This is a genomic window from Pseudoalteromonas sp. 2CM32C, from assembly GCF_023161925.1.
In the GTDB taxonomy this organism is placed as follows: Bacteria; Pseudomonadota; Gammaproteobacteria; order Enterobacterales; family Alteromonadaceae; genus Pseudoalteromonas; species Pseudoalteromonas marina.
Map to the genome: position 1 here is coordinate 1 of NZ_JALNTI010000007.1, position 115,343 is coordinate 115,343.

A 115,343-nucleotide genomic window follows, 5' to 3' on the forward strand; every position below is an offset into this window, starting at 1 on the left:
TTTAAAAAACCGCCTTATGGCGGTTTTTTGCTATCTGGGGTTTGATAAATGACAGACAAAGCAACTATTCCTATGAGTGCACAGCTTTTAAAACACATTCTTTTATGGACCGTTTTTGGTTACTGCTACCAAAGCGGCATGAGCGTACTAATTAAAATGGCAGCCGATGCACAACCAGAACACCCATTAATTACAGCGTTTGCATATGGTGTAGGTTTTAATATTTTAGTGGCACACTTAATTACTAAGTACGATACAAAATGGCCCCTAGTTGCCTCAGTTTTTATTGGTGTAGTTGGATTAGTCGCTGTACCAATTATTATTGGCGGCACCGCTAGTTTATTAACTTTTTCATTGCTTGTTGGATTTTTATTCAGTTTGATACTTAGTTGCTTTATTGTTGGTCTGTTAAAGGTAAAACTCAATAAAAACTAGCACCAAACGTGCGTTATTTTGTGATAGCATACTCATGTCTTTTAACTAACAAAACGTGAAAAACACATTATGTCAGATAATTTTACTACAGATGCTGAAAAAGCAAGTTACGGTATTGGCTTACAAATGGGTGAGCAACTTAAGTCTAATCCTTTTGAAGGCTTAAACCTAAATTCAGTGTTTGAAGGCATGAAAGATGCGTACGCAGGTAGCGCTTTTCAAGTTGAGATCCCAGAGATCCAAGCTGCATTTGAAAAAGTTAACGAAGAGATTCAAGCTCGTCGCGAAGAAGAGTCAAAAGTACTTTCTGCTGAAGGTATTGCATTCTTAGAAGAAAACGCAAAACGTCCTGAAATCACTGTTACTGAGTCTGGTCTTCAATATGAAGTATTAGCAACAGGTGAAGGCGAAAAGCCAACTGCTGAGTCTACAGTACGTGTTGATTACCACGGTACATTAATTAACGGTACAGTATTTGATAGCTCTTACGAGCGCGGTCAACCAGCTGAATTCCCAGTAGGTGGCGTGATCAAAGGTTGGACTGAAGCGTTACAAATGATGCCAGTAGGCACTAAATGGCGTATTTACGTTCCTCATGAGCTAGCTTATGGTGAACGTGGTGCAGGTGCTGCAATTGCACCTTTCTCAACGCTTGTATTTGATGTTGAGCTACACGAAATCCTTTCTTAATAGTCGTTATTAAGTTAGTTAAAAAACCGCGCTTATTATTAGCGCGGTTTTTTTGTGCCTATAAAAATTACCTTTAATTATTGTCAGGCAATACGCATAGTCACTTTTAAAATGATTAACGCCAAACGCCAAACGCCAAACGCCAAACGCCAAACGCCAAACGCCAATTACAAAGCAAGTCATTAAAAAAAACCGCATTTAAAAATGCGGTTTCAAAAGGGAGTTATTAATTAAACACTTTAATGTCAAAGCATAGCTTTTAATGATTAAAAGTAGCCGCGAACACCCAAGCGAATATTTCTACCTGGAAGAGGGGCTTTATCTTTTATAAATGAGGTATGAACAAACCCTAGCTCATCAGTCAGGTTATCAACATTTATATAAAATTGAGCATCAACAGCACCTAACCCTAATTGGTAGTTAGCTTGAGCATCAAATAAAGTATAACCATCTGTTTGGCTTTCAAACGCAGTGATATCATTTTGATCGAAGTAATGTGTACCAGTTAGGGTTAGTTGCAAGCTACCTAAATCAAACTGTAATTCAGAGCCTAACTTATTTGCTGGTATACGAGGCAAGTTGCCTTCGTCATTTTTAAGTTTAGCGCGGGTAGAGTCACCAAATACTTTAAGCATTGTGTTTGGTGTAATTTGGTAGTGTGCATCGAACTCAAATCCATAGAGCTCTGCATCTTTGCTTCTAAATTGGTAAACAGCGACTGCATCGTCGTGTGCACCAACAGCTGATTCTAAACCCTCTTCTTCATCGTAAACTAAGCCCGTATTTTCTTGGAAATAGAAATTTTTAATATCATTATAGAAAAAGTTTATAGTGTAACCAAAATCTCCGCTAAAGCGTCTAAAGCTTAAATCAAGGTTAGTTGATTTTTCTTGTTTGATGTCCTCAGGTTCAAAATGCGCTTCGTTATCTTCGATGTGGTAACCTAAGCCAAGTTCGTAAGTACCTGTTGCAATGTGTAGGCCATTTGATAACAGCTCAGCAGAAAGCGGCGCACGCTCAGAGTGAGATAGGCTCAGTGCTAAACTTTGTCCTGGTGTATATTGCCAAATAGCCCCTGCAGATGCACTTACGTTAGTAAAACTTTCACTGTAGGCAATTATCTCTTCTTCATGTTCTTCTTCAACTTCTTCATCATGGTCATGATGATGCTCAGCAGAAGATATTTTACTTTCAATTTTGTAATCTTCAATACGAGCACCAAGCTCTAAAGTTACATCACCAAACACGCGTTCTTCTAACACATAAAGTGCATTTGAGGTTGTTATACTGGCTGGAGTAAATGCTTCATCACCAATTGCATCGTAGTCAGAATCGCTGTAATGATAGCCCAGCATACCATGCCAATCCGCGAACTTATGTTCTACGTTTAAACGCGCTTCGGTAGTTTTATTAGTGAACGTGGTGCCAATTTCACCATCTTCAATTTCACTGTGTGAATAGTCTGTATAACCTATACGTAGGTTGATTGTCTCTATCCAGTTATTGTGAAGCGCATAGCTGACTAAGCCTTGCCAACGGTCTTGCTCTAGCTGTGCAAAAACAGCTTCTTCGCCTTCTTCTTCATCCTCATGTTCTGCATGTTCTTCTTCAGTTTCACCTTCGTGATCATGCTCATGATGATGTTCATGTCCAGGTATTCCATAGTCAGTTTCTATACTACCGTAAGAAAATCCAACAGTAAGGTGCTCGCCAACGTAGCTAGTACCAAAATTTAGTGTTTCGCTATCAATAAACGTGTTTTCTACTGAGTTTTCAGTTTCAACGTCGCCATCTTCGTCAGTTACTGTAAATGTAGGCGTTTCATAGTCATCGCCACTGCGTTTAGTCCCATCAAAATGAAAGTTAAATCCGTCATTTCCTGTTTCTAGTTTTGCGGCCAGGGTATTTGAGTTAGAAACAGTGTCATGGCTGTATTCAGCGGCGCCAGTTAAATCATCTAAATTACTCGTTGGAATACGGTTATCAACCACATTTACCACCCCACCAATTGCACCTGAGCCATACAAAAGTGTACTTGGTCCACGAAGTACTTCAATTTGTTCAGCTGCTAAGCTGTCGCTTGAGGTTGCATGGTCTGGTCCAATGCGCGACGCATCACTAGCATCTAATCCGTTTTGGGTGATTTTAACGCGAGGACCATCTAAACCTCGAATAATAGGGCTTGAGGATACAGGGCCAAAGTAGCTTGCATTAACACCAGGTAAACCTTTTAGTGTTTCGCCAAGTGTTGGTTTAGATTTATTTCTTAACTCATCACCCGACAGAACGCTTACCGGTGAAATCATTTCTAAGCTGCTTTTGTGTAGCGCAGATGCATAAACCACAACGGTTTCAACCGAGGTTGGTAAAAGTGAAACCGTGACATTATTTGACGATTCAGTCACCGTTATTCTTGAATCTACGTAGTTGTCTTTACTGATATGAAGTTGGCTGTTAGCGTCAATTTCAATTGAGAATTCGCCAAGCTCATTACTTTTTATAGTTTGATTTTTTCCATGAACATGAATGGAAGCGTTTTCAATAGGTTGATTTTTATCGTTTATTACCTTACCTGTTATTGTTGCAGCTAGGGCGGATTGGGTGCATAAAACCGATAAAATGGCAGAAGAAATTAATGTTAACTTAGTCATTGGTAAATTATTTGGTGATTACATGTTGTGATATAATATAACAGTTCATAATTTTTGAATCAACAATGTTATACTATAACCTTTGCTTTTGCGTTTAATCAACTAAAAATGATGATAAATCACTCAGGTTGGTATTTTATCTGCTATCAATCATTAGTACATCAAGCTTGTATTGTGCACGTTTTTGGTTTTTTAAGTCAGTAGGCTCTAGCATTTCACATTCGTCACGTAGCATTTCGGCTATTAGGCTAGGGTATTGGCGGCAATCTTCAGGTCGGTCTAGGTAAATATTACATATGAATTTATCGCGATCACCTTCATCTTTTTTAGGTTCAATTGCTAAAAATGGGCAGTTATTTAATTTATCACCTGTGTTCGGCTCAAACCAAATTTTATTGTTTTGTACATATTGATAAATCTCGGGATTAAAGAGCGCCCACATTTCAATTTCTTCTGATGATACGTCGAGGTCACCACCACCATATTTGGTACAGCATTTACCACACTGGTTACACTCTTTCATGATTTATTCATCTTTATATAATTTTTACAATTATTAGTTTAACAGCTCATGTTAAATTGTTTGAAATTATTATTTTATTTACGCTAAGCATTTTAATTTATAGCCTGAAAAAGCTTACCAAATATTCTTTTTCGTTCTGATATTTACAAATCAACTATAGTTAAGCCTTATAGAGGGTTTTACTACCTATAAAATAGATAAACCTCATCAAAAATACATTTTTAACTACTGCCCCTGGAGTTAAATCGTTTGCTATATACTTTAATGTTGTATGATCGGCCTAAAGGCATATTTAATGAGCCATTTAAATTTATATTTTGCTATTTTAAGCATAAATACATTAAGGGTGATACGTAATGATGAATACAAAAGTATACAAAGCGGTACATGATTTGGCTGAAGAATTAATGAGTGCGGCGAATAAAAATGATCGCAAACGCTTTGAGTTACTTTTTTCTAAACTAAAAGCAATTTGTGAAGAAAACGAAAATACCTCTAAAGATCATCCTGTTCAGTGGGAAACACTGGCTGATTTTACAGAAGAGTTAGAAGATGCTATTACTACCTACGAGAAGGCACTAGCAAAATCTATTGCTATTAATAATAAAGACCATATGTCGTCGGTTGCTTTTTCTATGGCGACACTGCAACTTGAGATGGGCCAAAAAGAAGAGGCTATAAAAAATCTTCAAAGTGCCAAAGTCAGTGCAAATAAAATAGAAGACAAAGAACTTAAAGCAGAGATTCATGACTTGTTAGAGTCACTTGTTGAAGAAGAAGGCTAATTAAAGTTTTGGCGTATAGCGTTTTTAAAAGGGTGATTATGTTTAAATACGGTTTATATTTATTTACGTTTTTACCTTTTTGTTCGTTTGCTAACTCTTTCAATCAGCAAATATCCGCAGCTCTGATTGAAAGAACAACACACGATATTACTTATGACGGCAGTTATTATTCAATGACCTATCCCGGTGGTGATGTACCAAGTAATATTGGTGTGTGTACCGATGTTATTATTCGCGCTTACCGCCAATTGGGTGTGGATTTACAACAAAGAGTACATGAAGATATTCGAGCAAATTTTGCTATGTATCCGTCTGAGCGAATTTGGGATTTAAAAAAACCAGATAAAAATATCGACCACAGGCGTGTACCTAACCTTCAAGTATTTTTTAAGCGTCAAGGCACAGAGTTAACTATTTCAAGTAACTCACGTGATTATAAAGTTGGTGATATAGTTACTTGGATGTTACCCGGTATCTTACCCCATATAGGCATGGTTGTTACTGAAGCTTTAAACAGCGCCGAGAATGTTCAAATTGTACATAATATAGGGCGAGGGCCAGAAATAAGCGAAATGCTATTTGATTATAAGATTACTGGTCATTATCGTTTTACTAATAAACATTATAATGCCCAGTAAAGATGGGTGCTGCTATAAAGCTATTAATTATTTTAGATTAATACTTATATTGCCGTTTGGCTTGCTACAGCATAAAAGTATTTCACCATCACGAACAAACGCGAGTGGCTCTTCATTATATTTAACATTGCCAGATACTAAAGTTGCTCTGCAAGCACCGCAGTAGCCTTCACGACATTGATAAGCAACGTCTATTTTTTGAGATTCTAAGCAGTGTAAAAGAGAAGGGCAGCCAGGGCTATATTCAATGCGCTGGCTGTTTTCTGCAAGTGTAACACTTGCAGTCGTTTCGTTATTCATTATAAGTCAAAGTCACCAAATTCAGCAGCATCAACTTGTGAATCTATTTGACCTACAAGGTATGAACTAATTTCTGCCTCTTGTGGTGCAACCTGAACATTATCAGACACTAACCATGAGTTGATCCATGGGATAGGGTTACTGTTGTTTTCAAATTGGGCTGGCAAACCAATAGCAGTCATACGTGCGTTAGTAATATATTCAACATACTGACATAAAATATGCTTGTTTAAGCCAATCATAGAGCCATCTTTGAATAGGTACTCTGCCCATTCTTTCTCTTGCTCGGCAGCTTGTACAAACATTTTAATTGCTTCATCGCGACATTGAGCTGCAACGATTGCCATTTCTGGATCGTCTTTGCCGTCTTGCATGATATTTAAAATATGCTGTGTACCCGAAAGATGAAGTGCTTCGTCACGTGCAATTAGTTTAATTATCTTAGCGTTACCTTCCATAAGTTCACGCTCAGCAAATGCAAATGAACAAGCAAAGCTGACATAAAAACGAATTGCTTCAAGAATGTTTACCGACATCATAGCGAGGTAAAGTTTCTTTTTCAGCTCGAATAAGTTTACAACCACTGTTTTACCGTTGATTTCATGCTTGCCTTCACCGTAAAGGTTGTAAAGTGAAACAGAGTTAATTAAATCATCGTAATAAGTCGTTACTGCATCAGCGCGCTCGCTAATTTTATCGTTGCTAACGATGTCATCAAAAATAAGCTCTGGTGATTGTGTTACGTTACGAATAATGTGCGTGTATGAACGGCTGTGAATTGTTTCACTAAATGCCCAAGTTTCTATCCAGGTTTCAAGTTCTGGGATAGACACGATAGGTAGTAGCGCAACGTTAGGAGAGCGGCCTTGTACACTATCAAGCAGTGTTTGATATTTTAAGTTACTTAAAAATATGTGCTTTTCATGCTCTGGTAGCGCCTGAAAATCTAAACGGTCTTTACTCACATCTACTTCTTCTGGTCGCCAAAAGAAAGACAGTTGCTTTTCAATTAACTTTTCAAAAATAGGATATTTTTGTTGATCGTAACGCGATACGTTAACGGTCTGGCCAAAAAACATTGGCTCTTGCATTTGGTTATTATGATTACGACTAAAAGTAGTATAAGACATGTTTATCACTCAAAAAACTATCAGAACAAAGCGGGCTGTATGCCCGCTTAAGATAAAATTAACGACTATATTTTACACGCGCCGCCTGCACAATCGTCATCTTCCACTTCTGGAGTGTCGTCTTGTGCATCAGATGCGCCATCACGGGTATTATGGTAATACAACGTTTTGACCCCCAATTTGTAGGCGCTAAGTAAGTCTTTTAATAAGACTTTCATAGGTACTTTACCGCCTTCAAATTTATTTGGATCATAATTTGTGTTTGCAGAAATAGTTTGGTCAACAAATTTTTGCATGATACCGACAAGCTGTAAGTAACCATCATTAGAAGGAATGTCCCAAAGTAACTCATAGTTGTCTTTCAAACGTTCGTACTCAGGTACAACTTGTTTTAAAATACCATCTTTACTTGCTTTAACACTAATGTGACCGCGTGGCGGCTCGATACCATTTGTTGCGTTCGAGATTTGCGATGACGTTTCTGATGGCATTAATGCGCTTAGTGTTGAGTTACGCATACCGTGTTCTTGTATGCTCTTACGCAGTGTATCCCAATCAAGGTGCAGTGGCTCATCACAAATTTTATCTAAGTCTGTTTTATACGTATCTGTTGGCATAATGCCTTGAGAATACGTTGTTTCGTTAAACTTAGGACATGCACCACGTTCTTTTGCAAGTTCGTTTGACGCTTTCATCAAGTAGTATTGAATAGCTTCGAATGTTTTATGTGTTAGTGCATTTGCACTGCCGTCTGAATAACGCTTACCATTTTTAGCTAAGTAGTAGGCATAGTTGATTACACCTATTCCTAACGTACGACGTCCCATTGTTGCGTTTTTGGCAGCTGGTACTGGGTAGTCTTGGAAGTCGAGTAAGTTATCGAGTGCACGTACTGCTAGCTCCGCAAGCTCTTCTAGTTCATCTAGAGACTCAAGCGCACCTAGGTTGAAAGCAGACAATGTACATAATGCAATTTCGCCTTCTTCGTCGTTAACGTTGTTAAGTGGTTTAGTCGGTAATGCAATTTCTAAACACAAGTTAGACTGACGTATTGGCGCAACTTTCGCTATAAACGGGCTATGTGTATTACAGTGATCTACATTCTGTAAGTATATGCGGCCAGTACTTGCACGCTCTTGAGCAAACACAGAGAACAATTCAATGGCTTTAATACGCTTTTTACGAATTGACTCGTCTTGTTCGTATTTAACATATAACGCATCAAATTCGTCTTGATCTTCAAAAAACGCATCGTAAAGACCTGGCACGTCTGATGGGCTAAATAACGTGATGTAATCGTCTTTAATCAAACGAGAATACATTAACTTATTAAACTGTACGCCGTAATCTAAATGACGAACACGGTTGTCATCAACACCACGGTTATTTTTAAGAACTAAAAGGTTCTCTACTTCTAAATGCCATAGCGGGTAGAATAGGGTTGCTGCGCCGCCGCGAACACCACCTTGCGAACAACTCTTAACAGCTGTTTGAAAGTGCTTGTAAAAAGGGATACAACCAGTGTGGTATGCTTCGCCATTACGAATATGGCTTCCTAATGCACGGATACGACCAGCATTAATACCGATACCAGCACGCTGAGAAACGTATTTTACAATAGCTGACGATGTTGCATTGATTGAATCAAGGCTGTCGCCACATTCAATAAGTACGCAAGAGCTAAATTGACGAGTAGGCGTACGTACACCAGCCATGATCGGCGTAGGCAATGAAATTTTAAATAACGATACCGCGTCGTAAAAACGTTTTATATATGAAACTCGTGTTTCTCGTGGGTAATCTGCAAATAAGCTTGCAGCCACTAAAATATATAAAAACTGTGCGCTTTCATAAATCTCACCCGTTACACGGTTTTGAACTAGGTATTTACCTTCTAATTGCTTAACTGCAGCGTAACTAAAATTAAGATCGCGTGAGTGGTCAAGGTATTCGTCTAATTCGTCAAATTCTTGCTCTGTATAATCAGCAAGTAAGTGAGCATCGTAACGTTTATCACTCACCATTTTTGTTACGTGATCAAATAAACGTGGAGGCTCGAATTGACCGTATGCTTTTTTACGTAAGTGGAATACAGCTAAACGCGCAGCAAGATACTGGTAATCAGGTGATTCTTTAGAAATCTGATCGGCAGCCGCTTTGATAATCGTTTCGTGAATATCTTTTGTACGAATACCATCATAAAATTGAATATGTGACTTTAATTCAACCTGTGAAACCGAAACGTTATTTAAACCTTCGGCGGCCCATTCTATAACGCGATGGATCTTATCAAGATCAAGAGGCTCTTTGCGCCCGTCACGTTTGCTTACAGATAACTGTTGGTTCATAGCTTTGCCTGTATTCCTTGGGGATAATGTATTTTTGACCAATGTTGTACGTCTCAAAAAGAGAAGTAGTGCTCATTTTTTATAAGTTTTACCCAATGAGGTAAATTTAATTGAATAACATTTGGCCACAATATCTGGTGTTGTTCAATTTAGAGATCACAAGATAGTGTGGTCTGAGTTGATTTGCAAGGGGCATAATTGCCCCTATTTGTGGATAACGTTGGGATAACGTATTTGTGTTAGTAGGCATTAACCTTTGATCATTCATTGAAGTTGAAATTTTTAAAAATCAACTCAGGATCGACTAAATTTACACATTTTGAAAATAAATTTCGGCTGCTTTTTTTATCATCAAGCTTTGCGTAAAAACTAACACAATCACAATATATAGTGTTTATATCTAAAATGGGCACTATATATGGTTAAATGCGTCAATAGGGCTACGCCAGTTAAAATCAGCTTTCCAAGTAAGTGCTTCTGCATCGCTTGGAATGTACCCCCACAGAGCAGTAGCTGTAGGCATACCTGCTGCTTTACCCGCTTGAATGTCTCGCTCGGCATCACCTATGTATAAACAGCGAGCTGGTATTACGTCCATTAGTTTTGCGCAATGAAGTAAAGGTAGAGGAGAGGGTTTGGCTTCTTCAAGCGTATCACCGCTAATAACAACTGCCGCATTTTTTAAAGCGGGGATCGCAGCGACAAGCGGCTCAGTTAAAAAGCCAGGCTTGTTTGTCATGATCCCCCATTTGATCTTTTTGTGATCAAGTGAGATCAGTAGTGGTTCAATACCGGCAAAGCATTGGGTGTATTTCGCAATGTTTTGGGCATAGCTATCGACCAATTGCTTTATCAACTGTGCTTGTGCAAGAGAGGGCCACAACTCTTTAAAACCCGCTTCCAATAAAGCTGCCGCTCCATTAGAAGCCGCTGGGCGATATATGTCGCTCGTTACTTCGGCAATTTGATTTGCTCGTAATACACTATTAAGTGCAGCGCCTAAATCGTCAGCTGTGTCGAGTAAGGTGCCGTCTAAATCAAACAAAAACGCATCATATTGATAAAGTTCTAATGATGAACCTGCGCTCTTCATTACACCAACTTCTCAAAATGAAGGATATAATTAACACTAACATCATTATTAAGTGTGTATTGTTTAGAGAAGGGGTTATACGAAAGTCCTGAGCTTGCACGTACTTTTAAGCCCGCTTGCTCGGCCCACGCAATTAGCTGCGCCGGTTTAATAAACTTTTTGTGATCGTGAGTTCCCTCTGGAACCATTTTTAATAGTTTTTCAGCACCTACAATTGCGTACAAGTAGGCTTTCGGTGTTTTATTGAGGGTAGAGAAAAAAACATCAGCGCCAGGTTTTGCAAGTTTGGCAACGGCGTGAATAATTGAAGCGGGGTCTGGAACGTGTTCGAGCATTTCCATACAGGTAACAACGTCAAATCGTTCAGGGTGTTCTTCAGCAAACTGTTCTGCGGGTATTTTTATGTAATCTACATTAACACCCGTTTCTAGGCTGTGTAATTTAGCGACAGTCAAAGGCTCTTGTCCCATATCAATACCTGTTACCTTTGCCCCCATACGTGCCATACTTTGGCTTAAAATACCCCCACCACAGCCAACATCGAGTGTTTCTTTATCAAATAAACCTTGCGTTTTATTTGCAATAAAATCTAGGCGTAACGGATTAATTTCGTGAAGAGGTTTAAACTCACCCTCTAAATCCCACCAACGCTCTGCGATGGCTTCAAACTTAGCTATTTCTGCGTGATCTACATTTTGATGTTCGGTCATAAAATACTTCCTCGTCAATCTGAGGCCATTATATAGGCCTAAATTGATAAATCGCAAAGTTTTGCGCCTGTAAATTAAAATTAATTGTGATAGCATGTCTGTTAGTAATAATAACAATACTCTTTAAAACCTAATACTGGGTTATTAAGAGCTGCTACTGAAGGAATGTGATATCAAATGACTGATCTCGCCAATGAAATTCTGCCAGTCAATATTGAAGACGAGTTAAAAAACTCCTACTTAGATTACGCAATGAGTGTAATTGTAGGACGTGCATTACCAGACGTACGTGATGGCTTAAAGCCAGTTCACCGCCGCGTTTTGTTTGCAATGAACGAGCTTAGTAATGATTGGAACAAGCCTTACAAAAAGTCGGCACGTGTTGTCGGTGATGTAATCGGTAAATACCACCCACACGGCGATAGCGCAGTTTATGACACGATAGTTCGTATGGCACAGCCATTCTCACTTCGTTATATGCTTGTAGACGGCCAGGGTAACTTTGGTTCTGTTGATGGTGATTCAGCTGCTGCTATGCGTTACACCGAAGTACGTATGGCTAAAATGTCTCATGAGTTATTAGCGGATCTTGAGAAAGAAACGGTTGATTTCGTTCCTAACTACGATGGCACAGAGCAAATTCCTGACGTTTTACCAACCAAGGTACCTAACTTACTTGTAAATGGTTCTTCTGGTATTGCCGTAGGTATGGCAACAAACATCCCACCACATAACTTAACTGAAGTTATCAATGGTTGTTTAGCATTAATTGTTAATCCAGATTTAACCATAACTGAGTTAATGGATTACATTCCTGGTCCAGATTTCCCTACAGCCGCAATCATTAACGGTAAAAAAGGGATTGAACAAGCGTATCAAACTGGTCGTGGCAAAGTGTACATGCGTGCACGTGCTGACATCGAAACAGACGAAAAAACGGGTCGTGAAACAATTATTGTTCATGAAATCCCTTATCAAGTTAACAAAGCACGCTTAATTGAAAAAATAGCGGAGCTTGTTAAAGATAAAAAGATTGAAGGCATTAGTGCACTACGTGATGAATCAGATAAAGACGGTATGCGTATCGTTATTGAGATAAAGCGTGGTGACGTAGGTGAAGTGATTCTAAACAACCTATATGCACAAACACAGTTACAAACAGTGTTTGGTATGAACATGGTTGCACTCATCAATAACCAGCCTAAGTGTTTTAATTTAAAAGAAATGCTTGAAGAGTTTATTATTCACCGTCGTGAAGTAGTAACTCGTCGTACAGTATTTGATTTACGTAAAGCGCGCGACCGTGCACACATGCTAGAAGGTCTAGCAATTGCACTTGCCAACATTGACCCAATTATTGAACTTATTCGTAAATCTCCAACACCTGCAGAAGCAAAAATAGCGTTAACTGCACGTTCGTGGGAATTAGGTAATGTTAAAGCAATGCTTGAAAAAGCAGGTGAGGCTAACGTTGCTCGCCCAGATTGGTTAGCTGATGATTTAGGTATACGCGACGGCCAGTACTTCATTTCTGAGCAACAAGCTCAAGCGATTCTTGATTTACGCCTTCACAAGCTAACAGGCCTTGAGCACGAAAAAATCTTAAGTGAATACCAAACACTGCTTGATTTGATTGCTGAGCTGTTACACATATTGGCAAGTCCAGAGCGCTTAATGGAAGTAATTCGTGATGAATTAGTTGAAATTAAGGCGCAATATGGTGATGAACGCCGTACTGAAATCAACGCAGCCGCGCATGATATCAGCCTTGAAGACCTCATTACTGAGGAAAATGTTGTAGTGACACTTTCTCACGAGGGGTATGTTAAGTATCAGGCATTGTCTGATTACGAAGCGCAACGTCGTGGCGGAAAGGGTAAGTCTGCAACGAAGATGAAAGACGAAGATTTCATCGAGCGTTTATTAGTTGCAAATACGCACGATACTATTTTATGTTTCTCTACAGCTGGTCGCTTATATTGGTTAAAAGTGTATCAATTACCACTTGCAAGCCGTGCAGCACGCGGTAAGCCAATTGTAAACTTATTACCTTTAGAAGCTGACGAACGTATTACCGCTATACTGCCAGTACGTGAGTACGAAGAAGATAAATACATCTTTATGGCAACTGCTTTTGGTACTGTTAAGAAAACACCATTAACAGCCTACAGCCGTCAACGTGCTAGCGGTATTATTGCTGTTAACCTTAATGATGGCGACAGCTTAATTGGTGTTGATATTACTGACGGTACGAACGAAATAATGTTGTTTACTGATGCGGGTAAGGTTGTTCGCTTTAAAGAAGCTGAAGAATCTGCTGTTGTAGATGAAAACGGTAACCCAGTATTAGACGAAGAAGGTAACCCAGAAATTCGTTTCAAGGGTGTTCGTCCAATGGGCAGAACGGCAACGGGTGTACGCGGTATTAAAATGACCGACGAGCAACGTGTTGTATCGCTCATCGTGCCAAAAACTGATGGCGCAATATTGACTGTAACTGAAAATGGTTATGGTAAACGAACTCAACTTGAAGATTACCCATCTAAGAGTCGTGCAACACAAGGTGTTGTATCAATTAAGGTGAGTGAGCGTAATGGTGCTGTAGTAGGTGCTGTTCAAGTTGATGACAACGACGAAATAATGCTTATTTCAAATCGCGGAACGTTAGTGCGTACTCGTGTGAACGAAGTTTCAACAGTTGGTCGTAACACACAAGGTGTTATTTTGATCAGAACTATTGACGAAGAGCAAGTAGTTGGTTTACAACGTATAGAAGAAATTGAAGTTACAGAAAGTGACTTAATCAATACTGAAGACGTTGAAACAGTTGATACAGTTATAGATGAAGTCGTGGATGATAATCCTCCTTCAGAATAATTGAGATTGAAAAAGCGGCCTTGGCCGCTTTTTTTAATGTTGTTGAAAAAAATTAATACAGCGTGGATTTAATATTTTCATGTTGCGTGTATAAATTACTGGAATGAGGCAAAGGTAATGAGTAAATATAATTTTTGTGCAGGGCCGGCTATGCTTCCGCAAGCGGTAATGCAAAAAGCACAAAAAGAATTCTTAGATTGGCAAGACATGGGCGTTTCTGTAATGGAAATTAGCCACCGTAGTAAAGAATTTTTGGCATTAACTGCAAAATGTGAAGCAAGCTTAAGACGCTTAATGAATATTAGCGATGAATTTGAAGTTTTATTTATGCATGGTGGTGGTCGCGGTCAGTTTAGTGCAGTGCCCCTCAATCTTCATCAAGCAGATAAAAAAGCTATCTACTGCGAAAATGGTGTGTGGTCTAAAAGCGCGACAGACGAAGCTAACAAGTTTACGTCAACAACCAGTGTTGATGTACGTAACGATGCAGATGGAAAATTCTCAATTAAAAATGTAGCTGATTGGGTTTTACCTGCAGATGCCTCATATATTCATTATTGTCCGAACGAAACCGTAGATGGCTTAGAAATTTTTGAGGTGCCAAGTCATCCAACGGCACCAATTGTTGCCGATATGTCGTCAACGATTTTATCGCGCGAAATTGATGTAGATAAATTTGATTTAATTTACGCTGGTGCGCAAAAAAATATTGGTCCATCAGGTATCGCTATCGTTATTGTGCGCAAAACATTACTTGATCGTGAAGGTTTAGCTAAGCCTGGTATTTTAGATTATGCACTCGAAGCGAAGCAGGGCAGTATGTTTAATACACCACCCACATTTGCATGGTACTTAGCTGCAGAAGTGTTTGAATGGTTAGAAGCACAAGGTGGTGTAAAAGCAATGGAAGCTCATAATATCGCTAAGGCTGAACTTCTTTATAATTTTATTGATGAGTCTCCTTTTTATTCAAATAAAGTAGCCAAGCATTGCCGCTCACGTATGAACGTCCCATTTTGGCTTAATGACGAAAGCTTAAATGAAAAGTTTGTATCACAATCTAAAGAAGCTGGTTTATTAGCGCTTGAAGGGCACAGAATAGTAGGCGGTATGCGCGCAAGTATTTATAACGCAATGCCACTTGAAGGCGTGCAAGCGCTTGTTGATTTCATGGCAGCTTTTGCGAAGGAGAATAGCTAATGGAGCAACTTCGTTTAGAACCGATATCGCGTGTTAACGGCTCTGTGACATTGCCTGGATCAAAAAGTTTATCTAATCGTATTTTACTGCTGGCTGCTCTGGCTAGCGGAACAACCGTTGTAGAGAACTTACTCGATAGTGATGATATTCGTCACATGTTGGGAGCACTAGAGCTTTTAGGTGTAACAGTAACACTTAATGAAGACCGAACAGTTGCAACTGTTCATGGTGTTGGTGGTGAGTTCAAAAAACCTAATGAACCTTTATTTTTAGGTAATGCGGGTACAGCATATCGTCCGTTAACAGCTGTTTTAGCTGCTGTTAAAGGTGAATATGAGTTAGTCGGTGAGCCACGTATGGAAGAGCGCCCAATAGGGCACTTAGTTGATGCGCTTCAAGCCCTTGGTGGTGATATTACCTATACAAACCACAAAGAGTACCCACCGCTTAAAATTGTTGGTGGGCAAATTAATGGTGGCGAAGTTGAAATTGATGGCAGTATTTCAAGTCAATTTTTAACCGCTTTATTAATGGCAGCTCCATTATTCAGTGGTGATACGCAAATTACAATTAAAGGCACATTGGTGTCTAAGCCTTATATTGATATTACTTTAGGGGTTATGGCGCGTTTTGGTATTACCGTTGAACATTCAGACTATTCACTATTTAAAGTAAAAGGTGGCCAACAGTATCAATCACCTGAACGCATAATGGTTGAAGGTGACGCATCATCGGCTTCTTATTTTGTTGCAGCCGCAGCCATTGCTGGTGGCGAGATTGAAATTAAAGGTGTGGGTGCTAAATCGGTTCAGGGTGATATTGGCTTTGCGAAGGTGATGGAACAAGTCGGTGCTCAAATTGATTGGTACGATGAACGTTTAGTTGTGAGGAAAGGCGAGTTAAAAGGGGTCGACATAGACGCCAATGCCATTCCAGATGCTGCAATGACGTTAGCTACCGTTGCTTTATTTGCTAAAGGTCCCACAGCTATTCGTAATATTTATAATTGGCGTGTAAAAGAAACAGACCGCCTTTACGCTATGAGTACAGAACTTCGTAAAGTAGGTGCAAAAGTGGTTGAGGGGGAGGATTTTATTGAAATAACTCCGCCATTAACATTTAACGATGTCGCTATTGACACTTACGATGATCACCGGATTGCTATGTGTTTTGCCATGGTTGCAGTGGGCGGAAAGCCTATAACAATCAATGACCCTAAGTGTACCTATAAAACATTTCCTACGTTTTTCAATGTATTAGCATCAGTGAGTGAATAGGCTTTTTATAACTATTTATAAAAAGTTACACACTAATAGCAGATATATTTTAATAACTGACGTATAATGTCGCGGTTTATTTAGGTGTGCATTGCAGGAGGTTTAAATGCAGGCGTTATTAATGCCCGTGATCACCGTTGATGGCCCAAGTGGTTCTGGTAAGGGAACTGTTTGTCGTTTGTTAGCCGATAAGTTGGGTTGGGATGTATTGGATAGTGGTGCAATTTACCGCGTTTTATCCCTTGCAGCACTTCATCACCAAATCGCATTAGATAACGAAGAGGCACTTGTACCACTGGCTGCAAATTTAGACGTGCAGTTTTTGGTAGATAGCCAAACTAATGCTGGAAAAGTTATTCTAGAGGGAGAGGATGTAACCACGACTATTCGTAATGAAGAAGTGGGCGCAGCTGCATCAAAAGTAGCAGCTCTTCCTCGTGTTCGTGAAGCGCTATTAAGGCGTCAACGCGCTTTTAGAACCGAAAATGGTTTGATAGCAGACGGCCGTGATATGGGTACTGTTGTATTCCCAGATGCGCCATTAAAAATCTATTTGACAGCGAGCGCACAAGAGCGTGCTCGTAGACGCTTTGTTGAGTTGAATGAGCGTGGGCTTGATGTTACACTAAGTGGTCTATTAGAGGACATTCAAGCTCGTGATGACCGTGATATGAATCGCGCCGTCGCACCGCTTGTGCCTGCAGAAGATGCAATTGAACTCGATACTAGCGAGCTAAATGCACAGCAAGTGTTTGATAAAGTTATTACTTTATTAGATGCAGCTATCTCTGAAGGTAAACTTCCTAAACGAAGTTAAACACATTTTATGCACCAGCAGGATGCCAGTGCTATTTTAACAACCCCATGCAGCATGGTTGCTTATTGGTATTAATATATGAGACGTATATTCGTATGTCAGAAAATTTTGCGCAGTTATTTGAAGAAAGCTTAAAGGGTTTTGAAGCAGAGCAAGGCTCTATTGTTAAAGGTACAGTAATCTCAATCGAGAACAACATTGTACTTGTAGATGCTGGTCTTAAATCAGAAAGTGCTATCCCTGCAGAGCAGTTCAAAAATGCTGCTGGTGAACTAGAAGTTGCTGTTGGCGACGAAGTAGATGTTGCACTAGATGCAATCGAAGACGGTTTCGGTGAAACTATCCTTTCTCGTGAGAAAGCGAAGCGTCACGAAGCGTGGATCCGTCTTGAGAAAGCTTGTGAAGAGCAAGAGACTGTTACTGGTGTTATCAACGGTAAAGTTAAAGGCGGTTTCACTGTTGAAGTTGATTCAATCCGTGCTTTCCTACCTGGTTCACTTGTTGATGTTCGTCCAGTACGTGACACAACTCACCTTGAAGGCAAAGAGCTTGAATTTAAAGTAATCAAGCTTGATCAAAAACGTAACAACGTTGTTGTTTCACGTCGTGCAGTTATCGAATCAGAAAACTCACAAGAACGTGAAGAGCTTCTTGCTAACCTTGTTGAAGGTCAAGAAGTTAAAGGTATCGTTAAGAACCTTACTGACTACGGTGCGTTCGTTGACCTTGGTGGTGTTGATGGTCTACTACACATTACTGATATGGCGTGGAAGCGTGTTAAGCACCCTTCAGAAATCGTTAATGTTGGTGACGAAATCGCAGTTAAAGTTCTTAAATTCGACAAAGATAAAACTCGTGTATCTCTAGGCCTTAAACAGCTTGGTGAAGATCCATGGGCAGCTATCGCTGGTCGTTACCCAGAAGGTTCTAAACTTTCTGGTCGTGTAACTAACCTTACTGATTACGGTTGCTTCGTAGAAATTGAAGAAGGCGTTGAAGGTCTAGTACACGTTTCTGAAATGGATTGGACTAACAAGAACATCCACCCTTCAAAAGTTGTTTCACTAGGTGACACAGTTGAAGTTATGGTTCTTGAAATCGACGAAGAACGTCGTCGTATTTCTCTAGGTCTTAAGCAATGTATTGCTAATCCTTGGCAGGAATTTGCTCGTCTACAAAACAAAGGCGACCAAGTTACTGGTAAGATCAAATCAATCACTGACTTCGGTATCTTTATCGGTCTTGACGGTGGTATTGACGGTCTTGTGCACCTTTCAGATATTTCTTGGAACACACCTGGCGAAGAAGCTGTACGTGAATTCAAGAAAGGCGACGAAATCACTGCTATCGTATTGCAAGTTGACCCAGAGCGTGAACGTATCTCTCTAGGTGTTAAGCAAATCGAAGCTGACCCGTTCAATAACTACCTTGATGCAAACAAAAAAGGTGCTATTGTTAAAGGTAAAGTGACTGAAGTTGATGCGAAAGGCGCAACTGTTGAACTTATCGAAGGCGTTGAAGGTTACATCCGTGTAGCTGATATCGCTCAAGAGCGCGTTGAAGATGCAACTACTGTTGTTTCTGTAGGCGACGAAGTTGAAGTTAAATACGTTGGTGTTGATCGTAAGAACCGCACTTTAAGCTTATCTGTTAAAGCTCTTTTCGAAGCAGAAGAGAAAGAAGTACTAGAGAAGCTTAAGAAAGAAGAGCCAGTGTTTGAAAACGCAATGGCAGCTGCTTTCGCAAATGCACAAAAAGACTAATAAATAATTAGTTTTTAGTTGGGAGGGCACTTTTGCCCTTCCTATATCTTTTTATTAAGGAAACGCTATGACTAAGTCAGAATTGATAGAAACACTTGCGGAACAACACGCACACGTTCCAGTGAAAGATGTTGAAAATGCTGTAAAAGAAATTCTAGAACAAATGGCCGGTTCATTATCTTCTTCAGATCGAATAGAGATCAGAGGATTTGGTAGTTTCTCTTTGCATTTCCGCGCTCCTCGCACAGGTCGTAACCCTAAAACTGGCGATACAGTAGAGTTAGATGGAAAGCATGTACCTCATTTTAAACCAGGTAAAGAATTACGCGACCGCGTCAATGCGAGCATTGCCTAGTTAATATAACGGAGTAGTTACTTGTTCAAGGTATTGAAATTTATCCTGGTGGCGCTGTGCCTAATTAGCGCATTTGTATTAGGGTCACAAAACCCGCAGTTAGTACAAGTCAATTATATTATAGCCAGTAATACTCTGCCTTTAGCTGTAATAATAAGTATCTGCTTTTTGTTAGGTGTTTTAATAGGTTGTTTTATAAGCTTTAAGCTATTCTCTCAATTAAAGTGGCAAAATTACCGTTTGAAAAAACAGTTAGCGCCTGAGAAAAATAAAAACAAGCTTGACGTTAATAAAGACACCTAATTATGATTGAGCTTTTGTTTTTACTACTACCTGTTGCAGCCGGCTACGGTTGGATTATGGGTAAAAACAGTGCTAAAAATCATGCTCACCAACTTAATCGTCAAATAACTTCTGAATACAGTAAAGGGCTTAAGTTTCTATTAGACCGTGAAGAAGATCAAGGTTTAGAACACTTAATAAATTTACTAGAGGTTGCAGCGGATTCAGTTGAACATTACTCTACACTTGCCACTATGTTTCGTCGCCGAGGCGAATTAGACCGCGCAATCAAAATCCATGAACTTCTTTTAAAACACCCAAGTTTGAGTGAGCAGCAAGCCGCTACTAGTCGCTTAGAATTAGCCGAAGATTATATAATGGCTGGATTGCTAGATGGTGCAGAAGAGCATTTGGTTTGGTTGGTCAAGGCAGGTCATGTAGAAGCTCTCGATCCTATTATTACCTTATACTCGCAAACTCGTGAGTGGGATAAAGGCATTAATATGTTTGAATCTCACAGCGAATTATTCTCTAAAGAGCAACAATTTAAGGCTATCGCGAATTTTTATTGTGAGTCTGCCCTTAGTGACAATACTCCTCAAATTATGCGAAAAGCAATTAGTCTAAACTACAAAGCCGTTAGGCCTTTGTACGAGCTAGGTGTTATCGCTTTTTCTAAAGAAGATTATGTTAAAGCGATCTACTATTGGCGTGAACTTATTTGCCAGTTTACTTTGTTTGCCCCCTTATTCATTGATGATCTGGCGCATAGTTATAAGCAACTAAATTTAACGCATCAATTTCATGAGTTAGTAAACGATTTACTAGAGAAGGGTGGTGTGCTTATAAAAATAAAACATTGCCAAGCTCTTTTAGAGCAAGGTCATACAAAACAAGCTTTCGATTTTTTAACTGACAGTTTAAAAAGACAACCAACGATCAGGGGGTTTAGTTTTTTACTGCAGCTAATGGGTGACCAAAATAAAAATACAAAAGAAGTACTTAATGAAATTGATAGCCTTGTAACGTCATATATTGCTACTAAGCCTGATTTTCAATGCCAGCATTGTGGCTTCACAAGTTATACAATTTATTGGAATTGCCCTTCTTGTAAACATTGGGAAACCATTGTCCCAAGTAGAGGTTTAGACGGATTTTAATAACCCCTAAATACTTAATTATTGTAATGCCCTTACAAATTCGACTAGAAGTTTAACTAGCATCTATATACTAATTAAACCTCCTTACTCACTTTGTGTAAGTTCGCCTTGATAACTAAGTTGAATATATAAAAACTCTTTACTGCTATAGATTAGGATAACTATGTCTTTCGAAAATTCAAAAAAAGTGCTTATCGCTTTAGACTATGACGATCAAGAAACAGCATTAGCATTTGTAAAACAGCTTTCGCCCGATACTTGTCGATTAAAAGTAGGCAAAGAAATGTTTACTTACTTTGGCCCTGAATTTGTAAAAGAGTTAATTGAACTTGGTTTTGATGTATTTTTAGATTTAAAGTTTCATGATATTCCTAATACAGTTGCAAAGGCAGTTACAGCTGCTGCAAAAATGGGCGTTTGGATGGTAAATGTTCATGCGTCAGGCGGTTATGAAATGATGCACAAAGCAAAACTTGCTTTAGAAGAATTTGGAGATAGAGCACCAATTCTTATTGCTGTAACTGTGTTAACAAGTATGGATGAACCAGAATTAAAACGCTTAGGTATAAACAAATCACCACAGGAGCAGGTAATATACCTTGCAAAACTAGCTAAGGAAGCAGGCCTTGATGGTGTTGTTTGTTCTGCTCAAGAAGCGAATGTTTTAAAGGCTGAACTTGGTGAGCATTTTAAATTAGTTACCCCAGGTATTCGCCCTGAAGGCAGTGAAGCAGGCGATCAAAAAAGAATAATGACTCCAAAACAAGCAATTGAAGCTGGCAGTGATTATCTAGTTGTAGGCAGACCGATTACTAAAGCAGCAAATCCAGTAAAAGTACTGCAAGATGTTAATGAATCTATAAAATAATTTACAAAAAACAGCAAATAAGTACTAAACCCCTTACGTTATGTGTAATTTGTGTTACATTTATAATATCAAAATGATGTAAGGGGTTTATTTTGAAGCTATTATTTGGTTCAGTGTTGATTATCATTGCAGGCTTTTCAGTTAACAAACATGTATTTTCTAGTAAGGCTTATGATGGCGTTACAACAGTAACAGACGTTATATCAGCTTATCCTGTAGACATGTTTGATTTTAAAAAAACAATGAAGGATTATGCTCACCATCTTTGCTACAGAAATTCTGACGCATTAAATGCTCAAGATATCACTGTCAGTGATTGTTTAACTCATCATGATGAAAAGAAATTGGAGTGTGAAATAAAGGTTTTTAGATTAGCGCCGCAAAACTTAGAATCTGAAAGGGAAGTACTTAATTACTCAAGAGAGTATACACAGTGTACATTGCCTTATAAGTATATTTTAGGGTAAGCACTCACAATATAAAGATACCATGAGCGCTATAAAATTATTTAGATTTTAAGCGGATAGATTTCGCTTCTATCTCAATAAGCTCTTGTTTAAATAATCCACCAATTGCTTTTTTATAGTTAGCTTTACTTGTTGAAAATACTTTTTTAATAAGTTCAGGATCAGATTTATCGCCAATGGCGAGTATACCGCCTTCGTTTTTAAGCTTTTCCATTATTTTATCGCCAAGCTCACTTACTTTACCCATGCCTGGTTTTTCGAGTACAACATCAATTTTTCCGTCTTCTCGTACTTTTTGAACAAAGCCCTTAAGCTTTTGCCCTACAAATAAGTTTTTGAATACCATATTGTAAAATACAACACCAAAGTGAGACTCTTCTATAAGCACCTTGTAGCCAATATCTGTTTTACCAGCAACAATCAAATCAACCTCTTGTAGGCGTGTGTATTCAGGCTCATCCTTTGATAAAAAGCGATTAAAGTTAGTTGAAGCACAAATGCGTTGACTCGCATTATCAAGATACAAACGAACAAGATAAGAATGCCCCTCTTGCATACGTGGCTTTTGTTCATTAAATGGGGCTAATACATCTTTTTCTAATCCCCAGTCTAAAAATGCACCAATACTATTTATTTCCTTAACACGTAAAAGGGCGTATTCACCTACTTGAGCATGTGGTTTTTTAACAGTCGCCGTTGGTAAATTAGCATTATCTAAATATATAAATACGCTAATGCTGTCACCAGCTTCAAGCTCATCTTTAATTTCGTTTTTTGGTAAAAAAACTTCACCTAAATCATGACCGTCCAAGTAAGCGCCTTCATTACTCACTTCTTTTACAAATAGGGTTTGTGTTGTTCCAAGGTAACTCATAATTATTCCTGCTCAGGCTTTTTTTTACGGCGCATTGGTGAATCGCCATCGATATTCATAGGGGCTTTAATGGGTGCCGCTGGTTTTTTAGGTTTTGCTTTACGTTTAATTTGTGGCTTTTTAACCTGCGTTACTTTTTTAGCTTTAACAGTTGCAGCAGGTTTTTTCTCTTTGATCCCTTTAAATTTAGCTTTAAGCCCGTCAATAGTTGCAAATTTAAGCTCATCATTTAAAAAAGATTTAATTGCTAAATAACTAGCCCAATCTTTAGGGCCTACTAACGAAATAGCGGTACCTTTAAAACCAGCACGTCCAGTTCTACCTATTCTGTGAACATATTCTTCAGCATGTTTTGGCAAATCAAAGTTAATTACATGCGTTACGCTTAACAAATCTAAACCACGGGATGCGACATCAGTGGTAATTAATATCTTGAAGTTTCCTCTGCTAAACGAGTCCATAATGTCTAAGCGTTTGCTTTGTGTTAAATCTCCCGCTAGTGCGACTGATTTAAATCCTTTGTTGTTTAGTTCTTCGCTCAAACGACTTGTATCTGCGCGGGTGGCAGTAAATATTATGCATTGGCCAACTTCATCTTGCTTTAAAAAGTGTGCTAATAACGCTTCTTTGTGATCTAGGTGGTCGGCTAAGTAGAGTGTTTGCGTTATATCGCTGTGTTGTTCGTTTGCAGCACTAAGCGTGATCTGTTTTGGTTTTTTTAATAAATTACGCGAAAGAGCATCTACTTGAGCGTGGTCTAGGGTTGCTGAAAACAATAATGTTTGTCGAAGGCGGTGATTGGCTTCGTCGTTAATTAACTTTAGTTGTTCAGTAAAGCCCAGATCTAAAATACGGTCTGCTTCATCAAAAATTAGCAGTTCTAAACCACTTAATTGTAACGAGCATTTGGTAACATGATCGGCCAAACGACCGGGTGTTGCCACTACAAACTGTGGGTCGTTCCTTAATGCTTTAATTTGGTCATTAAAGTTTTCACCACCTAATACTTTTACAGCTTTAATCGCCGTGCCCGCTATTAACAAACGCAACTGTGTAAATACTTGCGTAGCTAATTCGCGTGTAGGGGCAACAATAAGTACACGTGGATCGCGTTTACTGAGTGCTTTTTGTTTTATAACCCGTTGTACTGCGGGTAATAAAAACGCCAAGGTTTTGCCCGACCCAGTCTTTGACTGAGCAAAAATGTCATGCCCTGCAAGTGCGGTAGGCACTGCATGTGCTTGAATGTCTGTGGGCTGGGTGATCCCTTGATGTGCTAATTGTGTTTCAAGGCGAGTATCAATCCCAAGATCAGTAAAGTGCAATGTAATGTTCTCCAATGTGCAACTTAAATTAATTGCTGCATTATAGCGTACACATGGCTTATCCCGACAGCAAAAAGCAAAGTATGGTGCTATTTTTTGCAATTAATCTAAAAAAGCGTAAAATACGCGCCCCATATGCGCCGGATTTACGATTCGGTAAACGCCAATATTGGCTAATAAGGCAAAATAGGAAATAAAATGACAGCTGTTCATAAAGATGATCTTACCAGCGAACACTTTGTAGTGTGCGCTTTATACAAATTTGTAGGCCTACCTGAATTTGAAGCATTACGTAAACCTCTACTGGAGGTTATGGAAAAAAACGAAGTGCGAGGCACATTACTTTTAGCTGCAGAAGGAATTAATGGTACTGTTTCTTCAAAACGAGCGGGCATTGATAACCTCCTTGCATGGTTAGATGAACAGCCAAATTTAAAAAACATTGTTACTAAAGAATCCTATGATGACGAATGTCCGTTTTACCGCACAAAAGTAAAACTAAAAAAAGAAATCGTAACAATGGGCGTAGAGGGAATTGATCCTCTTAAAGTAGTGGGAAGCTATGTTAAACCTCAAGACTGGAATGCATTAATTTCTGACCCCGAGGTTGTACTTATTGATACGCGTAACGATTACGAAATTGAAATTGGCACATTTCAAAATGCCGTTGATCCAAATACAACAACGTTTCGTGAGTTCCCTCAATGGGCAAAAGAAAACCTTGATCCTGAAAAACATAAAAAAGTTGCTATGTTTTGTACAGGTGGTATTCGATGTGAAAAATCAACAGCTTACATGAAAGAGCAGGGCTTTGATGAAGTTTATCACTTAGAAGGTGGTATTCTTAAATACTTAGAAGAAGTGCCAAAAGAAGAAACCATGTGGGAAGGCGAGTGTTTTGTATTTGATAATCGCGTTGCTGTTGATCATGACCTACAGAAAGGTTCTTACGATCAATGTCATGCGTGTCGTATGCCTATAACTGAACAAGAAAAACAAAAGCCTGAATATTTAGAGGGTGTTTCATGTCATCATTGTATTGATAAGGTAACTGATGAGCAGCGAGCCCGTTTTGCAGAGCGCCAAAAACAAATTGAGCTCGCACAGGCTCGTGGTGAAGGGCATATAGGTAACGAAGCACAGACCGTTCTTCAACAACGCAAAGAGGCTAAAAAAGCACAAAAAGATGCTCAACGTGGTAAGTAAGTCATCTTTAAAATGTACTTAATAAAAAAGAGCTTTACGGCTCTTTTTTTTGGCTAAAATTTGTTATTCATCTTAGATAGTTGAGTGTTCAGCGTTAACACAGGCTAATTTTGATCACACTTTTGTTACACTGCGTATAGTGGTCAACAAAATGGTTTATAAGGTGGTTCTTTGAAATTGCGCATACTTCTATTAAATATCTACTTGTTATTATTCATTTTTAGCACAGCAGCATTTAGTGCAAATGTAATGGTACAAAAAGTTACAACGGAACGAACAAAAGAAGAGGTTAAAGCTGTAGGTAATGCAGAAGCAATTCACTCCGTTATATTATTTCCCGCAGTGGGTGATAGAGTAACAGCCGTTCACTTTAAACCGGGTAACTTCGTAAAGGAAGGAGATATTTTAGTCGAGCTTGACTCTCGCAGACAAAAAGCAGCTCTTAAACAAGCAGAAATAACCTTAGCAGATACTCAACGAACACTTAACAGACTTAGCGAAAGTCACAAAAAGGGAGCAATTCCTAAAAGTGACTTAGATGATGCTAAAACTTTGCATGCACTCGCCGAGGTTGCTCTTATTAATGCTAAAACAGATCTGGAAGACAGAACTGTGCTTGCGCCATTTGATGGTGTGATGGGACTTACTGATGTAGAAAAAGGGGATCGCATTACAGAGCAAACTGCCATTGCAACAATTGATGATACTCGCAGTTTGTACATTAATTTTAACGCCCCCGAGTCAGCTGTCTCAATACTAAAAAATAAAGGTATTGTGGAAGTAACACCATGGCAAAGCGCAAAAGCTATTAATGCTCAAGTTTCATATCTTGATTCTCGAATAAATCCACAAACTCGTACCTTACGTGTCAAAGCCAAACTGGAAAATGAAAATGATCAGTTTATGCCTGGTATGAGTTTTCGAATTAATATTACCATGCAAGGGGAATCATATGCTGTTGTGCCTGAGGCTGCACTTATGTGGGGAGCAACAGGGCCTTATGTTTGGAAAAGTATAGATAAAAAAGCAAAGCGCATAGATGTAAAAATAGAGCAACGCTTAGCTGGGCGATTGTTAGTTTCAGGCAATTTAAATGAAAACGATATATTGGTTGTTGAAGGCGTCCAACGCTTGCGCGAAAACCAAACATTAACGTTTGCTAATCCCAGTAATTTAGAGGAATAACAATGAAAAATTCCCCTATGATGCAAGACCTACCCTCAATGGCAATTCGCCGCCCAGTTCTCATTGTTGTTTTGAATCTACTAATAATAATTGCTGGTTTAGCTGCAATTGCAGGAATTGAAGTCAGAGAATTACCAGATGTTGATAGGCCACGTATAACTGTTTCGGCTTCATTTCCTGGTGGGTCTCCAGAAACGGTCGATACAGAAGTAACCAGTAAACTAGAAGGGGCAATAGCCCGTGTAAGTGGTGTTAAATCAATTCGCGCACAAAGTGAAGAAGGCAATGCGCGTATTGTTGTTGAGTTTCGCCCTGGCGTAGATTTAGACAATGCAGCTAACGAAACCCGTGAGTCTGTTGCTCGTGTACAACGAGAATTACCAGAGGAAGTTGAACGTGTTGCAATTATCAAGGCCGATAATGATGCAGAAGCTGTTGTTTCGCTCACTGTATCAAGTAATAGTCTAGCACTTGAAGCCCTTACTGAACGCGTTGAAACCGATTTAGCTCCCCAGTTTTTAACCATACCGGGTGTTGCCGATGTCAGGTTAAACGGGGACCGAAAACGTGTTTTGCGAGTTCGCTTAGATCCATTAAAGTTAAGTAGTTTTAATCTTACTATTCCTGATGTGGCAGATGTTTTACGAGAAGCGCCATTTGATGTACCAGCAGGAAGCCTTAAATCAAGTGACCAACAAGTCATAGTCAGAGCCGATGCGACTTCTATTACCCCCAATGAAGTTGCTGATATTATTGTTAGCGGTGATACGCGAGTAGGTGATATTGCATCAGTCTATTTTGGCCCTGCAGATCCGCGCTCTATGGTTCGTTTAGATGGCAAACCCGTTATTGGTATGGAGGTTATTCGTCAAGCGCAATCTAATACAATTGAAATATCGGATGAAGTTTTACAGTTACTTGAAAACATGCGCGAACGATTCCCTGAACTCGAATTTACGCTCACCTCAGACGATGCTCAATTTATAAGAAGCTCTGTTGACGAAGTAATAAACTCCTTAGTGCTTACAGTTTTGTTAGTGGTAATAACGTTATGGGTGTTTATAGGTTCGTGGCGCGCAACACTTGTGCCTGCATTTGCCATACCTGTTGCGCTTATAGGGTCTCTTGCACTTATTTGGGCCCTTGGTTTTTCTATTAATATACTCACTTTATTAGCACTGGTTTTAGCTACAGGTTTAATAGTTGATGATGCAATTGTTGTAAGCGAAAACATACAACGTCAAAGAGGACTAGGGCTTGGTCGGCGAGCATCAGCTGTAATAGGAACTCGAGAAGTATTTTTTGCGGTAGTTGCAACGACTGCCGTATTGGCTGCGGTTTTTATCCCTATTGCATTTTTACCTTCTACGGCAGGACGATTATTTAGAGAGTTTGGCGGGGTGCTTGCAGGCGCAGTCATTATTTCAAGTTTTGTTGCGTTATCACTTGTCCCTGCATTGACTTCAAAATTAAAACTAAAAAAACAAAGCAACCACCCATTTGCCAAAGTAGGTAATAAGTTAGTAAGCCTTTATAGCATAACAATTAAAAGCGTTCTGAACCGCGCTTGGCTCGTGCTCATAGCTTGTATATTAATAGCCTTTGGTTCTGGCGCATTGTATTTAAACCTCGATAACGAACTATTACCCACAGAGGACAGAGGTAAAATTCGTATATTTGCCAGAGGCCCAGACGGTGTTGGGTTGAACTTTATGGACAGGCAAGCAATGCAAATGGAAGATATTTTGTTACCTTTTGTAGAAAGTGGTGAAATAGAATCTATTTACACAGTTGTTGGGCAATGGGATCCTAATATTGTTTTTATTACCGTACCGCTAAAGCATTGGGACGACCGTCAATTTAGCCAGCAAGAAATCATTAATAAAATTCGCGGACCATTAGGTGAAATCCCAGGCGCAGCTGGTCGTGCATCCGGTTCTAATAGTTTAAATCTTAGAGGTCAAGGTGGCGGTATAGAAATCGCTTTATTAGGCCAAGATTACCAACAAATTTTTGTCGCTGCACAAGATTTTGCAAAGCAAATTGAAAACGCAATCCCGGGTACTGCGCCTGTAAGAGTCTCTTATCAGCCGTCACAACCACAATTACGTGTAAATATTGATAGGCGAAGAGCCGAAGAGTTGGGTGTATCGCTCAGTGATATCTCAATTACACTTCGCGCTGCCATCAATGGGGATGATGTTGCGGATCTAAACATTGGCGACCAATCAATACCCATCATGTTGCAAGTACAAAACCAAGTTATTCAAGATCCAAGTGATTTAGCAAACCTCTATGTGGCAAGTTCGCAAGGGAGGTTAGTGCCGATTAGTAGCTTAGCTAATATTAGTGAAGAAGGAGTAGCCGCTGAGCTTGAGCGTCATGCACAGCGTCGTGCTATTGAATTAGATATGGAGCTACCGGATGGTATGACGATTGCCGATATAGTCGATCAAATTCGCAATTTGTCTCAGCAATCGTTGCCTCAAGGTATTACCCTTGCGTTTAAAGGTGAAGCGCTGACCTTTGAAGAAACAGCAAACGAAGTACTTTTAACTTACGTGTTGGCTTTTCTAATTGTATTACTGGTATTAGCAGCTCAATTTGAAAGTGTAAACAGTGCAATAGTGGTAATGCTAACAGTTCCATTTGGTATTACTTCGGCTATTTTAGCGCTTTATTTAACAAATACGTCTCTTAATATTTATTCGCAAATTGGTCTGGTGATGCTCATTGGTTTAATTGCGAAAAATGCCATTTTATTAGTCGAATTTGCAGATCAACTTCGAGACCAAGGCTTATCAGTTCGCGAGGCTGTTGAAGAGGCTGCGCTGGTAAGATTACGTCCAATCACCATGACACTCGTTTCTACGTTACTTGGTGCACTGCCATTAATTTTATCAAGCGGGGCGGGTGCTGAAGCACGTAATGCAATAGGTTGGGTTGTATTTGGTGGTCTTTCACTTGCTGTTTTATTTACTTTATACTTAACACCAGTCATCTATTTAGGACTTGCACGTTTCACTAAGCCAAGAGGGGATGAAACTAAACAGCTGGCCCAAGAGCTTGAACAAACAGAATAAACCTTTAGTGGCCTAATTAATCTTTTTTCTTTAAAAAACGGTTAATTAGGCCCACAATTGCATTATTGGAAATCAGTAGGGATCTATAATGCAAAGCGAACAAATTGAAATAGCGCAATTTTTATCACAACACCCTCCTTTTGATGATCTTCCTCAAAAAGCATTAGATGAACTTGCTAAACAAGTCGAAGTCAGTTATTTCAGGGCTAATACCGATATTTTACAATACGGCCAAGACATAGCCGATTTGTACATCATAAGAAGTGGCGCTGTTGAAATGTATCGCCGTGATGGCGAGCTCTATAACCGTTTGGCCACTGCGGGAATATTTGGGCAAATGGGCTTGTTGATGAATCGCAAAGTACGTTTTCCGGCTACAGCGCTTGAAGACACGCTAGTGTATTGTATAAACGTTGACATATTTTTGCAGTATTGTGATGAATTTGAAGTCTTTGCAGATTATTTTGAAACCGATGGTAATGTGCGTTTGCATCAAGCAATTGTTGAGCAAGCCGATGGCAACGATTTAACCACTGCCAAGGTGAAATCGTTACTTCACCGAGACGTTGTTACAGTCGATGCAACTGAAACAGTAAAAAATATTGCACAGCTCATGACCGATGAGTCGGTTTCGTCAGTGCTAGTGACCGACGTTAATAAGCCTATTAATAACGACCCTCAAGAAGATGACGGGCAAGTCGTTGGTATAATAACAGATAAAGATTTACGTACTAAAGTTGTTGCGCAGGGGCTTGAGTACAACACGCCCGCACACGTTATTATGTCAACTAACCTAGTGCTACTTGATCAAAATGACTATATTTTTGAAGCCGTGCTAGCCATGCTCAGAGATAACTTACATCATCTTCCTGTGGTACAAAAAAAACGTCCAATAGGTGTTATATCACTGTCAGATATTCTACGTTATGAATCGCAAAGTAGCTTATTGTTGGTGCGTGGTATATTGGCTCAGCAGTCTGTTGAAGACTTAGCTCACTACGCAAATCAGCTTCCCCGTGTATTTGTGCGCATGGTAAATGAAGACGCAAACTCTCATATGGTTGGTACTGCAATGGCTGTCATTGGTCGTACATTTAAACAACGGTTGCTAATACTCGCAGAAGAAAAATTCGGCCCGCCGCCAGTACCCTACTGCTTTATTGCATTAGGCTCTATGGCTAGAGATGAGCAGCTTATTGTTACCGATCAAGACAACGCACTTATACTAGATAATAGCTATGACGACGAAAAACATAATGCTTATTTTCAAAATTTGAGTGACTTTGTTTGTGATGGATTAGCTCAATGTGGCTATAGCTATTGCGACGGTGAAATTATGGCGTCATTCAAGAAGTGGCGAAAAACACAGGACCAATGGTTTGAGCAATTTGCCCAATGGATTGCTGAACCCAAACCACAGGCTTTACTTAACAGTTCTATATTTTTTGATTTAGACGGCGTGTGGGGTAAAACAAAATGGGCTAATGAGTTAAAAACATATATTGCTCAACACAGTGCAAATAACAGACTGTTTCTAGCAAATATGGCAGCAAATGCTCGTAATAGAACACCTCCACTTGGCTTTTTTAAAGGGTTTGTTCTTGAACACAATGGGCAGCATCAAAAATCTATGAATTTAAAACGACGTGGCACAGCGCCATTAAGTGATGTTGTTCGCGTTCATGCACTTGCCATTGGATCTCGTAAGCAAAATTCATTTGATCGCCTAGAAGATATAATAGAAGCCAATATTTTGCCTGCAGGTAAAGCGCAAGACTTACGTGATGCGTTAGAGTACATTTCGATGACCCGAATACGTCATCAGGCATGGCAAATTGAGCAGGGTGAAGTACCCGACAATAATCTTGATCCGCATCTACTTTCTCCATTTGAACAGCGTCATTTAAAAGATGCTTTTGCTATTCTAGATAAGGCGCAAAATTACCTTAAATTTTGTTATACCGCACACTCGGGTGTGAAATAATCTATGTTTTTCAAAGAAGTTAAAAATTGGAATACACGTTATGCTCAGCTTGCCGATGACACGCAAAACAACTTACTAAAAGAGTTTTATTTATCTACATTTAGTGATGCTAGCGCTTCTGTAAAAGACATTCCTTTTGTTGCATTAGATTTTGAAACAACAGGGCTTAATAGTAAAACAGATGATATTGTGAGTGTGGGGTTAGTGCCATTCACATTGGCGCGAATATACTGTAAACAGAGTAAACATTGGGTTGTTCAGCCAAGACGAAACCTAAGTGAATCATCTATTGTGATCCACGGTATTACTCATAACGATGTTGATAACGCGCCTGACTTTGACAACATTATAGCCCCTTTACTTGATGCTTTGCGTTCTAAGGTAATAGTTGTTCACTATGCGGCAATCGAACGTGGCTTTTTTAATAGTGCCTTATTATTGCGATTAAAAGAGCATATTGAGTTTATGGTTGTAGATACCATGGAACTTGAGCGAAGAGCGCTCAAAGCAAAACAAGGCTTAATAGGGCAGCTATTTAACACTAAACTGGGATCGCTAAGGCTAAATGACTGTCGTAAACGTTATTCTCTACCTGCTTATGAAGGGCATCATGCGTTAACCGATGCGCTTGCAACCGCTGAGCTTTTACAAGCTCAATTGCGTCATCATTACACAGAAGAAACACCGTTGTGCACTATATGGAGCTGAACACATATAAATAAAAAACGCCGCAAAAATGCGGCGTTTTTTATTGTTGTTAATTTATTACTTAACTGGGCGAGGCTCAGTTCTTAAACCCAATACTAAGCTCACACACATAAGTAAAAGCACAAACGTAAATGGTAAACCTGTTGACACAGCACCCGCTTGTAAAGCTTCAATGGCTTGTGTTCCGCCAATCCAAAGTAGCGCAGCAGCAATAGCGCCCTCAACTGTAGCCCAAAATATACGCTGGGGAACGGGAGCGTCAATCTTACCACCGGCTGTAATAGAATCGATTACTAACGACCCAGAGTCTGACGAGGTAATAAAAAACACAAGTACAAGAACAATCGCAATAAACGATAAAATATTTGAAAGCGGCAGTTCATCCAGCATATGAAACATTGCTAAAGGGACTTCAGTTAAGCCATTAAGCCCAAGCGCGCCAACACCATTGATAATTTGATCAATTGCAATACCACCGTAGATAGACATCCACAATACCGTTACTAAAGTTGGAATAAGTAATACAGCGATTAAGAATTCACGAATAGTGCGTCCGCGTGAAACACGAGCTATAAACATACCAACAAACGGTGACCACGAAATCCACCATGCCCAGTAAAATACAGTCCAACCGTGCATCCATGTTTCGTCTTCACGGCCGTGTGGGTTACTCAAAGGGATAATGTTTTCTACATACCCCATTACTGTATTTGGAACATTCCCCATAGCTACAGCAAAACCAACTAGGCAAACAAACAACAGTAATACAAACGCTATCAGCATGTTTATATTACTTAATAGCTTTACACCGCCATCAATGCCGCGAACAACGGATATAACGGCTAATAAAGTAACCCCTACAATAACTAAAATTTGCGAGCCAATACCGCCTTCTAAACCAAATACATGGTTAATCCCCGCTGAGGCTTGCTGCGCACCTAAACCTAATGAAGTTGCTAACCCAAATAAAGTAGCCAAAACAGCCAAAATATCAATAATATGACCCGGCCATCCCCACGCTTTATCACCTAAAATCGGATAAAAAATCGAACGGATTGAAAGCGGGAGCCCCTTATTGTAAGCAAAAAAAGCCAAAGATAAACTAACCACTGCATAAATTGCCCACGGATGAAGACCCCAGTGGAACATGGTTGCGCCCATGGCTAATTTTGCAGCTTCTGGTGTGTTTGCTGCAACGTTTAATGGTGTTTCGTACCAGCCAGTATAATAAGCAACAGGTTCTGCTACACCCCAAAACATAAGGCCGATACCCATACCAGCGGCAAATAACATTGCAAGCCATGAAAGGCGAGTATGAGAGGGTTTAGCTTCACTTCCTCCCAAGCGTATATTTCCGTATGGAGATACAATAAGCGCTAAACAGAAAACGACGAAAAAGTTAGCAGCCCACATAAATAGCGCATCAAAGTTATTAATAATATCGAATTTAATAGTATCGAGCGCAGTTTTAGCTGTTTGTGGCTCGGTGACAAGCAAGGCAACTAAAAATAAAATAATAAGACCCGCACTAATCCCAAAAACAGGGTTATGAATATCAAACCCCCACTTTTGGACGTTATCCTGTCCTACAGTGTAATCTGTATTATCAATACTATATTTGTCATGATTTTCCTTCATGCAATACCTCTTTTGTAATTATAAATAACTGGTTATCCAGCCGCCCATTAAATACATTAGTCTATATACTGAGAATAAAAAATAATTTGAAGACTAACTATTTATTTTTCTATCTTACAGATGATACGCAGCTACATAAACGATAAAAGTAACAAATAGTTAAAATAGCGTGTTTTAAGGGTAATGTTAGCCATAAAAGTAGCTTTTTAAAAAATTAATAGTAGGTAGATAAAAACTATAAGCTTAGAACTTAAACTATAATTAAAATAATTATTTATAGACCAAGCAGTCTAGTAAGTTGAAGAAGAAAATGAACCTAACGGGGTGGTGGAAGTTTATACACTGCATAAAACTTATGCAGTGTATACGTTAGTGCTTATTTTTTACCTGTGTAAGCGTCGTTGTGTACGCCCGCTGCACGACCTGAAGGGTCGGCATTATTTTGGAACGATTCATCCCAAGCAAGTGCTTCTGGTGTTGAGCAAGCGACTGACTTACCGTGTGGTACACACTTAGCCGAGGCGTCACCTGGGAAGTGCGACTCAAAAATAGCACGGTAGTAATAAGCTTCTTTTGAATCAGGGGTATTAATAGGGTATTTGAACTTAGCGTTAGCGAGGTCTTGATCGCTTACTTGCTCTTCAACATACTCTTTTAATGTGTCTATCCAACTGTAGCCAACACCATCAGAAAACTGTTCTTTTTGGCGCCATAAAACTTCATCAGGTAGGTAACCACCAAAGCCTTCACGTAAAATATGCTTTTCAATTTTGCCATCTTTACACATTTTAGCTTCAGGATTGATGCGCATAGCAACATCAACAAATTCTTTGTCTAAGAATGGTACGCGGGCTTCAACACCCCATGCGGCCATTGACTTATTAGCGCGCAGGCAGTCAAACATATGAAGTTTAGATACTTTACGGTTTAGTTCTTCATGAAACTCTTGTGCATTTGGCGCTTTATGGAAGTATAAGTAACCACCAAATAATTCATCTGCACCCTCACCAGAAAGAACCATTTTAATACCCATGGCTTTAATTTGACGAGCCATTAAATACATAGGGGTTGATGCACGAATAGTGGTTACATCATAAGTTTCTATGTGGTAAATAACTTCACGAAGCGCATCAATACCTTCTTGAATAGTAAAAATGATAGGGTGGTGCACTGTCCCAATCATGTCTGCTACCTTTTGAGCTGCCGCTAAATCGGGTGAACCCTCAAGACCCACTGAAAACGAGTGAAGCTTAGGCCACCAAGCATCACTTTCGTCGTTATCTTCAATACGTTTAGCTGCAAAACGCTGTGTGATAGCAGAAATTACCGATGAGTCTAATCCACCAGATAGTAATACACCGTAAGGTACATCACACATAAGTTGGCGTTTAACGGCTGCCTCTAGTGCGTCTTTCACATCTGATGATTCTGCACTGTTATCTTTCACTGCGTCGAATGTTTGCCAATCGCGTTTATAATACGGCTTTAATTCACCATCTTTACTGTAAAGGTAATGACCAGGAGGAAATTCTTCAATATGTTTACAAATTGGAGAAAGTGCTTTTAGCTCAGATGCAACATAAAAGTTACCGTGCTCATCGTGGCCAGTGTATAGCGGTATAATACCAATGTGATCGCGACCAATTAAGTAGGCGTCATTCTCTTCATCGTATAAGCAAAATGCAAAAATACCGTTCAAGTCATCTAAAAACTCAGGACCTTTTTGTTTATACAGCGCTAATATTACTTCACAGTCAGACTGTGTCTGAAAGGTAAAATCAGTGTCTAAGTTTGCAGCTAACTCTTTGTGATTATATATTTCCCCGTTTACCGCTAAAATATGCGTTTTTTCAGGGTTGTATAAAGGTTGCGCACCACTAGATACGCCAACAATTGCAAGACGTTCGTGAACTAAAATTGCTTTTTCAGACGCGTAAACACCAGACCAATCTGGGCCTCGGTGTCGTAGTAATTTTGACATTTCAATTGCTTGAGTTCGCAATTGAGCGGGATCAGATTTAATATCTAATACCCCAAAGATTGAACACATAGTAACTCCTCATTCCTATTATGTGTGCAGATCAGCCACTTTGCTGAACTGCGAACCCTTGTTTTATCAGAAATATTTACTCAAGTCACATAGCTTTTGCAATTAATTAAGAATAATTTATGCACCAATGTTTAAGTGACCGCACCTTGTTGGTGAACAAGGAGTAACTATGATTATTTTTGCATCAATTCCATTGTTCAAACTCTGTACTATTAGTGAGTTATCCAAGTGAGCTTGCTTTACAGACGGCTCGTTTTTGTAACACAGTGGTGCAATAAGCAACTGCTAATTAGTTAATGTTCAACGTAACTAATTATTGCTTAACGTTTGCTTTTAAGTGCAATTTTTAACTGGTTTAAATGACCGTCGAGCTTTTGTCTGGCTTGTAATGCTTGCTTAAACGTCACATATTCAAATTCAATTGTATCTAGTGGTCTGTATTGCGCAAATTGATGAAAATCTGCTTCAATTACGGTGCCTAATAAGGGGTAACCCCCCGTTGTTTGCGCATCGTTTAACAAAACAATGGGTTCTCCATTTGGTGGAAGTTGAATGCTTCCGGGGCTCACAGCAAGAGAAGGCAATGAGTGTGAGTGGGTTAAAGAATAATTATCACTTTGAAGCCTAACACCCATACGGTTACTATTGTGACTCACTTTAAACGACGACTGAGTAAACCCATTAATGATCTGTTTTGAGAAAAGCTTTGCATGTGGGCTTGGGTATACGCGAACAATTTTACGTTTTGGCGGCATAAGTGCACCGCATTGAGTAAATTCTGATTGGTAAGGGGTTATTTTAATAGTGTCACCGGCTATGAGCGATTTGCCATTTAGTCCGCCAAAACCAGCATTTAAGTCAGTTGCTTTAGAGTTCATAACAACCGGGCTTTGAATACCACCTTTAACGGCAATGTAGGCTCTTAATCCTGCTCTGCCGGTTGAAAATTTTAGCACCTGTTTTTGTTTAATATTATATGTCCAACCTGGGTAAATCGGTTTTTCATCAAGTGTTGCATTTAAATCAGCACCAAATAAGGCAATAACAGTGTTGCATTCAAACGCAAGTTCGCACAAGCCAACGGTTACCTCAAGAACAGCGGCGTTTTTATCATTATTTAAAAGGCAGTTTGCTATGGTTTGTGCGTAAGGGTCTAAGCTGCCAGACTGGCTAACGCCTAAATGGCGGTACCCGTTACGTCCAAAATCCTGGATGCTCAGTAATGGGCCACTTTTAATAACTTTAATCATTATTTATATCCCCACAGATACAGGTATAAATTCAAGCGTGTCACCAGGCTGTATTAAGCATGGGCTTTTTTGCGTTGCATCAAATAATGGTATGTCAGTTCGGCCAATAATATGCCAGCCACCAGGCGAATCTGCCGGGTAAATGGCTGTTTGGTCAGCACCAATAGCGACAGACCCTTTAGGTACTTTAAGACGAGGTTCTGAGCGTCTTGGTGTAAAAAGTTGCTTGTTTAGTCCATTTAAGTATGCAAAACCAGGTTGAAACCCCAAAAATAAAACAGCGTACTGGGGCTCACTGTGAAGGTTAATGACGTCATCAATGCTTAAACTATGAAAATTTGCCACGTAGTTTAAGTCTTCGCCGTTATAATGCGTTTTGATTTTGTGGTGTTTAGCTACGAACTCATTAGGTTTAATGTTATTCCAAATATCTGGTAATTGCTCAAGCCATTTAGCTAACTCAATATCTTGCTTTAAATATAAAGTGAGTGAGTTCATACCGGGTACAATATCAATAAATGAATTATCTTTTTTACAGTGATTTGCTAAAGACCAAATTTTTTTTTGAATACTGAGTGTTCCGCTAGTGCTTAAGTGAGAGGCATCAAGCAATAAGCTATTGTTTGATATGGCGTAAACGTGAGGATTTTGCATTAGTAAAACCTAATTCGAACATCATTAAGCAAACCTATCACATATTTAATTAATTATTTATACCCTTGAGACCAACACAGAACATTTATGCAAAATTGTTAACACACTTAAATTTAAATCTTATTGTCAATTAGATTTAAAAGTAAACTTTATATGTTTAGCCTCGTAATAAATAAGCACGACGTTTGAAATAATAATTAAATTTAAATGGTCTTAATTAGTACGGACTTGTTTAGAGGTACATTATGAATTATCAGCATTTATTATATTTATCGGGCGCTGCAATTATATTTAGCGCAGGCGCGTTTGCTTTATCGATGGAAAAGGTCGAACAAAGCGATGTAGCAGCCAGTATGCATGTAGAAAGCCTTGTATTAGGATCGGGGTGTTTTTGGGGCGCAGAAAAACGCTATGAAGCGCTAGATGGAGTAATCGATGCAGAATCTGGTTATGCAGATGGCAATGGGTTTGAGGCTACTTACAAAAACATTACTAAGCAATCACGCCGCTTTGACGAAAACAATTACGCTGAAGTAGTGAAAGTGACTTACAACAGCAATATTATTTCTGCGCAAGAGTTACTTAAAAATTACTTTGAAAGTCACGACCCTACTCAGTTAAACAAACAAGGTAATGACATTGGTACGCAATATCGATCTATTATATTAACGAGCAACGATGCGCAAAAAGACACAGCTTTAAAGGTTAAAGCGCAATACCAACAATTATTAACCAATGCTGGGTATGGAAATATAGTCACCGTTATCAAGCCACTTGAGGGCTTTGTAGCTGCTGAAGAATACCACCAAAATTATTTGCAAAAAAATCCTAATGGTTATTGCCCTGATCATTCTACTGGTGTGGTTTTTGAACCAGTACCAGTTAAAACGAAAGACAACACTGCATTATTAGTGGGTAAACAAATAGTGATAATAGACTCTCGAGACTATTGCCCTTACTGCGAGAAGTTTAAAAAAGAGGTGGCAAATCACTACAAAGGCACCATCCCTTTGTCATTTAGATACGCAGATCAATTAGACGGGTTAATCATTAAATCAGCGACATGGGCAACACCCACAATTCTATTTTTAGAAAATGGTGAAGAAGTATATGGTCGCCAAGGCTACGCAAGCCGTGAGACATTTTACAAAGCTTTAGGTGCATTTAAATTAGGAGACAGTGAAGCTTATAAGGTTGCATTTAATGCCAAAACAGATCGCCCATATTGTAAAGAATATAAAATATTTAAAAACACACCCGATGGCACCTTTGTCGATAAGCTCAGTGGTGAGGCTTTATTTGACACTCGAGATCGTTTTAATTCTGGTACAGGTTGGCTGTCGTTTACGCACCCTGTTAAAAACAGTGTAACCGAACACGAGGACAATAGTTGGGGCATGCAACGCATAGAATTAAGGTCTAAAAGCACAGGTATTCACCTGGGGCATTTATTTCCGGGTGAGGGGCCTAGAGGAAAAAATAGATATTGTATAAACGCAACCGTATTAGACTTTGTCCCTCGAGATAATAGCTAATACCCATATAAACCTATCGGTCTATAATTGGTGTTTCGACTAGTAAAGAAACAAGTACAAAAAAGCCCTCATAATTGAGGGCTTTATAAATATTTACTAAGTGGTGCACTTTTGTTGAAAAATAAAACAGCCCAAACTAAGTCACCACCTAATTTGAACTGCTTTTCACACTGACAACATCTTCACACACAATAAAGATTCGTTTACTGCCAAAAGCAGATTTTTATATTATGTGGCCGTTGGAGAGAATAAAAACAGCCCAAACTAAGTCACCACCTAATTTGAACTGCTTTTCACACTGACAACATCTTCACACACAATAAAGACTCGTTTACTGCCAAAAGCAGATTTTAATATTATGTGGCCGTTGGAGAGAATAAAAACAGCCCAAACTAAGTCACCACCTAACTTGAACTGTTTTTCACACTGACAACATCTTCACACACAATATAAAGATTCTTTTATACATTTATTTGAGTCATAAAAACTAAATTGGTTTCAAACTTAGTTATTTAAATAAAAACTCAATTAGTCATTAAATGTTTTCGTTAAATAAACTTTATGTTGTTTCCTAAATTCAAACAAACGATAAAAATAAAACTGATAAGTGAAAAAATTTAAACCATAAAATTAAATAACAAAAAAGCCAACTCATTGATAATAAGTTGGCTTTTTCATTAATTTAATGTGAATTTTTTATGATTTATACAGTAAATAAATTAACTAAGTGTGAACTAAAAATTATTGTTCTTGGGTTTTTCTAAAAGTATCAACTACCCATTTAGCAAACAGATCAAGAGGGTGGTTGGCTACATTTGAGTCGTGTTGAACCAAATAATATTTATCTTTAGTCGTTAATGGCTGTTCAAACAATTTATATAACCATTGCTCGTCTAACCAGCTTTGGCTTATAGGTAGAGGAATAAGTGCAATCCCCATACCTTGCTGTGCGGCACGTGCAACACCAAACATACTATCTATCTGAATAATTTGCGTAGGCGAAAAATCATCTATGCCCACTTTTTCAGCCCACTGGTGCCATGCCCAAGGGCGTGCTTTGTGTAAAATTAGTGGTACTTGGTTTAGTGCTTGTAAATCGTTGTTTTTCCACTGTTCAAGTAATTTTTTATTACATGCAGGAATGTATTCTAAATTAAATAGCTCAGTGACTGCGCCCTCAGTTGGCTTACTTGACGAAAGCACAATAGACAAATCACTATGGCGGGTAAGTTCTTTACGTGTTTTGAGCGTGTCCATTTGCAAATTAATATTAGGATGCTGAGTGGTCCATTCGCTTAATTTTGGCATCAGCAATTCACTGGCAAAAAACTCGGGTAAAGTAATCGTGATATTTGTGTTTTGTTGTAATTGACTAAACTCATTAATGGTACCTTCTAACATAGTAATGATAGGGGAGATCGCATCAAAAAAGTTTTTTCCAGCCGTAGTTAGGCTAATCGAACGTGTTTTACGATGAAACAGCTCTATACCAAGTTGTTCTTCTAGTTGTTTTATTTGGTGGCTTACCGCCGACGGTGTTAAGTACAGCTCATTGGCTGCATGCTTAAAACTTAGGCTTCTTGCTGCAAAGCAAAAAGAACGAAGACCACGAATAGGTGTTTGCATGTTTTCCAGTGTTTAAATGTTTAGATTACCTGTACAGGCAAATATCGATCCAAATGTTATTATTCAATACTATCAATAACTTAATTTTATTGATAGGGCAGCTTCACAATTTTGGTGCATCATAACAACAAATTAGTGCAATAGCTCTAGCTAAATAACACAGTATTTATGCATCTATTATAGATAATAATTTATTAAGCGTGTATTAATTAACCATAAAAATAGTATTGAAAGCAAAAAAAATCCCTCTTACGAGGGATTTTGGGTAACTCAGCGCCATTGGCACTGGGAATGAGGTCGGTACAGGGTAAAGTTAACTATATAATAATCTTATAAAACCATTTCTGGTACTTCACCGTCAACAAGTAATTTACCTGCTGTTTTGCTAATAATTTCATCTACAGATACACCAGGTGCACGCTCTATTAAATGAAATGCGCCGTCTTTAACTTCTAAAACGGCTAAATCTGTTACTATTTTCTTTACGCAATTTACACCGGTAAGCGGTAAACTACATGCTTCAAGAAGCTTAGATTCACCATGCTTACTGGCATGGGTCATTGTAACAATTATATTTTTTGCGCCAGCAACTAAGTCCATTGCGCCGCCCATGCCTTTAATAAGCTTTTTGGGGATCATCCATGACGCGATGTTACCGTTCTGGTCAACTTCAAAAGCACCAAGAACTGTTAAGTCTACATGACCACCCCGTATCATGGCAAAACTATCTGCACTATTAAATATGGCAGCACCTGTGGCTGCTGTCACGGTTTCTTTACCCGCGTTAATCATATCAGCATCAAGCTCAGCTTTAGTTGGGTATTGCCCCATACCTAATAGGCCATTTTCTGACTGTAGCATAACTTCAATATCATCAGGTACATAGTTTGCGACGAGTGTCGGAATTCCTATGCCCAAATTAACGTAGTAACCATCTTGTAGTTCTTGCGCAACGCGCATTGCAACTTGTTCACGTGATAATGCCATTACTTTGCTCCTGCTTAATCTCGTGTTGTTACACGTTCAATGCGTTTTTCAAAGTTACCTTTAATCACGCGATTTACATAAATGCCAGGGGTGTGGATTTGGCTTGGTTCAAGTTCACCCGGCTCGACGATTTCTTCAACTTCTGCCACAGTAATTTTTCCTGCTGTTGCAGCCATTGGGTTAAAGTTCATTGCTGTGTGTCTAAATACCAGGTTTCCATACCGGTCAGCCTTCCACGCTTTCACAATGGCAAATTCACCCGTGATAGACTCTTCTAAAATGTAAGGGCGACCATCAAATTCTTTTACATCTTTACCCTCTGCAACGGGCGTACCGTAACCTGTAGCGGTATAAAATGCGGGAATACCGGCACCACCAGCGCGCATTTTTTCTGCAAGTGTTCCTTGTGGCGTAAGCTCAACATCTATTTCGCCATTTAATAATTGCTGCTCAAATAGGGCGTTTTCTCCAACATACGAGGCAATTACTTTTTTTATTTGTTTATCTTGCAATAAAATACCTAAACCAAAATCATCAACACCGCAGTTGTTAGATACAACGGTTAACTCTTTTGTGTTCATCTTTTTAATTTGCTTTATTAAACCTTCAGGTATTCCACATAAACCAAAACCACCGGCAATAATGGTATCACCGTCTTTCAACCCTTCCATTGCAGCTTCGTAGCTTGAAACCACCTTATCAAAACCGGCCATGAGTCTCTCCTCATTGTGTGCTAAATTTTGTTAACTATTTACCTTCGTTTTACACTTACTTAAGTAATATATAGGCTAAAAAGTAGTTAACACGAAAGTGTGTCATTGTTGTTTTTTGTGCAGCGCTACAGAAACTTTACTTATTGGCGTTTTGTTAAGCGCATTAGTAATGGCCCAACCTGCATCAACAAGCCTTTGTAAATCAATTCCATGGTTTATGCCAAGGCCATCAAGTAAGTAAACGACATCTTCAGTGGCAACATTTCCTGACGCGCCTTTAGCATAAGGGCACCCACCAAGGCCGGCAACTGCTGCGTCAACCGTTGATATTCCTAGGCTTAGCGCTGCGTAAATATTTGTGAGCGCTTGCCCGTAGGTATCATGAAAATGCACTGCAAGCCGGTTGCTGTCTATGTGCAATAAAAGTAATTCTATGAGTTGAGTTACTTTTTTTGCAGTACCTACGCCAATCGTGTCTCCAAGGCTTACTTCGTAACAGCCTAAATCTAATAGCTTTTGTGTTACATCAAGCACAGCCTTAGCGTCTATGTCTCCTTCGTAAGGACAGCCAAGTACACAACTTACGTAACCACGAACACGGATATTATGCTCTTTTGCAAAGTTCATAACTTCACTGAAGCGTGTGATACTTTCGTCAATAGAGCAGTTGATGTTTTTTTTACAGAACGACTCGCTTGCGGCTGTAAAAATTGCAAACTCTTTAATACCAGCGTCATGGGCCGCGTGCGCACCTTTCAAGTTTGGTGTAAGCGCGCTTAAGTTAATATTTGGTAAGTTAAGTGCGTTAATCACATCTGCCGAATCTGCCATTTGTGGCACCCATTTAGGGGATACAAACGCACCTGCTTCTATATCTTTTAAACCGGCTTGTGCAAGGGCATTAATCAGTGAAATTTTATCCTGAGTATTTACCACCCCCTCGTTTTGTAAGCCGTCACGCGCTCCCACCTCAACAATACGAACCGAATCAGGAAAGGCACTCATTAGGCACCTTCCTGTTGTGTGGTATCTTCAACAATGGCGAGTAGGGCACCGTGAGATACCAATTCACCTTCACCAAAACAATAGCTTTGTAAAATGCCATCGTGTGGCGCATTGAGGGTGTATTCCATTTTCATAGCTTCAATGATCACAACAGGATCGCCTTTGCTAATCGTACTGCCAACATTAACCAAATGTTTAACCACGGTGCCATTGAGTGGTGCTGCTAGTGGCAATGCATCACTTTCATGTGAACTTATGTAATGTTTATTAATGAGTTCAAGCTTAGTTTGTAGTGCTTTATTCATAACCGTAATGGCGTCATTACAGTGTGAGACATGCGCAATATGCTTATTGCCATCAATAAATACAGTACAAACGCCTTTAATGACTGTCCCTTGAAGATTAAATACCGTGTTGTTATGGGTAATGTTGAACCCTTGAGATGTTTTAATCGCACTCAGCTGCAAATCTTTAAAGGGCACTTTAATGATGCGTGGAGAATTTAAGTTGAATCCACTAAGTTGCTGCCATGGGCTACCATTGCTTTGCTGAGCTTGCTCATTATTCAAAGAGCATAAGTACGCAAATGCACCTATGAGCTCACTAGATTGTAAAAGTGCACCATCAACGGCAACTAAAGAGTCGCCTTGCTCTGCAATAAAGTGTGTACTTGGCGCGCCCTGGTTAAAAGTAGGGTGATTAGCTAAGTTATTTAAAAAGCCAATGTTAGTACTAAAACCCGCTAAATGAAATTCCCCAAGTGCTTGGCGTAAACGCCCTAATGCTTGCTCGCGGTTATCATCATGTACTATAAGCTTTGCAATCATTGGGTCGTAATAAGGGCTGATTTCATCGCCTTGTGCAATGCCGGTATCTATTCGTACAAACTCACTATTAAGCGGAGTATTTAACGATTCAATTACGCCTGAACAAGGAATAAAGTCGTTGCTTGGATCTTCTGCGTAAATTCGCGCTTCAAAGCTGTGGCCTTGTAGTTGTATGTCAGATTGCGTTAAAGGCAAAGTGTGCCCAGCTGCTATATTAATTTGCCAATTCACTAAATCTACACCGGTTACCATTTCGGTTACTGGGTGTTCTACTTGTAGGCGTGTGTTCATTTCCATAAAGAAAAACTCATCGCCACACAGTAAAAATTCAACAGTACCTGCACCGCGGTAATTTATAGCCAGAGCACAACGTACTGCGGCTTCGCCCATTTCTTTTCGTAATGTGTCACTTAAACCTGGTGCTGGCGCTTCTTCAATTACTTTTTGATGACGACGTTGTAAAGAGCAGTCTCTATCACCTAAATAAACACAGTTACCGTGATTATCTGCAAACACCTGTACTTCAACATGGCGAGGCTGGTTAACATAGCGCTCTAGCAGTACTAAGTCATTACCAAAGCCTGCTATAGCTTCACGCTGTGCGCCTTCGAGAGCACTCATGAAATCTTTAGCTTGCTCAACAACGCGCATACCTTTACCACCGCCCCCAAAAGCCGCTTTAATCAGTACGGGATAGCCAATTTTTTCAGCCTCAGATTGTAAAAAGGCAGGGTCTTGATTATCACCATAATAGCCAGGCACTAACGGTACATTTGCTTTAGCCATTATTTCTTTAGCGCGGGTTTTAGAGCCCATGGCTTCTATGCTGCTTGCAAGTGGACCAATAAACGCAATGTTGTTAGCCTCACAGGCTTTAGCGAACTCGCTGTTTTCAGATAAAAAGCCATACCCAGGGTGAATACAATCTGCACCACTATTTTTTGCTACTTGTAAAATTTTATCGGTTACAAGGTACGAGTCTTTACTCGGCGCAGGCCCAATATGGTAAGCCTCATCAGCCATTTTTACATGTTGTGCGTGCTTATCGGCGTCAGAATAAACGGCTACAGTCGTTAACCCCATTTGCTTTGCACTGCGCATGATACGGCACGCAATTTCACCTCGGTTGGCAATGAGTATCTTTTTTAAAGTGTGTGTGTTCATAATTAATCCTACAGTTGCCAAGCGGGTGGGCGTTTATCAAAAAAAGCACTAAGCCCTTCTTGGCCTTCATCAGATACACGAATCTTTGCAATACGTTCGGCCGTAAGCTCAATAAGTTGTTCACTAATAGGCTTGTTTGCCACATCATTAATTAAAGCTTTAGCGGCTTTGACTGCAACAGGGCCGTTATCAATCAGTGTTTGCAACATGTTATCAAGCGCACAGTCTAAATTGCCGGTTACTTGATGAACTAACCCAAGTTGTTTGGCTGTGTGGGCATCAAACACCTCGGCAGTTAAAAAATATCTACGAGCAGCGCGCTCACCTATGGCTTTAATTACATACGGGCTAATTACCGCAGGAATAAGCCCAAGTTTAACCTCACTTAAGCAAAACTGAGCATCATCTTTACACAGTGCAATATCGCAACAGGCAATTAAGCCTAACGCACCACCAAATGCAGCGCCTTGAACAGCACACACGGTTGGGTGAGGGCTGGTGGCTAAAACCTGCATTAGTTTTGCAAGTTGCATAGAGTCGGCAAGATTATCGGCGTAATTGTTATCAGCCATGGATTTCATCCAGGCTAAGTCTGCTCCGGCTGAAAAGTGTTTGCCTTCTGTTTTTAACACGAGCGCTTTTATATCAAGCGTATTTGCATGTTCAATGCATTGAATTAATTCGTGAATTACTTCGCTATTAAATGCGTTTCTTTTTTCAGGGCGGCTTAAAACAAGTACAGCCACATTAGATTTTGTTATTTGTAGTGTTACTGACATTTACTGCGCTCCGGTTACATTCTAAATACGCCAAATTGAGAATCTTGCGCTGGTGCATTTTTAGCAGCACATAAGGCAAGTCCTAATACGTTACGTGTGTCGGCTGGGTCAATAATACCGTCGTCCCACAAACGCGCGCTGGCATAATATGGGTGGCCTTGCTCTTCGTATTGCTCAATGATTGGCTTTTTAAACTCGCTAATTTGCTCATCGGTCATACTCTGGCCTTTTCGCGCTAAGCCGTCTTGCTTCACTTGGGACATTACCCCTGCGGCTTGCTCGCCGCCCATGACTGAAATACGGGCATTAGGCCACATCCACATCATGGTTGGTTCAAATGCGCGGCCACACATACCGTAATTACCAGCGCCATAAGAGCCGCCAATAAGTACCGTAAATTTAGGCACATCGGCACACGAAACCGCCATCACCATTTTAGCGCCGTGTTTTGCAATGCCTTCGGCTTCGTATTTTTTACCTACCATAAAGCCGGTAATATTTTGTAAAAAAACCAGTGGGATATTGCGTTGTGCACACAGTTGAATAAAGTGTGCGCCTTTTTGAGCCGACTCGCTGAATAAAATGCCGTTATTAGCCACTATGCCAACAGGGTTACCGTAAATGCTTGCAAAACCGGTTACCAACGTTTCACCAAAGTAGCGTTTAAATTCATCAAACGATGAATCATCAACTGTTCGGGCAATGACTTCTCGTACGTCAAATGGCTTTTTAAGGTCGGTACCCACTATGCCGTAAAGTTCGCTTATATCGTACCGAGGCGCTTTTATATCTTTTAATAACGGTGCAGTAGGGCGTGTGTAATTAATGCGTTCAATACATTGGCGTGCGATAGACAGCGCATGCTCGTCGTTTTCAGCAAAGTGATCAGCTACCCCTGATGTTTTACAATGAACATCAGCACCACCAAGCTCTTCAGCCGTTACTTCTTCACCTGTTGCCGCTTTTACAAGCGGCGGGCCTGCTAAAAATATGGTGCCTTGTTCTTTCACTATTATGCTTTCATCTGCCATAGCCGGTACATAAGCACCACCAGCAGTACATAACCCCATTACCACTGCAATTTGAGGAATGCCTTTACCTGACATTCGAGCTTGATTGTAAAAAATACGGCCAAAATGTAATTTATCGGGAAATACATCATCTTGCTCAGGTAGGTTAGCACCGCCAGAATCAACCAAATAAATACACGGTAAATGGCATCGCTCTGCAATGTCTTGTGCTCGCAAATGTTTTTTAACAGTAAGCGGAAAGTAGGTGCCGCCTTTAACCGTGGCATCGTTTGCAATGATCATGCATTCAATGCCTTTTACACGGCCAATACCAGCTACGACACCTGCGCACGGGATAGCTTGCTCATAGACGCCAAATGCAGCGAATTGAGAAATTTCTAAAAATGGTGAACCTTCGTCAATTAGCGTACTAATACGATCGCGTACAAATAATTTACCGCGACCTTCGTGACGCTCTTTTAAAGCAGTCCCACCACCTAAACTTATTGTGGCAACTTTATCGCGTAAATCATCCACTAGCGCCGACATGTTTTTATGATTTTGCACAAAAGTAGGATCGTGAGGATTAACGCTCGATTTTAAAATCGTCATAATCTAATCCTTAACGGCTTTCAGTGAAAAGTTCGCGACCAATTAGCATGCGGCGAATTTCAGACGTGCCGGCGCCAATTTCGTATAGTTTAGCGTCACGTAGTAATCGACCCGTTGCGTATTCGTTTATGTAGCCGTTTCCACCTAGTATTTGAATCGCATCCAGTGCCATTTTGGTTGCCAGCTCGGCGGCATATAAAATGGCGCCAGCAGCATCTTTACGTGTGGTTTCACCGCGGTCACAGGCTTTAGCTACCGTGTAAACATATGAACGAGCAGCGTTCATTTGTGTGTACATATCGGCAACCTTGCCCTGAATAAGCTGAAATTGCCCAATAGGGGTATCAAACTGTTTACGCTCATGAATGTAAGGCACAACAATATCCATACATGCTTGCATAATGCCAAGGGGGCCTGCAGCCAATACAACACGTTCGTAATCTAGGCCGCTCATAAGTACTTTTACGCCTTCGTTTAAGTTACCTAAAATGTTTTCTTCAGGCACTTCACAGTTTTCAAATACTAACTCACAGGTGTTTGAACCACGCATGCCAAGTTTGTCGAGCTTTTGTGCGGTTGAAAAACCAGGGAACGTCTTCTCTACTATAAATGCAGTGATCCCTTTAGCACCGGCGTTTAAATCGGTTTTAGCGTAAATAACCAGTGTGTCTGCATCCGGGCCATTCGTGATCCACATTTTATTACCGTTCAAAATGTACTTATCGCCTTTTTTCTCAGCTTTAAGTTTCATCGATACCACGTCAGAGCCCGCATTAGGCTCACTCATAGCAAGCGCACCAATGTGTTCACCGCTGATAAGTTTTGGTAGGTATTTTTCTTTTTGTGCTTGTGAACCATTACGGTTGATTTGATTAACACACAGGTTTGAATGCGCACCGTAGCTCAAGCCTATAGACGCACTTGCACGGCTAATTTCTTCCATTGCTATAACATGCTCTAAATAGCCTAAGCCCGCACCACCAAACTCTTCAGGAACGGTCATGCCTAACACGCCCATTTCGCCCATTTGCGGCCAAAGTTGATTTGGAAATGTATTGTCAATGTCGGTTTGTTCAGCTAGTGGCGCAATTTCTTGGCTTGAAAAACTATTTACATGGTCGCGGATCATATCGGCGGTTTCGCCAAGACCAAAGTTCATCTCTTTATAAAGTGAAATAGTGCTCATGATTCATTCCTGTGTGAGTGTGTGTTATTAGTGTGTTTTTATTTTAAAAATAAACTACTCGTCTATTTTATTCAGTGTGTCTCTACAGCGTCGTTCCGCAGTAACCAGTTCCATTAGGACAACTTTAATATCGTCCATTTGCTGCGAAAGGTCGGCTTTTTTCTCTGAAATCAGATCTAGCATAGTGACTAGTTGTTTAGCGCTTGATTTATCAGCGTCGTACAGTTCAAACAAACGGCCCGTTTCGGCAAGCGTAAAGCCTAGGCGTTTACCCCGTAAAATGAGCTTTAAGCGCACTTTGTCGCGCTTTGAGTAAATACGTGTTTGCCCATTACGCTCAGGTGATAAAAGCCCTTGGTCTTCATAAAAGCGTATAGAGCGAGTTGTAATGTCAAACTCTTTAGCTAAATCGCTAATGCTAAAAGTTTGTTCATTACTGGTCGGTATAGTGGCGGAACTTGCAAAGTTTGTTTGATTATCTGGTTTCATAATTGTAATTACCTCATTCGAATAACTCCAATATAAGTGAAGTTTACGTAAAGGTAAAGTGCTGGCTGTTGTGAAATAAATATAAGCGAAGTGGTTTGCAGTATTTGTAATTTAAATTATTTAATTACAATGACTTAATTTTAACTTAGATTGTAAGAGCCAAAGGTGGCAAAGAAACCTTACAGATAAGAAAGTATAATTTTAACGGTTTTTAGTTGACGTTAGCGTAAACGTTAGTATTGTGTATGGTTATTAATTAATAATTTAAAACACAATTAATAGAGTAAATATTCTAACAACTATTTACCCTTAAATACAATGGAGTTAGCTATGTCTTTAGAATCAGTGGTAATTGTAGCAGCAAAACGTACGCCTATGGGTGGCTTTATGGGCGGGCTAAGCGATGCTCAGTCTACTGAATTAGGTGCAACGGCTATTAAAAGTGCATTAGCGCAAACTGGTTTAAAAACCGATGCAATTGACGAAGTAATTATGGGCTGTGTACTCCCTGCTGGTTTAGGTCAAGCGCCAGCTCGTCAAGCCATGTTAAAAGCAGGGCTAGCTTTAAGCACGGGTGCTACCACCATTAATAAAGTATGTGGTTCAGGTTTAAAAGCCGCCATGCTTGCTAACGATTTAATTAAAGCAGGCTCTATAGAAACAGCTATTGCTGGTGGTATGGAAAGTATGACCAACGCCCCTTACTTTATTCCAAAAGCGCGTGGCGGAATGCGAATGGGCCATGGCGAAATCAAAGATCACATGATGAGTGATGGCCTTGAAGATGCATACGACAATAAAGCCATGGGTTGTTTTGCACAAGATACCGCCGACGAATATGGCATTGGCCGTGAGCAAATGGATAATTTTGCACTCAGCTCATTAAGCAAAGCGAATGCCGCAATTGCAAACGGTAGTTTTGAAAACGAAATAGCACCGCACACAATTCAAACACGAAAAGGCGATGTAACGGTATCGGTTGATGAGCAACCAGGTAATGCACGCCCAGAAAAAATCCCAAGTTTACGTGCTGCCTTTAAAAAAGACGGCACTATAACAGCTGCTAACTCATCATCTATTTCGGATGGTGGCGCAGCCCTCGTTTTAATGACTGAGTCAAAAGCAAAAGCACACGGTTTAACACCCCTTTGTAAAATTGTAGCGCACAGCACACATTCTCAAAAACCGAGCGAATTTACGGTAGCACCAGTAGGTGCAATGAACAATGTGCTCGAAAAAGCCGGTTGGACAACAACTGATGTAGACCTTTGGGAAATTAACGAAGCTTTTGCCATGGTAACAATGCTTGCAATAAACGAGCTTAAGCTTGATGAAAGCAAAGTAAATGTTAACGGTGGGGCATGTGCACTTGGCCACCCAATTGGTGCCAGTGGCGCACGTATTTTGGTTACGCTTATTCACGCTCTTAAAAACCGAGGCCTTAAAAAAGGCGTTGCTTCTTTATGTATTGGTGGCGGTGAAGCCGTTGCAATGGCAGTAGAAGCTTACTAAGTACCAATCACATTAAAAATACGCAGCAACATAACAATAATAAAGCTGCGTTATTTTTAAAACTAACACACTAATACAATAGGATTTAACCATGCACCAAGTTCCACTATTAATAGATGGCGAATTTATTCAATCGGCTTCAAAAGAATTAATCGATGTTATAAACCCAGCAAACCAAGAAGTATTAGCTCAGGTTCCGTGTACCACTGATGCAGAAATGGATGCGGCAATTGCTTCAGCCTCTGAAACATTTAAAACATGGAAAGATGTGCCAATTACTGAGCGTGCGCGCATTATGATGAAATATGCGGCGCTTTTAAAAGAACACCATGATGAACTAGCCACTATTATTTGCCACGAACTAGGTAAAACCTTTGAAGATGCTAAAGGTGATGTATGGCGAGGTATTGAAGTTGTCGAACAAGCAGCTAATGCACCTTCGCTGATGATGGGCGAAACAATGGAGAACGTAGCGCGCAAAATCGATACCTATTCTTACATGCAGCCATTGGGTGTGTGTGCAGGTGTTACGCCGTTTAACTTTCCGGCAATGATCCCACTTTGGATGTTTCCGCTGGCAATAGTATGTGGTAACACATTTATATTAAAACCATCAGAGCAAGATCCACTAACGCCAATGCGTTTAGCTGAGTTATTTATTGAAGCGGGTGCACCTAAAGGCGTTCTGCAAATTGTACATGGTACAAAACCGCAGGTAGACCGGTTATTAGAAGATAAAGCCGTTCGTGCTATTTCGTTTGTAGGCTCGTGTGGTGTAGGTGCCTATATTTATTCAAAAGGCACACAAAACCTTAAGCGTGTTCAAGCCTGTGTAGGTGCAAAAAACCATATGGTAATTATGCCAGATGCGAGTAAATCGCATGTTGTAAATAACCTTGTTGGTGCATCTGTTGGTGCCGCAGGGCAGCGTTGTATGGGTATTTCGGTAGCTGTATTTGTTGGTCAAGCAAGTGAATGGGTAGATGAAATAAAAGCAGGCTTTGAAAAAGTACGCCCAGGTTTATGGGATGACAAAGACGCAGCCTACGGCCCACAAACGTCAAAAGCAGCAAAAGAGCGAATTTTATCGCTTATTGCAAGCGGTAAAAAACAAGGCGCGACCTGTTTAATAGATGGCTCTGACTTTAGTGTAGAAGGTTACGAGCAAGGTAACTGGGTTGGCCCAACTTTATTTACCGACGTTACAAAAGAAATGGACTTATACAAAGAAGAGATTTTTGGTCCTGTTTTGGCTTGTATGTTTGTAGACACATTAGAAGAAGCTATCGCCTTAATTAACGAAAGCCCTTACGGTAATGGCACCTCGCTATTTACTTCAAGCGGTGCAGTTGCACGTAAATTCCAACACGAAATAGAAGTAGGCCAAGTAGGTATTAATGTTCCTATTCCTGTGCCACTGCCGTTCTTCTCATTTACGGGGTGGAAAGGCTCTTTTTATGGCGATACTCATACGTATGGTAAGCAAGGTATTCGTTTTTACACCGAAACCAAAACCATTACCTCACGTTGGTTTGAAGACGATATAGCGTCAGGCCCAAACATGAGCATTAACTTAAAATAATTAATAAACACACACAAAAAATAATAACAAAGACGGGCGCGAAGGTTTTTCACACACATAAATATGCCTTCGCCGCTCTTCACTCATAATCCCAATACGGGAAAACCGACAACACACAACTAAAGAGGTCTATCATGGACTTTAACTTATCAGAAGACCAACAAGCCTTTGCACAAACTGCTCGCCAATTTGCCGAGTCAGAGCTTGCACCTCATGCGGCTAAATGGGATCGCGAACATATTTTTCCTAAAGATACGATAAAAGCAGCCGGTGAGTTAGGCTTTTGTGGTTTATACACACCAGAGGACGCGGGCGGCCTTGGTTTATCACGTTTAGACTCAAGTATTATTTTTGAACAGCTTGCACTAGGCTGTACGGCAACCACTGCCATGCTCACTATTCATAATATGGCTACCTGGATGGTTGCAAGTTTTGGAACAGACGCAATAAAAGAACAATATGTAGACCAATTAGTTATGGGTGAGTTATTAGCATCATACTGCTTAACCGAGCCTGGTTCTGGTTCAGATGCAGCTTCACTTAAAACAAAAGCAGTACGCGACGGCGACGAATACGTTATTAACGGTTCTAAAATGTTTATATCGGGCGCAGGCGAAACCGAAGTGCTAGTGGTCATGGCACGTACTGGTGGCGAAGGCGCTGCGGGTATTTCTGCGTTTGTTGTACCGGCCGATGCAAAAGGCGTTGAATACGGTAAAGCAGAAGAAAAAATGGGGTGGAATGCACAGCCTACACGACTAATAAGCTTTGAGGATGTGCGTATTCCTGCACATAACTTACTTGGTGCAGAAGGCGAAGGTTTTAAGTTTGCAATGCAAGGCCTAGATGGCGGGCGTATTAATATTGCCACCTGTTCAATAGGTACCGCACAAGCGGCCTTAAATACAGCACGTGAATACCTCAAAGAGCGCTCACAATTTGGTAAACCGCTGGCTGCTTTTCAAGCGTTACAATTTAAAATTGCTGATATGAACACAGAGCTTGTAGCAGCGCGCCAAATGGTAAGGCTCGCGGCATTTAAACTAGATACAGGCGACAGCGAAAAAACCACTTATTGTGCTATGGCCAAACGCTTTGCAACCGATGTTGGTTTTACAGTGTGTAATGAAGCACTTCAAATACATGGTGGTTATGGTTACATAAAAGAATACCCACTAGAGCGCCATGTACGTGACGTGCGCGTTCATCAAATTCTTGAAGGCACAAACGAAATAATGCGTGTGATTATTGCGCGTCGAATTTTAGCTGAATCAGCAAGCGAAATATTATAAGGAGCACGGTATGTCTGAATCAAAACCAAGCATTGAGTTAACAACCGAAGGCCATGTTGCTATTTTAACAATGTCTAACCCGCCAGCGAATACCTGGACAAAAGACACCTTAATTGATTTAAAAAATAAAGTTAACGCGCTTAATAACAATAAAAACATTTATGCCTTAGTGCTAACGGGTGAAGGCGATAAGTTTTTTAGCGCAGGCGCCGACCTTAATGTATTTGCAAGTGGTGACAAAGGCATTGCTGCAGACATGTCGCGTGTATTTGGCGAAGCGTTTGAAGCATTAACTAATTTTAGAGGCGTGTCGGTTGCTGCCATTAATGGCTATGCGATGGGCGGCGGTTTAGAGGTTGCATTAGCGTGTGATATACGCATTGCTGAACAACAAGCGCAAATGGCACTCCCTGAGGCAAAAGTCGGTTTATTACCGTGTGCAGGTGGCACGCAAAATTTAGCATGGTTAGTGGGCGAAGGCTGGGCTAAACGCATGATTTTGTGCGGCGAGCGCTTAAAAGCTGATAAAGCACTGCACATTGGATTAGTCGAAGAGGTTGTTGGCCAAGGTGAGAGTTTTGCTGCTGCGCTTAATCTTGCAAACCAAGTAAGTGAGCAAAGCCCTAGCTCGGTTGCGGCATGTAAAACATTGATTCAAAAAGGGCGCCACCAACCCATGGCGAGCATTTTACCATTAGAGCGCGAACTATTTGTTGGTTTATTTGATACTGATGATCAAAAAGAAGGCGTAAATGCCTTTTTAGAAAAGCGCAAAGCAAAATGGGTAAATGGCTAATGAGTGATTTAACCTTATTAAATAAAGCGGATGATTCAGTACTTTTTGAGACGGCAACCGCAGCCAACGGCCGTTTAATTGGGCTTATTACACTAAACGCACCTAAGTCGTTAAATGCGCTTAATTTTAACATGATCAAATTGCTTACTCCTCAATTAAAGGCATGGGCAAACGACGATGCCATCGCAATGGTTATTTTAAAAGGGGCAGGAGAAAAAGCGTTTTGTGCTGGTGGCGATGTAGTAAGCCTTCATCATGCAATGGCACAAGGTGAACCAACAAGCTTAGTTGAAGAGTTTTTTACCCAAGAATATAAGCTCGATTACCTTATACATACCTACGTTAAACCTATTCTTGTTTGGGGAAACGGGATTGTAATGGGAGGCGGTTTAGGGCTAATGGCTGGCGCAAGCCACCGTGTTGTTACCGAAACCTCACGTATTGCAATGCCAGAACAAACAATAGGTTTATACCCCGATGTAGGCGGCAGCTATTTTTTGCATAAAATGCCCAAAAGTGTTGGCTTGTTTTTAGGGTTAACGTCAGCGTCTATTAATTGCGACGATGCCTGTTTTGTATCACTTGCTGATCACTTTATTGACAGCGGTAAATACAACGACATGCTAAACACTATTTTAGCTACAAGCTGGAGTAAGAGTGCAAGCGAAAACCACACGGTGCTAACTAATTTACTAAATGAGTTAAACGCGCAGTCTGACGATATGCCAATAGGAAACGTTAGCGCTAATTTAAAAACAATTCAAACACTAGGTAGTTTTGCCTCATTGCAAGAGCAAGTTGATTACCTATTAAGCTTAAGCACCGACGACAAGTGGTTACAACGTGCGCAAAAATCGTTAAAACATGGGTGCCCACTCAGCTGTGCATTGGTCAGTGAGCAGCTTAAAGCAAGTGAAGGTAAAACCCTTTTAGACTGCTTTAAAATGGAACTAGGCATGTCGGTAAGAGCCGGTGAAGTAGGTGAGTTCCAAGAAGGCGTTAGAGCACTGTTAATCGATAAAGACGGCGCTCCCAATTGGCAATACCCAACACTCCATGATGTGCCAAGTAGCGTAGTTAATAGCTTTTTTGATAATCGTTACGGCACTCGTCACCCACTTGATGGCCTAGACACGGCAACACAAAAATAAAGGAAAGACGATGACTAAACTTAACATTGGTTTTATCGGATTAGGAAACATGGGCGGCCCTATGGCGGCAAATTTAGTAAAAGCGGGGCACACAGTCACTGTTTTTGATTTAAACCAGTCGGTCGTAAATGAGCTTGCTAGCCAGGGGGCTAAAGCGGGCGTTGATGCAGCGCAATGTGCCACCAATGCCGACGTTCTGATCAGCATGTTACCTGCAGGCAAGCATGTTAAATCGCTATATTTAGGTAATAACGGTAACAATGGACTAATTGAGGTTTTAAGCAAAAACACCTTAGTGATTGACTGCTCTACAATTGATGCCGAATCGGCACGTGTTGTAGGAAATGCACTTGACGAGCAAGGTATACGGTTTGTTGATGCACCGGTTTCAGGTGGTGTAGCCGGGGCAACGGCAGGAACGCTTACGTTTATCGTAGGTGGTGAACAAACCGCATTCGAAAAAGCAAATACCGTATTAGTAGATATGGGTAAAAACATATTTCATGCTGGCGATATTGGTGCAGGTCAAGTTGCAAAAATATGCAACAACATGCTGCTTAGCATATTAATGGCAGGCACAAGTGAAGCCATTCAAATGGGTATTAATAACGGGTTAGATCCAAAAGTTCTGAGCGATATTATGACTGCAAGCTCAGGTCGAAATTGGACATTAGAGTTATATAATCCGTGTCCAGATGTAATGGAGACAGCACCGGCTAGCAATAATTATAAGCCAGGTTTTATGGTTGACTTAATGGCAAAAGATTTAGGTCTTGCCATGGAAGCGGCTCAGCAAAGTAATTCATCAACGCCAATGGGTTCAATGGCAAAAAACTTGTACACTATGCTTCAGCATCAAGGTGCAGGCAGCGATGATTTTAGCGCCATATTTAAATTGTTTTCGAAGTAGGAGTAAACCGTGGAAATTAAAAATAATACGGTAGTAATCACAGGTGGGGCGCAAGGTTTAGGTTTCGCTATGGCGCAAAAGTTTGCAGCTATGGGCGCAAATATTGCACTTATTGACATGGCACAAGATTTATTAAACAACGCATGCGAGCAACTAAACCAGCTTGAAGGCGTAAAAGGTATAATTAAAGGTTACGCTGCTAATGTGACTGTTGAAAGTGAAGTAGAACACGTATTTAGTACTATTAACAATGATTTTGGCCATATTGGTGTGCTTATTAACAACGCTGGTATTTTGCGTGACGGCATGTTCATAAAAGCTAAAGACGGAAAAGTGGTTAAAAAAATGTCTCTTGAGCAATTTCAATCAGTGATTGATGTTAATCTTACCGGCGTATTTTTAGCAGGGCGCGAAGCTGCAAGCCACATGATTGAATCAGGCAAAGGCGGCGTAATAGTAAATATGTCGAGCGTAGCGCGGGCAGGTAACATAGGCCAAACTAACTATGCTGCCTCAAAAGCGGGTGTTGTGGCATTAACCACTACATGGGCTAAAGAACTTGGCCGTTTTGGTATACGCGTAGGCGCTATTGCACCAGGTGTTATAAGCACCGCCATGACCGACGCCATGAAGCCAGAAGCCAAACAACGTATGCTTGCAGTAACGCCCGTAGGGCGTTTAGGCGAAAGCGACGAAATTGCGCATACTGCACAATACATAATCGAAAACGACTTTTTTACCGGCCGTGTGGTTGAAATAGACGGCGGTATTCGTTTGTAAATTAAGTTTTTTACGTTTGAATTTAAAAAGCATGGCGCTTATAGGCTGTGCTTTTTTGTTTTAAATCGGGGAGATTTATAATCGTGAAAAAGGGCTAACAACCCCGTTGGCACCTTGTTGTAGTACATGAGTAGGATACCCGCTGTATTAAAACGTTAATCATTTTAGCGCTCTAAATAACTCATTAACTGCGTTAAAAACTTCTCATGTAGATAAACTATATAACTAAGTTTTTGCCTTGTTACTGAGCTATTTATCTGTCGCTATAATTGCTCACTAATTCTATACAGCGGGTATTATTTGTGTTGTACGCACGTCACTATGACCTAGCTGTGTTTCTACTGTACGAATATCAGCGCCGCTTTGCAGTAGATGCGTAGCAAATGAGTGTCGCAAAGTATGTGGGGTAACGTGTTTATTAATATGTGCTTTTGTTGAAGACAGTTTAACAGCCTTTCTTACCCCTGAATGATCTAAGTGGTGACGTCTTATTTCTCCTGTTTCAGGGTCCGTACTTAATTTATGTGATGGGAACAGAAACTGCCATTATAAAGACTTATTAGCGCTTGGGTATTTTTTACTAAGTCGATGATGCATCCATACACCGGCGCACGCATCATTTTTTAAATCTAACTGTAAATATTCATCAACTTGAATTATTTGATTTATTAGCATTGGTATTAATTCTTCAGCAAGTGTCACAATACGATTTTTATTACCCTTGCCGTTCCAAATGCGTATATTTTTATAGTCGAAATCAATATCATGAACTCTTATTTTTACTGCTTCCATCAGCCGTAAACCACTTCCATAGAGCAGGCTTGCTATCAAATAATGTCGTTTATTTATATTTCTAAAAAATAGCGATACCTCAGTCTGTGTAAGTACGACAGGCAGTTTCTGTTGGCGGTTACTTTTAACGAAATTTAAATCTAATGAAAGCTCATTCTTAATAATATGTTTATATAAAAAAGCAAGTGCATTTAAAGCGGTTGATTGTGTTCTCGCTGCCACTTTTTTAGTGACTGTTAAGTGATTTAAAAATATTTCTACTTCATTATTGCCCATACTGGTAGGGTGCCGCTTATTATGAAAATGGATATAGGCAGTAATCCAAAATACATAAGTTTCAATAGATTTTTTAGCATAGTGATGGCTATACATATAGTTGATAATACTATTAAGAAAAGGGGATTTAGTTTTCATTTTAAATCTCAATTAACTGTATTTACATACAGTATTGGCGTTTTTCCTCCTAAGTCAAGAAATGAGGACGTTTTCCTCTTTTCTGCATATAATTAAAAGAGCAGCCTGACTTAAAGTTTAAAGCTGGCAATGTGTTACAGGATTTGTTATTAATATGAAAAAACAATTGAGGGGACATGCATTGCTCATAAAAAGAGGAAAGTGTCCTCTGATAAAGCTGTTATACCTAAAGGGAAGTTGTGAGTCAGGATGAGATATAGAAAGTTAGATAAATGGGATGCTCCAGAAACTTCAGTAAATCTATTGTTTTTTGCGCAACTCCTAGATGAGTTGTTCTTTGATTTTTCTTTAGATACATATAAGCCTTCGGCTATGAATTCTAGCCTACTGTGTGAGGAAGCACTTGAAGTAATTGAGGAAATAGAAAAAGGCAATATAAAAAGGCCAAATTTACAACATGTACTTGATGAACTGTGTGAGAACCTAGAACGAGATCCTGTTACAAAAGAGTTATTAAGTATTAACTTAAAGCAAATTAACTCTGTTCTTAAAAACCCTAAAGAAGCTGACACAGAAAAGAAAATCATTGTTGAGCTAATTTTAAGGCAAATCTATTTAAAGAAGTACAAAAAGAAAAATGAAGAGTTACTTACGCAAGTAATAAATAGTGATAAAACTGATTTCAGGTCAATCAGAACACTTACTAGAAGTTACGCAACAACGTTAGTAAACCTTGGTTATAGCTTTGAATATATAAGTGAAGTAACACAGAAGTTTTTTCATTATGATAAAAATAGAATTGCTGGTAATGCGGCAGTTGAAGACTTTTTGAATATTTTTTCTGGAAAGCCACATGAATTCACAATAATTTTTAAATTCTCTGACACAGTCAAGCATTACAAAAAATCATTTGATTCATTCAAGATTGAATTATTGGATGACCTTAATGGTATAAAAGCTAACCTATCAAAACATAATTTTAATAAGAGTTCGGGGCAAACCTTCGCCTGCTTGAAAGAAATTAAAGCTAGAGATGTAGTTTCAGCTAAAAATAAAGCAGAAGAATTATTGGAAATACTTAGTACGATTTTTAGTCTATTTCATCATAAAGAACAAATAAACTGGTTATCTGATTGTTTGATAATTAATCACACTGATAACTCAGTTGAAAGGTCGAGAAATAAAACGAATGCAATGCACAAATGTGAAGATCAAAAATTAATAAGAGCTTCTAAGAATGCTAATGACTTTCTATCTGAGTTTGGATTGGAACCAAATTCTTTTAATGTATTCACTCGATCAGCAGAATTGCACTCATTAGCTTTGAATAGTGATTCAAAAGAAAACCAAATGCTAAATTTATGGATAGCATTAGAATCAATAATTCCGGCAAGCAACGACGACAAAACCTCAAACATTGAGCATATTATTAATAGTGTCACGCCTTTTTTGAACCTTATGTACTATCAAAGGCTAGTAAGCAGATTTACAAGCGATCTATATAACTGGAATAAAAAAGAAACGAGAAATATTTTAAAAGGTATTTCTGGAGAAAACTCGTCAATAAAAGTTGCAAAGCTATTAGCATTAAAATCATATGAGCCACAACGTAAAGTCTTGATAGCTGCATTTAAAGATTTTCATCTTCTTTCGGATAGGTTTAATTATCTATGTTACGTTTACTCAAGTCCTAAAAATATGCTTGATGGTCTTACTTCACATAAGTTAAGAGTAGGTTGGCAGATCAGGCGTATTTACAGAGCTAGAAACCTTATAGTTCATAGTGGTAATACTCCTAGTTATACTGAAATGTTAATTGAAAATATCCATGACTATTTAGATGCAGTAATGAATAGAATCATCCAACTTGGTTCAAAGACTGGGAAAATAATTAGCATTGAACAGGCTTTTAAATATACAACGATAATGAATTCCATGCTTATACAAACCCTAAGTGTTAAAGGGGCTACATTTGAGGGCGAATCAATAGATAAATTGTTTGGTGAAATTTAGGTATAACGAGTTACTCAAACGGACGCTAAACAGTTGGCTAGCGCTCGTTCCTCGCAATTTTAGCCAACTATTTTTCGCCGCTTAGTAAGGCGTTATGTTTCCAGAGAACATGAATAACTATCGGGTATTATTTGAATTTGAACGGCCTTGGTTTGTTAGTGACCTAACAACGAGTAAAGTTAGTGCCGATGGTGACTTAAAACTATGGTTTCAAGTTGAGTACAATGATGCGTGTAAAAGTATCGAAATTGAGGGCTTAGATGATCTCGATCTAGTCTCAAATTTGCTTCAATCAGAAAAGGTAATCATTTCTGAAGAGTTAAACACACAACGAGATTTTGGCACAATTCGGGTTGAGTGCTGGGTTAACGGCAGTTATTCAGAGTTTTGGTGTTCAAAAGCCGAATTGTAAACATAACAAGTTTATACAGCGTTCTAACTTGTTACCGGTCTCTCAATAGAGGAGCCTACGCTCAATCGAACTACTGTATAAAAGGCTTTGGTTGCAGCCAAAGCTTGGGCCTCACATTACCCGAACTAGGTTAAAGTATTAATTAATTTATGGGTTTATTATCCATACAAGCAGTTCAAGCGGGACTATGCTCCTCACCCGTTTTAGTGGACACCTCCTCATCACTTTGAGGAGGCTAACATGCCTAGATATACCCAACCTAGAAAGACATGGTTTTACCCCGTTAATTTCAAAATCAAAGCAGTCGAACTAAGCTTACGAGACGATGTCATGTCAAAGGACGTTGCCGAGGCGCTGGATATTCATCCGTTAATGCTTAGTCGTTGGCGAAAAGAGTATCGAGAAGGTAAGTTTAAAAACGCGCCGCGCTATCAAAGCAACAACAAAACAATGAGTAAACTCCCAACAAAAAAAGAGCTGGATAACATTCTCCTGCTTAAGAAAGAAAATGAGCGTCTTAAGCAGGAGAATGACCTGCTAAAAAAGTGGCAACGGTATCTTGCGGAAGTACATCAGAACGATTTGGATTCATCCAAAAGTTCGGACAAACCTTAGGCGTCAAATACTTGTGTTTTTGGCTTAATGTGTCGCGTAGTGGGTTTTATGCTTGGCGTGAGCGTAAAGTGTCAGCTAGAGCACTGTCAGATGCTAATTTGTTGCTGAGATAAAACACGTCTTTAATGTCAATCATCAAACCTATGGTAGCCCACGCGTATTTCATGCGCTAAAAAAAAAGAACGAAGGGGTCAAATCTTGACTTCAGACATTAAAGAGCGAACTGTACAAGCACTGGTTAGTATACAAAGACTGAAGACCTAGAAATTCATTCAATTTTAGCGGTTTATTACTTTTAAACACACGTTGATTTTTTAAAACAGTAACTTTAGGTTGCTGTTTTTTTATGCCTAGTATTTAAGTTTATTTTAAGCTTGCTCAGTTATTGTAACTAATACTTAAATTCCAGAATCATTAAACCATTGAACTGACTTAGTAACTCATTTTATGTTTTAGATCATTAAGCCGTGAGTGATTAAAGGTTAGCCTGTAAACATGTACTCATACGCATAAGTGGCTTTTAACTTTAATGCGTTTATTAGGAGGTATTATGAATTTTAAAAATACAGATACTCATTACAATACACTCTCTATAGCCTTGCACTGGTTGATGTTTATTTTAATTGTCACTGTGTACGGCAGTATTGAACTTCGTGAATTATTTGAAAAGGGTACCGAAACCCGTGAAGCCTTTAAAATGTGGCACTTTATGTTGGGTTTATCGGTGCTAGCTTTAGCTAGTGTGAGGTTAGTTGCGCGTTTAGTGGGTGGTGCAGCACCTGCAATACAACCTGAGCCTGCAAAGTGGAAAAATAAATTAGCTACATTTGTTCATATTGCGCTGTATGTGTTTATGTTTGCTATGCCTATAGCTGGTTGGCTAATTTTGAGTTTAGCAGGTAAACCCATCCCGTTTTTTGGTTTAGAGTTGCCTGCTTTGACCGCTCAAAACTTTGAACTTGCTAAAAGTATTAAAGAGATACATGAAACCGCAGGGGAAGTGGGGTATTACGTAATAGGTTTACATGCGGCTGCGGCTTTATTTCACCATTATGTTTTGGCTGATAATACGGTATCGCGAATGCGTTTGCCGAAATACTATAAATAATAAAATGAACGGAGCCGACCTATAATTTTGCCTTTAATGTTTGGTGGCTGATATTTAGCTGGTGCATCCCTAAACGTTGCGTTTTTAAATTAAACTATTGGAGTGCGTTAGCAGCAAAGAACCAAATGTTGCTCTTTTAGCTTTAAAAGCTTTAGTTAGTATTTTTATAATTATTGGGTTACTGTTTGCTAAATTCATTTTTTGAAGGCAAGGTTATGGAATTTTTATATCATATTTTAAATTGGGGTTCCCCCTTAGGTTTGGGGTTATTCTTTTTTCTTTCATGTGCTGGCACTGGCATACTATTTTGGGGTTTATCTCAATTTAAAAAAAGCTCTACCACAAATCAATAACGTGGTTTGATCTAGTTGGGCCTTTGTTTAAACAACATTTACCGTTCAGTTGCTCAAAGGCTTTAGTTAAAACGCTTTATATTAATCCTGAATATTTGTTATTGGTACCGTCCTTATAAACTGTGTTGGTTTTGTGAGTGTACTATAGATTTTTATTTGCATAATTTGTAATTGAGCCTCATAAACAATTTACCAAAAAATGTCCTGCGCTCTTATTTAGTTTCTCAATATTAAAAATATTATTGGGCTATCTATGTTCTGTTCATTTTTGTTTAGTTAGTCTGTTATAACTAACTTCATAATAATAAAGTGCTTTTGGTACTTACAAAGCGAACAAATGAACAAAATAAAATCGTTGATTACTCAATTTATTAATGCAATGCAAAAACGACCGGGCTTACTGGCTGTTTTAGCGTTTTGCTCTGGTATTGCAAGCTACGTGCTTGTTGATAGAAAGGAGTCGTTTGCGCAAGTTGTTGCTTTAGTTTTACTTATAAGCTGGTTGTGGTTAATTGTAGATAATTGGCTTCGTGATAAAGTTGAAGAACGATTTGGTGTGAGTGTTTCACCTAATGTAACACGCTTTGCTCTACAAATGATTCAGCAAGAGAGTTTGTTTTTTGCGCTGCCATTTTTTTTAGTTGTTACCCAGTGGGACCATCCTCAAGCAGTATTTACATCACTTATTATTTTGTGTGCGGTTGCATCGGTTATTGATCCCTTCTATTACAAAAAATTAGCTAAAAATAGAACGCTATTTACGGTGTTTCATAACTTTGCTTTGTTTGTAGTTTTACTTGTTACATTGCCTATTTTGTTCAGCTTAACAACCAGTCAAAGTTTAGCTGCTGCATTAGTTATAGCCGTAGTATTAACATTACCTAGTCTTACTAATTTAATGCCTAATGCGCCGTGGTGGCGTTTACCTATTTTAGCAATAATTTTATTCAGTTTGAGTGCAGGCATATGGCAATTAAAAAGCTTTGTTCCACCTGCCGCGCTGCACCTAACAAGCATTACATTAGCGCATGAGGTAAATGAGCAAAGTAAAAAACCGATAGGAAATATTAACTCGTTAAATGAACGCTCGTTACACGCAAAAGGGCTTTATACATGGACAGCGGTAAAAGCACCGCGAGGGTTAAACGAAAAGATATTTCATGTATGGACACACAATAAAAAACAGGTAGATAAAATAGCGCTTAATATCAGCGGTGGGCGTAAAAGTGGTTATAGAGCATGGACACACAAAGTAAATTTTCCACAAAACGCGGCAGGAAAGTGGCAAGTTAAGGTTATGACTGAATCAGGCCAGTTAATTGGTTTAACTCAATTTACGGTGACGCCTTAATATAAGCGGCACAAAAAATTTGATAAGGCATAAATAAATTAATAGGGACTGTACGTATTAAAAAATTATTGTTAACTATCAAAGGGCTTGATAGGCTGTATTAGTAAACGTATTACATTTATTAAGCAAGGAAGAACGATGAACAGTGATGTTTTAATACCTCATTTACCCGAACCAACAATGTCTGCTTTGGCTACAAAAATATATGTGACTGAGGGGCAACACGTAAAAAAAGATGACACATTACTTGATGTGGAAACTGATAAAATTGTTCTTGAAATTGTTGCCATGGCTAACGGAGTTGTCACCAAGATAAATATAAATGAAGGTGAACAGGTTAGTTCAAACCAAGTGGTGATGCAGTTTGAATATGACGAACTAACCGAGGAGTTAATACAAGCCCCTTTGAGTGATAAACCTGCATTTCAAAATAACACCAGCGACGTAGACCAAATTAACACCCATGATATTCAGAGCTCAGTCACTGAAACACCGATTCATAATGAAATAATAAATCTAGATCCAACGATTGATGATCCCAAACAGGCTTGCTTGGATAAACATAATGATACGCCACAAACAGAATCTAAAATAGACACCAATGCACAGCTACCTCAAGAAGTAAGCCATAGTGGTGAGAGTAAAGGGGTGTTTTATATGGTTGCTGTACTAGTGGCAGGCATTATTATTGGTGTAACAGCGAGTCGCTTTATATTTAATTAGTGGAGTAAACGCCAAAAGCGTGGGCTTTTGGCGTAAAATATAATTAGTTAGCTAATAGCCATTCGCTTAACAAGCGTACACCATAGCCTGTGCCGCCAGGTGATAGTTCACCTTTTCCTTTTTTAACTAACGCGTTACCTGCTATATCAATATGAACCCAACGGGTTTCACCCGCAAAATGCTCTAAAAAAGTTGCTGCAGTGGTTGCGCCAGGCCCGCCAGACCCTACGTTTGTTATGTCGGCAATGTCTGATTTAAGCATATCTTTATAACCTAATGGTAAGCGCCATAGGTTTTCGTTTACCTGCTCGCCAGCAAGTGTTAGCTGATTTACGAGTGTGTCGTCTTTAGAGAAAACAGCCGCATACTCGTTACCAACGGCACGAATTTTTGAACCAGTAAGTGTAGCTACATCAATCATTATGCTAGGGTTAAAGTGCTTACGTGCATACCACATTGCATCACTTAAAACTAAACGGCCTTCGGCGTCGGTGTTGAGTATTTCAACACTTAAGCCTTCAGCTGTTCGAACAACATCGCCAGGCGCTACTGCAAATTGCGAAACCATATTTGCCGCCATGCCCATTACAGCTACAACGTTTTTGTCGGCTTTGGCCATAGCCATTGCTTTAACCGTACCGAGTACAGCTGCAGCGCCTGCCATGTCTGATTTCATACGCGCGATAGATGCACCTGTTTTAATACTATAACCGCCCGAGTCGAATGTTATACCTTTACCTACTAATGCAATGGGGTCGTCGTTAGAGCCTTTATAATGGGCAACGACTAAGCGAGCACCCTGATCGCTACCGCGGCCAACGGCTTCTAATGCGCCCATACCAAGCTCTTTAAGTTGTTCAGGCTTTAAAACTGTAATGGTCACGCCTAACGATTCAAGCTCTTTTGCTGCATTTGCAAAATCAACTGGCGTCATTTCCGTGGCTACTTCAGAGGTAAGGTCGCGTGCTAAAAATACACCGGCCTGAATACTTTCTAGCTGTTTATACGTCGCTTTCGTCTTTTTTGTGCTATCGACATCAAACGAGTAAGTCACTGTTTGCGTGCTAGGTGTTTGTTTGTATTTTTCAAAGCGATGGTCACGCAGGTTTGCGCCATGCGCAAAGTTTGCAGCAAGTAAATGGTTTGCATCAACACCCGTTACATCGTCAAATAATACATTGGCGGTATCTGCTTTATATTTAACTAATTGCGCGTGCACGTTTCCGCCTAATTTAACAATGCGTGCTTTATTTAACTCGTTTTGTTTACCAGTTCCGACAACTAATATACGTTTGTAGTTACTATTAAGTGGGGCAATCAGCTGTGTTGTTTTGGCGTATTTACCTTCAAAGTTTTCAACATCAATTATACGTTGCAGCTGTCCATTAAATTGTTTGTCTAGGTTTTTAAATTGGTTGTTTTTTCCATCTTGGCTATAAAACACAATTAATGTGTGTGCATCGTTGTCTACTTTAGAAGAAAACGAAAACTGTGCTGCGTGTGTATTTAAACTAGCGCTTATTGCCAGCGTTAAGAGAGAAGCTTTAATTATGTGTTTCATCGTTCACCTAAGATTAATTTAAAACTGTTTTTTACCTATTTTTGAGTGCTTAGTTAAGTGCGATAAGCTGAAACGGCAATTAAGAGCGACGTATAACGGCATAAAAAATACGTTATAAATTTATTTGCATGTCGGTGATACTAGTCTTAATGTAAAACAAAATGTTTACATGGAGTTATATTATGAAGTTTTTATTGTTTTTAGGCACTGTACGTGAGAGCTCCCCCCCTAAACCAGTACGTCTTGGAAGTAGAGTTAGTAAAGCATGTTTATTGTGTTTGCAGTCACACTTTAGTGAACATGAATTTGAAATAATTGATGCGTTAGATTACCCAAACGATCCTATATTTAAACCTCACTTTGCATATACACAGCACAATGCCCCCACTAAACTTAAAAATTTGGCCGATAAAATTAAATCTGCTGATGGCTACATAATGATCAGCCCTGAATATAATCACTCTATGAGCCCTGCATTAGCTGATCTTCTCAATCATTTTGGTAGTTCACTGTTTTCGTATAAACCTAGTGCGATTGTTTCTTATTCTGCTGGGCAGTGGGGTGGGGTTCGTGCTGCCATTAGTATGCGCACTTTTTTATCAGAACTAGGGTGTTTACCAGTATCGTCGATGATTCATGTTCCAAAGGCACAGGATGTGTTTAACGAGCTTGGAGAGTTTGCTACTGATGATGATCAGACCTCGTGGTTTAACTATTTTTCTCGTACATTTAATCAATTAATATGGTGGGCTGAGGCTGCTAAAATACAGGCTGAATGTAAAAACCCTCATAATATGATTGCAAGCTTTAAAACAAACCCCGCGCAGCGAAATGCGCCTAAAACGACTACAAATTAAGTTATTGTAATTTAAATTATATATATTTGTACTGTTTGGGTCATCAAAGAGAAGAGAAAGCGGTTAGGCGTAATGGAGCAAATAAGTACCCATTTACAGCTATACTGTTTTTATATACAGTATAGCTGTTGCGTTAATAAATACTAAAACAATAAACTAAGTGTTAGGCGTGCAGTTCTGGGCTCAATAGGATGAAAATGATTATCTTCAACGCCTTGAGCGGGCTCACCGGCTAAACGCGATGCATAATAGTAATCTATATCGTGGTCGGTACTGTTAAACAAGTTAAGTAATTCAAAGTCTACTTTCCAATGGGTTTGTTTATAGCTCACAGAGCTATTAACTACCGTTAGCGGGTTTGAGCGCTTATCACCGTCGTCTGTTAATGTGCGTTTACCGATATGGCGTACCCTGATCGATGATTGCCATTGTTTACTTAAGTGCCAATTTAAACCTGTACTTGCTACAACGGGTACAGCGCCTTCTATGTAATTGTTATTGTCATTTATATCTAAGCGAGAATGTGTAAACGAGGCTTCTAAATCAATATTAAATTGCTCGTTAATCCAGTAATAGGCACTCATTTCTAACCCATACCGCTTAGACGCATCACTTGGCTCTGTATTACCAGCATCTCCGACAAACAATAGTTCTGAGTCGAGTTTTAACCACCAAAGCGCAGCTGACATATTATATTTTTTTTCATCAGCAAATCGTAATCCAATTTCAGCGCCTTCACTTTTTACTAATAGATCGACTCGTTCGGCTTGATCACCTGTTACTGGGTCGATATTTATTGTGGAGCCGCGTGCATCGTTAGAGTGAAAAGATTGCCCCCAATTTGCATAAGCGGCTAGCAATTGAGTAAAGCGATAATTTAAGCTTGCTTTAAAACTGATTAAATCATCACTTGCTTTACCTGAGTTTACGGCGGTAATACTGGTTACATTTGTATCAAAATAGTCGTACCTTACACCTGCTGTTGCTTCTAGTTTTGGGGTAAATAAAAGTTTAGACTCCCAAAAGCTTGAATAACTCGTTTGCTTGAGTGCATCTTGCCTTACAGTGCTTAGCTGCTCTCTGGCTTTAGTGTTATAAAGCCCAACGTTATCTATATCGTCGTGTTTAAGCTCAAGCCCTGCAGTGTGTTGCATGTTTATGCCTGATGTTTTAGTTTCAAACTGATAACTTAAAGTGGTGCCATAAATATTGCGGCTATCTTGCTGATTAAACTGATCGTCATTAATTGGGTCATTTAAAAAATAACTGAAATTAGAATATAGGTTTAAATCGTAATTTATTACATAAGCGCTGGCTCTCAAATGCTCCCATTGCCAATTACCCGATAAACTATAACGACTAGAGCTGCCGCCAAGAGTGGTGTCGAGCGAGCCTAATTGTGTTATTAAATTTTGCGAAACAGCACGCTGTGGAATTTGATCGGCTGAGTTCCATGTGTTGTCGTATGCCATTGCGCTTATTGATAGGTCACCATTAAATGCTTTACCAACATAGCGTAGTACGGCATTTTTTTTATTCACGTCTTCGTTTATGTCATCCCAAGGGCCGTCGTAGCCTTGCCACTCAGCAGCCGCAATAAGTTTGCCTTTTTTAAGGTTAGTTGAGCCAAGTACTACCGCGCGTTTATAGTTATCTTCACCAATACTTAGTTCTATTTGCTGGTGCTTAACATTATCAACCAGTTTAAACTGTGCACTACCAGCACTTGAAAAATCACCTTGGCTTGCGCTATATGACCCCTTTTGATAGTTAATGGTAGAAATAGATTCGGGAATTATAAAGTTTAGATCGGTGTAACCTTGGCCATGTCCGTGGCTACGCATGTTGATAGGCATACCATCGATACTGGTGGCAAAGTCGGTCCCATGGTCTAAGTTAAATCCTCTAATAAAGTATTGGTTTGCTTTACCTGAGCCACTGTGTTGAGTAACCGCCATCCCCGGAATGAGCTCTAACATTTCAGCGCTTCTTAGCATTGGGCGATGCTCAATTTCACCTTGGCCAATAATGCCGCTAGAGGCACTGATTGATTCGCCAATTAAACCATCACGGTGCCCATATACAGTGAGCTTTTCTATATTGGCATGTACATAACCGCTATATAATGTGCCGATAGTTAAAATTGCTAATGTTTTCATCCTTAAAGTCCTATCTATTATGTTTACTATTCAGTGCTGTTTAAATTAAAACGACTAAGTAAACCTTTTGGATGCAACATTGAGTGTTTTATTATTCAAATAGGGCTTAAGTTTGAAAACTATATTGGTGCTATTGTAATGTCGTTATATAAAACTAATAATCAGAGTGTTAAAACTTACCAGTAACCACATAATTAGAGAGCCTGTATTGAAAGCCAAAGAAATTCGAAATTTTTACATTAACGAAGAGCAATCCGTATATTTGCTGTCGCATCGTGATGCTAAAAAACATCGCCAGTGGCTTAATATTTGTATTAAACAACTTACTTTGCTTGGTTATAAAAATGTAGAAATGATTGGCTCAGGTGCATTTGGGTTTGTATTTGCAGGTGAAGACGACAAAGGCTTGCCTTGGGTGTTTAAGTTTTCACGGATTACGCTTGCTCAAAGTGTACGTGACCGTCTTGAAGACGAAGCGTATATGCTTTCACAAATTAATAATCCGCTGGTGCCTAAATTTTATGCGTTTGAGCGCATTAAAAAGCAGGGCATTTTAATGATGGCGCGCGCCATGGGAGAAGACCTTGAAAAAGTGTCGCTTAAAGAGGGGCGATTTAGCGCGGCTAAAATAATGGCATTAGCCGTTAAATTACGTAATGTGTTACTTGATTTAAGTAACCACAAAAATGGCTTAAGTGCTCAACCAATTGTGCATGGAGATATAAAACCTTCAAATTTGGTGTGGGATGCGCAAACAGACGCTTTATCTTTAGTTGATTGGGGGAGTTCAGTATATGCCCAATTACACAGTAACGGTGAGCCCGTAGCCAGTAACTTTATGGATTTAATGTCGGGAGATTTAAGCACGACCAATGCACGTATGGGAGATGTGTACTTTATAGGCGAAGCGCAAATGTCGGGTGAGCAATCATCCCCGCGGTTTGATGAGCAAGGTGTTGCAGCAACTTTATATGCATTAGCGTCTGCACAGTCTTGCCGATTTGGTGCGCAGGCTATTCCTGCAATTTCTTTAGGACTACCTAAAGAGCTCGCTAACGTTATAGATGGCATGCTCAGTAAAAGTAAAACAGTACGTGATGCTGCAGGCGATTATTTTATACGTAATATACCAACAATGGCAAAAGCGTATTTACCCGATCTTAAATTAACACAGCAAAAAGCCGCCATCCCGTTTTGGTACGGTACCGATGAAGCGCCAGATACCGTAGTTTATAGCTCGCGTAAACAGTTTTTACGCCAAGCCGACCACAACCAACAGTTACTTGATGTAAATGATGCCCAGTTAGACCGATACTACAAAGAATTTTTATTTGATACTGGCGACACCGAAAAAGCATTTTTGGCCTCCATAAGCCGGCTTGCGAAATACCCAGCCGTGGGCGGGCTTAGTTTTCATTGGAAAGATGAATCGTTGTTTATTGAGTCGTCATTAATAATGCACGATGAGTCATTAGGCAAAGCATTTACAGATTCAATAAACAATACAGTGATGTTAGCCCAAGCAATTAACCAAAAAGGGCTATTTAAATGTTGTTTATTTGATGCACGTAAAACCATTCAATTAGAGCGAGATGGCACCGGTGCATTTAAGTTTGATAATCTTCCTGAGCTAGATTATGAAGTTGTGAGTGTTAAAGCTAACGAAATAACCCGGCCACATTCATACTTTGAAGATGGTAAAGATCCCGATGAGCAATTACAGCTTCCTAAAAAGGTAATTAAATGTGTATTTGAGCTAAACCAAATACACCATACTGGTTGTATTATTTTTGAAGCCTTGCCAGACAGAATGAAAATTCACCACTACTACAGGCTACTCGACTCGACAAAAGAGGCCGAATTTAAACGTTTGTTAAATAAACTAATGCAATATGCTGTAAACATTACCGATGTGGGCGTTGCGGGCTTTATGAAGCTACCCTATAAAAATACACGAGAGTTTGATTTGTGTGCACAACAAGCTGAGCAATTCTTTCCTAAAAACCCAAAACGCGTATAACGTGTCAGCATTTGTAATGGGTTTTATATGGCTTGGTAAAGCAGCCTAATACATTAAAATAACTCACTATGCGGAGACAATGGCTCTAGCTCAAATTGATGTATAAGCTGTTGCTGTTTGTTGGTAGCGGTAATTTTATAAGTTTGTTTACTACGGTTATTGGCAAATAAATTAATATTGAATTTTATATTGTTTGTCATTAGAGGTGTGAATCTGCCGGTAATGGTAATTTGATCAACAAATGTATTGTTACCGCTGTGCGCCATTTCTGGGTGTAATAACAGCCCTTCAATCGAAAAGCGATATTGCTGATCAGACAAATACACGTGCTTTTTAACCTGTTTACTAATGTGATTACGATATTTATTAAATTCAGTGAGTGAAAGTGTCCCATCGTTGTTTTCGTCAACGCCTAACAATGACGACGCAGGAAGCGAGAGCACAACAAACACGTGCTCTTCAACAACATTAAGGGTGCCATGTTGTGCAACTATTAAGTGAGCATGTGTTTTTTGAGATATACAAAAAGCGATAATAATTCCCCCAATGTTATGTATTAATTTTGAAAGGCGCATAACTTAAAGCTCTCCTTTTACACAACGCTGAAAAAACGGGTAAGTGTCAGTTGCATAGTAGTGATAAATACCATCTGGAAATTCCGGTGTTACGCCAATACGGCCATTGCATTCATCTAAATCACCTGAACCTGCAACGTATTCCCAGTCTTGTGCAAATGTTCCTAAAGGGTAAATGTCGGTAGAAGGTCTGTTTGTATTGACTGTGGTAACGTGTTGGTAACTGCCTGTCATTGCAACGAGTTCAGAAGTGGCATTGGTTGAATCTGAGTAGCCATAACGTGCATAAATAGGAAAGCCGTCTGCAGCCCAGCCGATTAGTGTCATGGTTGTTTCATTACCGCCTTGCATTGTTATAAACCCTTCGGGCATTCCATGGTAATGATACGTCCCATCTGGTTGCACATGGGCATTGTTTGCATCTGTGCCAAAACTAAATGTAGTTTGGCTTAAAGCTTCTATATTCCAGTTGCCGCTATTATCACCTAGGTCGCAATTTTCACCTGAGTCATCACAGCTACCACCTGTGCCGGCATCGATTTTAACGCCATTTAAAACAAGGCCTGTTATACCGCGAGGGCCGCCCATCATTGTAGCGGATGATGATTGAACTGGTGTTAATGTAAAGCTTTCATTTACTGATTGTTCTGCGATGGTATTGGGGTTAGCCGGATTAGGAAAAGTGCCTACGTCGTGGTCAGGAATTCCATTAGCAATGATGTCACGCGTTGTGCCTGTGCATGTCCAGTCAGCTGAGCTAGTTGTTTGTACAGAGTCAGCGTTGTTGTATTCATTGTAAGCGTACTCACATAAAACATTTTGTGTAGAACTCTTTGCATCAGCATTTGAACCGTCAACTGTTGTGCTATCAGTTATTACGTCGCTTATTGAAGTGCTTTGCTCAGAACCACCGCATGCAACAAGTGATGAGATTGCAGTAAAGCACACAATTAGTTTAAATTGTGCAACTGAATTTTTAGAAATACTATTTACTAGGGATGTACTCATAACTTTGAACTCACTGATAAAGAGATCAAAATATTATTCTGTAATTGTGCAAGCAATGTGCAAATATAAATGAAAATTATGCAATTAAACTTTTATATAAGACTAAACAAACGGTTTATTATAAAATTTGGGTATATAAGTAAGTACAGGTTGGATAAATGGCAAAGTTAAAACCCAGCGTTACGCTACAGAGTTATGGTATTTATTCAACATGGGATAGTAGCAGCAAGGCCCTTCCCCAAATTGAGCAATTTACTACCGATGTGATTGCTGAAATAGACGTAGAATTTGGGCTGATAGTAAATATAAAAAAAGCCAAAGGTGAAAAACTACATTTTTGTATTTACCACCCAGACATACCTAACGAAGAGGGGGATGTTATGCCGCCCTTTGAAGGCGTTGAATACGTTAAAGATAACGATTGGCACTTTTATCTTGGCGATACATTGTGGGAGCCTATTGGTAATAAGCTAGGCACATGGAGAATGACTTTAACGCTTAATAATAAAATAATTGCAGATAAAACATTTAATGTTTCATTAGAAGCGCAACAAACAGAAGTAGATTTTTGGAAAAAGCGCGGGTACTAGTTCTTAGGCATAAAGGCAACATAGGTTTAAATAAGCTAACTTATTCTATAGTGCTGCAACGCTAAGAACTTGCTACAACAAGGCATAAAAAAGCCAATAAAAATTGGCTTTTTAAACTCACTCTTAATTACCCCAAGGGTTACTTGGATTAGACCGTTGTTTGCGTTCTCGAGCACGTTGTTTAGTGGCTTTTTTAGCTTGAATGCGTTTTGCGTCACTAAAGCTTAGTTCACAAGGTTCACCTGGTTTATGTTCGGCCGGTATAACACGATCACGCGGCGGTAACTCGTACTGAACATCATCTGGTTTAGGCAAGTTTTTAAGGCGGTATAGGTAAAAATTTTCTACCTTTTCTTGTGCCCATTGGGTTTTACGTAAAAATTTTACAGCAGATTTAATATCTGGATTATTTTTAAAACAATTAAGCTGCAAGTAAGCATGCAGGAGTTCCCACCCGTATTGCTCAACCAGCTCTTCAACCACTTGTTCTAATTTTACGCCTTGCAGTGGATTATTACTGAAAAGTTCTTGGTTGCTCATAGGTGTTGCCTCGTAATTAAAATACAAAGTGTATTATAAATTTAATAACGAGGCTTTAATAGTGTAAATAGCCTAACCTTGGCAATTAACTACAACGCGGCCACGAATTTTACCTTCCATGAGTTGCTCGGCGTTTTCAATTACTTGCTCGAGTGTAATTTCTGTTGAAATTTTATCTAAATAGTCAGCTTTTACTAATGTAGCTAACCTTTCCCATGCTTCAATTCTGTCTGCTTTTGTTCGCATAACACTATCGATTCCAATAAGTGAAACACCTCGTAAAATAAAGGGCGCGACTGATGCGGGTAAATCCATGCCCTGGGCTAAACCACATGCAGTGACTACACCACCGTATTTAAGCGACGCACAAATATTTGCAAGCGTATGGCTGCCAACAGAATCTATAGCTGCAGCAAAACGTTCTTTTTGAAGCGGCTTCCCCGGGTTTGATAACTCATCTCTGTTAATTATTTGAGATGCACCAAGTTCTTTTAAGTATTCGCTTTGATCTACTCGTCCTGTGGCGGCGGTTACGTTATAGCAGAGCTGACTTAATAAATAAATAGCAAAACTGCCAACACCACCGTTTGCACCTGTAACTAAAATTTCACCATCGTCAGGTTTAACTCCTTGTTTTTCGAGTGCTATAACGCTCAACATAGCGGTATAACCGGCAGTCCCAATTTGCATTGCTTGTTTTGGACTAATAGCAGCGGGTAGGGGAATTAACCAGTCACTATTTAGCGCTGCTTTTTGTGCAAGGCCGCCCCAATGTTTTTCGCCAACACCAAAACCGTTTAAAATAACATGATCGCCATTTTTAAATTCATCGCTGGTGGAGGTTGTTACAGTGCCTACTAAATCTATACCGGGCACCATCGGAAAGGTTCTCACTACCGGGCCTTTACCTGTAATGGCTAGACCGTCTTTATAGTTTAATGTGCTGTACAACACATTTATTGTGGTATTTTCGTCAGGTAAATCATTTTCGTTAAGCTGCGCTAAAGAAGCGCTGTAGTTATTGTCTTCTTTATTAATAACAATGGCTTTAATTGGGTTATTCATATCATATCCTTTTAGACCGATCGTCTTTTAATTGGTTAATAAAAATGCATTATGTAAGTAATGCACGCAAAAACATTTCAGTGTATAGCGTAAGGGGTGTACTTGACTTGGTAAGTTTTGCTCGCATTACTGCGCCTTCCCAACCAATCCAAAAGTACTCGCTCATTAATTGTGTATTTACAGTTTTAGAAATAGTGCCTTGCTGTTTAGCTTGATTTAAACAGTTTTCAATTTGTTTTTGCCAAGCTGTGTAGCTTTGCAATAAGCGATTCTTAAATTCGTCGCTCAAGTGATTTAATTCTTGGTTTAAATTACCGACTAAGCAACCGCGTTTGTAATCGTACTTACCCATGCCTTTAATAGCACTTTGTGTAAAGTTTACTATGCGTTCCAGTGGGGGAATATTTTGTTGATCAAGGTAATGGTTTAGCTTTGCAATAAAGTAACTGTCGTAGGCGTCAACCAACGCAATGCCATAGGCTTCTTTGCTTTTAAAGTAATGGTAAAAAGAGCCTTTGGGTACTGAGGCTTTTTTTAATATTGTATCGAGTCCAGTGGCACTAAAGCCAAACTCTGTTAACGTTTCTAAACCCGTACGTATAAGTAACGCTTTAGTATCGGCGTTATCTCTGGCTATTTTAGGAGGACGGCCACGTCGTGGAGATACTGTATTATTTTTGTTCATAGCTACATATTAGACCGATCGGCTTTTAATGTGCAAGTACTAAATTCATCTGTTTAAAAATATTTTATGCATTACATTTTTGTTTGAACTTCAGTTATTTTTATTAGTCAATAATTATGGTTGATACACAAATTGTGCAACTTAGTAATTAATGGTTTTAGATAGATGCCTAGGTTGTATATTGTGGTGGTATGACCAGCTTGATTCTTTAAATGTTAATTCATTTTTGCATCAGCAGCTTAGTTAATGTCAAACAATTTAATTGTTTTTCTTATTTGAACTTTACATTTTTATTAACTATTCATTAATTGTAGATTTCACTTATGCTACAAAATATATAATTAAAAAAGGTGAGGATAATACCGATGAAGAGACAGAAAAGAGATCGTTTAGAAAGAGCTCATTCTCAAGGTTTCAAAGCAGGTTTAGCAGGTCGTTCTAAAGAGCTATGCCCTTATCAACAGATAGATCCAAAGTCAGAGTGGTTAGGTGGATGGCGAGAGGCAATTGAAAATCGAAATATGTATAAAACCTAATTATTACCCAAATTTAAGCAAAAAGGCCTCCAAATTGAAGGCCTTTTTGTATTTATATTGTAAATCTATTAAAAAGACGTGGTGTCTTGAAATAAACCTACTTTTAAATCTTTGGCTTCATATATTACGCGGCCATCTACTTCAACAGTGCCATCTGCAACACCCATGAAGAGTTTACGTTTAATTACGCGTTTCATTTCAAGGCGGTAGGTTACTTTTTTAGACGTTGGAAGTATTTGGCCTGTAAATTTAACTTCACCTACACCTAAAGCGCGCCCAAGACCAGGACCACCTGACCAACCAAGATAAAAACCCACTAGTTGCCACATTGCATCAAGGCCTAAACACCCTGGCATAACAGGGTCACCTTTAAAGTGACAATCAAAAAACCAAAGGGTCGGGTCAATATCAAGCTCAGCAATTATTTCACCTTTACCGTGGCTTCCACCATCAGCATTTATAGAGGTAATGCGGTCCATCATTAACATGTTATCGCTAGGTAAACGACAGTTGCCTTCACCAAACATTTCACCTTGACCACATAGGATCAATTCTTCTTTTGTATAGCTGTTTTTAGGTTCCATAACTCTTTATCTTCGCTTATAAATTGCCCGTACTTTAGCGTACACTTGTACGCTAAACAACTCGGAGCAGTTAAATACCTACTATATTGAGTATTAAATCATCAATCAAACAATGCGTTAGGTTTTTGCTTTATAAAACCGCGCAATTACAATCAAAAATCATTATAATTAACGCTGTCTTATAACTAGTCTAAAGGAAGTTTATGATCCTTTTTGTTAACTCACTTACTGTGATAGATTTTTCTTACTTATGTAACAAACGCGGCGCCGTTGGCGAGAGCTGGATTGTTGATTTAACTTTGCACGGTAAACTTAACGACGAGTCTATGGTGTTAGACTTTGGATTAGTTAAAAAACAAATTAAAGGTATTATTGATGAATGTATTGATCACCGTTTAGCTATTCCTAATAGCATAAATGGTTCAGTGACTGAATTTGATGAGCACAAAACACTAGATTGCACTTTTGGCGACAACCACCACTTGGCAATGAGTGCACCGCATCAAGCCTATTGTATGATTGATTCCGATGAAATTAATGTGGAGTCGGTAACTGCATTTTTAGTTGATACTATTTTACCTAAGTTGCCTTCAAATATAGAAAAAATAGAGTTATCGTTAAAACCAGAACATAGCCAAAGCTTTTATTATCATTATAGTCATGGTCTTAAAAAACATGATGGTAATTGCCAGCGCATTATTCATGGTCATCGTTCTCAAATAGGTATAAGCCTAGACGGTATTTCCATGCCACGCTTACAAAAAGAATGGGCAATGCAGTGGGAAGATATATACCTAGCAACAAGTGAAGACCAAATAGAACCGCAAAACTTAAAGTATATTAGCGCAAGAGATAATGATGTTTGTTTTGCTTATACATCAGCTCATGGCTATTTCGAAATGGCCATTAGTGAAACTCGCTGTGATATTTTACCGATAGACACAACCGTTGAATGTATTGCGGGGTATATTGCAGGGCAAGTTAAAGCCAAGCACCCTGAACAAAATGTTAAAATAACCGCGTATGAAGGGGTTGGCAAAGGAGCAATTAGTTATGCTTAAGTCACTTTTATCTGCGTTGGTTTTAGTAACATTTAGTGTAAATTCGTTTGCTGTTGAGCTAAAAGGGCACCTTACTCAAGGCGGCTTAGTAACAGGAAAGCTTAGCGATGCGCAGTCTGTTAGTTTAAACGACACACCGTTAAAGCTTTCAAAAAATGGTGATTTTGTATTTGGTTTTGGCCGTGACGCAAAAGCAAATCATACACTTAGCTGGGTTGATACGAATGGCAAAAAGCATACCCAGAATCTTATTATTACCAAGCGTGATTACAACATTGACAAAATAACGGGTGTTGCAAAAAAATACGTTTCTCCGCCTAAATCTGTAAGTGAACGTATAAGCAGAGAAGCGGTTGCGGTAAGAAATGCCCGTGCTGTTAATTCAGACCTTACTTACTTTTTAGACCCAGTATTAAAACCTGCACAAGGGCGAATTTCGGGTGTGTATGGCAGCCAGCGTTACTTTAATGGTGAACCACGTCGCGCGCATTTTGGTTTAGATATAGCTAACAAAACTGGTTCGCCAGTGTATGCGCCAATTGGTGGCACTGTTGTTTTTGCAGAACCCGATTTATATTATTCTGGCGGAACACTTATTTTAGATCATGGCCATGGTATTACCTCTACTTACATTCATTTAAGTAAGTTAGATGTAAACGTGGGTGATAAAGTTAAACAAGGTAATAAAGTTGCTGAAATTGGTGCAACCGGCCGAGTTACAGGCCCGCATCTAGATTGGCGCTTTAACTGGAAAGGCGAACGCCTTGATCCAGGCTTATTAATGCAAGATACGTTAGCCAACAAAAAGTAGAGACTATGACAGACGTAAATCGCGATGCAATTATTGCTCAGCGTATAAAAGATTCAACTACATCAGTTACAAAAACGGTATTCCCAGGGCGTACCAATCATCACAATACACTATTTGGTGGCGATGCATTAGCATGGATGGACGAGGTTGCATTTATTGCTGCAACGCGTTTTTGCCGTAAGCCCTTGGTAACTATTTCGTCTGACAGAGTAGATTTTAAAGAAGCAATACCTGCAGGTACATTTGCTGAACTAATAGCAAAAGTTGTGCATGTTGGTAACACAAGTTTAAAAGTAGATGTTGATATATTACTTGAAACAATGCATAAAGATGATAAACACTCGGCTATAAGCGGTAGTTTTACATTTGTTGCTGTAGATGATAATCATAGGCCAACACCTGTTGTTTGCGCCAAAATGATTAACGGTTTTAAGTAAAATTAATATAAAAATATAAGCACCCGAATTGGTGCTTATATTTTAGGTGCAAAAGAACACATCATACTGCATTTGTTTTAAAGATAATCTTAGCATCAAAATTATATGTGAAAGAAGGTTAAACAGGGAATAAGAGGCTTATTACATAATAAGCCTCTTAAATTGAAGGTTTTAGAGTACTCAAAGTACCATTGCTGCAATCCAGCCGAATATTAATAGTGGGATATTAAAGTGTATAAAGGTTGGAACTACCGAATCCCAAATATGGTCGTGATGACCATCTGCGTTTAAACCAGATGTTGGCCCAAGTGTTGAGTCTGAAGCAGGGGAGCCCGCATCGCCTAGAGCGCCCGCAGTACCGACTAAAGCAGCAGTTGCCATTACTGAAAAACCAAGCTCTAGGCATAAAGGAACAAATAAGGTCGCAATAATTGGTACCGTTGAAAAAGAGCTTCCAATTCCCATGGTGATAAGTAAACCAACTAATAAAATTACCGCCGCTGCTATAGGCTTATTTCCATCAAACAAACTTGCACCGCTGTTGACCAAGCTTTGTATATCACCCGTCGCTTGCATAACTGATGCAAAACCTTGCGCTGATATCATGATAAAACCAATCATGGCCATCATGGCAACGCCTTTACTAAATACGTCTCCATTTTCTTCCCATTTAACTATACCAAATAGGCTAAAAATCATAACGCCTACTAAGCCGCCAAGTATCATTGAGCCACTTATATTTTGCGCAATTAACGAGGTAATAACTGCAAAAGAGCCAACTAACATGACTTTTTTTGAATTTTTTATAGGTTCATGGTTGCTCTGGTTAGTAACTGTGATCGATTTATAGGTACGTTGTTTTTTATAAGTAAAAAATACAGCAATGAGTAGGCCAATAAACATTCCTAACGCAGGAATAATCATTGCTACGGGTACACTGGTATTTATAATTTGGAGGCCGTTATCTACAAGATTTTTATGTAAAATTGAATATAAGTAAATCCCACCAAACCCATAGGGGAGTACCATGTAGGACGAGGCTAAACCAAATGTTAAAATGCACGCGATGGCACGTCGATCGAGTTTTAATTTATTAAATACAACCAACAAAGGCGGGATCAAAATTGGGATGAACGCTATGTGCACCGGCACCAAGTTTTGTGATGAGATAGCGCACGCTAATATAATCATTAAGATAAAATAACTAAGTAAAGTTTGGCTGCCTTGCCCTCTAGCATCTACTTTAGCTAATAATTTATCTGCTAATATGCGGGTTAAACCAGACTTTGATATTGCAACTGCAAATGCGCCAAGCATTGCATAACTTAAGGCGATTTCAGCGCCCGCTGACAAACCCGAATTAAATGCATCTAAACTTTCTTTTATCCCTAAGCCAGCAGTTAACCCAGCAACTAAAGCAGACAATGTCATAGCTACAATAACATTGACACGAACCAAGGTGAGCGCAAGCATTAAAATCACGCCAACAACAACAGCATTCATAGTTTTCTCTATTTTGAACTTTTAATTAATTTTATCAGATCTTTAGCTTTGGTTTTGCGCTCTTTGGTAAACGGTTTGTTAGCATAACGGCTGTTTTCGAATAATTGTTTAAATTCTATTAGCTCCTTAGACGCGTTAGGCCTTTGCTTTGCCATATGATCAAGTTGTTGTGACGGACTAAGAGAGTCGGCCAATGTAATTTTGTTTTTATTTCCCCAATCAAAAACTTCATTATAGGCTTTAACTATAGGAGGGAGTTTAACTGGTTTTGCTTTTGGCCAGTTTAAATAGACAAAGTAAATTGCAAAACTTAACCCAGCTGTCATTAATACAACTAAAGGCACCAGCCAACTTTTTTTATTACCAAAGATGGATTTTAAAAAATCATTTTGTTTTTCTTGATCAAAGCCAAGCACCCAACTAGACCATTGATAATCTAGTTGCTCGAGTTCAAGCCTTAACCAGTTTATTGCTGCAAAGTTGCTTAAGCTAACTAAGCCGAAATCTAAATTATTTTTAAATTCTTCGTTTAGCTCTTGGTTTTGGGAAAGCGATCCATTTAACCGCTCGGGAGCAACAACAGCAGTGGCATCAAAAATAGTCCAGCCAGTATTTTGTAAATATACTTCAACCCAAGCATGGGCGTCGTATTGGCGAACAGTGAGCGTCGTATTGTCACTATTATATTCACCACCTAAATAACCACTGACTACACGTGCAGGTATGCCCGCAACCCTAAAAATATAAGCAGCGGCACTGGCATAATGTCCGCAAAAGCCACGTTTATTATCAAATAAAAATTGGTCTAGTGTATTATCGCCACTCATTGGGGTCGGCGTTAATGTATAGGTAAAGTTTTGCTCTACAAAGTACGCTAGTAATGCGTTATAAAAAGCCTGCTCATTGGTGACTTGTTCTTTTAACTGTAAAGCAAACTTATTAGTTTCAATATTTTGCTTTAAACTTAAAGATGTATATCTATTTCTTTCAAATTCAGTAAGTGAATCTACTGATAATTGATAACTTGCCACATCATATTGCAGGCTTTTTGCTTGGTAACTGTTTTTCCTTAATAATCCAAGCGCATTAGCGCTTACATTTTTACTATTGCTGGTTGAATAAGTTAAGCCATAAAGCCATTTTTGCGTTGCAGGTTCTGCAATGACTGAATAGTTTGCAATAAGTATGCTTTTTTCGGATATTAAGTTTTGGTTTGTTTGTTGGTTACTGTATTTTAAAAAATCAGACGCAAGCCATGCATTGCCATTAAATTCATCATGAATAATTGCACGCCAATAGTAAGGTGTTGCAGGCGGGGGATTATTAAAAGTAGCTCTAAATACTAGTTCATCTGAGTTAGACAATTTAGCAATATCAAACGGATCTACTTGCTCAGAAAGCCCAGTTTTAGCAAGTTTTGGCCCGGGTAACTGCCAAAACGCAGGCATTTTTGGTAAAAACAACAGTAAAAAAACAGCCAGTGGTAACGCCATTAATAATAACTTTGAACTTTGTTTAGCGCTTATTTTTAAGTTGTGTTTAGATTCTAATAAACCCATTACTGAAAAATTTAATACATATAAAAAGCTAACAACAGCAGTGGTAAATATAGTTTGGCTAAATAAGTAAACCGACGACAATGAAAAAAAAGTAAGCGTTGTAATTACCTGATAATGCTTTTTATTTTTAGCTTGTAAAAGTTTAAATAAGCTTGATAACAACAGCATGGCAACAAACAACATTACAGTATCGGACATTCCTATTGTAAATATCATTAAACCCAAAGCACCAGCGGCAAGTATGTTTGCAAGCCATGCATTAGGCTTTGCGGTATTTTTGGATGTAATAACTGCATTCCATAGGCATAAGCCAGCTAATACACTAATAAATGGGAGTGGCAGGTGTGCTATAAAAAATAGAACTAAACAGGCGTAAATAAAACATAAAGAGAAGTTAATTACTTTTTCATTTTTAAGTTCAATCATTGCTTTTCACCTGCAAATGAACTTAAGCATTCTAAACAGTGTTGCTTATGGGCTTGGCCAGTATTAATACTGATTAAAGTGCTTGGCAGTTTTAACATGAAAGGGGTGTTGTGCTCAGTGGCTTCACACACTAAATAACACAACTGGCTAAGACGTTGCTCTGTAGCACCACTCATTAAATTAAAATCAAACAAAGCATCAGTCGCTTTAAAATCTACAAAGTCTTTAACTAATAATTGCTTTGTTTTAGCGAAGTGTTTCCACGATATTCTGCTTAAGCCCATTTCGGGTTGATGAATTAATAGATTGTCGAATTCTTCAGTTCCCGACTTTTTTGTCATTCCATTTTGTGTATATTCATCTTCTGAGGAAATGTGTGCATCACTTAATACGTATTCGTGCGCAGGGTAAACATAAGTTTTAGTTTGTACTTGTAAATAGCTCCATACAGATACCAAACCAAAAGGATAGTTACTGGCTATTTTTATTCGTTCTAATTTGTAGCAACCTCGTGTTTCATACGGAAGCGGTAAACTGCTACTAATTGATTTATTTGAAATTTCATCATGATGTGTACTTGCTTTAAAATCATTGTTATAGGTAATAGAGAGCGATTGGCAGATTGAATTACTATGTAAGTTCAATTTTAAAATGGGTTGTTGTGGAGAAAAACTAGGTAATACTTTATCAAAAGTTACTGTTAAGCCTTTCGCATTGCTGTAGCCCATAAAAACTGCTAATACAATGACCACGAACATCAGATACGACATGATCAAAATTAAATTATTTTGATAATTTATACCCATTACAAAGTTTAAAATAGCCACAATAATAAAATACCACCCAAGGGATGATGGCAAAACATAGATTGTGTTGTGCTCTAACGTAATTGAATTTTTTTGGTGTTTATGTTTTAAAAATTTATCAAAAACAGTACGTTTTAAAGATGCAAATATGTTGGGGCGTTTTGATTTTTTAGATGGCATAAAAGCTACACCGGAACCGGCACAGCATTTAAAATGTCATTCACTTGAGCTTCACCCGATTCATTATGCAAACCTAAGCGGTGCTGGCACACACTTGTAAAAACTGCTTGTATATCTTCAGGAATTACATAATCGCGTCCATCAATATAAGCCCATGATTTAGCAGCCTTAGCTAACGCAATACTTGCTCGAGGTGATAATGAAGACGCAAACGCATTGCTGCTTCTTGTATAATTAACAAGCTCTATAATGTAATCAACAACGGGAGTGCTAAGTGTAACTTCACTAATTTGTGCCTGAATTTGTTTTAATTGCTGCTTATCTATCCGTTTAGGAAGTTGGCTGTAGTCGCGTTTTTGCATATTTAAAATTAAACGTTTTTCAGCTTCTTTTTGAGGAAAACCAAGGCTTATACGCATTAAAAATCGATCTAACTGAGATTCCGGTAGCGGATAAGTACCCGATTGGTATAAAGGATTTTGCGTAGCAATAACAAAAAATGGATCTGGAAGGCTATACTTTTTGCCATCAACAGTGATTTGTTGTTCTTCCATCGCTTCAAGTAATGCACTTTGAGTTTTTGGCCCTGTACGGTTTATTTCGTCAGCTAATACAACTTGACTAAAAATAGGGCCTTTATGAAACGTAAAGCTGTGATCGTTACTATTAAATACATTTGTACCGAGTATATCGGCAGGCAGTAAGTCACTTGTAAATTGAATTCGTTGGTAAGATAAGCCAAGTACTGCCGCTAAACCATGAGAAAGAGTGGTTTTTCCCATGCCAGGCAAGTCTTCAATTAGTAAGTGTCCTTCGCTAAACAAGCAGGTTAGTGCTAATTTTATCTGTTTTTGTTTTCCAAAAATAACATCTGATAAGTCTTCAATAATCGCTTTAACGGAGCTTTGCATGCTAACCTTTTATTATTCTATGTGTTCGAGACGTTTCATTACGGTATCAACTTTTTTTGCATTAAAAGGTTTTGCTATAAACCCTTTAGCTCCAAGCTCCCAAGTATTCTGAACATTTTCTAAGCTGTTATGACCTGAGCACATAACTACATGTGCGTTTGGGTAGGTTATATTAATAAATTCTAAAATATCAGTCCCATCAGAGTCGGGTAAGTCTACATCTAAAAAAATCACACTAGGGCATTTTTTATCAATAACTGGCTTGGCAGAGCTAAAATCCGTGCTTTCTAAAATATCTTCATAACCCAATTCGGTTAATATTTGGTTTAGGTAATCACGGATTTCTTTAACATCGTCAATGATGAGGATAGGCTCTAAAGGGCGAACAAATTCCATATGTAAGTTACTTCTTTTAATACTTCTTAAGTACATTAATATTAAGCTATGACCTTAATAACCTCAAGAACGTTGCTTAAAAAATCGCAATACAACCATACTTTTGTTGATTTTGCATTCTGCTTAAAAAATATCAAAACAACACTCAATTCTACTTCTTTTTAATTAATTTAAAAGTTATCAATTTTATATACACCCGCACACTGGTTTTTTCAACCACATCTAATAAATTTACAAGTCATTGATATTATGACTTTTAAATTAACAATTCTAATTTTGTAAATGTTTTGTAATAAAAAATCGTTGACCTATTAAAATCATTCTGTGATTATGCTCAGCAGTTGAGCTTATGCTCATTGGTGGATTTTAATATAAAGACACATCCAATGCTCATAATGCTTTTCTACACACTCACACTAAACACTACACAACACGAAGAGCTTATTATGTTAAAAAATAAAAATACAAAATTCGCAATCTCACTATTAACCGTAGCAATGGCTACCTCTATGTCAGCTCAAGCTGATGTTTCTGACTACTTAGACCGCGTTGATGTCGACTTTTTATTAATGCAAAATTTCCAGTCTATTCAAGCAAAAGAGGGGGCGTTTCGTCCTGAAGATGAAGTACAAGAATCTGGATTTGGCCGTGTAAGAGCAAATTTACAGCTTAAATTTCATATTAACGAATTTATTACAGCTGATATTGATATAGCTGAAGAACCAAATGATTTTGGTGGCGGCGACCGAGATTTTTCATTTCATAATGACTTTGCCGGTGTTGAGTTTGATTTATTTGGCCTTTATGGAACACCAAAAGAAGATGAGAATCTGACCCTTAGGCTTGGTAACATTGGTGCATCACCGTTTCAATTCAAAGGATTCCAAGATGGAGCTGATAACCAAGGTAATGCATTAATCGGTAACGGAATAACTGATTACGCTACAGCTGAAAACGGCGCGCAACTTAGTTACACAAAAACTTACGACAGCGGTTTTCTTCGCTCATACAATGTGGCTGGCCATATAACAACCTCAAGCTTTGGCGAAGCATTCCAAGAAGACCGTGGTTACAATTACCGTTTACAAGGCACATTAGAATTTGAAGGTGGTTTCAAAGCGGGTTTAAATCTTTTCAAGGCCAATCAAGGCGACCAGTTAAACTTTGAAAATGGTGTAGCTAGTTTAGACGGAGTAACTACAACAAACTATCGTTTCGGCGATGGTGAAAACTATAACTTTTCTGCCTCACCATCAAATGAACGTGACACGCACGTAGGTGCAATGCCCGGACTAGAGCAGTCAATCATACAACTAAATCTAGCATACCAACCATCTAACGAAACAAGTTTAGTGTTCATGGTTGGTAAATCATCAGATGATTACACATTTGCAGATGCTGCGGGCAATGCAGTTGCAGGAATTACATACTTTGGTACCGATGGAGTAGCCGATGCTAATGGCACAACGTACGATTCAAACAGTGTGATCAAAGGTGATACATCAGTAGAATATTTTGTTTTTGAAGCACAACAATACCTTATCCCTAAACAGTTATATGTAGCAGCTCGTTATTCAGAAGCAGAAAATACATCTGATTTAATTGAGCAAACAGACAATACAGTAGAGCGTATTCAAGTTGCTGCGGGCTACTGGTTTAACGATAAAACGTTATTAAAAGTGGAATATGTAAATCAAGAAGAAGGCGTTAACTCTGCAGGCCAAATAGGCGCTGGTTTTGACGGTTTCACATCTGAGATTTCAGTTAAATTTTAACTTATATTCAGCAACTTAGTACTTAATATTCACGTAATTAAAGCTATTTTAATTCACTTTTATTAAGTACAAGTGCACCTTTTATTGTTTGAGATAAGGTATTTAAAATGAAAAATAAATTATTAATGCTTGCCTGTGGCATCATGGCAATGAGCAACGCTTACGCAAAAGAAACAATTACAATTGCTACTGTTAATAATGGTGACATGATCACCATGAAAGAACTAAGCAATGAATTCACCAGCCAAAACCCAGATATAGATTTGAAGTGGGTAACACTTGAAGAAAATATTTTACGCCAACGTGTAACAACAGACGTGGCCACAAAAGGTGGTCAGTATGATGTTATGACCATCGGTACTTATGAAGTACCAATTTGGGGCAAACAGAACTGGTTAACAGAGTTAGATAACCTTGGCAAAAATTACGATTTAGATGATTTACTACCCGCTATTCGAAGCGGCCTTACCGTTAACGATAAGCTATACGCCGCGCCTTTTTATGGCGAAAGCTCAATGGTTATGTACCGTACTGATTTAATGGCAAAAGCTGGGTTAACCATGCCGAAAGCACCGTCTTGGGACTTTATTAGAAAAGCAGCAAAAGCAATGACCAGTAAAGAGGATGGCGTTTATGGTATGTGTTTGCGTGGTAAAGCCGGTTGGGGAGAAAATATTGCACTTATTACATCAATGGCTAACTCATTCGGTGCACGTTGGTTTGACGAAAACTGGAAGCCTCAGTTTAATACACCTGAATGGGAAAAAACTCTTCAGTACTATGTTGATGTTATGAATGAATCAGGTCCTGCGGGTTCGTCAGCTAATGGCTTTAACGAAAATCTAGCATTATTTCAAACCGGTAAGTGTGGTATATGGATTGATGCAACAGTAGCTGGCGCATTTGTTACAAACAAAACAGATTCTGAAGTAGCCGATCAAGTTGGTTTTGCACTCGCACCTGACAACGGACTAGGTAAACGTGGTAATTGGTTATGGTCGTGGACACTAGCCATTCCTTCAAGCAGTAAAAAACAAGATGCTGCAATGAAATTTATCAGCTGGGCAACATCTAAAGAATACACTCAACTTGTAGCCGATAAAAAAGGCTGGGCAAAAGTGCCACCGGGTACTCGTAAATCTTTATACAGTAACTCTCAGTATATGGAAGCAGCGCCTTTTGCTCAAATAACGTTAGATTCAATCGAAACCGCAGATCCTAAAAACCCAACCGTAAAACCTGTTCCTTATGTTGGTATTCAGTTTGTTGCTATTCCGGAGTTTCAAGGGATAGGAACAGCAGTAGGGCAACAATTTTCAGCCGCTTTAACTGGGCAAATGACCGTTAAACAAGCGTTAAGTTCATCTCAACGTTTAGTTGAAAGAGCCATGCGCAAAGCGCGTTACCCTAAGTAGTATCAATTATAGGTGGGCAAGCTCTCAACTTGCCCTGTATTTTATGTCAGTTCTATTTATGATTTTACATATTATTAAGGGTTTCTGATTTTCACTTAATAGTGAGTAAATAGAATTGGCTTTTTTAAGGTCACCGTTATGGCAACAACTAACTCGCGTACGCTTGCTCGGTTCATGCTTCTTCCTAGCGTAACATTGTTACTCGCTTGGATGATTGTTCCGCTGTGTATGACATTGTATTTTTCATTCATTGATTACAATTTATTGGTTCCTGGAGATAAAGAATTTGTAGGTTTTTTAAACTATGAGTTTTTTCTAACTGATCCGGCGTTTTTTGAATCTTTTTTTAACACGCTTTATTTAGTTACTGGCGTGTTACTCATTACCATTTGTGGTGGTATAGGTTTGGCTATTTTATTAGACCAAGCAATATGGGGACGTAATTACGTTCGTATAATGGTACTTGCGCCATTTTTTGTTATGCCAACGGTTTCAGCCTTAGTGTGGAAAAACATGCTTATGAACCCTGTAAATGGTTTGTTTGCTCACCTTGCAATTTGGTTAGGTTTTGAGCCAATAGACTTTTTTGCTCAAATGCCGTTATTTTCAATCATTATAATTGTGTCTTGGCAGTGGTTACCATTTGCAGCACTGATTTTGCTTACAGCTATTCAATCACTAGACCGCGAACAATTAGAAGCCGCTGATTTAGATGGCGCAGGCCCATTTAGTAAGTTTTTCTATATTGTTTTACCTCATTTATCTCGCGCTGTGACTGCGGTGATATTAATTGAAACTATCTTTTTACTCTCTATATTTGCTGAAATATTGGTTACAACAAGCGGTGGGCCAGGTTATTCATCAACAAATATTACTTATTTAATTTATACCCAATCATTACTGCAATTTGATGTAGGTGGTGGTTCGGCAGGTGGCATAGTTGCCGTGATCATTGCAAATATAGTAGCAATATTTTTAATGCGCTTAATTGGCAAAAACTTGGAGGGGTAAAATGAGTTTTAAAAATAACACACGTTCAACACTTATTTATACCATAGCGGCATGGACAGTCAGTTCAATGATTTTCTTCCCTATTTTATGGACGTTGATCACAAGCTTTAAAACAGAATCTGAGGCTATATCAGCTACACCCACTTTGTTTGCATTCGAGTGGACGCTAATAAATTACTCAGATGTATTATCACGCTCACCATACTTTACGCATTTTTGGAATTCGGTTGTTATTTCATTAGGGTCAAGTTTATTAGGTTTATTAATCGCTGTTCCGGCTGCATGGTCAATGGCTTTTGTTCAAAGTAAAAAAACAAAAAATTTACTAATGTGGATGCTTTCTACCAAAATGCTACCGCCGGTAGGGGTGCTAATACCTATTTACTTATTATTTCGCGACTTCGGTTTACTAGATACAAAACTAGGTTTAGTTATCGTGATGACCCTTATAAATTTACCAATTATGATCTGGATGCTTTATACCTACTTCAGAGAAATACCGGGTGAAATATTAGAAGCTTCACGCATGGATGGTGCAACGATTGGCGAAGAAATATTTCATGTATTACTGCCTATAGCCTTACCTGGCATTGCTTCAACATTATTGTTAAATGTAATTTTAGCCTGGAACGAAGCATTTTGGACTCTAATATTAACCGCAGCAAATGCTGCACCGTTAACTGCATTTATAGCCAGTTATTCAAGCCCTGAAGGGTTATTTTACGCCAAATTATCGGCAGCATCTGCCATGGCCATTGTGCCAATTTTAATTCTTGGTTGGTTTAGTCAAAAACAATTAGTGCGCGGCTTAAGCTTTGGCGCAGTAAAGTAGGAGAACACACATGGGCAGCATCACACTAAAACAAGTCACTAAAAACTTTGACGACGTAAACGTTATTAAACCGTTAGATTTAGAAATTAAAGACGGTGAATTTATTGTTTTCGTTGGGCCATCTGGCTGTGGTAAATCAACATTACTACGCATGATTGCAGGGCTTGAAGACACAACAAGCGGAAATATTGAAATAGACGGGCAAGATGCAACACATACACCACCTGCTAAAAGAGGTTTGGCAATGGTGTTCCAATCTTATGCGTTGTACCCACATATGAGCGTTCGCAATAACATTGCTTTTCCACTTAAGCGCGCTAAAGTAAGCGCTGCAGAAATAGAAACTAAAATCGCTAACGCCGCTAAAATTCTTAATTTAACTGATTATCTAGATCGAAAACCAGGACAGCTATCAGGTGGTCAACGTCAACGAGTAGCAATAGGGCGCGCAATTGTTAGACAACCCTCTGCATTTTTATTCGATGAGCCACTATCAAATTTAGATGCTTCATTGCGTGTAAATATGCGTCTTGAAATTTCAGAGCTGCATAAAAGTTTAGCCACTACAATGATCTATGTAACTCACGACCAAGTTGAAGCAATGACAATGGCCGACAGAATTGCTGTATTTAATGGCGGTATTATCGAGCAAGTAGGTACTCCATTGGAACTTTATCAACACCCAGTAAATAAATTTGTGGCAGGTTTTATTGGTTCACCAAAAATGAACTTTATTGATATTCCAAATGGTGACACTAATGGAGCGTCAAGCTTAGGTGTTCGTCCAGAGCACTTTATAATATCGCAAGATACAGGCACGTGGTCAGGTAAAGTAGGGGTAATTGAGCACTTAGGGTCTGAGAGTTTTTTACATGTAACACTTACAAATGGCAGCACAGTGACAGTAAAAGCTGATGGTGATTGCTCGCTCCAATACGGTGACTCTGTATTTTTAACTGCGCAAGAAAATAAGGTACACAGGTTTGATAAAAACGGGGTAACGATTAAAGCTAGCAACTAAGTTTGAAAGCAAAAGAGCCAATACCTTATTTAGTCATAATTAATTTTAAGGTATTGGTTATTAGCTCATTATTGGCTTCGGCATTATATAAATAAATGATATATTTGCCTTAAAGCATAAGTTTGAAGCCATTAATAATATCAAACACAAGTTACTCCTTAATTACAGAGGTTTAAGTGGCAAAATTATCGAACACAGAAATAAGAAAACTTGATGATGCAGCAAGAGCGGGGTGGTTATATTATGTCGCCGGCCAAACTCAAGACGAAATAGCGAAAAAGCTTAATGTATCTCGTCAGTCAGCGCAGCGAATGGTTGCTTTATCAGTTAGCCAAGGCCTAATAAAAGTAAGACTCGATCACCCCATTGCCAAATGTATGGATTTAGCAGAAAAATTAAAAAGCCGATTTGGTTTAGCATCATGTGAAGTGGTGCCAAGCGATCCATCTGAACCATCATCTACAGTTGGACTTGCACAAGCTGGTGCCGCTGAGATACAGCGCCATTTAAAATCAGAGACGCCAAAAATATTAGCAATGGGAACAGGGAGAGTTTTGCGTGCTATTGTTGATGAACTACCAATACTTGATTGCCCACAACATAAAATAGTGGCTATGTTAGGTAACATGGCGTTAGATGGTTCGGCTTCGCCTTACGATGTTGTAGTTAGAATGGCTGAACACACTAATGCAAAACATTATCCGATGCCATTGCCAGTTTTACCTCGCAGTATTGAAGAAAAAAACCAACTACATGCACAACATAATATAACTGCTAACCTGAAGCTTGCTAAAAATGCAGACGTAACTTTTGTTGGCATTGGTAGTTTAGGTGAAAAGTCACCATTACACATAGATGGTTTTGTTGACGCTGATGAATTAAAAGAGCTTCAAAACTTAGGCGCCGTTGGCGAAATGATCAGCTGGGTTTACGATAAAAATGGTAAATTGCTAGATTGCACTGTAAACCAACGCGTTGCGAGTACGCCATTAGTAACAAATGAAAACAAACAAATTTATGCAATAGCTGCAGGTGAAGAAAAAGTGTTGGCTATACTAGGCGCTGTAAGATCAAATATGATTAGTGGTTTAATCACTAACGAATATACTGCAGAACGTTTACTCAGCATTGATTGAGTTATTTGAAAATTGCATTGTGTATTACAAAATTTTTATAGCGAACAAAACGACCTAATGTCCGATACCGTCTAGTATTGGACATTATAAGAGTGCATTCATGCGCTCTTATTAAATAACATACAACTACCTATAATTTATATTATGTTAAATACAGAATTTTAATTACTTAGTAAGGCAAAGTGCTTATCTATTTAACGTATAAAACGCTCTATTTCACTATTATTTATTTTAATTCATGATTAACGGCATAAACTTATACCGCTAATCATGTAGATATTTTAATTACAGCCTAACTCACTTGCTAAACCAAATACGGATGATTCTATTGTTTGTGCCTGATTACTCGTTAAATTAGGTAAAACATTAATGCCAGTTCTACTTTCAACTTCATCAATACTTACTTGGGTATTACAAAAATTATCTCTGCGGCCAGCACTTTGCTGCATAATAAATGCTGATGCTTTAATGGTGTTACCAGATTGCTTCATTACAATTTTAAAATAACCACTTGGTATAGTATGGTTTTCATTTGCTCGTGGTAAATCTGCAAAGTAATATTCGTACATTGGACCAGTAACTACGTATAAGTTATTTCCATCATCAACATGATTTCTTACCGCTGTTTCAAGCCTAACCCATGGCCCTTGGTTTAATGCTGAAGATTGTGGTGTAATATTAGAAAGCAAATTTGTTAAACGCCAATCAGCTGTATTACTAAAAGATGCCAATGGAACCTGATGCCCCCGGTCAGTATTAATTGTTGCATATGCATCGGTATAATCACTCGGCTCAAGCGTATAATGGGAATATAAATCAGGGTCTGATTTCCAACTCCTTGATCTTGATGGTCCGCTCATTGTATTGGGCGTTACTTGGTATGCTACCCAGTCTGCAAATTTTGTGTAACGGTTATTTTTTAAAGTATAAATACTACGTTCAATTGTTTTACCGTTGTTTAATCCTGTTGGACAACCTTCTAAGCAATTGGCAGCATTGGCAGTTGAAGCTAGTAATAAGCTTGTTAAGGTTAGTGATATATTTATAAATGATTTCATTGTTGTTTTATCCTGTATAAATGAGGATAAAAACCTAACAAGTTTATGTTACAGATATATTTAATTTTATAAATATATTCAATAAGTTAATTGCATATATGTATATTTAGCACTTAAGTATTGTGTTTAATTGTTAATTTATTCGTTCTAGTTAATCGCTTAATAAAAAGGTAATAAACACCCTACCAATAGTTATTTATGCATTTTAAATAAATCCTAGGCATAAAAAACGCAGGCAAATGCCTGCGTTTTATAATTTAATAAAATAAGATTAATGAAGTGCCGCTGTAAATGGAATACTTTTACAAATTTCAGCTTCAGCAACTAATAACTCTTCTAAACGCACGTCTACTTCTTCTTTGTCAAAGTATTCGTAGGCTAGCTCTACAAATAAGTTTTTGTGCTTTTCTTCTGATTTAGCAATGGCTACATAAAACTCTTTTTCTTTCCCTTCAGGTAATGCTTGCGCAACTAATGAAAAACGTTCGTGTCCACGAGCTTCAATTACACCACCAACTAATAACCTATCCATTAAAAAGCCATCACGTCCGTGCCTAAATAAAGCACGAATTTGCTTTATGTACGGATCTTTTTGGTCATCACCCAATGTTGTGTCGCGTTCAGTTAATAGCTTGAGTACTTGTTTAAAATGAATAAGCTCTTCAAGTGCTAAATCGGTCATTGCTTTTACAAGTTTACGCTTGTCTGGGTAATGCGAAAGCATTGAAATAGCCATGCCTGATGCTTTTTTTTCAGCAGCCGCATGATCTTGCAAAAAGGTATTAAAGTCGGCAAGTACAGCCTCGGTCCATTCAAATGGCGTTTGGTATTTTAATTCAAACATAATAAATACTACTTAAAAAATAATGCGGGAATTTTAACGTATTTGAAAATAAAAATCTCGCAATAGGTTTTAGTAAAGCAATGCTCTTAAGGATTAATTTAGATAATTACAGTTGGGAGGTGTAAGGTAAATGTTTATCTATGCGCCCTTTTGCTGTCGACTCTATTTTTAATGGGTGTTTAATATCGTTCCATGCGGTGACTTTTCCGCCCATATTCATTTTATCAAAATCAGTTTTATCACTTTGTATGTTCAAAAAATCACATACTTTTTGATAACTCCCCGCCTTTGCAATATCAATCGATAAAAAGTCAGCTTTTCTTTTTTCAAAATAATACTGTACAGCATTTAGGTGGCGCTTGTAACAGTCTGCTAAGTAACTATCATCACTAATGTTTTCGAGAGATAAATTAGAAAAAACATCAAAGTAACAACGTTTTATATGAATATTAAAACCGCCATCTGTACGTGTTAAATTAGTATGCATACGTGTGAGTAATTGCCTAATAGATGGCAACCAAACATCAATTTCTCTTTCCAAATATACAAACTTAGATCCTGGGTAATGCTTATCAAGCATTTTATAATCAGTAAATATAGGGGTGTCGGCAATAGCTTGTGCATTGTCAAAACTAGCTTTTGTGTATGCTGTGTGTGCGGTGGATAATCCTAATTCTAGTAGTGCGTGGCACACACTAGTTGTGCCAGTTCTCGGTAAGCCTATTACAAATATTTTAGTCATGTACTGTACTTAAATTAGCTGTTACGAGTGAGTAATAAAACAAACGCGCTTATTATCATAACCAAAAAAGTAGCTACAGTCCCTATTTGGCGGTACTTTAAGTTTTTTTCTACTATACCTAGGTTATGAAAAAATCGACAAATTAACAAAGATGAACCTAAAAGGTGACAATAATGACTGGCTAGACCTTGGTATTCAGCTAAAAATAATAAAATAACGGCAAAAGGTACATATTCCATAAAGTTTGCATGTGCTCTAATTGCACGTTGTAAAACTGAATTACCGTTATCACCTAAAGATATTTGCTCTGCTCTGCGAACTTTTATGACATTAAAGCTTAAATAAATATAAAAAAAAGCGAGCAATGCAGCGTATGTTGAAATAATCACAGTGTGTTCCTATTGGTTTTTGTTTTAAACGCATTAAGTATGCGCAGCGTTTAGCTGTGCAGATAATAACATATAAATTAACGGCTTTATCACAAGTTTAAAGTTCAACTATGATAAGGTGATATCCATATTTTATACGCAATAATAGGGATTATATGTTTGTTCCTCGCAAAGTGGCCGATAGTTATCGTGAAATGATAAACAGCATTGGCTTTTACCCTTCTGTGCTTTCTATTGGTTTTTTGTTTTTTGCCATCATTACAATGTCGGTTGAATATTTAGCCCCTGTTGAGCAGTTGAAGTCTTTTATCTCAGTGGTTTTGGTTGATAGCGCAGAAAATGCGCGAACAATTTTAAGTACGCTTGCAGGTAGTATTATCTCATTGACTGTATTTAGTTTTTCTATGGTTATGGTGGTTTTAAACTCTGCTAGTGCGAGTCTATCGCCTCGCGTTGTGCCCGGTTTAATTACTAGAAAGTCTCATCAAATGGTGCTCGGCTTTTACTTAGGCAGTATCATTTACTCTATTATCATGCTTATAAATATTAATAAGTTAGAAGGCGGCAGTACTGCAATTCCGTCTATAGGTGTTTTATTTTCTTTAATTTTTGGTTTGATTTCATTAGGGTTATTTGTATTTTTTATTCATTCTATTTCACGCGCTATCCAAGTTGATAATGTCCTCAATGGTTTGTTTAGCCAGACTAAAAAAGAAATTAAGGCGATCATCAAAAGACAAAAAGAGGCCCCTGTTAGTGAATTTCCAGATTTTTCAACATGGCACTCCATAAGCAGTAAAACAGAGGGTTATTATAAGGGTGTGCAAACAGATAAACTGTGTGCAATTTTAAAAGAGCACGATATAAACTTATATATTTCTGTTAACCAAGGATATTTTACAGTAAAAGGTTATCCATTTTTAAAATGTAATGTCGATATAACCCACGATGAAGAGCTCTTAGAAAAAATATTAGATTGCTTTATTTTTTATATAGAAGAGTACATTAGCGACCACTACCGCTATGGTTTAACACAAATATCTGAAATAGCAGTAAAAGCAATGAGCCCTGGCATTAACGATCCAGGTACCGCTGTTAAATCAATTGATATGCTGAGTATTTTACTGATTGAGCGCCTATCTCTTAACGATATAAATTATTCGTTTAAGCACAGTGAAAAAAAACCGCTTTTATATTTACATGAAACCAGTTTTGATGAGTTACTGCATGATAACTTTTCGCCGCTTCGTCATTATGCAAAAGGTGACGCCTACGTAATGACAAATGTATTAGAAGCATTTAAAAATATTTTATTTGTGGCGCACGATAATGAAAAAGCACGCGAAAGCTTATTTAATTATTTATTCGCTATTGTTGATGACATAAACATGAATGTAACTAATGAATACGACAGGCGCGAAATTTGTAATATGCTAAATTCTATAACACGCATCAATGAGCAACAAGGTAGTCAATTGGTGGCACGTTTTGAGCACCACCAAAATAATTCCTACTCAATATAATATATAGCGTAACTAGATGCTGTTACCTTAATTTCTCCACTGTGATACGCATCCGGGACATAATTACCGGGTGCACTATCCGCCATTACCATTTCTTTTGCACGCATATAGGGCTGAGTTTGAACATTAAGTGGGCTCAACGATGCGTTATATAGTCCTTTTAACGACACATCAAAGTCATCGCTTAATTCTTTAGCCGCTTTTTTAGCATCTTGTATTGCCATTTTTTGAGCTTTTTTATGAAGCTCGTTATAGTTGCTAGCTAAAAATTGGGTATTGTTAATTTGGTTTATGCCGTTATTAACCAAACTTTGTAATAACGTAGGGTATTTACTTATATCAGTAAGTTTGACCGTTAGTGTTCGGGTAATTTTGAAACCGATAAATTCTTGATGTCCAGTTTGGCGATTGTATTGGGTATTACGGTGTATATTAATTTGCCCTGCGTTAATGTCAGTGTCTTTAACGCCTAACGTTTTTACTAATTTGATGGCTTTTGCCATAGTGATATCGGCTTTGTTTTTTGCAGCTATTAGGTCTTTATTTACTTCACTGATACCCACACTCATTTGTACATAATCAGGCATGGTGGTAAGTGTCGCTTGCCCTTTCACATAAATGTGTGGCGCATCGGGTGTTGGGCTGGCAACGGCATTCAAACTAAGTGTGCTTAATGCTATTGCACTTCCAAGAAAAAGTTTTAGTGTGTTCATCATAGAATCCTTTTTGTTTTATACTAATTTGCTTAATTAAGTATGATCGCGGATTTGCATTAGCTCTATTAAAGAGCCTAATGGGTTAACAATAAATGAACAAGCATAAAAAAACAGGCTAGCGCCTGTTTTTTGTTATGTGTTGTAACGCAGGGTTACATAAAATTACTTATACCACTTAAACGCTGCAACGTTTGTAGTTACGGTATTTTGGTAACCAATAATTTTTATCAATGGCTGCCCACAGAGCATCGTCAGAAATTTCCAATGCACCCCCCTCTTCTATCGCTTTTTTAGCAATAGCAAATGCAATGCGTTTACTAAGCGTTTCAATTTCTGTTAATGCTGGTAATAAACTGCCTTTACCGCTGTTTGCTCGCGGTGAAGACTCAGCAAGCATTTCACTCGACACGCTAAGCATGGCATCTGTTATGCGTGTAGCCTTAGCTGCAATAACGCCTAAACCAATACCAGGGAAAATATAACTGTTGTTACACTGTGGAATTGGGAAAGTTTCACCATTATATTCAACGGGATCAAACGGGCTACCTGTTGCAACTAATGCTTTACCATCAGTCCATTTAATGACGTCTTCTGGGTGTGCTTCTACCTGTTTAGACGGGTTACTTAACGGGAAAATTATAGGTTGTTCACACGTTGAATGCATTGCACGAATAACTTGCTCTGTAAACAAACCTGGCTGACCCGATACACCAATAAGTATGTCTGGTTTTGCACAATGCATTACATCTAACAATGACGCGTATTCACCACTGTAAGTCCAATCATTTAGCGCGTCTGTTGGTTGCGCTAAAGCTTGTTGGAAGTCGCGTAGCCCTTCCATGCCATTAGTTAACAGACCAAAACGGTCAACCATAAATACTTGGCTACGTGCTTGCTCTTCAGAGATACCTTCAAATACCATTTGGCTAATAATTTGCTCAGCAATACCACAACCCGCAGAGCCTGCACCAACAAATACAACCTTTTGTTGGCTAAGAGTTGAGCCTTTAACACGACACGCAGCTAATAAAGAGCCAACTGTTACTGATGCAGTGCCTTGAATGTCATCGTTAAAGCTACAAATTTCTTCACGATAGCGCTTAAGAAGCGGCATAGCATTAGGTTGTGCAAAGTCTTCAAATTGAAGCAATACATTTGGCCAACGGCGTTTGACCGCTTTAATAAATAGATCTAAAAACTCATCGTACTCGTCTTGGGCTATACGTTTATGGCGCGCGCCCATATACATAGGATCATTTAAAAGCTTTTCGTTGTTTGTCCCTACGTCAAGCATAACTGGCAATGTATATGCTGGGCTTATGCCACCACACGCGGTGTACAATGACAATTTACCAATAGGAATACCCATGCCACCAATACCTTGGTCGCCTAGTCCTAATATACGTTCACCATCGGTCACAACAATGACTTTTACTTTACCCTTTGTGGCATTACGTAAAATGTCGTCAATTTGGTAACGGTCTTCGTACGAAATAAACAAGCCACGTGCGCTGCGGTAAATATCCGAAAACTTTTCACAGGCATCACCCACCGTAGGGGTGTAAATAATTGGCATCATTTCTTCAAGATGATCGCGCACTAAGCGGTAATAAAGCGTTTCGTTGTTATCTTGAATGGCACGTAAATAAATGTGCTTATTTAAATTGTCGGTAAAACTTGAGTATTGCTGATAACAACGTTCAACTTGCTCTTCGATGGTTTCAAAGCGTGGAGGAAGTAAACCTGCAAGGTTAAAATTTTCGCGCTCTTTTTTACTAAACGCACTACCCTTGTTTAGTAATGGCGTTTCAATAAGGCCAGGGCCAGAGTGATGAATATATAAGTAATTAGGATCAGTATTTGTTGTCATATTTCCAGGCTTTAATGGAGTCTTAAGTTATGATCTGTCATTATCAATGCTCAGAATTTAAATGCAATGAACATAGTACTTGTCAGACCATTGAGAATACAAACACGCACATAGGTCGTGTTTGTATTATACATAATTTAAAATTTGAAAGTGGCGTTATTGTTAGTTAAATCAGACAACGCAACACCTTCACGACGCGGATCGGCTGCGCCATACAGCTTATTATTTTTCACTTCAACACCATGTAAACCTGAATTTAGGTCTAACACACGCACTTTATGACCACGTGAAGTGAGTGCTGGTGCAAGTGATTCAATAACGGTGCCTTTTTCAAGGCTGGTGTAATCATTACGATTAGTAGTACGCGGCAGGTTAATAGCTTCTTGCACCGATAAATTCCAGTCTAAAACGCCAACAACTACTTGAGCGACGTAGTCAATAATGCGGCTACCACCAGGAGATCCTACAACTAAACGTAAGCTACCATCTTCATTAAAAACCATAACCGGTGACATAGAACTGCGCGGGCGTTTTCCTGGCTCTACACGATTAGCAACTAACTTACCGTTTTTACGAGGAGAAAGTGAGAAATCGGTTAACTGATTATTTAAAATATAACCATTAACCATAACTGTAGAGCCAAATGCCATTTCTATTGAGCTGGTCATTGATACTGCATTACCAAAGCTATCAACAATAGAGACATGCGATGTTGAAGGGAGTTCATACGAATCATCTTGTGCATAACTTAAGTAGTTAACGGGGTCGCCGGCAACTGCATGCTGATCTTTTTCGGTTATGAGTGTTGCGCGTGATTTAATGTAGCTTTTGTTTAATAGCGCTTGAGTTGGTACCTCAGTAAAATCTGGGTCACCCATGTATACATTTCTATCGGCAAAGGCAATACGCGACGCTTGGCTGAAGTAGTGAATTGCTTGTTCGCTGTTAGGCTTTAAGGCAGAAATATTTGTATGCTCTAGTAACCCTAGTATTTGTAAAACAGCCACACCGCCACTACTTGGTGGTGCCATAGAACATACGTTATAAACACGGTATTTTATACAAACAGCATCGCGTTCTTTGCTTTTGTATTGTGCAAGGTCTTGCTGAGATAATTTACCGGGTGCAATTTTTGAATTTTGTACCGCACTTACCATTTTTTTTGCGTTTTCACCTTTATAAAACGCATCAATGCCTTCATTAGCAATGGCTTTGTATAAATCAGCAAGCGGCTGGTTTTTTTTTACGGTACCGGCCTCAATGAGTTTACCATTTGGGTAAAAGTATTCATTTATCACTGGCATACTCATAACACCTGGATTTAGCTGGCGAGCTAACAAACCATGTAATCGAGGCGATACAACAAACCCTTGTTCAGCAAGTTCAATAGCCGGTTTAAATAGCTGTTCCCAAGGTAATAAACCATAGTGCTTATGCGCATTTGCAAAGGCATGTAGAACACCAGGGACGCCTACAGAACGACCGCCTACAACGGCTTCAATCCATTTGACCGCTTTGCCATGCTTATTTAAAAATAAATTTTCATTCGCATTTTTAGGGGCCGTTTCTCTTCCATCAAAGCTGGTTAACTTATTATTTGCTTTGTTGTAGTACATCATAAATGTACCGCCACCAATACCCGATGACTGAGGCTCAACAAGTGTTAAAACAAGTTGAGTGGCTATTGCTGCATCAACTGCACTGCCGCCTTTTGCTAATATTTGCTTTCCCGCTTGAGATGCATACGGATTTGCCGCGGCAACCATGTATTTGTCACCTACAACAATCTGCTTAGAACTAATTGATGTGGTAGCTTCTGGTTCGCGAACTTCTACTTTTGTGGGTTCTTTTGACAGCACCGGCAAAGACAGCACACCTAAGCCGATAGCAAATAATGAGTTAAGTTTAAAATGCATAAAAAATACTAAAAACACTTAATTACAATAGGTAATTGGCATCTTAAAGTTAAACGGGCACAATATGCAAAAATTAATACTAAAAAAATACAATAAAATGCTTAATTTACCTATACAGCCTCGTTATATTTTACCACCTTTATTATTGATACTTTTTAGCACTATTTTTGCTGCATTTGATTTAAATAATTTACTAGAATTTAACCGAACATTAGTTAACAAAGGTGAGCTTTGGCGTATTTTTACTAGCCAATTTGTACACGCAAATTGGGCTCATTTGGGGTTAAATATAAGCGGGATTTTTTTAATTTGGTTATTACATGGTGAGTATACTACCCCTACCCGGTACTTTATAAATACAATCACTTTAGCGCTTTGGTGTGGTTTAGGCGTGTATTTTTATTGCCCAGACATACATATCTATACAGGTTTAAGCGCGCTGTTACACGGTGTTATTATTTGGGGCGCAGTAAAAGATATTACACAAGGCCTTAAATCGGGGTATTTATTATTCATCGGTGTGTGGGTAAAAATAGCATATGAGCAATTGAGTGGTCCAAGTGCTGATATTGGCGAGCTTATTAATTCGACCGTTGCAATAGATGCTCATTTGATTGGTGCTATTGGCGGATCATTGTTAGGCATCGAGCTTGTTATTAAATATTATAAAAATAGGCCCAAAGGTTAAATAAAAACGCCACTTTAACTAAAGTGGCGTTTTACATTGTTTATTTAAAGAGTGTCTTTGAATAGTTTATAAATGCGGCGGTATTCATCTAACCAACTTGACGGTTGCACAAAACCATGTGGTTCAACTGGGAAAATAGCCGTTTCAAAGTTTTCTTTTTCAAGCTCAATTAAACGCTGAACTAAGCGTACTGAATCTTGAAAAAATACGTTATCGTCTACCATTGGTGCATTGATCAACAGTGGCTTATTTAAACCTTCTGCAAAGTAAATAGGTGAGCTACGCTCGTATGCAATGGGATCTACATCTGGATGGTTTAAAATATTGCCAGTATAAGCAGTATTGTAGTGTGCCCAATCAGTTACCGGGCGAAGTGCTGCACCTGACTGAAACAACTCTGGTGCAGTAAATAATGCCATAAAGGTCATAAAGCCACCATAAGAACCACCGTAGGTGCCTACTGCTTGCGTATCGACGTTAGCATTTTCAGCCATCCATTTAACACCATCAGCTAAATCTTGCGTTTCTGGTGTGCCCATTTGACGATAAATAGCTGTACGCCAGTCGCGGCCATACCCTTTAGATGCACGGTAGTCCATATCCATTACCACGTAACCTTCATCAGCCAATAATGAATGAAACATAAACTCTCTAAAGTACACAGACCAACCCATATGTGAGTTTTGTAAGTAACCTGCACCGTGATTAAAAATAACCGCTTTACGAGTTTTACCACCTTCGCCTTCTACGTAATCAGCTGGGTAGTATACCTTGGCATAAATTGGCGCATCAGTATGGCTAGACGGCACTGCAACTATTTTTGGTGCAGTTAATTTTTTAGCTAAAAAAGCGCTTGATACTGTATTAGTTAAACGTGTTGGCGTTGCATTTGCTTTAGCATCCGCAATATATAGCTCGCTAGGCATAGTAATTTTTGAATGAACAAGCAGTAATTTTTCTTCATCTGGACTCAACGTATAGTCGGTCATGCCATTTAGAGCAGTAATTTTTTCACTTTTAGCTGTTTGTGGATCTACACGGAAAATTTCGTATAGACCAGGGTGTTCAACATTAGCTTTGTAATAAATAGCAGAATCATCGCTTGTAACTGTTGGGTTTGATACCTCAAACTCACCCTGAGTTAACGCCACGGCGTTACCGTTTAATGGTTTTTTATAAAGCTGGCTGTACCCAGACTCTTCTGAAAGGTAATAAAGCGTGTTTGCGTTATTCAACCAGCCAAAATTATTAAATGCATAAGCGATCCATGCGTCGTCATGTAAACGATGCTGTGACACCAGTTTATTGTTTTCAAAATCTACGGTAGCAATCCAGCGATCTTTGTTGTCCCACGCTTCAAGCATAATAGCAACTTGCGAACCATCGTTATTCCAAACTATTGGGCTTTGCCCTAATCCCCAATTTGTAATCAAATTAATAGCACGTGGTGAGTTCTTTGATTCGTAGGTTTTACCTAATCGTGCATAATTTTCTTGTTTTACACTTGCTAATACATCTTCATCAAAACCTGGCAGCGAATCAAACGCTAGTGTGTTTTGTGTTTTATCATTTAAATTAATATATATAACTTGCGATGTTTCTTCTTTTGCATCAGCTATGCGACGGCGAACTTTTTTAGGTGCTATGGTGGCGTCGTCAGTCACATAATGTGGCATTATATCGGTGTCACTTCGCCAACTTGATTGTTTTTTTACGACAACTAGTAACGCATCTCCATTGGGTGAAAGTTCTACGTTATCAACTTTATTACCTTTGCCTAAATAGTAACTTGTATTTGCTACAGAAGTATTTTGTTCGTTTATTTGCGCGTTACGTGCGTGTTGGTCTTTTTTATTTTTGTGTTCAAGAGCAATGTATTCAATAAGCTTATGCTGCTCTTTTGCAATGTACGAACTTGGCTCGCTAATTCCTTTTGGTTTATCAGCAAGTTTTAGGTTAGCAATTTCTTGTGTTAACCCCGTTACTAAATCAACCTTAAAAAACATATTACCTTGGCGATAAGCCAATGTACCATCGTTTAAAAACTGCGGGTTAGATTCGTTAGCTGTGCTATGGGTTATTTGGCGCAGTGTGTTAGTTTTAATATTTTTTACGAACACATTGCCTTTAAAGACGTAGGCTTGCAAAGCTTTGTCGTTTGAATAAACCGCGTTTCTAGCACCCAGTGTGTGTAGTTTATTTAATGCTATTTGTTCTGCGGTTTGCGACGTTACAGACTGGCTAAATAAGTCACGTAATGTGCTACCTTGTTGCTTTTGAGCATAAATAATTGTTGCCGAATCAGCAGCCCAAAAGGCATTTTGTGGTTGGTTGCCTATCCAATCAGGATCGGCCATTGCTTGTTTTAAAGTTATTTTTTCTGAACCAACATCGGCAGGTGTATTAACCACCGATTCAACTTTGTTGTTTTCCAAAGCATTATTTGTTGAGGCTGTGTTTGCAGTTGCACTACAACCCGCAAGCATTACGCTTGAGGCAACAGCTAATGCTACTAACGTTTTAGATGAAGAAAAATTAAAAACCATAGTGCTTCTATACCGTTATTATAATTAACGGGTATTTAAGCAGAAGCACTAAAGTTAATGCAATTTTTTAAGATAAATAGCCATTTAACAGGGTAAAGCTCAGTTTACTTAAGCCTTAATTATTTAATCACTAAATCTAACCATACTAGGCGATGATCGCTTGATGCACTTCTATCTTTAATTAAGCGATATTGTTCGTTTGATTCAACTGGCCAAAATACCCCGCCTTCTTTAATGTCTAAACCGTAAGTTGATGGCAATACATAGTCTACTCGTGCTTGCCAATTGGCAGTAAAGTGTTGTGCATAGGCAAGTTCATATTGCTGTTTAGCACCTGCACTTTTAGGTACAAACTGTGCATTAATTAATGGATTTTTTAGCAATTGATCTGTTGTTTCTAAACGCGCTTTATCACCTTCTGGTGCTGCGTTTAAATCCCCTAAAATAACAAAACGCGACTGAGCCTCTAGCCCACCTTTGTTGCCATTATCATCATATAGGTACTCTGCATTGGCTACGTAGTCGGCAATTAATCTAATTTCGTCATGGTTACGTTTACCATTTCTATCTTCTTCGCCGTCAAACACAGGAGGCGTAGGGTGAGACGCCAATACATGCACCGCTTTATTATCAATAACAACGGGGACATCCCAAAACGATTTAGAACTTAACCTAAGAGCTTGCCACTCTTTAGCGTTATACCAATTCTCGCCTGTTTTTGGCATTAACGGCATTTTTGCATTAGGCATATCTTTGTATTTAAAAGTTTGAAGCGTTTTGATTTTGTCAAAATCGATTGGGTATTTCGATAATATGGCCATACCATAATGCCCTTCAAAAAAGCCAAAGCCTTGGGCATCACCCATTACTTTACTTTTTTTACCATCGTTATCTAGGTCAAACTCTGTCGCAAGGCCAGTATTGACGGGGGCTATATAAGAATAAGGATAATCTATGGCTTTTTGCTTGTTTTGGCTTACTGCTAAGTAATGCGTTTTAAAGTAATCAATACCTTGTTCTTTAGGAACAAAATCAAACTCGTTAAGTAAAATAATATCAGGGCGAACGCGCTGAATAATTTCTGCAATATTTTTAATCTGTTGTGTGTTTGAGGTAAGGGCTTTGACTAAGGCATCACTTTTAATAGGCTCGCCTTTGGCAGTGTAATTTGTTGCATCCATACTTACATTAAACGTTGCAACACGAATTGTATCGGTTGCGGTCGCATTGAGACTCAATGAAGCAGCTGTTAGCAACGCACCAAACGTTAGATCAAATTTCATTTAATTATCCTACTTATAGAAAAGTAATTTTGATTATTTAATAATGTAACCTGTTTTTGTTTTTTCAGGCAAAAAAAAAGCCGAGTTTACTCGGCTTTTATTATTTCATTGTTTGTATTCACTAAGTTTTGAACTAGTCGGACAGTAACTGCTTCAAGACCTGCTCAATCCCCTAAATAACATCCATGTGCAAAACAGTAAGAAGGCTTCCCTAATCATCACCTACTGGACCATATAGCTTTAGCCATACAAAAATCCAACCCTAACCTAGAATGAGCTTTTCTGCCGTTTTTAAAATTCCCGGGTAATCGTGTTCTGGTAAATAATCAGTTAATTGGCTTAACTTATCTGACAGGTCATTCATATTATGAGCCGATACATTTATATGACCCATTTTACGACCTGGCTTAGCCGTTTTACCGTACCAATGACTTGTCACGTCGGGTAATGTAAGTACCTCAGCAGGGATACTTGCTTGTCCGAGTACATTGATCATAGCTGTAATATGTTTAAGCTCAGTATTACCAAGTGGTAAACCTGCAACGGCACGCATATGATTTTCAAATTGCGAACAATGGCAACCTTGCTGAGTCCAATGACCTGAATTATGTACACGCGGTGCAATTTCATTAACTAATAGTGTGCCCATTACATCAAAAAACTCAATGGCCAATACACCTACATAGTTAAGTTCGTTTGCAATTTTTGTAAATGCATCGATTGCTTGAGCTTCAACATTTTGGTTATTTTTACCCGCAACCGACAGTGTTAACACACCGTTGGTGTGCTCGTTTTCTGTTAATGGATAAATTGCAACATTACCGTGCTTATCTCGTGCGCCAATAATCGATACTTCTCGGTCAAACGGGATCATTTTTTCAGCAATAATAGTATGCGGCGCATCTAGTGTTCCCGATGCTATAAACTCAGCCATTTCAGACCAAATTTCGTCAATTTGCTCATCAGATTTTAAACGCCACTGCCCTTTACCATCGTACCCTGCTTGGCAGGTTTTTATAACAAGTGGCTTACCCAGGTTTTTAGCGGCCAACTCCAAATGTACTTTTTCTGTAATTAACTGATAAGGCGCGCATTCAACACCGGTTTTGTTAAGTAACGCTTTTTCTAGAGCTCTATCGCCACCCGTTTTAATCGCGGCTTTACCCGGATAAAACTTATTACTGTTGCAGCATAGCGTTAATACATCATCAGGAATGTGCTCAAATTCTGCCGTGATTGCATCAGCGTCGCTAATAGCTTGTTCAAGTGTAGTTGTGTAAATCTCACCCGTTAGCGGGTGCTTAATTTGTTTAGTTCCCACATCGTAGGCAACTACATTCAAATTAAGCGGTGCGCCTGCAAGGCTCATCATACGTGCAAGTTGTCCGGCACCTAAAATTAAAATATTCATTGTTACTCTGCAGGGTTTGGGTTGGCTAATATTGTGTCTGTTTGATTTTTACGAAACGCTTCGATTTTTTCAAAAATGTCGGGGTTATGACACCCTAAAATTTGTGCGGCCAATAAGCCTGCGTTTGCAGCGCCTGGTTCACCAATTGCTAAGGTACCTACTGCTACCCCTTTTGGCATTTGGCAAATTGACAATAGAGAATCAACACCATTTAATGCCTTTGATTTCACAGGAACGCCTAAAACAGGAACAGATGTAAAAGCCGCTGCCATACCCGGTAAATGGGCTGCGCCACCTGCGCCGGCAATAATAACCTTAATGCCACGTTCTGCAGCAGAGCTTGCATAATCAGCAAGTAATTGAGGAGTGCGGTGTGCAGATACAACTTTGGTTTCGTACTTAATACCAAACTGCTCTAGCATCAGTGCAGCGTGTTCCATGGTTGGCCAATCTGACTTAGAACCCATAATAATGCCAACAGTCATAAATACTCCTCAGTAATGTATTTTAAAATAGCGGACTTATGTCCGGTTTTAGGCGGGTATTATACCCAAACACGTTTAATTTGCGAGGTTCGAATGGTATTAAATGAAGATTAAAGGCTAATTTTTTATAAATAATTAACACACAACAAAAACAAAAAAAGCCATGTTAAACATGGCTTTTTGTAAATCTGAAATTGCAACGTAATTACGCTTCTTTACTTGCTAGGTACTCAGAGTAATTACCTCTAAAGTCGATTATTTTACCGTCTTTAATTTCCCATATACGGGTTGCAACAGAAGAGACAAACTGGCGGTCATGCGATACAAAAAGTAAAGTGCCTTCGTATGCTTCAAGCGCTAAGTTTAGTGCTTCAATCGATTCCATATCCATGTGGTTGGTTGGCTCATCCATTAAAAGTATGTTTGGTTTATGCATCATAATTTTGCCAAACAACATACGGCCTTGCTCACCACCCGATATTACTTTAACTGACTTTTTAATATCGTTCTGTGAAAACAACATACGTCCTAAGAAACTACGAACAACTTGCTCGTCGTCGCCTTCTTGCTGCCATTGCTCCATCCACTCAAACAAGTTCATGTCTTTTTCGAATTCGTCAGCGTGGTCTTGCGCATAGTAGCCAATGTTAGCGTTTTCAGACCACTTAAATTCACCTGCCTTTGGTGTAAGTTTACCTGCTAACGTGTTAAGTAACGTTGTTTTACCTACGCCGTTTTCACCAATTATGGCAATACGCTCGCCAACTTCAACTAAACCTTCAAGGCCTGAGAATAAAGTATTGTCTTCAAAACCTTGGCTGATACTTGTCATTTCTAGCGCGTTACGGAACAGCTGTTTTTCTTGGTCAAAACGAATAAACGGTGTTTGACGAGATGATGCTTTTACTTCGTCTAACTGAATTTTATCGATACGCTTAGCACGCGATGTGGCTTGCTTAGCTTTTGAAGCATTAGCCGAGAAGCGTGATACAAACTGCTGGAGCTCGGCAATTTGACTTTTCTTCTTGGCATTTTCACTTAATAGGCGTTCACGTGCTTGCGTTGCTGCAAACATGTATTCGTCGTAGTTACCAGGGTAAATGCGTAGCTCACCGTAATCTATGTCGGCCATGTGTGTACATACAGAGTTTAAGAAGTGACGGTCATGCGAGATGATGATCATAGTACAATCGCGCTGATTCAATACATCTTCTAACCACTTGATAGTGTAAATGTCCAAGTTATTGGTAGGCTCATCAAGTAGCATAATATCAGGGTCAGAAAAAAGAACCTGTGCAAGTAACACTCGCAATTTAAAACCCGGTGCAATTTCAGACATAGGACCATAGTGCTGCTCAGTAGCAATACCAACACCTAATAAAAGCTCACCCGCTTTAGACTCGGCTGAGTAACCATCCATTTCAGCAAATTCAGTTTCAAGATCGGCTACTTTCATACCGTCTTCTTCACTCATTTCAGGTAAAGAATAAATACGATCACGTTCTTGTTTAATAGCCCATAACTCTTTGTGACCCATGATCACAGTATCAATTACAGAGTATTCTTCGTAAGCAAACTGGTCTTGATTTAGTTTAGCAACACGCTCATTTGGATCAGTGCTTACGTTACCCGAAGATGGCTCTAGTTCACCACTGAGTATTTTCATAAATGTTGATTTACCACAACCATTTGCACCAATTAAACCGTAACGGTTTCCTTCGCCAAATTTTGCTGAGATATTTTCAAATAACGGTTTAGCACCAAATTGCATGGTGATGTTAGCTGTACTAATAATAGCGCTACCCTCCAAGGGAGACAGGATGTATTTAAATTGCGCGCAGTTTAAACCAAAATGGCCTATTTTTCTATCACAAATCAAACTTACCAAGTACCAAAACTTAATGATTAAGATTATAGATTTCTTATTTTATTTTCGTATTTACCTTATGGTTAATATTAAATTTAAGGCTAAATAGCCATGCTCATATAAATTTTTAAAAATTAAGTAAAGTTATGCTATTTAATTGAAAAACATAAGAATTAGAGTTATTACACTAGAAACCTAATTAATAGCTAACTTGAAAAATCATCACAATAATTAAATGTTTTTAAGGTTGAAAATTTTCAAACTACTTGTGTATTTACTATAAAAATACACATTCATAACAACTTAAAAACACAATTAACTCAGCGTGAATGTCTACCTATTATGTATAAAATTTCGATGATGTTTTTTCACTTTTGACAAACAAAGGTGTTTGCTAGTGTGCCCTGCACTTATGATTGATCACATAGCACACAAGGAAACACACAATGAAATTGAAACTAACATCAATGCTAATAGCAATAATGGTTAGCCCTTCAGTATTCTCTGAAGTAAACATATACACGGACGAGCGCAATTCAATGAGTGTGGGTGGTTTTTTAGACGTAAGAGTAATAAATACGCAAAACCAAACTGAAGTCGTGAACGGTACATCACGTATAAATTTTAAAATTGACCGAAACCTTAAGCAAGGCTGGAAAGCCTTAGGACTGGTTGAATGGGGTGTAAACCCTGTAGGTAGTAGCGATATTATTTACAACAATCGCTTTGAATCAATTCAGGATGAATTTTTATATAACCGTTTAGGTTATGCCGGCCTTTCGCATGATAAATATGGCCAAATTACAATTGGTAAGCAATGGGGTGCATGGTACGACGTTGTTTATGGCACAAATAACAGCTTTGTATGGGATGGTAATGCAGCGGGTGTTTATACCTATAACAAAGACGATGGCGCAGTAAACGGTACGGGCCGAGGCGATAAACTTATTCAATATCGTAGTAGCTACAATGACTTAAGTTTTACACTGCAAGCACAGCTGAAAAACAGTGAGTTTTATACCTGTGACGTTAGTGACATTACAGAACAAGAATGCGAAACGCTTTGGAATGCAGGCGATACAGCTGCCCAACAAGTAGAATTTAACTACACCTTTGGTGCATCGGTTACTTATACCCCTACTGACATGTTAACGCTTACAGTCGGTATAAACCGAGGCGAGTTTGATTTAACTTACGGTGATGGCACCACACAAAATGTTGAAGACCTAATATACGGTGCAGGCATTATGTGGGGTCACGTAAATCAAAAAGGCCTTTATGTTGCAGCTAATATTAATAAAAACAAAAATCATGACACCGATAATCTGGGTCGCTTAATTAAAGACGCAATAGGTATAGAAACATTTGCATCGTATCGCTTTGATAACGATTTTCGCCCTTTTATTGCCTACAACGTATTTGATGCAGGCGATGATTACGTAATTCAGCCAAACTTTAATACCGATCCGAACGATGTATTTAAACGTCAATTTGCTGTTATTGGTGTTCATTATTTAATTGACGAAGATACAATTGCGTATATAGAAGCACGTAAAGATTTTAGTGACTTTGAAAGCAATGATAAAGATCAGCTAGCTCAAATGGAACTATCGGAAGATGACGGCATTGCATTTGGATTTAGATATCAATTGTAGAAAGCAGTTACCCTTTTGCGCTCTAGTGACTTAGGGCGCTGTGCCCTAACCTCACTCTTGCTTATTATTTCTCATATATAATCATTTGTTAAGATTAGCTTTTACCATATATTGTATGATGTGTTCTTTTTGAGGGTCTACAAACCATTGCTTAAAGCAAATCTGTATATATATTTTGTAGGTTGTTTACAATGCTTGGTTTAGCAACATATTAAGGTCTCTCACTTAAAAACTTTTGATATCCACCTAACGCATCTGCAACACTAAGACGTGGATTATCGTTATGTTCCGCATTGGGATTAATAATAGATTCCCACTGTAAGTGCTCGTTAGGACTGGCCTTTAATGCTTGCTCTAAATTACTATACGCCTCTAACATAAGCGGATGCTCTTCCTCTCCTACCGATAAAAACAAATACGTTGGCTTTTTAAACCTTTTATTCGACGCCTGTAAAAACGAGTCAACTTTGTTTACTACCGTCATATCGTCATACCAGGCGGCAGGACTAAACGCAAAATAGCCATTAAACAAATCCGGTTTAGTATGAAGTGTATATAACACAAAACTGCCACCAGCAGAAAACCCACTTAAAATACGGTTATTGTTTAATTTAAATCGATTAGTCAAATAAGGTAATAATTCTAATTCTATAAACTGTAAAAACTTATCTGCTTCTCCGTTGGGTTCTATATTGTTTGTTGCAGGCGCTTGGGTATTAACGTCTTGGCGAGCATAAGGAGGTACCAAATCACGATTTCGAGTAGCCGTAAAAAACAAGTTAGGGATTGATACCAATATAGCTTGCTCGGCCTGTGCTTTGTTTGAGAATGACGCTAATGTTTCATTCCACGTATCTAGGTTAAAGTTACCATCGGTTTTTATTATTAACGAATAAACTTTATTGGTATCGTAGTTAACGGGTAGCCTTATAAATACCTTACGTGATTCATTTAAAATTTTTGAATCAAGTGTAATGTCTGTATAAGCCGATACATAATGATTGTAGTAGCGGCCGCTCAAAATAAGTAAGCTTAACGTAATGACTGCTAATACGAGGTTAATTAGATAGTTTTTATTAATTTTTAACGACATGTATCTCTCTTTTTACTAATTATTTTTAAGACTACAAAACCAAATATTTTCGTTATTAGTAAACCCTAGTCCCTCAAGCAACTTGCACGAAGCTGTATTAGCTTTGTTAACCTCTGCGTAAAGCATTATTAACTCGTAATGCATAACAAGCTTTGGGATTAAAGTTTTCAGCGTTTCTTTCATGTAGCCTTGTTGCCAAAATTCAGGATCTAATTCAAAACCCAAAAATGCGGTTCTTGCTTCTTTATTAATTTTATAAAGACCACAACTACCTATTACTTTATTGAGGGTATTCTGGGTAATCGTAAAGCGTATAACCTCTCCCTCATAATAGCCGCTAATATCATTTTGTATTAATTGTTTGATATCACTTTTGCTAAGGGGTGTTGTGTAGTCATTAAACTGGCTAACAAGAGGATTATTTAAAATAGCATGCATACTGGCAGCATCTTTATGGGATATTAAGCGAAGCGTGACACGAGGTGTAGCAAAATTTTTATACATGTTGTAATACAAAATTAAATAGCACTTTATGAACGCGTATTATTAACTTACCATAACGTATTAACAAGCATTAAATTGAGAGCAGCCAAGCATGAGTGACGACTTTAAAGTGATACAACCAACAACAACAGTTTACTGCCCTAAACGTGGTGAAGGTTGGACCCTAACCGGCATTACTAATATAAATGAGTTTACCTCAGTCATGTTTGATGGCACACGTTACACATTACCAGCACGTGAAATTATTGAAGAGCTACTCCCTAACCAGCTAGCTCGAGAACAAAATAGCTAACGCTCCATCAATAAAAAAAGGCTGCAGTTATGCAGCCTTTTTTATAATTTGCGCCAATTTAAAACGTATCGTCTTCATCGTAAACGTTTACGTTCAAATCATCATCATGTTCAAATACGACAAATGTAATTGGCTTACAGCATACTTGGCAGTCTTCTATATATTGTTCATCAATATCTGCAGCATCTAGTAATACCTCTATAACTTCACCGCAATACGGGCAGCTAATTGATTCCTCAGTTAATTGGTTCATCTAACACCAGGTAAATTACATCATCAATGAATTAACCTTAATCAACACGGTTAAACTTTTCAACTGCGTTTTTAGTGGAATACATAGTATTAAAATATAAATTAGACACTTTTGACCAAAACCAAATTTGTTAGATAAAAATATGAAATACCTTTTGTACTTGATAGGTCTAATTAAACGTATAGTTAAATTAATTATAAAGGTGGATATTTTTATGAAAAAAACACTCTCATTAACGTTAGCGTCTACCCTCGTTTTATTTAGCACACTCTCTTACGCAGAAGAGACAAAAAAAGCAGTGCTTGCAGGTGGTTGCTTTTGGTGTATGGAATCAGACTTTGAGAAACTTGAAGGCGTAACCGACGTAATATCTGGCTTTACGGGGGGTAAAATTAAAAACCCTACATATAATGGTAATCATAAAGGACACTATGAAGCGGTTGAAATTACCTATAAACCTAGCATTGTAAGCTATCAAGACATACTCAATCATTATTGGGTTAATATTGACCCTTTTGATCCGAAAGGCCAATTTTGCGACAAAGGCCCCAGTTATCGCAGTGCTATATTTGTTGCTAATGAAGAAGAACGTAAATTAGCAGAGCAATCCAAACAACGTGTTATTAAAGAGTTTCCTAGTCAAACCGTTGTTACGCCAATTTTAAATACAACGGTGTTCTACCCT

At 38.8% G+C, this 115,343-nt stretch carries 100 protein-coding genes and 2 pseudogenes (1 of these 102 running past the window's edge); 51 read left to right on the forward strand and 51 right to left on the reverse strand.

All coding sequences use genetic code 11. The features are described from left to right. The first annotated feature begins 48 nt into the window (after nt 1-48). Both MTF67_RS13215 and MTF67_RS13220 read left to right on the forward strand, forming a co-directional pair. Complete coding sequence (locus tag MTF67_RS13215) at nt 49-435, forward strand: hypothetical protein (protein WP_248519772.1); 387 nt, start codon at nt 49-51, stop codon at nt 433-435. 69 nt (nt 436-504) lie between these two features. After that, on the forward strand, nt 505-1,125 hold the full coding sequence (locus MTF67_RS13220; protein ID WP_006794455.1) for an FKBP-type peptidyl-prolyl cis-trans isomerase: 621 nt from the start codon (nt 505-507) through the stop codon (nt 1,123-1,125). A 266-nt stretch (nt 1,126-1,391) separates the two neighbouring features. On the opposite strand, the gene MTF67_RS13225 is transcribed toward MTF67_RS13220, so the two are convergent. Together MTF67_RS13225 and MTF67_RS13230 are read right to left on the reverse strand one after the other, a co-directional pair. Further along, complete coding sequence (locus tag MTF67_RS13225) at nt 1,392-3,776, reverse strand: TonB-dependent receptor (RefSeq protein WP_248519773.1); 2,385 nt, start codon at nt 3,774-3,776, stop codon at nt 1,392-1,394. Nucleotides 3,777-3,912: 136 nt separating this feature from the next. Further along, on the reverse strand, nt 3,913-4,299 hold the full coding sequence (locus MTF67_RS13230; protein ID WP_248519774.1) for a YkgJ family cysteine cluster protein: 387 nt from the start codon (nt 4,297-4,299) through the stop codon (nt 3,913-3,915). A 356-nt stretch (nt 4,300-4,655) separates the two neighbouring features. Between MTF67_RS13230 and MTF67_RS13235 the strand changes: the two genes are divergently transcribed. Beyond that, nucleotides 4,656-5,084, forward strand: a complete 429-nt coding sequence (locus tag MTF67_RS13235) for a hypothetical protein (protein ID WP_039036914.1) — start codon at nt 4,656-4,658, stop codon at nt 5,082-5,084. A gap of 38 nt (nt 5,085-5,122) precedes the next feature. Then, entirely contained in the window at nt 5,123-5,722 is a 600-nt protein-coding gene (locus MTF67_RS13240; RefSeq protein WP_248519775.1) for a DUF1287 domain-containing protein, read from the forward strand. Nucleotides 5,723-5,749: 27 nt separating this feature from the next. On the opposite strand, the gene yfaE is transcribed toward MTF67_RS13240, so the two are convergent. From yfaE to ubiG, 5 genes are all read right to left on the reverse strand, one after another. Continuing rightward, nucleotides 5,750-6,022: a class I ribonucleotide reductase maintenance protein YfaE gene (yfaE, locus tag MTF67_RS13245; protein WP_010557418.1), complete on the reverse strand. Its 273-nt coding sequence runs from the start codon at nt 6,020-6,022 to the stop codon at nt 5,750-5,752. Then, nucleotides 6,022-7,152 (reverse strand): class Ia ribonucleoside-diphosphate reductase subunit beta, encoded by a 1,131-nt coding sequence (gene nrdB / locus MTF67_RS13250; RefSeq protein WP_006794448.1) that lies wholly within the window; start codon nt 7,150-7,152, stop codon nt 6,022-6,024. The genes yfaE and nrdB overlap by 1 nt, the downstream gene beginning before the upstream one ends. A gap of 65 nt (nt 7,153-7,217) precedes the next feature. Continuing rightward, complete coding sequence (gene nrdA / locus MTF67_RS13255; protein WP_010557417.1) at nt 7,218-9,500, reverse strand: class 1a ribonucleoside-diphosphate reductase subunit alpha; 2,283 nt, start codon at nt 9,498-9,500, stop codon at nt 7,218-7,220. 412 nt (nt 9,501-9,912) lie between these two features. Next, complete coding sequence (locus MTF67_RS13260; protein WP_248519776.1) at nt 9,913-10,593, reverse strand: HAD-IA family hydrolase; 681 nt, start codon at nt 10,591-10,593, stop codon at nt 9,913-9,915. Further along, on the reverse strand, nt 10,593-11,303 hold the full coding sequence (gene ubiG / locus MTF67_RS13265) for a bifunctional 2-polyprenyl-6-hydroxyphenol methylase/3-demethylubiquinol 3-O-methyltransferase UbiG (protein ID WP_010557415.1): 711 nt from the start codon (nt 11,301-11,303) through the stop codon (nt 10,593-10,595). The genes MTF67_RS13260 and ubiG overlap by 1 nt, the downstream gene beginning before the upstream one ends. Nucleotides 11,304-11,480: 177 nt before the next feature. On the opposite strand from ubiG, the gene gyrA reads away from it, so the two are divergent. The 10 genes from gyrA (at nt 11,481) to MTF67_RS13315 (ending at nt 22,369) form a co-directional block, all read left to right on the forward strand. Next, a complete protein-coding gene (gene gyrA / locus MTF67_RS13270) occupies nt 11,481-14,180 on the forward strand; it encodes a DNA topoisomerase (ATP-hydrolyzing) subunit A (RefSeq protein WP_248519777.1) in 2,700 nt (899 codons plus the stop codon). A gap of 117 nt (nt 14,181-14,297) precedes the next feature. Next, a complete protein-coding gene (serC, locus tag MTF67_RS13275; protein ID WP_248519778.1) occupies nt 14,298-15,380 on the forward strand; it encodes a 3-phosphoserine/phosphohydroxythreonine transaminase in 1,083 nt (360 codons plus the stop codon). Continuing rightward, nucleotides 15,380-16,657, forward strand: a complete 1,278-nt coding sequence (gene aroA / locus MTF67_RS13280) for a 3-phosphoshikimate 1-carboxyvinyltransferase (RefSeq protein WP_248519779.1) — start codon at nt 15,380-15,382, stop codon at nt 16,655-16,657. Before serC ends, aroA begins: the two co-directional genes overlap by 1 nt. A 106-nt stretch (nt 16,658-16,763) precedes the next feature. Beyond that, nucleotides 16,764-17,474: a (d)CMP kinase gene (gene cmk / locus MTF67_RS13285; RefSeq protein ID WP_039036919.1), complete on the forward strand. Its 711-nt coding sequence runs from the start codon at nt 16,764-16,766 to the stop codon at nt 17,472-17,474. Between the two features lie 95 nt (nt 17,475-17,569). Beyond that, the gene (gene rpsA / locus MTF67_RS13290) at nt 17,570-19,237 is read left to right on the forward strand and encodes a 30S ribosomal protein S1 (RefSeq protein ID WP_006794164.1); all 1,668 of its coding nucleotides are present in this window, start codon (nt 17,570-17,572) and stop codon (nt 19,235-19,237) included. A gap of 67 nt (nt 19,238-19,304) precedes the next feature. Then, entirely contained in the window at nt 19,305-19,592 is a 288-nt protein-coding gene (gene ihfB / locus MTF67_RS13295) for an integration host factor subunit beta (protein ID WP_006794165.1), read from the forward strand. 21 nt (nt 19,593-19,613) lie between these two features. After that, nucleotides 19,614-19,895 carry a LapA family protein gene (locus MTF67_RS13300; RefSeq protein WP_008132961.1) on the forward strand — a complete coding sequence of 94 codons (282 nt, stop codon included), beginning with the start codon at nt 19,614-19,616 and terminating at the stop codon, nt 19,893-19,895. Nucleotides 19,896-19,897: 2 nt separating this feature from the next. Continuing rightward, on the forward strand, nt 19,898-21,034 hold the full coding sequence (lapB, locus tag MTF67_RS13305) for a lipopolysaccharide assembly protein LapB (protein ID WP_058428939.1): 1,137 nt from the start codon (nt 19,898-19,900) through the stop codon (nt 21,032-21,034). A 163-nt stretch (nt 21,035-21,197) separates the two neighbouring features. After that, nucleotides 21,198-21,902: an orotidine-5'-phosphate decarboxylase gene (gene pyrF / locus MTF67_RS13310; protein ID WP_006794168.1), complete on the forward strand. Its 705-nt coding sequence runs from the start codon at nt 21,198-21,200 to the stop codon at nt 21,900-21,902. Between the two features lie 92 nt (nt 21,903-21,994). Next, a complete protein-coding gene (locus tag MTF67_RS13315; protein ID WP_006794169.1) occupies nt 21,995-22,369 on the forward strand; it encodes a hypothetical protein in 375 nt (124 codons plus the stop codon). 37 nt (nt 22,370-22,406) lie between these two features. Here MTF67_RS13315 and MTF67_RS13320 read toward each other — a convergent pair whose 3' ends face one another. Both MTF67_RS13320 and MTF67_RS13325 read right to left on the reverse strand, forming a co-directional pair. Next, nucleotides 22,407-23,243 (reverse strand): S1-like domain-containing RNA-binding protein, encoded by an 837-nt coding sequence (locus MTF67_RS13320; RefSeq protein WP_058428938.1) that lies wholly within the window; start codon nt 23,241-23,243, stop codon nt 22,407-22,409. Nucleotides 23,244-23,245: 2 nt separating this feature from the next. After that, entirely contained in the window at nt 23,246-24,568 is a 1,323-nt protein-coding gene (locus MTF67_RS13325) for a DEAD/DEAH box helicase (RefSeq protein ID WP_248519780.1), read from the reverse strand. Between the two features lie 198 nt (nt 24,569-24,766). Here MTF67_RS13325 and MTF67_RS13330 point away from each other — a divergent pair, with 198 nt between their 5' ends. From MTF67_RS13330 to MTF67_RS13350, 5 genes are all read left to right on the forward strand, one after another. Further along, complete coding sequence (locus MTF67_RS13330; protein WP_010557405.1) at nt 24,767-25,774, forward strand: rhodanese-related sulfurtransferase; 1,008 nt, start codon at nt 24,767-24,769, stop codon at nt 25,772-25,774. A gap of 171 nt (nt 25,775-25,945) precedes the next feature. After that, nucleotides 25,946-26,959, forward strand: a complete 1,014-nt coding sequence (locus MTF67_RS13335; protein WP_248519781.1) for an efflux RND transporter periplasmic adaptor subunit — start codon at nt 25,946-25,948, stop codon at nt 26,957-26,959. Between the two features lie 2 nt (nt 26,960-26,961). Further along, nucleotides 26,962-30,042: an efflux RND transporter permease subunit gene (locus tag MTF67_RS13340; RefSeq protein ID WP_058428936.1), complete on the forward strand. Its 3,081-nt coding sequence runs from the start codon at nt 26,962-26,964 to the stop codon at nt 30,040-30,042. Nucleotides 30,043-30,130: 88 nt separating this feature from the next. Then, nucleotides 30,131-32,026 carry a DUF294 nucleotidyltransferase-like domain-containing protein gene (locus tag MTF67_RS13345; protein ID WP_248519782.1) on the forward strand — a complete coding sequence of 632 codons (1,896 nt, stop codon included), beginning with the start codon at nt 30,131-30,133 and terminating at the stop codon, nt 32,024-32,026. Nucleotides 32,027-32,029: 3 nt separating this feature from the next. Further along, nucleotides 32,030-32,734, forward strand: coding sequence for a 3'-5' exonuclease (locus MTF67_RS13350; RefSeq protein WP_248519783.1), 705 nt, complete (start codon nt 32,030-32,032; stop codon nt 32,732-32,734). 57 nt (nt 32,735-32,791) lie between these two features. Here the strand turns inward: MTF67_RS13350 and MTF67_RS13355 are convergent, their stop codons facing one another. From MTF67_RS13355 to pxpB, 4 genes are all read right to left on the reverse strand, one after another. Next, entirely contained in the window at nt 32,792-34,372 is a 1,581-nt protein-coding gene (locus MTF67_RS13355; RefSeq protein ID WP_006794177.1) for a BCCT family transporter, read from the reverse strand. A gap of 376 nt (nt 34,373-34,748) precedes the next feature. Then, a complete protein-coding gene (gene asnB / locus MTF67_RS13360) occupies nt 34,749-36,422 on the reverse strand; it encodes an asparagine synthase B (protein WP_039036927.1) in 1,674 nt (557 codons plus the stop codon). Nucleotides 36,423-36,742: 320 nt separating this feature from the next. Continuing rightward, nucleotides 36,743-37,672 (reverse strand): biotin-dependent carboxyltransferase family protein, encoded by a 930-nt coding sequence (locus tag MTF67_RS13365; RefSeq protein ID WP_248519784.1) that lies wholly within the window; start codon nt 37,670-37,672, stop codon nt 36,743-36,745. A gap of 3 nt (nt 37,673-37,675) precedes the next feature. Continuing rightward, on the reverse strand, nt 37,676-38,326 hold the full coding sequence (gene pxpB, locus MTF67_RS13370; protein WP_248519785.1) for a 5-oxoprolinase subunit PxpB: 651 nt from the start codon (nt 38,324-38,326) through the stop codon (nt 37,676-37,678). 245 nt (nt 38,327-38,571) lie between these two features. Here pxpB and msrA (MTF67_RS13375) point away from each other — a divergent pair, with 245 nt between their 5' ends. Then, on the forward strand, nt 38,572-39,861 hold the full coding sequence (gene msrA / locus MTF67_RS13375; protein ID WP_248519786.1) for a peptide-methionine (S)-S-oxide reductase MsrA: 1,290 nt from the start codon (nt 38,572-38,574) through the stop codon (nt 39,859-39,861). 741 nt (nt 39,862-40,602) lie between these two features. Here msrA (MTF67_RS13375) and MTF67_RS13380 read toward each other — a convergent pair. The 9 genes from MTF67_RS13380 to MTF67_RS13420 form a co-directional block, all read right to left on the reverse strand. Continuing rightward, on the reverse strand, nt 40,603-41,487 hold the full coding sequence (locus tag MTF67_RS13380) for a LysR family transcriptional regulator (protein ID WP_006794182.1): 885 nt from the start codon (nt 41,485-41,487) through the stop codon (nt 40,603-40,605). 330 nt (nt 41,488-41,817) lie between these two features. Next, nucleotides 41,818-42,474: a 3-oxoacid CoA-transferase subunit B gene (locus MTF67_RS13385; RefSeq protein WP_006794183.1), complete on the reverse strand. Its 657-nt coding sequence runs from the start codon at nt 42,472-42,474 to the stop codon at nt 41,818-41,820. Between the two features lie 14 nt (nt 42,475-42,488). Further along, nucleotides 42,489-43,187 (reverse strand): CoA transferase subunit A, encoded by a 699-nt coding sequence (locus MTF67_RS13390; RefSeq protein ID WP_006794184.1) that lies wholly within the window; start codon nt 43,185-43,187, stop codon nt 42,489-42,491. Nucleotides 43,188-43,289: 102 nt separating this feature from the next. Continuing rightward, entirely contained in the window at nt 43,290-44,192 is a 903-nt protein-coding gene (locus tag MTF67_RS13395) for a hydroxymethylglutaryl-CoA lyase (RefSeq protein WP_248519787.1), read from the reverse strand. Continuing rightward, nucleotides 44,192-46,183 carry an acetyl/propionyl/methylcrotonyl-CoA carboxylase subunit alpha gene (locus MTF67_RS13400; protein ID WP_248519788.1) on the reverse strand — a complete coding sequence of 664 codons (1,992 nt, stop codon included), beginning with the start codon at nt 46,181-46,183 and terminating at the stop codon, nt 44,192-44,194. The genes MTF67_RS13395 and MTF67_RS13400 overlap by 1 nt, the downstream gene beginning before the upstream one ends. An 8-nt stretch (nt 46,184-46,191) precedes the next feature. Then, nucleotides 46,192-46,962 (reverse strand): enoyl-CoA hydratase/isomerase family protein, encoded by a 771-nt coding sequence (locus MTF67_RS13405; protein WP_006794187.1) that lies wholly within the window; start codon nt 46,960-46,962, stop codon nt 46,192-46,194. A gap of 14 nt (nt 46,963-46,976) precedes the next feature. Continuing rightward, nucleotides 46,977-48,584, reverse strand: coding sequence for a carboxyl transferase domain-containing protein (locus tag MTF67_RS13410; RefSeq protein ID WP_248519789.1), 1,608 nt, complete (start codon nt 48,582-48,584; stop codon nt 46,977-46,979). A 10-nt stretch (nt 48,585-48,594) separates the two neighbouring features. Continuing rightward, nucleotides 48,595-49,770, reverse strand: a complete 1,176-nt coding sequence (locus tag MTF67_RS13415) for an isovaleryl-CoA dehydrogenase (RefSeq protein ID WP_008131008.1) — start codon at nt 49,768-49,770, stop codon at nt 48,595-48,597. Between the two features lie 54 nt (nt 49,771-49,824). After that, nucleotides 49,825-50,259: a MerR family DNA-binding transcriptional regulator gene (locus MTF67_RS13420; protein ID WP_006794190.1), complete on the reverse strand. Its 435-nt coding sequence runs from the start codon at nt 50,257-50,259 to the stop codon at nt 49,825-49,827. A gap of 330 nt (nt 50,260-50,589) precedes the next feature. On the opposite strand from MTF67_RS13420, the gene MTF67_RS13425 reads away from it, so the two are divergent. The 7 genes from MTF67_RS13425 (at nt 50,590) to MTF67_RS13455 (ending at nt 58,282) form a co-directional block, all read left to right on the forward strand. Next, complete coding sequence (locus MTF67_RS13425) at nt 50,590-51,771, forward strand: acetyl-CoA C-acyltransferase (protein WP_243533589.1); 1,182 nt, start codon at nt 50,590-50,592, stop codon at nt 51,769-51,771. 91 nt (nt 51,772-51,862) lie between these two features. Then, nucleotides 51,863-53,353, forward strand: a complete 1,491-nt coding sequence (locus tag MTF67_RS13430; protein WP_248519790.1) for a CoA-acylating methylmalonate-semialdehyde dehydrogenase — start codon at nt 51,863-51,865, stop codon at nt 53,351-53,353. Nucleotides 53,354-53,487: 134 nt separating this feature from the next. Then, on the forward strand, nt 53,488-54,645 hold the full coding sequence (locus tag MTF67_RS13435; protein ID WP_248519791.1) for an acyl-CoA dehydrogenase family protein: 1,158 nt from the start codon (nt 53,488-53,490) through the stop codon (nt 54,643-54,645). A 10-nt stretch (nt 54,646-54,655) separates the two neighbouring features. Beyond that, complete coding sequence (locus MTF67_RS13440; RefSeq protein WP_248519792.1) at nt 54,656-55,441, forward strand: enoyl-CoA hydratase; 786 nt, start codon at nt 54,656-54,658, stop codon at nt 55,439-55,441. After that, nucleotides 55,441-56,592, forward strand: coding sequence for an enoyl-CoA hydratase/isomerase family protein (locus MTF67_RS13445; protein WP_248519793.1), 1,152 nt, complete (start codon nt 55,441-55,443; stop codon nt 56,590-56,592). Before MTF67_RS13440 ends, MTF67_RS13445 begins: the two co-directional genes overlap by 1 nt. 10 nt (nt 56,593-56,602) lie before the next feature. Beyond that, entirely contained in the window at nt 56,603-57,502 is a 900-nt protein-coding gene (mmsB, locus tag MTF67_RS13450) for a 3-hydroxyisobutyrate dehydrogenase (protein ID WP_248519794.1), read from the forward strand. 9 nt (nt 57,503-57,511) lie between these two features. Beyond that, complete coding sequence (locus tag MTF67_RS13455; protein ID WP_248519795.1) at nt 57,512-58,282, forward strand: SDR family oxidoreductase; 771 nt, start codon at nt 57,512-57,514, stop codon at nt 58,280-58,282. A gap of 282 nt (nt 58,283-58,564) precedes the next feature. Here the strand turns inward: MTF67_RS13455 and MTF67_RS13460 are convergent. Further along, nucleotides 58,565-59,488: pseudogene (locus tag MTF67_RS13460) on the reverse strand (integron integrase). Nucleotides 59,489-59,737: 249 nt separating this feature from the next. Here MTF67_RS13460 and MTF67_RS13465 point away from each other — a divergent pair. The 6 genes and pseudogenes from MTF67_RS13465 (at nt 59,738) to MTF67_RS13490 (ending at nt 66,063) form a co-directional block, all read left to right on the forward strand. Then, nucleotides 59,738-61,501, forward strand: a complete 1,764-nt coding sequence (locus tag MTF67_RS13465; protein ID WP_248519796.1) for a hypothetical protein — start codon at nt 59,738-59,740, stop codon at nt 61,499-61,501. A 94-nt stretch (nt 61,502-61,595) separates the two neighbouring features. Further along, nucleotides 61,596-61,913 carry a hypothetical protein gene (locus MTF67_RS13470; protein ID WP_248519797.1) on the forward strand — a complete coding sequence of 106 codons (318 nt, stop codon included), beginning with the start codon at nt 61,596-61,598 and terminating at the stop codon, nt 61,911-61,913. A 240-nt stretch (nt 61,914-62,153) separates the two neighbouring features. Then, nucleotides 62,154-62,727: pseudogene (locus MTF67_RS13475) on the forward strand (transposase); the annotation flags it as partial. A 351-nt stretch (nt 62,728-63,078) separates the two neighbouring features. Further along, nucleotides 63,079-63,636 carry a cytochrome b gene (locus MTF67_RS13480; protein ID WP_248519798.1) on the forward strand — a complete coding sequence of 186 codons (558 nt, stop codon included), beginning with the start codon at nt 63,079-63,081 and terminating at the stop codon, nt 63,634-63,636. A gap of 690 nt (nt 63,637-64,326) precedes the next feature. Further along, nucleotides 64,327-65,340: a DUF5924 family protein gene (locus MTF67_RS13485; protein WP_248519799.1), complete on the forward strand. Its 1,014-nt coding sequence runs from the start codon at nt 64,327-64,329 to the stop codon at nt 65,338-65,340. 138 nt (nt 65,341-65,478) lie between these two features. Continuing rightward, complete coding sequence (locus tag MTF67_RS13490; RefSeq protein ID WP_248519800.1) at nt 65,479-66,063, forward strand: lipoyl domain-containing protein; 585 nt, start codon at nt 65,479-65,481, stop codon at nt 66,061-66,063. Nucleotides 66,064-66,106: 43 nt separating this feature from the next. Here the strand turns inward: MTF67_RS13490 and MTF67_RS13495 are convergent, their stop codons facing one another. Continuing rightward, complete coding sequence (locus MTF67_RS13495; protein WP_248519801.1) at nt 66,107-67,624, reverse strand: leucyl aminopeptidase; 1,518 nt, start codon at nt 67,622-67,624, stop codon at nt 66,107-66,109. A 182-nt stretch (nt 67,625-67,806) separates the two neighbouring features. On the opposite strand from MTF67_RS13495, the gene MTF67_RS13500 reads away from it, so the two are divergent. Then, nucleotides 67,807-68,481, forward strand: a complete 675-nt coding sequence (locus MTF67_RS13500) for an NAD(P)H-dependent oxidoreductase (protein ID WP_248519802.1) — start codon at nt 67,807-67,809, stop codon at nt 68,479-68,481. A gap of 143 nt (nt 68,482-68,624) precedes the next feature. Here the strand turns inward: MTF67_RS13500 and MTF67_RS13505 are convergent, their stop codons facing one another. Then, the gene (locus tag MTF67_RS13505; RefSeq protein ID WP_248519803.1) at nt 68,625-70,640 is read right to left on the reverse strand and encodes a TonB-dependent receptor; all 2,016 of its coding nucleotides are present in this window, start codon (nt 70,638-70,640) and stop codon (nt 68,625-68,627) included. 208 nt (nt 70,641-70,848) lie between these two features. Between MTF67_RS13505 and MTF67_RS13510 the strand changes: the two genes are divergently transcribed. Then, complete coding sequence (locus MTF67_RS13510) at nt 70,849-72,660, forward strand: serine/threonine protein kinase (protein WP_248519804.1); 1,812 nt, start codon at nt 70,849-70,851, stop codon at nt 72,658-72,660. Nucleotides 72,661-72,713: 53 nt separating this feature from the next. On the opposite strand, the gene MTF67_RS13515 is transcribed toward MTF67_RS13510, so the two are convergent. Both MTF67_RS13515 and MTF67_RS13520 read right to left on the reverse strand, forming a co-directional pair. Then, the gene (locus MTF67_RS13515; protein ID WP_248519805.1) at nt 72,714-73,235 is read right to left on the reverse strand and encodes a hypothetical protein; all 522 of its coding nucleotides are present in this window, start codon (nt 73,233-73,235) and stop codon (nt 72,714-72,716) included. 3 nt (nt 73,236-73,238) lie between these two features. Further along, nucleotides 73,239-74,243, reverse strand: coding sequence for a YHYH protein (locus tag MTF67_RS13520; protein ID WP_248519806.1), 1,005 nt, complete (start codon nt 74,241-74,243; stop codon nt 73,239-73,241). A gap of 158 nt (nt 74,244-74,401) precedes the next feature. On the opposite strand from MTF67_RS13520, the gene MTF67_RS13525 reads away from it, so the two are divergent. After that, nucleotides 74,402-74,833: a DUF3859 domain-containing protein gene (locus MTF67_RS13525; RefSeq protein ID WP_248519807.1), complete on the forward strand. Its 432-nt coding sequence runs from the start codon at nt 74,402-74,404 to the stop codon at nt 74,831-74,833. Nucleotides 74,834-74,956: 123 nt separating this feature from the next. Here MTF67_RS13525 and MTF67_RS13530 read toward each other — a convergent pair whose 3' ends face one another. The 3 genes from MTF67_RS13530 to MTF67_RS13540 all read right to left on the reverse strand — a co-directional run bounded on the left by MTF67_RS13530 (nt 74,957) and on the right by MTF67_RS13540 (nt 77,123). After that, nucleotides 74,957-75,373, reverse strand: coding sequence for a VF530 family DNA-binding protein (locus MTF67_RS13530; protein ID WP_008126969.1), 417 nt, complete (start codon nt 75,371-75,373; stop codon nt 74,957-74,959). Between the two features lie 72 nt (nt 75,374-75,445). Then, entirely contained in the window at nt 75,446-76,438 is a 993-nt protein-coding gene (locus MTF67_RS13535) for an MDR family oxidoreductase (RefSeq protein WP_248519808.1), read from the reverse strand. Between the two features lie 49 nt (nt 76,439-76,487). Then, nucleotides 76,488-77,123 carry a TetR/AcrR family transcriptional regulator gene (locus MTF67_RS13540; RefSeq protein ID WP_248519809.1) on the reverse strand — a complete coding sequence of 212 codons (636 nt, stop codon included), beginning with the start codon at nt 77,121-77,123 and terminating at the stop codon, nt 76,488-76,490. 365 nt (nt 77,124-77,488) lie between these two features. Here MTF67_RS13540 and rmf point away from each other — a divergent pair, with 365 nt between their 5' ends. Continuing rightward, on the forward strand, nt 77,489-77,659 hold the full coding sequence (rmf, locus tag MTF67_RS13545; RefSeq protein WP_004586522.1) for a ribosome modulation factor: 171 nt from the start codon (nt 77,489-77,491) through the stop codon (nt 77,657-77,659). A 68-nt stretch (nt 77,660-77,727) separates the two neighbouring features. On the opposite strand, the gene fabA is transcribed toward rmf, so the two are convergent. Then, the gene (gene fabA, locus MTF67_RS13550) at nt 77,728-78,243 is read right to left on the reverse strand and encodes a bifunctional 3-hydroxydecanoyl-ACP dehydratase/trans-2-decenoyl-ACP isomerase (RefSeq protein WP_006792937.1); all 516 of its coding nucleotides are present in this window, start codon (nt 78,241-78,243) and stop codon (nt 77,728-77,730) included. A gap of 203 nt (nt 78,244-78,446) precedes the next feature. Between fabA and MTF67_RS13555 the strand changes: the two genes are divergently transcribed. Genes MTF67_RS13555 through MTF67_RS13565 form a run of 3 tightly spaced genes read left to right on the forward strand, consistent with a single transcriptional unit; the run spans nt 78,447 to nt 80,552 of the window. Further along, nucleotides 78,447-79,304: a 6-carboxytetrahydropterin synthase gene (locus tag MTF67_RS13555; RefSeq protein ID WP_248519810.1), complete on the forward strand. Its 858-nt coding sequence runs from the start codon at nt 78,447-78,449 to the stop codon at nt 79,302-79,304. Then, nucleotides 79,297-80,115, forward strand: coding sequence for a M23 family metallopeptidase (locus tag MTF67_RS13560; protein WP_248519811.1), 819 nt, complete (start codon nt 79,297-79,299; stop codon nt 80,113-80,115). The genes MTF67_RS13555 and MTF67_RS13560 overlap by 8 nt, the downstream gene beginning before the upstream one ends. A gap of 5 nt (nt 80,116-80,120) precedes the next feature. Then, entirely contained in the window at nt 80,121-80,552 is a 432-nt protein-coding gene (locus MTF67_RS13565) for an acyl-CoA thioesterase (RefSeq protein WP_006792940.1), read from the forward strand. Between the two features lie 180 nt (nt 80,553-80,732). On the opposite strand, the gene MTF67_RS13570 is transcribed toward MTF67_RS13565, so the two are convergent. From MTF67_RS13570 to MTF67_RS13590, 5 genes are read right to left on the reverse strand one after another with little or no spacing between them, the layout of a single operon-like run. Next, entirely contained in the window at nt 80,733-82,055 is a 1,323-nt protein-coding gene (locus MTF67_RS13570; protein ID WP_248519812.1) for a Na+/H+ antiporter family protein, read from the reverse strand. Between the two features lie 8 nt (nt 82,056-82,063). Next, nucleotides 82,064-84,040 carry a DUF3488 and transglutaminase-like domain-containing protein gene (locus MTF67_RS13575; RefSeq protein ID WP_248519813.1) on the reverse strand — a complete coding sequence of 659 codons (1,977 nt, stop codon included), beginning with the start codon at nt 84,038-84,040 and terminating at the stop codon, nt 82,064-82,066. Next, nucleotides 84,037-85,026, reverse strand: coding sequence for a DUF58 domain-containing protein (locus MTF67_RS13580; RefSeq protein ID WP_058428904.1), 990 nt, complete (start codon nt 85,024-85,026; stop codon nt 84,037-84,039). The genes MTF67_RS13575 and MTF67_RS13580 overlap by 4 nt, the downstream gene beginning before the upstream one ends. Before the next feature lie 5 nt (nt 85,027-85,031). Further along, a complete protein-coding gene (locus MTF67_RS13585; protein ID WP_203987160.1) occupies nt 85,032-85,937 on the reverse strand; it encodes a MoxR family ATPase in 906 nt (301 codons plus the stop codon). Between the two features lie 12 nt (nt 85,938-85,949). Then, nucleotides 85,950-86,333 (reverse strand): response regulator, encoded by a 384-nt coding sequence (locus MTF67_RS13590; RefSeq protein WP_006792946.1) that lies wholly within the window; start codon nt 86,331-86,333, stop codon nt 85,950-85,952. Nucleotides 86,334-86,779: 446 nt separating this feature from the next. Between MTF67_RS13590 and MTF67_RS13595 the strand changes: the two genes are divergently transcribed. From MTF67_RS13595 to MTF67_RS13620, 6 genes are all read left to right on the forward strand, one after another. Next, nucleotides 86,780-88,108, forward strand: a complete 1,329-nt coding sequence (locus tag MTF67_RS13595; RefSeq protein WP_248519814.1) for a hypothetical protein — start codon at nt 86,780-86,782, stop codon at nt 88,106-88,108. A 107-nt stretch (nt 88,109-88,215) separates the two neighbouring features. Further along, nucleotides 88,216-89,523 carry a sugar ABC transporter substrate-binding protein gene (locus tag MTF67_RS13600; RefSeq protein WP_248519815.1) on the forward strand — a complete coding sequence of 436 codons (1,308 nt, stop codon included), beginning with the start codon at nt 88,216-88,218 and terminating at the stop codon, nt 89,521-89,523. A 138-nt stretch (nt 89,524-89,661) separates the two neighbouring features. Further along, a complete protein-coding gene (locus MTF67_RS13605; RefSeq protein ID WP_006792949.1) occupies nt 89,662-90,534 on the forward strand; it encodes a sugar ABC transporter permease in 873 nt (290 codons plus the stop codon). A 1-nt stretch (nt 90,535) separates the two neighbouring features. Next, nucleotides 90,536-91,366 carry a carbohydrate ABC transporter permease gene (locus MTF67_RS13610; protein ID WP_039036971.1) on the forward strand — a complete coding sequence of 277 codons (831 nt, stop codon included), beginning with the start codon at nt 90,536-90,538 and terminating at the stop codon, nt 91,364-91,366. 10 nt (nt 91,367-91,376) lie between these two features. After that, complete coding sequence (gene ugpC, locus MTF67_RS13615) at nt 91,377-92,387, forward strand: sn-glycerol-3-phosphate ABC transporter ATP-binding protein UgpC (protein WP_243530476.1); 1,011 nt, start codon at nt 91,377-91,379, stop codon at nt 92,385-92,387. A gap of 176 nt (nt 92,388-92,563) precedes the next feature. Continuing rightward, nucleotides 92,564-93,523 carry a sugar-binding transcriptional regulator gene (locus MTF67_RS13620; protein WP_248519816.1) on the forward strand — a complete coding sequence of 320 codons (960 nt, stop codon included), beginning with the start codon at nt 92,564-92,566 and terminating at the stop codon, nt 93,521-93,523. A gap of 281 nt (nt 93,524-93,804) precedes the next feature. On the opposite strand, the gene MTF67_RS13625 is transcribed toward MTF67_RS13620, so the two are convergent. From MTF67_RS13625 to MTF67_RS13640, 4 genes are all read right to left on the reverse strand, one after another. Continuing rightward, entirely contained in the window at nt 93,805-94,581 is a 777-nt protein-coding gene (locus MTF67_RS13625) for a DNA/RNA non-specific endonuclease (protein ID WP_010556505.1), read from the reverse strand. A gap of 271 nt (nt 94,582-94,852) precedes the next feature. Further along, nucleotides 94,853-95,425: a tRNA-(ms[2]io[6]A)-hydroxylase gene (locus tag MTF67_RS13630; RefSeq protein ID WP_008133023.1), complete on the reverse strand. Its 573-nt coding sequence runs from the start codon at nt 95,423-95,425 to the stop codon at nt 94,853-94,855. Nucleotides 95,426-95,531: 106 nt separating this feature from the next. Continuing rightward, nucleotides 95,532-96,167, reverse strand: a complete 636-nt coding sequence (locus tag MTF67_RS13635; protein WP_248519817.1) for a sulfotransferase — start codon at nt 96,165-96,167, stop codon at nt 95,532-95,534. 14 nt (nt 96,168-96,181) lie between these two features. Beyond that, complete coding sequence (locus MTF67_RS13640) at nt 96,182-96,556, reverse strand: MAPEG family protein (protein ID WP_248519818.1); 375 nt, start codon at nt 96,554-96,556, stop codon at nt 96,182-96,184. Nucleotides 96,557-96,711: 155 nt separating this feature from the next. Here MTF67_RS13640 and MTF67_RS13645 point away from each other — a divergent pair, with 155 nt between their 5' ends. Beyond that, nucleotides 96,712-98,079, forward strand: coding sequence for a DUF2254 domain-containing protein (locus MTF67_RS13645; protein ID WP_248519819.1), 1,368 nt, complete (start codon nt 96,712-96,714; stop codon nt 98,077-98,079). Here MTF67_RS13645 and MTF67_RS13650 read toward each other — a convergent pair. From MTF67_RS13650 to ggt, 3 genes are all read right to left on the reverse strand, one after another. Continuing rightward, nucleotides 98,067-98,792, reverse strand: a complete 726-nt coding sequence (locus MTF67_RS13650; protein ID WP_248519897.1) for an SIMPL domain-containing protein — start codon at nt 98,790-98,792, stop codon at nt 98,067-98,069. The genes MTF67_RS13645 and MTF67_RS13650 overlap by 13 nt on opposite strands. 178 nt (nt 98,793-98,970) lie before the next feature. Continuing rightward, a complete protein-coding gene (locus MTF67_RS13655; protein ID WP_248519820.1) occupies nt 98,971-100,665 on the reverse strand; it encodes an NAD-dependent malic enzyme in 1,695 nt (564 codons plus the stop codon). A 137-nt stretch (nt 100,666-100,802) separates the two neighbouring features. Then, nucleotides 100,803-102,581 (reverse strand): gamma-glutamyltransferase, encoded by a 1,779-nt coding sequence (gene ggt, locus MTF67_RS13660; RefSeq protein ID WP_248519821.1) that lies wholly within the window; start codon nt 102,579-102,581, stop codon nt 100,803-100,805. Between the two features lie 64 nt (nt 102,582-102,645). Between ggt and rrtA the strand changes: the two genes are divergently transcribed. Further along, nucleotides 102,646-103,269, forward strand: coding sequence for a rhombosortase (rrtA, locus tag MTF67_RS13665; RefSeq protein ID WP_248519822.1), 624 nt, complete (start codon nt 102,646-102,648; stop codon nt 103,267-103,269). A 44-nt stretch (nt 103,270-103,313) separates the two neighbouring features. On the opposite strand, the gene MTF67_RS13670 is transcribed toward rrtA, so the two are convergent. The 5 genes from MTF67_RS13670 to MTF67_RS13690 all read right to left on the reverse strand — a co-directional run bounded on the left by MTF67_RS13670 (nt 103,314) and on the right by MTF67_RS13690 (nt 110,789). Further along, entirely contained in the window at nt 103,314-105,815 is a 2,502-nt protein-coding gene (locus tag MTF67_RS13670) for a prolyl oligopeptidase family serine peptidase (RefSeq protein WP_248519823.1), read from the reverse strand. Nucleotides 105,816-105,934: 119 nt separating this feature from the next. Then, a complete protein-coding gene (locus MTF67_RS13675; protein ID WP_248519824.1) occupies nt 105,935-107,098 on the reverse strand; it encodes an endonuclease/exonuclease/phosphatase family protein in 1,164 nt (387 codons plus the stop codon). A 262-nt stretch (nt 107,099-107,360) separates the two neighbouring features. Next, nucleotides 107,361-108,509, reverse strand: coding sequence for a 5-(carboxyamino)imidazole ribonucleotide synthase (locus tag MTF67_RS13680; RefSeq protein ID WP_248519825.1), 1,149 nt, complete (start codon nt 108,507-108,509; stop codon nt 107,361-107,363). A gap of 2 nt (nt 108,510-108,511) precedes the next feature. Beyond that, on the reverse strand, nt 108,512-108,994 hold the full coding sequence (gene purE, locus MTF67_RS13685) for a 5-(carboxyamino)imidazole ribonucleotide mutase (RefSeq protein WP_006792966.1): 483 nt from the start codon (nt 108,992-108,994) through the stop codon (nt 108,512-108,514). A 205-nt stretch (nt 108,995-109,199) separates the two neighbouring features. After that, complete coding sequence (locus tag MTF67_RS13690) at nt 109,200-110,789, reverse strand: ABC-F family ATPase (RefSeq protein WP_074210169.1); 1,590 nt, start codon at nt 110,787-110,789, stop codon at nt 109,200-109,202. A gap of 518 nt (nt 110,790-111,307) precedes the next feature. Between MTF67_RS13690 and MTF67_RS13695 the strand changes: the two genes are divergently transcribed. Beyond that, nucleotides 111,308-112,516 (forward strand): porin, encoded by a 1,209-nt coding sequence (locus MTF67_RS13695; protein WP_248519826.1) that lies wholly within the window; start codon nt 111,308-111,310, stop codon nt 112,514-112,516. A 211-nt stretch (nt 112,517-112,727) separates the two neighbouring features. Here MTF67_RS13695 and MTF67_RS13700 read toward each other — a convergent pair whose 3' ends face one another. Both MTF67_RS13700 and MTF67_RS13705 read right to left on the reverse strand, forming a co-directional pair. Continuing rightward, nucleotides 112,728-113,609, reverse strand: a complete 882-nt coding sequence (locus MTF67_RS13700; protein WP_248519827.1) for an alpha/beta hydrolase-fold protein — start codon at nt 113,607-113,609, stop codon at nt 112,728-112,730. 15 nt (nt 113,610-113,624) lie between these two features. Next, a complete protein-coding gene (locus MTF67_RS13705; RefSeq protein ID WP_248519828.1) occupies nt 113,625-114,113 on the reverse strand; it encodes a GNAT family N-acetyltransferase in 489 nt (162 codons plus the stop codon). Nucleotides 114,114-114,204: 91 nt separating this feature from the next. Between MTF67_RS13705 and MTF67_RS13710 the strand changes: the two genes are divergently transcribed. Beyond that, complete coding sequence (locus MTF67_RS13710) at nt 114,205-114,405, forward strand: hypothetical protein (RefSeq protein ID WP_006792973.1); 201 nt, start codon at nt 114,205-114,207, stop codon at nt 114,403-114,405. Between the two features lie 58 nt (nt 114,406-114,463). On the opposite strand, the gene MTF67_RS13715 is transcribed toward MTF67_RS13710, so the two are convergent. Beyond that, a complete protein-coding gene (locus tag MTF67_RS13715; protein WP_248519829.1) occupies nt 114,464-114,658 on the reverse strand; it encodes a CPXCG motif-containing cysteine-rich protein in 195 nt (64 codons plus the stop codon). 214 nt (nt 114,659-114,872) lie between these two features. Between MTF67_RS13715 and msrA (MTF67_RS13720) the strand changes: the two genes are divergently transcribed. Beyond that, nucleotides 114,873-115,343, forward strand: partial view of a peptide-methionine (S)-S-oxide reductase MsrA gene (gene msrA / locus MTF67_RS13720; RefSeq protein ID WP_138740961.1) — the 5' portion only. 129 nt of this gene lie beyond the right edge of the window; 471 of the gene's 600 nt are visible here — the first part of the coding sequence; it begins with the start codon at nt 114,873-114,875; the stop codon falls past the right edge of the window.

Coding starts and splice junctions, on each gene's coding strand:
- MTF67_RS13215 (WP_248519772.1), top strand. CDS start 49: ATGACAGACAAAGCAACTATTCCTATGAGTGCACAGCTTTTAAAACAC.
- MTF67_RS13220 (WP_006794455.1), top strand. CDS start 505: ATGTCAGATAATTTTACTACAGATGCTGAAAAAGCAAGTTACGGTATT.
- MTF67_RS13225 (WP_248519773.1), bottom strand. CDS start 3,776: ATGACTAAGTTAACATTAATTTCTTCTGCCATTTTATCGGTTTTATGC.
- MTF67_RS13230 (WP_248519774.1), bottom strand. CDS start 4,299: ATGAAAGAGTGTAACCAGTGTGGTAAATGCTGTACCAAATATGGTGGT.
- MTF67_RS13235 (WP_039036914.1), top strand. CDS start 4,656: ATGATGAATACAAAAGTATACAAAGCGGTACATGATTTGGCTGAAGAA.
- MTF67_RS13240 (WP_248519775.1), top strand. CDS start 5,123: ATGTTTAAATACGGTTTATATTTATTTACGTTTTTACCTTTTTGTTCG.
- yfaE (WP_010557418.1), bottom strand. CDS start 6,022: ATGAATAACGAAACGACTGCAAGTGTTACACTTGCAGAAAACAGCCAG.
- nrdB (WP_006794448.1), bottom strand. CDS start 7,152: ATGTCTTATACTACTTTTAGTCGTAATCATAATAACCAAATGCAAGAG.
- nrdA (WP_010557417.1), bottom strand. CDS start 9,500: ATGAACCAACAGTTATCTGTAAGCAAACGTGACGGGCGCAAAGAGCCT.
- MTF67_RS13260 (WP_248519776.1), bottom strand. CDS start 10,593: ATGAAGAGCGCAGGTTCATCATTAGAACTTTATCAATATGATGCGTTT.
- ubiG (WP_010557415.1), bottom strand. CDS start 11,303: ATGACCGAACATCAAAATGTAGATCACGCAGAAATAGCTAAGTTTGAA.
- gyrA (WP_248519777.1), top strand. CDS start 11,481: ATGACTGATCTCGCCAATGAAATTCTGCCAGTCAATATTGAAGACGAG.
- serC (WP_248519778.1), top strand. CDS start 14,298: ATGAGTAAATATAATTTTTGTGCAGGGCCGGCTATGCTTCCGCAAGCG.
- aroA (WP_248519779.1), top strand. CDS start 15,380: ATGGAGCAACTTCGTTTAGAACCGATATCGCGTGTTAACGGCTCTGTG.
- cmk (WP_039036919.1), top strand. CDS start 16,764: ATGCAGGCGTTATTAATGCCCGTGATCACCGTTGATGGCCCAAGTGGT.
- rpsA (WP_006794164.1), top strand. CDS start 17,570: ATGTCAGAAAATTTTGCGCAGTTATTTGAAGAAAGCTTAAAGGGTTTT.
- ihfB (WP_006794165.1), top strand. CDS start 19,305: ATGACTAAGTCAGAATTGATAGAAACACTTGCGGAACAACACGCACAC.
- lapB (WP_058428939.1), top strand. CDS start 19,898: ATGATTGAGCTTTTGTTTTTACTACTACCTGTTGCAGCCGGCTACGGT.
- pyrF (WP_006794168.1), top strand. CDS start 21,198: ATGTCTTTCGAAAATTCAAAAAAAGTGCTTATCGCTTTAGACTATGAC.
- MTF67_RS13320 (WP_058428938.1), bottom strand. CDS start 23,243: ATGAGTTACCTTGGAACAACACAAACCCTATTTGTAAAAGAAGTGAGT.
- MTF67_RS13330 (WP_010557405.1), top strand. CDS start 24,767: ATGACAGCTGTTCATAAAGATGATCTTACCAGCGAACACTTTGTAGTG.
- MTF67_RS13340 (WP_058428936.1), top strand. CDS start 26,962: ATGAAAAATTCCCCTATGATGCAAGACCTACCCTCAATGGCAATTCGC.
- MTF67_RS13345 (WP_248519782.1), top strand. CDS start 30,131: ATGCAAAGCGAACAAATTGAAATAGCGCAATTTTTATCACAACACCCT.
- MTF67_RS13350 (WP_248519783.1), top strand. CDS start 32,030: ATGTTTTTCAAAGAAGTTAAAAATTGGAATACACGTTATGCTCAGCTT.
- MTF67_RS13355 (WP_006794177.1), bottom strand. CDS start 34,372: ATGAAGGAAAATCATGACAAATATAGTATTGATAATACAGATTACACT.
- asnB (WP_039036927.1), bottom strand. CDS start 36,422: ATGTGTTCAATCTTTGGGGTATTAGATATTAAATCTGATCCCGCTCAA.
- MTF67_RS13365 (WP_248519784.1), bottom strand. CDS start 37,672: ATGATTAAAGTTATTAAAAGTGGCCCATTACTGAGCATCCAGGATTTT.
- pxpB (WP_248519785.1), bottom strand. CDS start 38,326: ATGCAAAATCCTCACGTTTACGCCATATCAAACAATAGCTTATTGCTT.
- msrA (WP_248519786.1), top strand. CDS start 38,572: ATGAATTATCAGCATTTATTATATTTATCGGGCGCTGCAATTATATTT.
- MTF67_RS13380 (WP_006794182.1), bottom strand. CDS start 41,487: ATGCAAACACCTATTCGTGGTCTTCGTTCTTTTTGCTTTGCAGCAAGA.
- MTF67_RS13385 (WP_006794183.1), bottom strand. CDS start 42,474: ATGGCATTATCACGTGAACAAGTTGCAATGCGCGTTGCGCAAGAACTA.
- MTF67_RS13390 (WP_006794184.1), bottom strand. CDS start 43,187: ATGGCCGGTTTTGATAAGGTGGTTTCAAGCTACGAAGCTGCAATGGAA.
- MTF67_RS13395 (WP_248519787.1), bottom strand. CDS start 44,192: ATGAGTGCCTTTCCTGATTCGGTTCGTATTGTTGAGGTGGGAGCGCGT.
- MTF67_RS13400 (WP_248519788.1), bottom strand. CDS start 46,183: ATGAACACACACACTTTAAAAAAGATACTCATTGCCAACCGAGGTGAA.
- MTF67_RS13405 (WP_006794187.1), bottom strand. CDS start 46,962: ATGTCAGTAACACTACAAATAACAAAATCTAATGTGGCTGTACTTGTT.
- MTF67_RS13410 (WP_248519789.1), bottom strand. CDS start 48,584: ATGACGATTTTAAAATCGAGCGTTAATCCTCACGATCCTACTTTTGTG.
- MTF67_RS13415 (WP_008131008.1), bottom strand. CDS start 49,770: ATGAGCACTATTTCACTTTATAAAGAGATGAACTTTGGTCTTGGCGAA.
- MTF67_RS13420 (WP_006794190.1), bottom strand. CDS start 50,259: ATGAAACCAGATAATCAAACAAACTTTGCAAGTTCCGCCACTATACCG.
- MTF67_RS13425 (WP_243533589.1), top strand. CDS start 50,590: ATGTCTTTAGAATCAGTGGTAATTGTAGCAGCAAAACGTACGCCTATG.
- MTF67_RS13430 (WP_248519790.1), top strand. CDS start 51,863: ATGCACCAAGTTCCACTATTAATAGATGGCGAATTTATTCAATCGGCT.
- MTF67_RS13435 (WP_248519791.1), top strand. CDS start 53,488: ATGGACTTTAACTTATCAGAAGACCAACAAGCCTTTGCACAAACTGCT.
- MTF67_RS13440 (WP_248519792.1), top strand. CDS start 54,656: ATGTCTGAATCAAAACCAAGCATTGAGTTAACAACCGAAGGCCATGTT.
- MTF67_RS13445 (WP_248519793.1), top strand. CDS start 55,441: ATGAGTGATTTAACCTTATTAAATAAAGCGGATGATTCAGTACTTTTT.
- mmsB (WP_248519794.1), top strand. CDS start 56,603: ATGACTAAACTTAACATTGGTTTTATCGGATTAGGAAACATGGGCGGC.
- MTF67_RS13465 (WP_248519796.1), top strand. CDS start 59,738: ATGAGATATAGAAAGTTAGATAAATGGGATGCTCCAGAAACTTCAGTA.
- MTF67_RS13470 (WP_248519797.1), top strand. CDS start 61,596: ATGTTTCCAGAGAACATGAATAACTATCGGGTATTATTTGAATTTGAA.
- MTF67_RS13480 (WP_248519798.1), top strand. CDS start 63,079: ATGAATTTTAAAAATACAGATACTCATTACAATACACTCTCTATAGCC.
- MTF67_RS13485 (WP_248519799.1), top strand. CDS start 64,327: ATGAACAAAATAAAATCGTTGATTACTCAATTTATTAATGCAATGCAA.
- MTF67_RS13490 (WP_248519800.1), top strand. CDS start 65,479: ATGAACAGTGATGTTTTAATACCTCATTTACCCGAACCAACAATGTCT.
- MTF67_RS13495 (WP_248519801.1), bottom strand. CDS start 67,624: ATGAAACACATAATTAAAGCTTCTCTCTTAACGCTGGCAATAAGCGCT.
- MTF67_RS13500 (WP_248519802.1), top strand. CDS start 67,807: ATGAAGTTTTTATTGTTTTTAGGCACTGTACGTGAGAGCTCCCCCCCT.
- MTF67_RS13505 (WP_248519803.1), bottom strand. CDS start 70,640: ATGAAAACATTAGCAATTTTAACTATCGGCACATTATATAGCGGTTAT.
- MTF67_RS13515 (WP_248519805.1), bottom strand. CDS start 73,235: ATGCGCCTTTCAAAATTAATACATAACATTGGGGGAATTATTATCGCT.
- MTF67_RS13520 (WP_248519806.1), bottom strand. CDS start 74,243: ATGAGTACATCCCTAGTAAATAGTATTTCTAAAAATTCAGTTGCACAA.
- MTF67_RS13525 (WP_248519807.1), top strand. CDS start 74,402: ATGGCAAAGTTAAAACCCAGCGTTACGCTACAGAGTTATGGTATTTAT.
- MTF67_RS13530 (WP_008126969.1), bottom strand. CDS start 75,373: ATGAGCAACCAAGAACTTTTCAGTAATAATCCACTGCAAGGCGTAAAA.
- MTF67_RS13535 (WP_248519808.1), bottom strand. CDS start 76,438: ATGAATAACCCAATTAAAGCCATTGTTATTAATAAAGAAGACAATAAC.
- MTF67_RS13540 (WP_248519809.1), bottom strand. CDS start 77,123: ATGAACAAAAATAATACAGTATCTCCACGACGTGGCCGTCCTCCTAAA.
- rmf (WP_004586522.1), top strand. CDS start 77,489: ATGAAGAGACAGAAAAGAGATCGTTTAGAAAGAGCTCATTCTCAAGGT.
- fabA (WP_006792937.1), bottom strand. CDS start 78,243: ATGGAACCTAAAAACAGCTATACAAAAGAAGAATTGATCCTATGTGGT.
- MTF67_RS13555 (WP_248519810.1), top strand. CDS start 78,447: ATGATCCTTTTTGTTAACTCACTTACTGTGATAGATTTTTCTTACTTA.
- MTF67_RS13560 (WP_248519811.1), top strand. CDS start 79,297: ATGCTTAAGTCACTTTTATCTGCGTTGGTTTTAGTAACATTTAGTGTA.
- MTF67_RS13565 (WP_006792940.1), top strand. CDS start 80,121: ATGACAGACGTAAATCGCGATGCAATTATTGCTCAGCGTATAAAAGAT.
- MTF67_RS13570 (WP_248519812.1), bottom strand. CDS start 82,055: ATGAATGCTGTTGTTGTTGGCGTGATTTTAATGCTTGCGCTCACCTTG.
- MTF67_RS13575 (WP_248519813.1), bottom strand. CDS start 84,040: ATGATTGAACTTAAAAATGAAAAAGTAATTAACTTCTCTTTATGTTTT.
- MTF67_RS13580 (WP_058428904.1), bottom strand. CDS start 85,026: ATGCCATCTAAAAAATCAAAACGCCCCAACATATTTGCATCTTTAAAA.
- MTF67_RS13585 (WP_203987160.1), bottom strand. CDS start 85,937: ATGCAAAGCTCCGTTAAAGCGATTATTGAAGACTTATCAGATGTTATT.
- MTF67_RS13590 (WP_006792946.1), bottom strand. CDS start 86,333: ATGGAATTTGTTCGCCCTTTAGAGCCTATCCTCATCATTGACGATGTT.
- MTF67_RS13595 (WP_248519814.1), top strand. CDS start 86,780: ATGTTAAAAAATAAAAATACAAAATTCGCAATCTCACTATTAACCGTA.
- MTF67_RS13600 (WP_248519815.1), top strand. CDS start 88,216: ATGAAAAATAAATTATTAATGCTTGCCTGTGGCATCATGGCAATGAGC.
- MTF67_RS13605 (WP_006792949.1), top strand. CDS start 89,662: ATGGCAACAACTAACTCGCGTACGCTTGCTCGGTTCATGCTTCTTCCT.
- MTF67_RS13610 (WP_039036971.1), top strand. CDS start 90,536: ATGAGTTTTAAAAATAACACACGTTCAACACTTATTTATACCATAGCG.
- ugpC (WP_243530476.1), top strand. CDS start 91,377: ATGGGCAGCATCACACTAAAACAAGTCACTAAAAACTTTGACGACGTA.
- MTF67_RS13625 (WP_010556505.1), bottom strand. CDS start 94,581: ATGAAATCATTTATAAATATATCACTAACCTTAACAAGCTTATTACTA.
- MTF67_RS13630 (WP_008133023.1), bottom strand. CDS start 95,425: ATGTTTGAATTAAAATACCAAACGCCATTTGAATGGACCGAGGCTGTA.
- MTF67_RS13635 (WP_248519817.1), bottom strand. CDS start 96,167: ATGACTAAAATATTTGTAATAGGCTTACCGAGAACTGGCACAACTAGT.
- MTF67_RS13645 (WP_248519819.1), top strand. CDS start 96,712: ATGTTTGTTCCTCGCAAAGTGGCCGATAGTTATCGTGAAATGATAAAC.
- MTF67_RS13650 (WP_248519897.1), bottom strand. CDS start 98,792: ATGAACACACTAAAACTTTTTCTTGGAAGTGCAATAGCATTAAGCACA.
- MTF67_RS13655 (WP_248519820.1), bottom strand. CDS start 100,665: ATGACAACAAATACTGATCCTAATTACTTATATATTCATCACTCTGGC.
- ggt (WP_248519821.1), bottom strand. CDS start 102,581: ATGCATTTTAAACTTAACTCATTATTTGCTATCGGCTTAGGTGTGCTG.
- rrtA (WP_248519822.1), top strand. CDS start 102,646: ATGCAAAAATTAATACTAAAAAAATACAATAAAATGCTTAATTTACCT.
- MTF67_RS13670 (WP_248519823.1), bottom strand. CDS start 105,815: ATGGTTTTTAATTTTTCTTCATCTAAAACGTTAGTAGCATTAGCTGTT.
- MTF67_RS13675 (WP_248519824.1), bottom strand. CDS start 107,098: ATGAAATTTGATCTAACGTTTGGTGCGTTGCTAACAGCTGCTTCATTG.
- MTF67_RS13680 (WP_248519825.1), bottom strand. CDS start 108,509: ATGAATATTTTAATTTTAGGTGCCGGACAACTTGCACGTATGATGAGC.
- purE (WP_006792966.1), bottom strand. CDS start 108,994: ATGACTGTTGGCATTATTATGGGTTCTAAGTCAGATTGGCCAACCATG.
- MTF67_RS13695 (WP_248519826.1), top strand. CDS start 111,308: ATGAAATTGAAACTAACATCAATGCTAATAGCAATAATGGTTAGCCCT.
- MTF67_RS13700 (WP_248519827.1), bottom strand. CDS start 113,609: ATGTCGTTAAAAATTAATAAAAACTATCTAATTAACCTCGTATTAGCA.
- MTF67_RS13705 (WP_248519828.1), bottom strand. CDS start 114,113: ATGTATAAAAATTTTGCTACACCTCGTGTCACGCTTCGCTTAATATCC.
- MTF67_RS13710 (WP_006792973.1), top strand. CDS start 114,205: ATGAGTGACGACTTTAAAGTGATACAACCAACAACAACAGTTTACTGC.
- MTF67_RS13715 (WP_248519829.1), bottom strand. CDS start 114,658: ATGAACCAATTAACTGAGGAATCAATTAGCTGCCCGTATTGCGGTGAA.